Source organism: Paractinoplanes tereljensis, from assembly GCF_016862435.1.
Classification (GTDB): domain Bacteria; phylum Actinomycetota; class Actinomycetes; order Mycobacteriales; family Micromonosporaceae; genus Actinoplanes; species Actinoplanes tereljensis.
Genome location: NZ_BOMY01000001.1, coordinates 57,672 through 170,631, shown reverse-complemented (window position 1 = coordinate 170,631; position 112,960 = coordinate 57,672). Strand labels below are relative to the sequence as shown.

The window sequence follows — 112,960 nt, the reverse complement described above, 5'->3', positions numbered from 1 at the left end:
GCCGCGCTGTCCGGCAAGCCGGTGGCCACCGAGGTGTGGGACGACGCGCACGAGGTGCCCCACGTTCGGATCGGGCGGCACGCCGACCTGGTGGTGGTCGCGCCGGCCACCGCCGACATGCTGGCCAAGGCCGCCCACGGGATCGCCGACGACCTGCTGACCAACACGCTGCTGACGGCGACCTGCCCGATTGTCTACGCACCGGCCATGCACACCGAGATGTGGGAAAACCCGGCGACCCGCGCGAACGTCGCACTCCTCCGCGAACGTGGCGCAATCGTGATCGAACCGGCAGTCGGACGACTGACCGGGGCGGACACCGGCAAGGGGCGGCTGCCCGATCCGGCGGAGATCTTCGAGCGTGCCCAGGGCGTACTCAAGCGGGGTCTTGATCTTGATCTGGCCGGCCGGCATGTCGTGGTGACCGCCGGCGGGACGCGGGAACCGCTCGATCCCGTGCGTTTTATCGGAAATCGGTCATCCGGCAAGCAGGGTTACGCCCTCGCCCGGGCCGCGGCCGCGCGGGGCGCGCGAGTAACGCTGGTCACGGCGAACGTCGCGTTGCCCGATCCGGCCGGCGTCGAGATCATCCGGGTCGGCACCACCGAGGAGTTGCGCGACGCGACGGTGAAGGCGTTCGCCGATGCCGACATTGTGGTCATGGCGGCCGCACCCGCCGATTTCCGGCCGGCCACGATGGCCGACCAAAAGATCAAAAAGACCGAGGGGGGTGCACCCGATCCGATCGTCCTGGTGACCAACCCGGACATCGCCGCCGAACTCGGTGCGAACAAACGCACTGGTCAACTGCTTGTTGCGTTCGCGGCTGAGACGCAGGACGCTCTTGAGCACGCGCGCGCTAAGTTGGTCAGGAAGCGAGCGGATCTGATCGTCGTCAACGTGGTCGGTGTCGATCGGGTCTTCGGTTCCGACAACAATGACGCCACGCTGCTCGGGGCCGACGGAAGCACGACGGCCCTAGGCGAACTCCGCAAAGAAGATGTGGCCGATAGGATTTACGACCACGCCATCGCGTTGCTGGAACGCCAGGTCGATGCCGGTGAGACGGCATAGCACCCAAGCGTCTCCTGTCGTTCGTGGTGATTACACTCTCGCGATACGTTGAAATTCGACAAGCTGAGGAGCACCGTGGCACGCCGCCTGTTCACCTCCGAGTCGGTCACGGAAGGCCACCCGGACAAGATCGCTGACCAGATCAGCGACGGCATTCTCGACGCCCTGCTGGCGCAGGACCCCCGCAGCCGGGTGGCGGTGGAGACTCTCATCACCACCGGCCAGGTGCACGTGGCGGGCGAGGTCACCACCCAGGCCTACGCCGACATCCCGAGCATCGTGCGCGACACGATCCTGCGGATCGGCTACGACTCGTCCAAGAAGGGCTTCGACGGCGCCTCCTGCGGCGTGAGCGTGTCCATCGGTGCCCAGTCGCCCGACATCGCCCAGGGCGTGGACAGCGCGCTCGAGCTGCGCGAGGGTGACTCGGAGCACGTGCTCGACTCGCAGGGTGCCGGCGACCAGGGCATGATGTTCGGCTTCGCCTGCTCGGAGACCCCCGAGCTGATGCCGCTGCCGATCGCGCTCGCGCACCGGCTCGCCCGTCGCCTCTCGTCGGCGCGCAAGGACGGCACGATCCCCTACCTGCGCCCCGACGGCAAGACCCAGGTCACCATCGAGTACGACGGTCTCAAGCCGGTCCGTCTCGACACGGTGGTCGTCTCGTCGCAGCACGCGGCCGACATCTCGCTCGAGTCGCTGCTGACCCCCGACGTTCGCGAGCACGTGATCGCGCCCGAGCTCGAGGGCCTCGGCATCGACACCGAGGGTTACCGCCTGCTGGTCAACCCGACCGGCCGCTTCGAGATCGGTGGCCCGATGGGCGACGCCGGCCTCACCGGCCGGAAGATCATCGTCGACACCTACGGCGGCTACGCCCGGCACGGCGGTGGTGCCTTCTCCGGCAAGGACCCGTCCAAGGTGGACCGCTCCGCGGCGTATGCGATGCGCTGGGTCGCCAAGAACGTCGTCGCCGCCGGCCTTGCCGAGCGGTGCGAGGCCCAGGTCGCCTACGCGATCGGCAAGGCGCACCCGGTCTCGCTGTTCGTCGAGACCTTCGGCACCGAGAACGTGCCGGTCGAGCGGATCGAAGCGGCGATCAACCAGGTCTTCGACCTGCGCCCGGCCGCGATCATCCGCGACCTCGACCTGCTCCGCCCGATCTACCAGCAGACCGCCGCGTACGGCCACTTCGGCCGTGACCTGCCGGACCTGCTCTGGGAGAACACCGACCGGGCGCAGGACCTCAAGAACGCCGCTGCCTGATTTTCCGGACCGGCGCCTCGCTTGTGCGGGGCGCCGGTCTATTTCTTGGTGGCCGTGACCGCGACGGTGACGTAGTGCATGACGAAGCTGTCAGCCAGCGCGGCCGCGGTTTTCGCCAGCATCTCGTCCACTTTGTCCTTCGGGAGCCGGCTCATCCCGCCGAAGGTCGGTAGCTGGTCGAGCCATTCCTGCCGGGTGTAGACGCGGTCCCAGTCGGCGCGCCAGCGCTCCGCCCGGGTGAAATATCCAGATTTTTCCAGGCCGTCCTCGGCGTTCTCGAACATCAGGTTGTACGTGTCGAGGATCGGCCGATCGCCCGCCCACAGGTTGGGAAAGCCGGACACGTTCGCCGCCGCGAACACCTTCCGGGCGGCCGGCTCGGGCTCGAAGACGTTCCAGATCAGCGCGATGCGGCCACCGGGCTTCAGGACTTCGGCGGCCTTGGCCGCGCCGGCGATCGGGTCGACCCAGTGCCAGGCCTGCGCGGCCACGACGGTGTCGAACTGCCGGCCCTTCGGGTCCCAGTCCTCGAACTTCGACACCTCGACCTCGAGGCCTTGGCGGCGGGCCTGCTCGGCCATCCGGGGATCGACGTCGAGGCCGAGCACCTCCTGCTTCTCCTCGATCAGCTGGCGAGCCGCGATGCCGGTGCCGCAGCCGACGTCGAGGACTTCGCGGCCGGGACTGTTCTCGACGATCCGGTGGATCAGCTCCTGCGGGTAGCTGGGGCGGGCGCGGTCGTAGCGCTCGGCCTCGGCGCCGAACGACTCGGCGGCCTCGCGCTGGTGGTGGGACTCGGTCATGGGTTCACGCTCCTCGCGGCCGTATAGTGGGCACGCGCCCACCTTAAGTGGGCAAGCGCCCATTCGCTATCCCTTGGGGGTTCGGTGCCGACCGGTGTGGCGCTTCGAGACGTACGGGAGCAGTTGTTCGACGCCGCCGAGCGGGTGCTGCTGCGGGCCGGGCCGCAGGCCCTGACCAGCCGTGCGGTCACCGACGAGGCCGGGGTGGCCAAGGGCGTGCTGCACCGGCACTTCGCCGACTTCGACCAGTTCCTGACCGAACTGGTGCTGGACCGGATCCAGCGGCTCCTGCTGCACGAGCCGGTGCTGCTCTCGGCCGTGGGCACCGCGACGGTCACCGAGAACCTGACGGTGGCGCTGGAGGAGATCTTCACGCCGGTGGCCGTCACCATCGTCAGCCTGATCACCTTCCGGGACGATCTGCGGGCCCGGGTGCGGTCGGCCCGCGGCACCGGAGGGATCCCGCTGCTGTCCGAGGCCGGCGCGATGCTCCGGGAGTACCTGTCGGCCGAGCGCGACCTCGGCCGCCTGACGCCCACCGCCGACGTCGACACGCTGGCCCCGATGCTGATCGGCTCCGCCCACCTGCTGTACGCCGACCGCACCGCCCTCGCGGTATCGCCCGATGCCCTGCAGCGGATGGTGGCGGCCGCGCTGTCCGGCGTCGTGCGCGGTTGAGTTCTTGTCACACCCCTTCGGCAGAATGTTCGGCGATGACCAGCAAGAGTGCGCGCAGCGAACGGGTCCCGGCCGAGCGGTTGCCGGTGGCCCGGGTGTGCGTCGACGTGCCCCTTCCGCACCTCGATCGGCCCTTCGACTACCTGGTGGCGGCCGGCGACGACGAGGCGGCGCAGCCCGGGGTGCGGGTCAAGGTCCGGTTCGCGGGCCAGCTGGTGACCGGCTTCCTGCTGGAGCGGGCCGAGTCGTCCCCGCACGCCGGCAAACTGGCCTATCTCGACAAGATCGTCTCGCCCGAGCGGGTGCTGGACCCCGAGGTGGCCCGGCTGGCCCGAACGGTCGCCGACCGCTACGCCGGAAACCTCTGCGACGTGCTGCGCCTGGCGGTCCCCCCACGCCACGCCCGAGTAGAGGCCCAAACCAAAAAGCCCGTTGTGTACGCCGAGGAAGCACCCGCAAACGAGCTGGCCGACGAGAGTTCCCCCGACGGCGCAGCCTCCGTGGCCGAGGAAAGTGACGCCTCCGACGCAGACCGGGCTGTCGCCGCTGACCTCGGCGAGACCGCGGCCGTTCCGGGGGAGCCCGCGCCGCCGGTCGGCGCAGAGGCGGCTCACCCGGGGGTTGGCCAAGAGGCGGCTCACTCGGAGGTGGTTGGCGGCGGGTTGTCGGCGGCTGTGCTTGCGCCGGGCAAGGGGCTGCCCGCTGTGGGTGGGTGGGATTCCTACGTTGCCGGGGCCGCGTTCCTGCGGGCGCTTGAAGACGGGCGACCGGCCCGGGCGGTCTGGGGGACCATGCCGGGGGAGGATTGGGCCACCCGGATCGCGGAGGCCGCGGCGGCGACCGTGCGGGGCGGGCTCGGCGTGGTCATCGTGGTGGCCGACGCGCGCGACCTCGATCGGGTCGATCGGGCGCTGAGCGCGGTCCTCGGGGACGGGCTGCATGTGGCGCTCAACGCCGCGCTCGGGCCGGCCGAGCGCTACCGGCGGTTCCTGGCGGCCAGCCGGCACCAGGTTCCGGTGGTCGTCGGCACCCGGGCGGCCATGTGGGCACCGGTCGCCAAGCTCGGGCTGCTGGTCATCTGGGACGACGGTGACGACCTGCACGCGGAACCGCGGTCGCCCTATCCGCACGCCCGCGAGGTGCTGCTGACCCGGGCCAGCCTGGCCGACTGCGCCGTGCTGGTCGCCGGGCACGCCCGCACCGGCGAGGGCCAGCTGCTGCTGGAGACCGGGTGGGCCAAGGAGATCTCGGCCTCGCGAGACGTGCTGCGCAGCCGGGTGCCGGCCATCGCGCCCACCGGGGACGATCCGCAGCTGGCCCGGGACCCGGGCGCGGCCACCGCCCGGCTGCCCAGCCTGGCCTGGGACGCGGCCCGGCAGGCGCTGAAGGCGGGCGCGCCGGTGCTGGTCCAGGTGCCGAGGCGGGGCTACCTGCCGTCGGTGGCCTGCGCGGAGTGCCGCACGCCGGCCCGGTGCCCGCACTGCGCGGGGCCGCTGTCGCTGGCCGGGGCGCGAGACGTGCCCACCTGCCGATGGTGTGGCCGGGCGGCGGCCGACTATTCATGCCCGGCCTGCGGCGGGCGGCGTTTGCGCGCCTCGATCACCGGCGCCAAGCGAACCGCCGAGGAGCTCGGGCGGGCGTTCCCGGACACCCCGGTGCGAACCTCGGGCCGGGACGAAATCCTCGACGGCGTGCCGGCGACCGCGTCCGTGGTCGTCGCCACCCCGGGAGCCGAGCCGATCGCCGAGGGCGGTTACGGCGCGGTGCTGCTGCTGGACACGTGGGCGTTGCTCACCCGCTCCGACCTGCGAGCGGCCGAGGAGACCATGCGCCGCTGGCTGACCGCGTCCGCGCTGGCCCGGCCGGCGAAACAGGGCGGCAAGGTGGTCGTCGTGGCAGACGGGTCGCTGGCCGCGGTGCAGGCACTGATCCGGTGGGACCCGGGCTGGTTCGCGGCCCGCGAGCTGGCCGAGCGGCGGGAGCTGAGCTTCCCACCGGCCTCCCGGATGGCCAGCCTGACCGGCACGGCGGAGGCCATCGCCGAACTGCTGGACGCGGCCAGACTGCCCGACACGGCCGAGATCCTCGGCCCGGTCCCCGCCGACGACGACGATCAGGAACGCATGCTGGTGCGCACGTCACGGTCGCAGGCGGCCGCGATGGCCCACGCCCTGCACGAGGCGGCCGGCGTCCGCAGCGCCAAGCGCTCCACCCTCCCGGTACGCATCGAGGTGGATCCCGGCACCCTGTTCTGACCTATGGTTACCGCGTGGGTGGGCCTGTGTTCATCAGCTACGCGCACCATGACTTGCCTTATGTGGAGAAGCTCGCCCGGCACCTGGCGGACGCGGGCGACCGACGAGGAGCCGAACGCCGCTTGGCTGGACGGTTGGGCCTGGTCCGACGGGTCGAAGGAGGTCAGCGGGCCGCACGTGTACGGGATCGAGCTGATGAGGGTCTTTTCCGAACTCAGGGCGATGAAGCCGGGCACCCCGCCGATCGGCAAGCGCGAGGGCGGTCTGCCCTGGGTCGCGTTCACCACGCACACCCATCCACAGCTGTGCCACTACGTGTGCTGGTCGGACTGGACCGGCGACCGGGACATCCTGGGCACGCTCTATCTGCGGCTCGTGGCCACCCGGCCGGTCGGTTACGAGCCGCTGGCCCGCTACGCCCACCAGGCCTGGCGCCGGTACCGCGCCGGGAAGGACATTCCGGCGCCGGACTTCGCGGGCGCCGGCCCGGTCGTGGATCGGGACACCGTCGGGTGGGCGGCGAGCGTGGCCGCGCTGACCCTGAACGCGAAGGTTCGGATCGTCCCCACCGAGCCTTCGCTGTTCGATCCCCTGACCGTGGCCCGGATGTTCGACGCCGTCGCGGGCCTGCTTCCGGCGCGGGCCGCCGCCGCCCTGAATCTGTGCATGGGCATGCGGGCCGAGGCGAACGGGCCGTACCGGATCGCGGTCGGCCCGGACGCCGTCTCGGACGCGGTGGTGGTCCGGCCCGGCATCGAACCGGATCTCGCCGCCTGGCCGGAGGCGCAGGCTTACCGGGCCCGGCTCGGCCGGGTGCTCGAGCAGCATCCGATCGCGCATGTCGTACGGCATCTCGCCGACGCCTGGGGCATTCCGGCCGACTCGGGTGCGGCAATCGGCGCGCTGGAGGAGATGGACACGACCGGCGGATGACGGCTCGCGGCCTCGTCCGGTGTGGCCGGTCCAGGCACTAACCCTGGCGGATGACCTAGGCAAGCCGCTGATGCCGCTGCTCCGTCCGAGGGCTCCTGATCGGGTCGACATCGACGGGCATTATGGGCTGATGGACGCTGCTGAAGCCGCTGGGATCCTGCTCGCGCCGCCTACCGAACGGGAACCGGACGCGGCCTATGCGGCGCTTCATGCGCATGGGCCGATTCTGCAGGTGTCCGCGCCGCTCTATCTTGTCTCCGGCTATGCCGCTGTTGATCGGGCGCTGCGGGATCCGGCTATGGAGACGTTTGACGCGGCGCAGTTGGAAGTGGCCTGGCCTGGGTGGCGGGAGTATCGGGCGGTTGCCCTCTTCGCTGACTCGATGTTGCGGGCCAATCCGCCGCACCACACGCGGCAGCGGCGGCTTGCGTCCGGGGTGTTCACCGCGCGGCGGGTGGCGGCGCTTCGTGCGGTTGTGGCGGAGCAGGTGGATGTGCTTTTGGGGGAGCTCACGGCGTACGGAAACGGGGTCGATCTTGTTGGGCGGCTGGCCTATCCGTTGCCGATTGCGGTGATCACCGCGCTGCTTGGTGTTCCGGTCGAAGACCGGGGGAAGTTCCGGCGGCTTGCCGAAGCCCTTACCGGGGTCCTGGAGATGCACTGGACCGAGGCCGATCGGGTGCGGGCGGACGCGGCCGCCGACGAGCTCATCGAGTACTTCGGGCATCTCGTCGAGCTGCGGCGTGCGCAGCCCGCCGATGACCTGGTCACCGCGCTGGCCGCGGCGCACGACGCGGACGGTGAGCGGCTGACCGCCGACGAGCTTCTGGCGAATCTCGCGTTGCTGCTGGTGGCGGGGTTCGAGACGACGACCAACCTGATCGGCAACGCGGTGGTGCTGCTGCTGGACCATCCGGCGTACGCCGACAAGCTGCGCGATGACGCCGAGCTGGCCACGGCGTACGTCGAGGAGGTCTTGCGGATCGACTCGCCGGTGCAGCTCACCACCCGGCGGGTCGCCCGGGCGGCGGAGGTCGGCGGCGTGACCGTGCCGGCCGGCGCCGAACTCGTTCTGCTGCTCGGCGCGGCCAACCGCGACCCGGACCGGTTCGCCAAGCCCGACGTGTTCGACCCGGACCGCGCGGGGGTGTCGCCGCTGTCGTTCGGGGCCGGCGCGCACTACTGCCTGGGCGCGCCGCTGGCCCGGATGGAAGCGCAGGTCGCGCTGCCCGCGCTGCTGCGCCGGTTCCCGGATCTGGCGCTGGCCGAGCGGCCGAAAAGGCGCGCGCGGATGAACCTGCGCGGCTGGCGGGAGCTCCCCGTCACGCTGACACGGTGATCGCAGAAGCGACTCCGTAGGATAGGAGGCTGCCGCCCCGGAATGTCAGGAGTACTGCCGCGTGACCGTTCAGCCCATCCGTCTCTTTGGTGATCCGGTCCTGCGGACGCCGGCGGATCTCGTCGTCGACTTCGACAAGGAGTTGCGCAACCTCGTCCGGGACCTGGTCGAGACCATGCAGGACGAGGGCGGGGCCGGCCTGGCCGCGCCTCAGCTCGGCGTCGGGCTGCGGGTCTTCACGTTCGACATCGACGAGGTGGTCGGGCACATCGTCAACCCGGTGCTGTCGTTCCCCGACGAGGAGGAGCAGGACGGTCCGGAGGGCTGCCTGTCGATCCCGGGCATCTACGTCGACACCAAGCGCCGGCAAAATGTCGTGGCGAGCGGCTTCAACGAGCACGGCGACCCGATTCAGCTGGTCGGCACCGGCCTGATGGCGCGTTGCGTGCAGCACGAGACCGACCACCTCGACGGGGTGCTGTTCCTGGACCGGCTCGACTCGGCCGCCCGCAAGGACGCGATGAAGCAGATCCGCGCGGCCGAGTGGTACGACGAGGCCAAGCCGCCGACGGTCAAGGAGAACCCGCACAGCCGGGGCATCTTCGGGCTGGGGCGGTGACCGGGTGCGCCTGATCTTCGCCGGTACGCCGGCCGTCACCCTGCCCGCCCTCGACGCCATTGCGGCGTCGTCCCACGAACTTCTGGCCGTCGTCACCCGCCCGGACGCCCCGGCCGGCCGTGGCCGCCGCCTGGTGCGCTCGCCCGCCGGTGCGTGGGCCGACGAGCGCGGCATCGAGGTGCTCACCCCGGCAAAGCCTCGGGAGCCGGAATTTCAGGAGCGGCTGAAGCAGCTCGCCCCCGACTGCGCGCCCGTGGTTGCCTACGGCGCGCTGGTTCCGCCGAGCGCCCTGGAGATCCCCAAGCACGGCTGGGTCAACCTGCACTTCTCGCTGCTGCCCGCGTGGCGCGGCGCCGCCCCGGTGCAGCACGCGGTGCTGCACGGCGACGAGGTGACCGGGGCCAGCGTCTTCGAACTGGAGGCGGGCCTCGACACCGGCCCGGTCTACGGCACCCTCACCGAGGACATCCGGCCCGTCGACACCTCCGGTGACCTGCTCGAACGGCTCGCCGTCTCGGGCGCGGGACTGCTCGTGGCGGTGCTCGACGCGATCGAGGCCGGCACCGCGGTGGCCCACCCGCAGCCGGGTGACGGGGTCACCTTCGCGCCCAAGCTGACCGTCGACGACGCGCAGATCCGCTGGTCGGACCCGTCGTTCGCGGTCGACCGGCGAATCCGGGCGTGCACGCCCGCACCGGGCGCCTGGACCACGTTCCGGGACGACCGGGTCAAGCTCGGGCCGGTGAAACCGATTGCCAACGGCCCGTCCCTGGCGCCCGGCGACCTGCTCGTCGAACGCACTCAGGTGCTTGTAGGAACGGCCACCACGCCCGTCGCCCTCGGCGAAGTGCGCGCGGCCGGTAAGAAGGCGATGGCGGCCACCGACTGGGCCCGCGGCCTGCGGATCCAACCGGGAGAGAAGCTCGCGTGACACCTCATCAGGCAGACCGGCCGCACGGCTCGGGACGACCCCGCGGGACCGCGGGACCGGGATACACCCGCGACGATCGTTCGGGCCGGGCTCCGCGAGGCGGTCGCCCTCCGTCCGATCCGGCACGACAGGCGGCGTACGAGGCGATTGCGGCCGTTCATCGCGACGACGCGTACGCGAACCTGGTTCTCTCCGACATCCTCCGGGACATGGGGTTGAGCGGGCGGGACGCCGCGTTCGCCACCGAGCTCACCTACGGCACCCTGCGCGCGCTCGGCACCCTCGACCTGATCATGGCGGACGCGGCCGGCCGGGACGTCGCCCGGATCGACCCGCCGGCCCGGGACGCCCTGCGGCTCGGCGCCTACCAGCTGCTGCACACCCGGGTGCCGTCGCACGCCGCGGTCAACCAGACCGTCGACCTGGTGCGCTCGGTGGCGCCCGGCGCGGCCGGCTTCGCCAACGCGGTGATGCGCACGATCTCCGAGACCACGCTCGACGACTGGCTCCAGAAGATCGCCCCGGACTACGAGAAAGACCCGGTCGCCAACCTGTCGGTGTTGCACAACCACCCGCAGTGGATCATCCGGGCGTTCGCCGAGGCGCTCGGCGGCGACCTGGACGACACCGCCCGGCTGCTGATCGAGGACAACCAGGCGCCGACCGTGCACCTGTGCGCCCGGCCCGGCCGGGCCGACCCGGTCGAGCTGGCCGACGAGGTCGACGGGCAGCCTGGGGCGTTCTCGCCGTACGCGGTCTACCTCAACGGCGGCTCGCCGCGTGAGCTGGCCGCCATCCACGACGGCCGCGCGCACGTCCAGGACGAAGGTTCTCAGCTGGTCGCGGCGGCGCTGCTGGCCGCGCCGATCGAGGGCCGGGACACCCGCTGGCTCGACCTGTGCGCCGGCCCCGGCGGCAAGGCCGGCCTGCTCGGCGCGATCGCCGCGCAGCGCGGGGCCGAGGTGACCGCGGTCGAGATCGCCGAGCACCGGGCCCGCCTGGTCGAGAACGCCACCAAGGGCATGCCGGTCACCGTGCTGCCGATCGACGGCCGGTCTGTCGGCAAGGACCCCGACCTGCCCGAGGAGGGGTTCGACCGGGTGCTTGTCGACGCGCCCTGCACCGGTCTCGGCTCGCTGCGGCGCCGGCCGGAGTCCCGCTGGCGGCGCCAGCCGTCCGACCTGCCGGCGCTGACCAAACTGCAGCGCGAGCTGCTGGTGGCGGCGCTGCGGGCGGTCCGGCCGGGCGGCCTGGTGGCGTACGTGACGTGTTCGCCGCACATGGTGGAGACCCAGGTGACGTTGACCGAGGGGTCGCGGCGCAGCGGGGTCGAGGCCGACTACGTGGACGCTCGCACCCTGCTGCCCCCGGGCATGCCGAAGCTGGGCCCGGGCCCGACCGTGCAGCTCTGGCCGCACCGGCACGGCACCGACGCGATGTTCCTGGCGGTCCTGCGCCGCACCGCCTGATTTTTATCGGGCCGCCGCTAGGTGGTGCAGGACGCCGCCGGTCCAGGGTGGGAAGCCGGCGGCCAGGACCGATGCCACGTCGGCGGCGACCGGGTCGATGACCAGGCCGTCGTCGAGTGCGCGGCGGGCGGCGGCGGTCATGGCGTCCGGGTCGGGGCCGGCGTCGAGCAGCGTCTGGACGAAGGACGCCGTGCCCGCGCGGATCACCACCGGGATGCCGCCTTTCGCGCGGACCTCGGCGGCGGTCGCCTCGGCGTCGTCGCCGGTGATCTCGACGATCGGCGCGTCCGGGGCGAAGAACACCGCCGCCAGCGGGTTCCGGACGACCTGCGGAAATCCGGCGGCCGTGGGTTCGGCGATGGTAGGTCCGGCGACACTGTGCAGGGCGAAGAACAGGTAGCTCAGGGCGGGGAACTCCGGGGCGGCCAGCAGCGGCCGGAAAGCGGCCGTCTCGATCTCGAAAGCCTCGTCCGGCGGCGCCGCCGCGCTGCGCACCGCCACGTCGAGGACGGCGGCCAGGGCCCGCACCGGTGAGCCCGCCGACCGGCGGCGCACCTCGTCGGCGAGGCCGGCGGGTTCCCCGGTGCCGCCCGGAATCCGGTAGCCCGGCCGCTCCCAGCGCTGCGCGAACGGCCCCGACGGCTGGGCCAGCACCCAGGCCCGGGCAGCCGCGACCGCGTCGGCGGCGACCTCGTCGATCAACCCTGCGGCCAGCGCGGACGCCGGGTGGAACGGAGTCCCCGGCCCGACGATGTCGAGCACGGTCGCGGCGATCCCGGCCATCCGGGTCACCCGCACCACCCCGCCACCACCGGGAATGATGCCCATCCCGGTCTCGGCCAGCGCCCAGACCACCGACGGGTCGTCCGGCCCGACCCGGTAGTGGCAGGCCAGCGCCAGCTCGAAGCCGCCACCGAGCGCCGAGCCGTTGAGCGCCGCCGCCACCGGCCGCCCCAGCGTCTCCAGCCGTCGCGCCTGGTCCCGCAACGGCACGAGCAGGCCGTAGGTCTCGGCCGCCTCCTCTGGGGTGATCTCGCTCGCGACGAACTCCGGCCCGGCGATGAACGAGCGCTTCGCCGAGGTGAGCACCACCCCGCGCAGCTGGTCGAGGCGGGCGGACAGATCGTCGAGGCAGGAGTCGAGGCCGTCGTGGTGCCGTCGGTTGAGCATGTTGGCGGTGCGGCCCGGGTCGTCGAGGGTCACCGTCACGACCCCGTCGGCATCCCACATCCAGCGGACCGAACCCGATTGTTGGACGTTCGTCATACCGTCAACCTAGACGATTGTTTGATGAACATCCAACGGTAGTCTTTGACGCATGGCGGATGAGGATGCGGCTCTGGTCGAGGTGCTGCGTGCCGTCGCCGACCCCATCCGGCTGCGCATCGTGCAGACGCTCGCCGACGGCCACCCGCACGGCAAATGCGGCACCCACTGGGATTTCGGCGTGCACAAGTCGACGATGACCCACCACTTCCGCATCCTGCGGGAGGCCGGCCTGACCCGCACCACGGTCACCGGCCGCACCCACACCATCGAGCTGCGCCGCGACGAGCTGGACGCCCGGTTCCCCGGTCTGATCCAGGCTCTAGTCGGAGTAGTGGATCTTTAGCTTGGCCGGGCCGGCGTTGCGGTAGGAGCCGTTCATCTTCTCGCCGTTGAGCCACAGGAAGCACCGGATCGCCCGGTCGCCCATCTGCCAGGCGGTGTCGTCCGGCGGGAAGCCCAGCCAGCCGATCCGGCTCGCCAGGGAGCTGTCGTCGGACAGCCCGGCGAACTTCGCGATCGCCCGGTCGCAGCCGTCGGCCAGGGCGTCGCTGCTCACGTCACTGGACCGCTTCGCGGTCGACTCGAACAGGCCGGCGAACTCGGCGGTGTGCGTACTCGCGCAGGCCACCGGATGCATCTCGGTGACCGAGTCGCCCTTGATGGTGGGGTTGGCGCAGGTCATCCGCAGCTTGCCGGACCCCTTGACGGTGCCCTTCATGCTGCTCGTCCGGCGCACCAGGGCACCGTCGACCGGTGACGTCTCGGCCACGTCGCAGCGGTACCAGCGGGCGCCACCGGCCCACGCCTGCTTGCCCGGCAGCACCGGCTGCAGCACCACCCAGCCGGTGCGCCAGTCGGCGCCCAGGAACGCGGTGGCCTGCTTCGAGCAGGCGGCGAACGCCTGCGGAAGGCCGGCGTCGAGGGTGGTCACCGCCCCGAGGTCGGCGACCGCGACCGTCTCGACCAGGTGCGATTCGGTGCAGGCGACAGGGGAGTAGTTGTCGATCGTGCCGGTCTGGGTCAGCTCGGCGTGGCAGGCGCCGGTGGCCGGCCGGAACGCGGTGGCGGCCGGCAGCGGCTTCCAGTCGTTGGTCAGGTCACCGTCGACGCCCGCCGGGAGGTTGCCGCAACCGGAAACGAGGGCGCACGCCAGTACGGCCATCGCCCACCGTCGCATCGATCGCTCCCCCTTCGGACGCGCCACTCTATCCGGTTAGCGATGCCAAGAAATCCCGACGTCCTAGACTTCGACCGTGAGCGCAAAGCCGATCATCGCACCGAGCATCCTGGCCGCCGACTTCTCCCGTCTCGCCGACGAGGTGGGTGCGATCGAGGGCGCGGCCGACTGGGTGCACGTCGATGTCATGGACAACCACTTCGTGCCCAACCTGACGATCGGCCTGCCGGTGGTGCAGAGCCTGCGTAAGGCGACCACGATCCCGTTCGACGTGCATCTGATGATCACCGACCCGGAGCGCTGGGCGCCGGGTTACGCCGAGGCCGGTGCCTACAACGTGACCTTCCACGCCGAGGCCTGTGAGGACCCGGTCGCGCTGGCCAAGACGCTGCGGGCGGCCGGTTCCAAGGCGGGCCTGGCCATCGACCGGGACACCCCGGTCGAGCCGTACCTGGAGATGCTGCCCCACTTCGACACCCTGCTGATCATGACGATCAAGGCCGGTTTCGGCGGGCAGAAGTTCATGCCCGAAATGCTCGACAAGGTGCGCGACGTGCGCCGCCGGATCGGCGCGAAGGATCTCTCCGTACGCCTCGAGGTCGATGGCGGCATCGCCGCCGACACCATTGCCCAGGCGGCCGAGGCGGGCGCCGACGCGTTCGTGGCCGGCACCGCGGTGTACGGCGCCGAGGACCCGGCCGAGGCGATTCACCAACTTCGGGCACTGGCCGTGGAAGCCCAGTCACCCCATCATTGAGCGGGACGCAGCGGGCGACAGCGGGGAGAGCGGATGAGCACCGGCGTGGTGCGGCACAGCGCGGAAGACCTGGGCGCCGACCCGGACGACCGGCCCGACCTGATCCTGGTGGTCGACGACGACCAGGACATCGCGGGTTTCGTCGAGTTCAACCTCAAGGTCCACGGCTACGACGTGATCCGGGCGAGTGACGGCCAGGACGCACTCGAGCTGATGGAGACCAAGCGTCCCGACCTGGCCGTGGTCGACTGGATGATGCCCCGGATGGACGGTGTCGAGCTGACCCGCCGGCTGCGGGCCGAGCCGCTCACCTCGGCCCTCCCGGTGATCATGCTGACCGCCAAGGGGATGAGCGTCGACAAGGTGGTCGGCCTGACCTCCGGCGTCGACGACTACCTGGTCAAGCCGTTCGACACGGCCGAGCTGATCGCCCGGGTCTCGTCCACGCTGCGGCGCAACAAGGAGTTCCGGGAGACGTCCCCGCTGACCGGCCTGCCCGGCAATGCCCGGGTGCGGCGCGAGATCGCCGACCGGATGAAGGCCGGTGGCGAATACTCGGTCGGTTACATCGACATCGACCGGTTCAAGAGCGTCAACGACGTGTACGGGTTCGACCGTGGCGACGAGTTCATCACCGCCCTGACCCGCAGCCTGCACAAGGCGGTCGCCTCGATCGGCAAGCCGTCGGTCTTCCTCGGCCACATCGGCGGCGACGACTTCGTCTTCATCTGCGCCCCCGATCAGGTGCTGCCGCTGACCAAGCGCACGGTGACCGATTTCGAGCAGGCCGCCGACCGGCTCTACGACGCAAGCGACGCCGAGCGCGGCTACATCGAGGTCCCCGACCGGCGCGGCAACAAGAATCGCGCCGCCCTGGTGACCCTCTCGATCGGGGTGGCCCAGGCGACCGCCGACGGCCGTAAGTACGCCGACCCCCGGGTGGTCATCGCCGTCGCCTCCGAGATGAAGAAGGTGGCGAAGTCCCAGCCTGGGTCATATGTGGCAATCGACCGCCGCCGGGGCGAGAGCGACGCCGAATAGGTATGACATTTCCTTCTGAGGAGATGTGATATGCCTCGCGTGCCTCTTGCAAAGTCGATCGTTCGTGTAAAACTCGGGGTTAACCCACCACGCGCTGGCGGGACTCGGTGAAATTCCGAACCGGCGGTGATCCGATGCTTCATCGGTAAGCCCGCGACCCGGACGTCGTTCCAACGGCGGCCGGTGGACCTGGTGAAAATCCGGGGCCGACGGTTGATCGGAGGGGTGAAAGCCGCCCCGGTCAGACAGTCCGGATGGGAGACAGCGCGCGGAATTGGACGTTGGGCTCGTTTGCCGGGCTCACGGCCAGGGTGCGCGAAGCGTACCCTGTTGTCCATTTTCCGTGGTTTTCTCCCGTTTCTCCAGCGCGTGACCGTGCCGCGCTGAGAGGACGAAAGCGGATGGCAACCGAGGACGAGGCGATGCGCCGCGCGATCGCGCTGGCCGGCCGGGGCCTCGGCACGACCAGCCCCAACCCGGTGGTCGGCTGCCTGCTCCTCGACCCCGACGGCGAGATCGCCGGCGAGGGCTTCCACGCGTACGCCGGGGGCCCGCACGCCGAGATCGTCGCCCTCGCCCAGGCCGGTGAGCGCGCTCGTGGCGGCACCGCGGTGGTCACCCTCGAGCCCTGCAACCACACCGGCCGCACCGGCCCCTGCAGCCACGCGCTGATCAACGCCGGGGTCAAGCGGGTGATCATCGCGGTCGACGACCCGACGCCGGTCGCCTCGGGCGGGGCGGTCACCCTGCGCGCCGCCGGGGTCCAGGTCGAGACGGGGGTCCGCCGGGCCGAGGCCGAACAGGGCAACATCGCCTGGCTGACCGCCGTACGCCGGGGCCGGCCGTTCGTGACCTGGAAGTTCGCGGCCACGCTGGACGGGCGCTCGGCCGCCGCCGACAACACCAGCCAGTGGATCACCTCGGCCCCGGCCCGGGCCGACGTGCACACGCTGCGCAGCACGATGGACGCGATCATGGTGGGCGCCGGCACGGTCGTGATCGACGACCCGCAGCTCACCGTGCGCGACCTCAAGGACGGCACGCTCGCCATCAAGCAGCCGCTGCGGGTCGTGGTCGACTCCACCGGCCGCACCCCGGAGAAAGCGCGCGTCCGCGACGTCACCGCGCCCACCTGGATCGTCACCACCCGCGAGGTCGGCGCCGGGCCGGACGGCCGGGTCGACCTGCACGCCCTGCTGCAGGCCCTGTTCGGCCGGGGCATCCGGTCGGTGCTGCTGGAGGGCGGGCCCACCCTGGCCGGCTCGTTCCTGGCCGCCGGGCTGGTCGACCAGGTGATCGGTTACGTGGCGCCGAAGCTGCTCGGGGCGGGCAAGGCCGCCCTGCTGGACGCGGGCGTCGGCACCATCGGCGACGCCATCGAACTGGATCTCACCGACCTCGCGCAGATCGGTCCCGACCTGCGCTTCACCGCATCGCTCCGACAGAAGGAGTCCTGATGTTCACCGGCATCGTCGAGGAACTGGGAGAGGTCGTGCGCCTCACCGACGCGGGCGGCGATTCGGCGGTCATCGCCGTACGCGGGCCGCTGGTCACCACGGACGCCCGGCACGGCGACTCGATCGCGGTCAACGGCGTCTGTCTCACCGTGATCGACAACGAAGAGGGCATCTTCACGGCCGACGTGATGGGCGAGACGTTGCGCCGGTCGTCGCTGGGCGCGCTGGGTGTCGGCAGCCAGGTCAACCTCGAACGCGCGGCCGCCCTCGGCAGCCGGCTCGGCGGTCATCTCGTGCAGGGCCACGTCGACGGTGTCTCGGAGCTGCTCAGCCGGGAGCCCGCCGACCAGTGGGAGGTGCTGCGCTTCGCGCTTCCGAAAAACATCTCGAAGTACGTGGTGGAGAAGGGCTCGATCACCGTCGACGGCGTGTCGCTGACCGTCATGGCGGTGGACGAGACGTCGTTCAGTGTCGGCCTGATCCCGACGACGCTGAAGCTGACCGTGCTGGGATCCAAGGCCGTGGGCGACCCGGTGAACCTCGAGGTCGACGTCATCGCTAAGTACGTCGAGAAGATGCTGGGAGAGCGCCATGTTTGAGGACATCGAGCGAGCCATCAAGGACATCGCCGCCGGTCGTGCGGTCATTGTCGTGGACGACGAGGACCGCGAGAACGAGGGTGACCTGATCTTCGCGGCCGAGAAGGCGACGCCCGAGCTGGTCGCTTTCATGGTCCGCTACACGTCCGGGTACATCTGCGCGCCGATCACCGAGGAAGAGGCCGACCGCCTCGACCTGCCGCCGATGTTCCACACCAACCAGGACCGCCGGGGCACCGCCTACGCGGTGACGGTGGACGCGGCCGAGGGTGTCGCGACCGGCATCTCGGCGGCCGACCGCGCCCGTACCCTCCGGTTGCTCTCCTCGGCCGAGACCCGCCCGACCGATCTCACCCGGCCCGGCCATGTCGTGCCGTTGCGGGCTAAGGCCGGCGGCGTTCTGCGCCGCCCCGGCCACACCGAGGCCGCGATCGACCTGGCCGTGATGGCGGGGCTGCGGCCGGCCGGCGTGCTCTGCGAGATGGTCAACGACGACGGCACCATGCAGCGCCGTCCCGACCTGGAGAAGTTCGCGATCGAGCACGACCTCGCCCTGATCACCATCGCCGACCTGGTGGCCTACCGGCGGTCGCTGGAGCAGAGCGTGGAGCGGGTGGTGGAGACCCGGCTGCCGACCGAGCACGGCGACTTCACCGCGGTCGGCTACCGGGCCAACGCGGACGGCGGCGAGCACGTGGCGCTGGTCTTCGGTGAGATCGGCGACGGCGAGGACGTCCTGGTCCGGGTGCACTCGGAGTGCCTGACCGGGGATGTCTTCGGCTCGAAGCGGTGCGACTGCGGCCCGCAGCTGGACGCGGCCCTGGAGCGGGTCGCCGCGGCCGGCCGGGGCGTGGTGCTCTACATGCGCGGGCACGAGGGCCGGGGGATCGGGCTGCTGCACAAGCTGCAGGCCTACCAGCTGCAGGACCGCGGCTTCGACACGGTCGACGCGAACCTCGAGCTGGGCCTGCCGGCCGACGCCCGGGACTACGGGACCGGCGCGCAGATCCTGTACGAGCTGGGCGTGCGCTCGATGACGCTGCTCACCAACAACCCGGCCAAGCGGGCCGGCCTCGAAGGATATGGTCTGACCATTCTGGGACGGGAGGCGCTGCCGGTGCGGCTGTTCCCGGAGAACGTGCACTACCTGCGCACCAAGCGCGACCGGATGGGGCACCTGTTCGAGGCGTTGGGCTGACCTGCGCATCCCCAACGTCGACAATTACTGAAAAAGGGGGCAAAACATGGCCGGCTTCGGTGACCCGCACATGCAGACCGTCGATGCCGCCGGGCTGCGGCTCGGCATCGTCGGCGCACGCTGGCACGCCGACCTGATCGACCACATGATCGACCGGGCGAAGGCCGCCGCCGAGGCGTGCGGCGTGACGGACGTGGTCGTCCACCGGGTGGCCGGCGCCGTCGAGCTGCCGGTCGTCGCGCAGGCGCTGGCCAAGCAGTACGACGCGGTGGTCGCGCTGGGCGTGGTGATCAAGGGCGAGACCCCGCACTTCGACTACGTCTGTGACTCGGTCACGGCCGGGCTGACCCGGATCGCCCTCGACGAGCAGACCCCGGTGGCGCACGGCGTGCTGACCGTGCACAGCCTCGGCCAGGCCCGCGACCGGGCCGGCCTGGAGGACTCGATCGAGGACAAGGGCTGGCAGAGCACGGTGGCGGCGCTGGACGCTGCCCTGGTGCTGCGGGAGCTGACCAAGCCCTAGCGGCGCATGACCTTCAGCCGGGCCCGGTCGTCGTCGGACACGACACCGAGCCCGGTCACGGCCCGCAGGCCGGCGGTGGCCCGGGCCCGGCCCGGCCGGAACCACACCCCGCCGCCGGTGGCCGCGACCCGCAGCAGCACCGAGCGGGGCAGCCCGTTGCAGACGATGCCGGTGCTGCCGGTGCCGACGGCGACGTGCGAGCCGGTCCGCTGCGCGATCGACACCCCGATGTCGGCGAACGCGCCCGGCGGGCAGGTCGCTATGTAGTGCAGGTCGACGGCACTCCCACCCGGAAGCACCGTTGCGGATTGCAGTCGTAAGCCGTACCGGCCGGTCGCGCCGGCCGGCGCCGGACCGGCGACGATCAGCAACGCGGCCGCGGCAATGGCGGTGTACAGGCGCATGGGTGGCCTCCCCGTTAGGCACGGGAGAACCATGGCATCCGGGCGCCTCCACGAAGGGGTTACCGTCCGTGATCCGACCAGGTCGGATTACAGTCGCCCGGCCTCGATGATCCGGGCGAGGAACTGCCGGGTGCGGGCCTCGACCGGGTCGCCGAGCACCTGCCCGGGCGGCCCCTGTTCGAGAACCCGGCCCTTGTCCAGGAACGCCACCCGGTCGGCCACCTGACGGGCGAAACCCATCTCGTGGGTGGCCAGCACCATCGTCATGCCGTCGCCCTTGAGGTCGCGGATCATGGTGAGCACCTCGCCGACCAGCTCCGGGTCGAGCGCCGAGGTCACCTCGTCGAGCAGCAGCAGCCGCGGGCTGTTGACCAGGGCCCGGACGATGGCCACCCGCTGCTGCTGACCGCCGCTGAGCCGGTCGGGATAGCTGCCGGCCTTGTCCGCCAGCCCGACCCGGTCCAGCCACTCCATCGCCTGGGCCTTGGCCTCGGCAGCCGGTCGCTGGTGCACCTTGGTCGGCGCCAGGGTGATGTTGTCCAGCACGGTCATGTGCGGGAACAGGTTGTAACTCTGAAAGACAAGACCGATCTTCTGGCGTACGACGTCCGCGTTCACCCGCGGGTCGGTGATGTCCTCGCCGTCCAGCGTGATCGTGCCGTCGTCGATCTCGGCCAGCAGGTTGACGCACCGCAGCAGCGTCGACTTGCCCGAGCCGGAGGCGCCGATCAGCGCGATCACCTCGTGCTCGTCCACGGTCAGGTCGAGCCCGTCGAGCACCACCGCGTCGCCGAACGACTTACGCACTTCCGTGCACTCGAGAAGCATCAGGTCCCCGCGTTCTGGCGTCGGGCGGCGCGCAGCGTCACCCAGTCGGTGACCGCGATGAGCGGAAGGGCAAGAAGGACAAAGAGCACACCCGCCACGATGTACGGCGTGAAGTTGTAACTGCCGGCCTGGCTGATCTGGGCCGCCCGGATCGCGTCGACCGGCCCGGCCAGCGAGATCAGACCCACGTCCTTCTGCATCGAGACGACGTCGTTGAGCAGCGGCGGGGCGGCCCGGCGCACGGCCTGCGGCAGCACCACGAAACGCATCGTCTTGCGATAGTTCAGCCCGAGCGATCGGGCCGCCGCGACCTGGCTGGGGTGCACGCCCTCGATGCCGGACCGGAGCACCTCGGCGATGTACGACCCGTAGGTGATGACGATGGCCGCGCCGCCGAGCACGGTCACGCTCGGTGTCCCCTGCAGGCGCAGGCCCGGCACGCCGTACGCGAAGAGGTAGATCGTGATGATCAGCGGCAGGCCACGCAGCGTGTACGTGTAGCTGGTGGCCAGGGCCCGCACCGGGAAGAACACCGGCCCGCGCAGCGTGCGCAGCACCGCGACCAGCAGCCCGAGCGCGACCGCGCAGGTCGCGCACACCACGAACAGCCGGATGTTGAGCCAGAGCCCGTCGAGGATGGCGGGCAGTGAATCCTTGGCGATGTCGGCGCGGAAGAACGACTGCTTGACCCGGTCCCAGCCCGGCGCGCCGGTGATCAGCACGCCGAACAGGGTTCCCAGGACCGCGGTGGACAGCGCCGCGAGCAGCACCGAGCGGATCGCCCTCCGACGCCGGAAGGCGATCCTCGCTAGCTGCTTGTCACTCGGTCGGTGTAACTCGGGGCTCACGAGAGTTCAGGAGCCCCACCCGTGCTGGCCAGCCACTGCTTCTCCAGCACCGCGAGGGTGCCGTCCTGGCGCAGCTGGTCGACCGCGGTGCTGACGCAGGTGGTCAGCGACGAGCCCTTGTCGAGCACCAGGCCGAACTGCTCGGGCGTGCCCACCGAGGCGAGCTGGCCGACGATGACGCCGTTGTCGAGCTCGGCACCGGTCATGTAGAACGCGGTCGGCAGGTCCACCACGATGCCGTCGACGGTCTTGTTGACCAGGGCCGCCTTGGCGTCGTCGTTGTTGTTGAAGACCTGCGGGTCGGTCGACGGCTTGATCACGTCGGTGATCGCCTGGTAGCTGGTCGTGCCCACCTGAGCGCCGAGCTTGGCGTTCTTCAGGTCGGCCAGCGACTTGGCGCCGGCGATCTTCGAGCCCTTGACCGTGATCACGGTCTGCTTGACCAGGTAGTAGGGGGAGGAGAAGTCGACGGCCTGCTTGCGCTCGTCGGTGATCGAGAATTCGTTGACGTCGAAGTCGTACGCCTTCGGGCCGGGCGCGATCGCGTTGTTGAACGTCACAGAGATCCAGGTCACGTTCTCGGTCGAATAGCCGAGGCGCTGGGCCACGGCGTACGCCACGGCGGACTCGAAGCCCTTGCCGTTGCTCGGCTTGTTATCGCTGAACCACGGCTCGTAGGCCGGGTTGTCGGTGCCGATCGTGAGCTTGCCGGCCGTCTTCGTCGCCAGTGTTTCCGGCGCGCACGAGTTCGTGGAAGCGCTGGCAGAGGGCGTTGAGGCGGTGGTCTCGTCGGCGGGCGCGCACGCCGCGAGGGCAGCAAGGGCGAGGGCGGCTCCGCCCGTGGTGAGGAGGGTGTTTCGGCTGACCATGACGGCGAGCCTAGGGCACGTCTCACCTGCTGGGGCCGTTCGTATCGATCCCGTGATGACTTGTCACAATGGCGGCCGTGAAGACGTTCGAAGAACTGTTCGCCGAGCTTCGGGAAAAGGCGGCGACGCGCCCCGAGGGGTCGTCGACCGTGGTCGCCCTCGACCGTGGGGTCCACTTCATCGGGAAGAAGGTCGTCGAAGAGGCGGCCGAGTCCTGGATGGCGGCCGAGCATGAGGGCCCCGAGCGCGCCGCGGAGGAGATCTCCCAGCTGCTCTACCAGGCTCAGGTCCTGATGATCGCGACCGGACTCGACCTCAAGGACGTGTACCGACATCTGTGACGTGCCCTCCCGACCTTTCCGCGAAAAGACGAAGGAGCACGTCCGATGCTGCGCATCGCCATTCCCAACAAGGGCACGCTGTCCCAGCCCGCCTCGCAGATGCTGCGGGACGCCGGCTACCGCCAGCGCACCGACCCCAAAGACCTGATCTGCCGCGACGAGCCGAACAACGTCGAGTTCTTCTACCTGCGCCCCCGTGACATCGCCACCTACGTCGGCACCGGCGACCTCGACCTCGGCATCACCGGCCGGGACCTGCTGGTCGACTCCGGGGTGGCCGCCTCCGAGGTGCTCGACCTGGCCTTCGGCGGCGCCACGTTCCGGTGGGCGGCCCCGCCCGGCACGATCACCTCGGCCGACGAGGTCGGCGGCCGGCGGATCGCCACCGCCTACCCCGGGGTGGTCGAGCGCTACCTGGCCGAGCACAACCTCAAGGCCGACGTCGTACGACTGGACGGCGCGGTGGAGAACGCGGTGCGCCTGGGCGTGGCCGACCTCATCGCCGACGTGGTCGAGACCGGTGCCACCCTGCGTCAGGCCGGCCTGGTCACGCTGGGCGAGCCGCTGCTGCGCTCGTCGGCGATCATCATCGGCCGGCCCGATCACACCCCGGCCGGCGTTTCCCAGCTGATCCGGCGCCTGCAGGGTGTCCTGGTGGCCCGCAGTTACGTGATGCTCGCCTACGACGTGCGGGCCGACCTGCTGGAGAACGCCACCGCGCTGACCCCCGGCATCGAGTCGCCGACGGTCTCCCCGCTGCACCGGGAGGGCTGGGTCGCGGTCCAGGCGATGGTCCAGCGGGCCAGCGTTCACCAAGTCATGGACGAGCTCTACGAACTGGGCGCCCGCGCCATCCTGGTCACCGACATCGCGAACTGCCGCCTGTGAGTACGCTGGCGACCGTGGAGACGGTCACATATCGCCCGCAGAAGATCCGCTGGGTCGCCGGCAGCCTGGCGGCCGGCGTCGTGGTGCTGTTCACCGTGATCAGCTTCGGGCTGAGCGGCTCGAAGGGCTTCGACAACTCGGGCCAGTTCGAGAAGGGCGACCAGACCGCCATGATCGGCCTGGGCATCCTGATCGGGCTCGGCATCCTGGCGTTCTGCCGGCCGCGGGTGATCGCGGACAGCGAGCACATCCGCATCCGCAACGTGGTCGGCGGCTACGACCTGCCCTGGTCGGTGGTGCGGGCGGTGCGCTTCGACCGCAACTCGCCGTGGGCGCAGCTCGAGCTGCACGACGACGAGCAGGTGTCGATCCATGCGCTGCAGGCCGCCGACAAGGACTACGCGGTCGAGGGTGTACGAGCACTGAGGGCCCTGCATTCGGCCTCGGTTACGGCCTGATAGACTTCACGGCAGTCGACCACGCCTGCATGCAAATGCTGGCGCGAAAGAGGAGCCCGCTGGTTCCCACCCGCCGTCAACTAGACGTCGGGTCCCGGTCACCCGGTCCGGAATATTCTGGGCTCGGGGAGCGTCCTCATGGGCGCCGATGACCGGTCGAGCGGGCCCTGGCATGCGTGCCGGGGCCTTCTGCTTTCCCGGCGCCCCGCATCAGGGGTCGCGCTGGGGCCGACCGACATTGGCAACGTTTTCGCGGTGGGGACCGCGGAGGCGTGGAAAAGTAAACCGTTCTGAGGAGGCCCCATCAGCGTCGAACCACGCGTTAACGAACAGATCCGGGCTCGTGAGGTCCGTTTGGTCGGCCCCGAGGGTGAGCAGGTGGGCATCGTCCCGCTTGAGCGCGCCCTGCAGCTGGCTGCGGACGTAGACCTGGACCTGGTCGAGGTTGCTCCCATGGCGCGGCCGCCGGTGTGCAAGCTCATGGACTTCGGCAAGTTCAAGTACGAGAGCGCACTGAAGGCACGCGAAGCGCGGCGCAACCAGCAGCAGACCGTCATCAAGGAAATGAAGCTTCGGCCGAAGATCGACCCGCACGACTACGAGACCAAAAAGGGTCACGTGGTCCGGTTCCTCAAGGCGGGCGACAAGGTCAAGGTGACGATCATGTTCCGCGGTCGCGAGCAGAGCCGCCCCGAGCTGGGTTTCCGGCTCCTGCGCCGGCTCAGCGAGGAGATCTCGGAGCTGGGCTTCGTGGAGGCCAGTCCGAAGCAGGACGGCCGAAACATGATCATGGTCCTGGCCCCCCACCGGGCCACCAAGGCAGCGGCTGCCGCGACGATCGCAGCCAACGCACGTCCGCCGCGCGAACCGCGTGAGGGCGATGTTGTCGCGACGGCGGAGGCCGAAGTCCCCGAGGTCTCCGAAGCCACCGCAGAGTAATTCAGCTTTTCCGTCCGGCCCCGGGCCGGGCGGAAAGACCAGAAAGAGGCTTTAAGTGCCGAAGTTCAAGCCCCACACCGGTACCGGCAAGCGGGTGAAGGTCACCGGCAAGGGCAAGCTGCTCACCGAGCAGGCCGGAAAGCGCCACCTGTTGGAGGGTAAGTCCTCCAAGGTCACTCGACGGATGACCGGCACGGTGACGGTGGCCAAGGCCGACACCAAGCGAATTAAGAAGCTGCTGGGCCGCTGACGCGCGCGCCACACTAAGTCCCCTGTTAGGAGCACCGAAATGGCACGCGTCAAGCGTTCTGTAAACGCCCAGAAGAAGCGTCGCACCCTGCTCGAGAGCGCGAGCGGCTACCGCGGGCAGCGCTCGCGGCTGTACCGCAAGGCCAAGGAGCAGGTGCTGCACTCGATGCAGTACGCGTACCGCGACCGCCGTGACCGCAAAGGCGATTTCCGCCAGCTGTGGATCACGCGCATCAACGCGGGCGCCCGTGCGAACGGCATGACCTACAACCGCCTCATCCAGGGCCTCAAGCTGGCCGGCATCGAGGTGGACCGCAAGATCATGGCCGACCTGGCCGTCAACGACGCGGCTGCCTTCGCGGCCATCGTCGAGGTCGCGCGCGCTGCCGTCGCGGCCGAGGGCACCGGCGGCGCTGCCGCTCAGGCTGCCTGATCACAAGCATCATCGCCGGGCGCCCTCCGAACTTTTCGGGGGGCGCCTTGCCGTGCTGCCGAAGGAGCTTCAGATGACTTTCACGACCCGTACGCCCCGGATTGTCGCGGCCCGGCGCCTGCAGCGCCGCAGGGATCGCGATCAGACCGGGCGATTCCTGGCCGAAGGGCCGCAGGCGGTGCGCGAAGCGCTCGCCGCGGGAGTGGTGCTCGAGCTGTTCGGCACCGGCGAGGCCCTCACCCGGCACGGTGATCTCGCGCTGCTCGCGCCGTCCGTCTCCGAGGTGGATGACGAGGCGCTGGTGGCGCTCACCGAGACGGTGCAGCCGCAGGGGCTGGTTGCCGTCTGCGAGCAGATCGACGTCACGCTGAGTGCGGCCCTCGCGAAGGGGCCACGGCTGGTGGCGGTGGTGGCCGAGATCCGCGACCCGGGCAACGCCGGGACCGTCCTGCGGACGGCCGACGCCGCCGGAGCCGACGCGGTGATCTTCGCGGGCGACGCGGTCGACCCCTACAACGGCAAATGCGTACGCGCGTCGGCCGGCTCGCTGTTTCATGTAGATGTGGTGCGCACCGGGTTGGACATCGTCGACGAGCTGCGGAACTTCGGCCTGCAGACGTTCGCTACCAGCGGATACGGGTCGGAGGACCTGGACTCCCTGCTGGATGAGGGAGCGCTGGCCGACCCCACCGCGTGGATCTTCGGGTCCGAGGCGCACGGGCTGCCGCAGACGCTGCTCGACGCGGCCGACCGGCAGGTGCGGGTGCCGATCTACGGTGGCGCCGAGAGCCTCAACCTGGCCGCGGCCGCCGCCGTCTGCCTGTACGCCTCGGCCCGGGCGCACCGCTGATGCGCGCCCAGGTCTACGACGCGGTCGGCGCGCCGGTCTCGCTGCGCCAGATCCCCGAGCCGGAACTGCCGGCCGACGGGGCGATCATCGAGGTCCGGGCCACCGGTGTGTGCCGGTCGGACTGGCACGCCTGGCGCGGGCACGACCCGGTGCCGCTGCCGCACGTGCCCGGCCACGAGTTCGCCGGGGTCGTCGCCGCGGTGGGGCGTGAAGTGACCGGGTTTGCGGTCGGTGACCGGGTGACCGCGCCGTTCGTCAACGGGTGCGGGCGGTGCGACTACTGCAAGTCCGGCAACGCCCAGGTGTGCCCCGATCAGACCCAGCCCGGATTCACCCATCCGGGGTCGTTCGCCGAGCGAGTTGTCGTGCGCGCGGCCGGGACCAACCTGGTCCGGCTGCCCGAGGAGATCGACTTCGTCGGGGCGGCCGCCCTCGGCTGCCGGTTCGCCACCGCCTTCCGCGCGCTGCGCGGGCCGTTACGCCCCGACGCGACCGTCGCCGTGTACGGCTGCGGGGGAGTCGGGCTGTCCGCCGTGATGATCGCGGTTGCGCTCGGAGCCCGGGTCCTAGCGGTCGACCCGTCGCCGGAGGCTCGGGCGGCGGCCGGTGACCTCGGTGCCGTGCTGAAGACCGAGATCCTCGGTGAGGCGGACGTCGCGATCGACGCGTACGGGTCGGCGGCGACCGCGATGGCCTCGGTGCGCAGCCTGCGCCGCGGCGGGCGGCACGTGCAGGTCGGGCTGATGCTCGGCGGAGACGCCCGGGCGCCGCTGCCGTGGGACCTGGTCGTGGCGCACGAGCTGGAGATCCTCGGCTCGCACGGGATGGCCGCGGTCGACTACCCGGCCATGCTCGACCTGGTGGTGTCCGGGAAGCTGAACCCGCGGCGGCTGGTCGGCTCGACCGTTCCGCTGGCCGAGGCCGGGGAGGCGCTGATGGCCATGGACGACCCGGTGGCGCGCGCCGGCGGGATCGTCGTGGCGGTATGCTGACGGCGTGTCAGGTCCGATGAAGCTGTTTATCCGGCCCGCTGGTCGCGGGCGCCGGATCTGACTTTCGCGCGTTCCCTCGCTGACCGGCGGGCTGCGGCTGAGCCGCTCTCCGTACACTGCCTGATGGCTTTTCCGGTGTGAGGGAGAAAATGTCCTACCGCAACGATCCATACGATCCGAAGCAGGCTGCCCTGCTGTCGCCCGAGTCTCTTTCCGAGGCCGTCCAGTCTGCGGAAGACGCGTTCGGTGCCGCCTCCGACCTGGACGCCCTCGGCGCGCTGAAGCCCGCCCACCTGGGTGACCGGTCCCCGGTGTCGCTGGCCCGGCGGGAGATCGGCTCGCTGCCGCCGGCCGCCAAGTCCGACGCCGGCAAGCGGGTCAACGAGGCCCGCCAGGCGATCCAGGCCGCGTTCGACTCCCGTTCTGCGGCACTCGAGGTCGAGCAGGCCGCCCGGGTGCTGGTCGAGGAGCGCGTCGACGTCACCCTTCCGTGGGACCGGCGGCCGCGCGGAGCCCGGCACCCGATCACCACGCTCATGGAGCACATGGGTGACCTGTTCGCCGGCATGGGCTACGACGTCGTCGAGGGTCCCGAGCTGGAGCTCGAGTGGGCCAACTTCGACGCCCTGAACATCGGCCCGGACAACCCGGTGCGCGGCTCGATGGACACGTTCTACGTGGACCTGCCCGGCCTGGTGATGCGCACGCACACCTCTCCCGGCCAGGTGCGCACCATGCTCACCCGGCAGCCCCCGATCTACGTGGTCTGCCCGGGCCGGGTCTACCGCTCGGACGAGCTGGACGCCACCCACAGCCCGGTCTTCCACCAGATCGAGGGCCTGGTCGTCGACGAGGGCATCACGATGGCCCACCTGCGCGGCACCCTCGACCACTTCGCCAAGGCGATGTTCGGGCCGGACGCGCGCACCCGCTGGCGGCCGCACTACTTCCCGTTCACCGAGCCGTCGGCCGAGTTCGACGTGTGGTTCGCGCAGCACCGGGACGGGCCGCGCTGGGTCGAGTGGGGTGGCTGCGGCATGGTCAACCCGCGGGTCCTGGTGGCCTGCGGCATCGACCCGGACAAGTACTCCGGCTTCGCGTTCGGGATGGGCGTGGACCGCACCCTGATGTTCCGCAACGGCGTCGGCGACATGCGTGACCTCGTCGAGGGCGACGCGCGTTTCACCGTGAACTTCGGCATGGAGGTCTGAGGCGATGAAGACTTCGCTGTCGTGGCTGCGGGACTACGTCTCGCTTCCGGCCGGGCTGTCCGCGGAAGAGCTGGACAACGCGCTGACCAACCTCGGGATGGAGGTCGAGTCGATCGTCGACCAGGCCGCCACCGTCAAGGGTGACCTGGTCGTCGGGCGGGTGCTGACCATCGAGGAGCTGACCGGCTTCAAGAAGCCGATCCGGTTCTGCACGGTCGACGTCGGTAAGGACGCGCCGCAGGAGATCGTCTGCGGCGCCCGCAACTTCGCCGAGGGCGACCTGGTCGTGGTCATCCTGCCCGGCGGCGAGCTGCCGGGTGGCTTCCAGATCGGGGCCCGGAAGACGTACGGGCGGAACTCGAACGGCATGATCTGTTCGGCCGCCGAGCTGGGTCTGTCCGGGGACCACTCAGGCATCATCGTGCTGCCTTCAGGGACCCCTGGTGAGGACGCGCGGCCGATCGTCGGGCTCGACGACGTCGTGGTCGAGGTGGAGATCACCCCCGACCGGGGCTACGAGATGAGCCTGCGTGGGCTGGCGCGCGAGTTGTCGTACGCCTTCGACGCCGCGTACACCGATCCGGCGCAGATCGACGCACCCAGCGGGACCACCGACGTGCCGTTCGCGGTGTCCGTCGAGGACACCGTCGGCTGTGACCGTTTCTCGGCCCGGGTGGTGCGCGGCATCGACCCGAACGCGCCGTCGCCGGTCTGGATGCAGCGCCGGCTGGTCGCGGCCGGCATCCGCGCCATCTCGCTGCCGGTCGACATCACCAACTACCTGATGCTCGAACTCGGCCAGCCGATGCACGTGTTCGACCTCAACCGGATCTCCGGCGGACTGGTCGTGCGCCGCAGCCGGTCCGGCGAGAAGCTGACCACCCTGGACGGGGTGGCCCGGGTGCTCGACGCCGAGGACATGGTGATCTGCGACGACACCGGTCCGATCTCGCTCGCCGCGGTGATGGGCGGCGAGACCAGCGAATGGCAGCCGGACACCGTGGACGTGCTGCTCGAGGCCGCCCACTGGGACCCGATCATGGTGGGTCGCACCGCCCGCCGGCACAAGCTGTTCAGCGAGGCGGCCAAGCGCTGGGAGCGGGGCGTCGACCCGAGCCTCACCCTGGTGGCGCTCGAACGGGCCGTGCAGATCCTGACCGCGCACGCCGGCGGCACCGTCGACGAGCGGGTCCTCGACCTCGATCACCGGGGGCTGCCCGGCCCGATCCTGCTCGACCCGGCCCTTCCTACGCAGCGGATCGGCGTACCGTATCCGGCCTCTGATGTTGTTGATCTTCTGAGCCGGATCGGCTGCCAGGTCAGCGGGGTCAATCCGCTCGAGGTCATCGCGCCGAGCTGGCGTCCCGACCTGGTTGCCGGGATCGACCTGGTGGAAGAGGTGGCCCGGCTCGGCGGCTACAACAACATCCCGAGCATCCTGCCGCCGGCCCGAGGTGGGGCCGGCATCACCGCCGCGCAGCGTCGCCGCCGCTCGGTCGGGCGGGCGCTGGCCGAGAACGGCTACGTCGAGGTGTGGACCTACCCGTTCCTTTCCGCGGGCCTGGCCGACGCCCTCGGCTATGCCGTCGACGACCCGCGGCGCAGCGCGGTGCGGCTGACCAACCCGCTGTCCGAGGAGGAGCCGCTGCTGCGCACGTCGCTGCTGGCGCCGCTGCTCGGCACGCTCAAGCGCAACCTCGGCCGGGGCCTGCGGGACCTGGCGCTGTACGAGATCGGCACGGTGTTCCTGCCGGGCCGGTCCAGCACGCCGCCGCCGGCGATGGGCGTCGACCGGCGTCCCAACGACGCCGACTGGGCGGCCGCGAACATGTTCGTGCCGGCCCAGCCGTGGCACCTCGCGGCCGTGCTGACCGGCGAGATCGCCCCCTCCGGCTGGTGGGGCCCGGGACGCACGGCGACCTGGGCGGACGCGATCGAGGCGGCCCGGATCGCGCTGTCCGCCGCCGGCATCACCGACAGCCGGATCACCGTCGCGGCCGGCGAGCTCGCGCCCTGGCACCCCGGCCGGTGCGCGGCCATCGCGGTGGACGGCACGGTCATCGGGCACGCCGGCGAACTGCACCCGGCCGTCGTGTCGGCGCTGGAACTGCCCAAGCGGACCGTCGCCATGGAGCTGGACCTGACCGCGATCCCGGCCGCCCCGGTCGTGCAGGGCATCCGGATCTCGACGTTCCCGCCGGCGCTGATCGACGTGGCGCTGGTGCTCGACGTCGCGGTGCCGGCCGCCGAGGTCGAGGCGGCGCTGGCCGCCGGGGCCGGCGAGCTGCTCGAATCGGTGGCGCTGTTCGACGTGTACGAGTCGGATCAGCTCGGCGAGGGCAAGCGGTCCCTCGCCTACAAGCTGACCTTCCGGGCGCCGGACCGCACGCTCACCTCGGAGGAGGCCCTGGCGGCCCGGGACGCGGCGGTAACTGCCGTGGCCACCCGCTTCGGGGCGACGCTGCGCGGCGCCTGATCGGCTGACACCGGCCCGCGGCTTACCGCGGGCCGGTCACCGACTTGTAGTACGCGATCTTGCCGCGGATGTGGTCGCGCTGCCGCATGAGTGTGTCGATGCGTTCCTCGACGTCCCGGTCGTGCTCCTCGAGCAGCGCGATCCGGTCCGGGATCGACTCCTCTTCCCGGCTGAGCTCGGCGAACTCGAGCATCCGGGCGATCGGCATGCCGGTGTCGCGCAGGCAGCGCAGCATCCCCAGCCAGCCCACGTCGTCGTCCCGGTATTGCCGGCGCCCACCGGACGTGCGCGGCACGTCCTCAAGCAGCCCGATCTTCTCGTAGTAGCGCAGCGTGTCCAGGCTGAACCCGGTCTTCTCAACAACCTGTCCGGGGGTATAGGTGGGCATGCCCGCCAGGCTACGTCGACCCACGCCACGCCGAGGCCCCACACAGCGGCCAGATGCCCACAGACCAAGCGGCCAGATGCCCACGCAAGCAGCGGCCAGATGACCACTGATCTTGGGGTTCCGGTCGCTCCACCTGCGCCTTTTAATACTTCCGAGTTACCACTGACTGGGGTCCTGCTGCGTCCAGAAAAGGAAGCGCTCGTACAGGCCATTTGGCCTCGGCCGGCCGTCACCCGGCACAGCGCAGTCATCGATTGCCTCCCACATCTGCGCGGCCAGATAGACCCGGAGGCGGGTCCGCTCTCCGGTGAATTCCGCGGTGAGCTGGACTTTGGCGGTGTAGCAGGGCCACGGGCTCTGGCATGCCATGCAGTCCCAGGTTGGGCGCTTCGGCCAGTGCACATTGATCACCCCCGTCGGTCGACTCCATCGTATACGTAACTTCGTATACGTAGATATGATCCACGTCGGGGTGGCATACGAGTCGTCCGGTACGCATTCGGGCAGGATCAGGGCATGACTCCACTTGCCCTCTCACCGGAACGACGGGCGCAGCTGGCCGAGTTGCTCGGCGATGAACGGCGACTGGAAGCCGAATTCCCAAGGGTGGCTGAGTACCTGGACACGGCGGCTGCTCTACCCGGGACTGGTGACGCCGAGGCTGATCGGACATTCGACCTGCGGTTGTTGCACCACATGACTGACGGCGGGGCCGAGGACGGGAATCCCTACTGGGAAATCGTCGCGCCGTCGGTGTCCGAGCGGGACGGTCGCCGGGTTGTCGATGGCGGGGCGATTGAGGGCAGCGCCCGGTTGGCCTACGCTCAGACGATCCTGCAAGCGGCGTACGCCTATGCGATTCCTTCGCCAGAAACCCTCGGTTGGGTGTCTGACTTCTGCGCCGGCCGGCCCGTCATCGAGTTGGGCGCGGGGCGGGGTTACTGGGCTGCACAGCTCGCGCGGGAAGGGCTGGTTGCTGACGCGTACGACATCGAGCCGCCCAGCAGGACGGTCAATGTCTCGTTTCCGGATGCCGCCGGCCAGTCGGCGGTCTGGCGCGACGTCGGCGATCTGAGCGAATTCAGTGCGCGGCTTGAACAGGCGTCCGATGCCGTGCTGCTGCTGTGCTGGCCGCCCGGGTGGGGCAATCCGATGGCGTCCGAGGCGCTGATCGCATTTGAGAGAGTCGACGGCAAGCGGCTCGTATATGTCGGCGAGCCCAAAGGCGGAAAGACCGGAGACGACGCCTTCTTCGACGCCCTGTCCGAGCGGTGGGAGCAGCGATCCACCGATCAGCGATTCGTTTCCTGGTGGAACCTCTCGGATGTCGCGCAGGCTTGGGTCAGGGATTGAGTTGCATCCGGAACATAAAGCCGTCGTAGCGATTCCGAGGATAGGAAATGTCGGAGATCATGAGGATCCGGCCGTCGGTGGCAATGAATCGCTGATGTATCTGCTTCACCAGGTCGCCGGGCGCGGTATGCAGCCACTCCGCGTGCAGCGCGGGCGGTAGCCGGTCGGCGACGGTCTCCTCGAGCATCGCGGCGGTCGTCACGTCCGGTGCGTCCAAGGGCTGATAGGTGTCCGAGATGGAAACCGGCTGCCCACCTTCGGCGATCCTGGTCATCACATGTTTGATCGGATCTCCGGGCGCGATGCCGAACGCGTCCGCGATGCCCGCCGGGGCCGCGATGTCCGCAGTCTCGCGGTCGACTTCCACCGCCAGTTTCGACTCACTGCGAAAGGTCTCTTCCGGGTCTTCCAGTTGGCGCTCCGGAGACGCGCGCACCAGCATCGGCCGATCGGTCGCGAAGATTCCCCGTCGGCGGGCGGACCTGACCAGACCCTGTCCTTGGAGCAGCTCGATGGCTTTTCGCACCACGATGTCGGAGACGCCGCTCTCCCGGGCGATCTCGGCGTAGCTGGGCAACTGCGAACCCGGGGGAATATCACCGGTCCGAATGCGATGCGCGTACTTGCCCGCGAGGGACACGTAGGCCGGCTCCGGCATTCAATTCCCTTTCAATTCCTATCACCCTCAATTTCGCGACCCATCCTACGCTGCCGGTATGTGCGGGGGAATCGGCGAATTCAGGCCAGCTCGACCGCGGATCCGTTCGGGGGATCGCCGAAGGCGGCCGCGGCGCTTCCGCCGCGCAGGAGCAGCTCGTAGAAGGGCTTGCCCCAGCCGGAGCTGCCCGGGGCGAACGACATCGCGCCGCTCGGGACGCCGAACACCCCGTCGCTGACCACGGCGTCGGCCTCGGCGTCGCCGATGCGCACCCGGACCGAGCTGCCGACCGGCGCCGGTGGCTCGTGCCAGGACGTCTTCAGGTTGCCGTAGCCGTCGGTCCAGACCACCGACCGTGACGGCGGCGGTGGGACAGTCAGTTCCGCGCCCAGCAGGTCGTCGCCTCGGGCCAGGGCGGCCACCGCGGCCGGGAAGACGTCGCGTGAGCGGAACTGGGAGCCGGCGTCCGCGACCTTCACCGCCCGTACCGGAAGCTCCAGGAACGACATCGCGAAGCCGGCCGCCACCCCCACCACCAGCACCCCCGACGGCAGGCGGCAGGCCGACAGGGGCTCGCCCGCATTGTCGGCGCGTGGGTCGTCCTCGTCGCTTCTGGGCGCTACGTTCGCGTACACCATGCGGTCTGATGGTCCCTCGCCGAAGGCGAGTTGGGCCACGCAGAAGCCGGCGCCGACCGTGTCGAACGGCCGCACCGGCACCGCGATCGTCTCGGCGTGCGGCATCAGCTTCGCGAAGCGCTGGCGCACCTCGGCGAACGCGAGGTCGCCGACGCCGTAGTCGGCCACGATAGTGATCAACATATCCGTAGGTTAGCGAGATCGGAGTGCGGGCCGCCTCGATACTCTTGATCTCATGCGGGACCAACCCTTGCGCAAACTCGGCTTTCTGACCATCGGGCTGTTCGATCCGAGCGATCCCCGCGCCGGTCATGAGTCCACCCTCGAGATCATCAAGCTGGGGGAGGACCTCGGTTTCGACAGTGCCTGGGTGCGCCACCGCCACCTGCAATACGGCATCTCGTCGCCGGTCGCGGTGCTGGCCGCCGCCTCCCAGCGCACCTCGCGCATCGAGCTGGGCACCGCGGTCATCCCGCTGGGCTGGGAAAACCCGCTGCGCTTGGCCGAAGATCTGGCCACCGTCGACGTGCTGTCCGGCGGCCGGCTCAATCCGGGCGTCAGCGTCGGCCCGCCGATGCAATATGACAAGGTCAAAACCGCGCTCTACCCGCACACGGCCGACGCCGAGGATTTCAGCTACGGCCGGGTGGAACAACTGCTTTCTTTTGTACGCGGTGAGCCCGCCACCGACTTCGCCGGGACCGAGGGCTTCGAGGTGTTCTCGAACCGCGTCGAGCCGCACGCGGCCGGTCTGGGCAGCCGGATGTGGTACGGCGGGGCCAGCCTCCGGTCGGCCCAGTGGGCCGGTGAGCACGGCATGAACTTCCTGACCAGCAGCGTCGTGAAGGCCGAGGAGTCCGAGGACTTCGCCGAGATCCAGCTGGCGCACATCCGGGCCTTCCGGGCCCATCACCCCGACGGGGAGAAAGCCCGCGTTTCCCAGGGCTTGGTGGTCATTCCCACCGATTCGGCCACGGCCGATCAAAAGGCCAGATACGAGGCGTACGCCGAAAAGCGCACGCCCCGCACCGCCGCCCCGCAGGGACCGGCGCGGATGCTCTTCTCGCTGGACTACGTGGGCTCCTCCGAGGAGATCGCCGCTCGGTTGCGCGCGCATGTCGCGTTCCGGGAGATCGACGAGGTCGCGTTCGCGCTGCCGTTCAGCTTCGAGCGCGACGACTACGTGCAGATCCTCACCGACATGGCCACCAAGCTCGGGCCGGCGCTGGGCTGGCGGGCCTCCTAGAGCGCCTTGATGTTCGCCGGCTGCCCCTCGACCAGGTCGGTCACCGGGACGAGGGCGGCCGGCTTGCCGGACATCAGCACCAGGGTGGTGGTCGGATTCGGGCTGCCGGTGTCCTGGGTGGCCATCTGCCGAAGCTTCGTGACCTCGGACGCGGCGAGCACGACCTTGCCGTCCTTGCGGGTCACGTCGATGTCGCCGAGTGGGCCGTTGAGCACCAGGCAGCGTTTCCGGCCGTCCTGCTCGGCGTAGTAGCTGTCGGCGTCACACATCCCGAGCACCCGGCCGAGCAGGCCCGGTGCTTCGTCCACCAGGGTGCTGATGTCGTCGTTCAGCCCGTACACGGTCACCTCGTGGGTGCCCGGGAGCAGCAGCGGATCCCGTACCACCAGGAGGGTTGCGGCCGCGCCCAGCGCGACCACCGCGACCACCCATGGCCACCTGCGTTTTTTCGCCATGTCCGAACCCTATGGACGATCCGGGGCGGGCTGCCTGAGTAGGACGACTCATCTGCGGTACGGCTAGCACTACCACCAAAACGGGTGCCTGCGGGAGCGCCAAATGCGGCCCGCCTCGATAGCGTTTTCCCATGACGACAACCACCATGACCAGGGCAGACGCGGCCGTGACGCTGCGCGCGATCAGCCGCGTCTTCGGTCGTGGCAACGCCGCGGTCCGGGCCGTCGACAACGTGACCCTCGAGTTCCCGCGCCGGGCCTGGACGGCCGTGATGGGTCCCTCCGGCTCCGGCAAATCGACGCTGCTGCACTGCGCGGCCGGCCTCGAAAACGTCGACTCCGGCCAGGTCCTCCTCGGCGACACCGACCTCACCGCGGCCCGCGACCGGGAGCTCACCGCGCTGCGCCGCACCCGGATCGGCTTCGTCTTCCAGAGCTTCAACCTGATCGGCTCGATGACCGCCGCGCAAAACGTGGCGTTGCCGCTGCGCCTGGCCGGTCAGCGACCATCCACCGCCCTGGTGCGCGACACGCTGGCCGCCGTCGGCCTCGCCGACCGGGCCCGGCACCGCCCGCGCGCGCTGTCCGGCGGCCAACAGCAGCGCGTCGCGATAGCGCGGGCCATGGTCACCGCCCCCGACGTGCTCTTCGCCGACGAACCCACCGGCGCACTCGACTCGTCGGCCGCCGCCGTGGTGCTCGACCTGTTGCGGGTGATGGCGTCCGGCGGCCAGAGCATCGTGATGGTCACCCACGATCCCCTGGCGGCGGCCCGCGCCGACGCGGTCGTCTTCCTGCGCGACGGCCGGGTGGTCGACCGGCTGGCCGGCGCCGACGCCCGCGAGATCGCCAACCGTCTGGCGTCCCTGACATGATCGCGCTCTTCGCCGGTTCGCTGCTCTCGGTCACCCTCGGGGTGGCGCTGGTCCAGTCCTCGCTGCTCCTGCTGATCACCGCGGCCACCCTCGACACGCCGCCCGGCCTGGGCGCCGCCGAGCGCATGGAGTTCTCCGACAACGTCACCGCCGCGGTCTCCATGCTCGGCCTGATCCTCGGCATGGCCACGTTTCTGGCCGGCTTCATCATCAGCTCCACGTTCGCGTTCACCGTGGCCCAGCGCCGCCGCGACTTCGCCCTGCTGCGCCTGGTCGGCGCCGGCCGCGGCCAGGTGCGGTTGCGGCTGCTGCGCGAGGCGGTGCTGCTGGGTGGCCTCGGCGCGGCGCTCGGCGTGCCCACCGGCCTGCTGGTGATGGCCGCCCAGGCTGCGCTGATGCGCCACCAGGGCTTCGTGCCGCCCGGCTTCGAGGGCGAATGGCGGCCATGGATCCTCGCGGTCTCCTTCGGCACCGGCATCGCCCTGGCCCTGGCCGGCGCCATGGTCGCCGCTCACCGAGCCGCCCGGGTGCGACCTCTCGAAGCGCTGCGCGACACCGGCACGGCGGCCCGGGTGATGACCGCGACCCGCTGGACAGCCGGCCTGATCTTCTTCGGCGGCGCCCTGGCCCTGGTCATCGTCGCGCCCGTCGGCGGCCCCGGCGGCGGCGCGGCCATGGCCATGAACGTGCCGCTCCCGGCGGCGATCGCGGCCGCCGCGCTGAGCCCGCTCGTGGTCCCGCTGCTGGGCCGCTTGCTGCCCACCGGCAGCGGCGTGATCGGCGCCCTGGCCCGCGCCAACCTGTGGGACGCCCGCCGCCGCAGCGCATCGGTAGCGGCCCCGCTGATCGTGCTGGTCGCCCTGGTGATCGGCACAGCCGCGGCCGGCGCCTCGATCACCGACGCCGGCATCACCGAGCTACGCCGCCAGACCCAGGCCGACCTGGTGGTGACGGCAACCGGTCCGGTAGGCCCGGCGATCACCGCGGTCCCCGGCGTAGCCTCAGCCTCAACAGAGCTGTCAATCCCGGCGACGGTAGTCACCGACGACGAGTCATCCTCAGCGTCAGCTCTGGTAATCGACCCAGCGGCCTACGCCCGCGCACACTCCCTCAGCCAGCCGGCCAGCGCCCTGCCGGCCCGTGCCGACTCCGCCGGCCCGGCGGCCGGGAGCCCGGCGGCCCGTTCCGACTCGGTCAGCCCGGCGGCATCTGGCGGCCTGGCGGTCCGTGCCGACTCGGCGGGCCTGGCTGCTCTGCGGGGCCGGGCCGTCGCGGTTGGGCCCGGCGGTGAGATTCCTTCCAGCGGATCGATTCGCCTCGCGCTGCCCGATCTGGACCTCGGCTCGGTGCCGGTCGTGGCATCCGTGCCGGCCACCATCAGCGGCGGTGCCAACCTGCTGTTGCCGGCCGGCCTGGTGCCCGAGCGGTTGCTGGCGGCCGCGCCGGCCCAGTCGTTCGTGACCCTCGAGCCGGGCGCCTCCGCCGACACCGTGCGAGCGGCCCTCGGCCGAATCGGAACGGTCACCGACGCCGACGACTGGCTGCGCGCCGACGCCGCCGCACGCTCCGAGGTGAACAACAAGATCATGGTCGCGGTGATGGGCCTGGGCGCGCTCTACGCGCTGATCGGCGTGGTCAACTCGATCGTGATCGGCGCTGCGGCCCGCCGCCGGGAGTTCGCGGCGGCGCGGGTCGGCGGCCTGACCCGCGGCCAGGTGCTGCGCGCGGCCCTGCTCGAGTCATCCGCGGTAACGGCAGCCGGCATCCTGCTCGGCTGCCTTGCCGCGGCCGGCGCCCTGATCGCCGCAGCCCGAACAACCTCGGCGGTCACCGGCACCGCGACGGTCACGCTGCCGTGGACGCTGATCGGCGCGGTGTGCGCGGTGGCCCTGCTGGTAACCGGCGCGACCAGCCTGATCACCTCTTGGTCAGCAACCCGCCCCGCCCCGATCACTCTGTTGGCCGCCCGCGAGTAGCGCCCGCGGTTTGGGTCTCGATCTTGGCGAGTCCCTGCTCGGCGCGAGCGGGAACTCGCCAAGATCGGGCCTACCGCAGGCTGCGCGGCGGCGAAACCCGGGCACCGCTGGCCGTCTAGCGGCCGGGGAGCAGCAGGACGTCGGCTATGACGCAGCCGTCGTCGGTCAGGCGGGCTCGGGCGGGGCTGTCGTAGACGACCAGGATGCGGTCGTCGCCCAGCATGCTGATGCCCTCGGCGTGGTCGTCGCCCTCGCCGAAGGTCAGCTCCAGCTCGCGGGAGATCAGGTCGTCGCGGACGATCTGCGGGGTGTCCAGGCGGGCGGCGCCGTGCCAGCGGTAGACGCGCACCGGGCCGTCCAGGTCCATCGTCGGGCCGGCCAGGATCAGCAGGTCGTCGCCGTCGGGGCAGATGTCGCGGACGCCCAGGCCCTCGAGGTCGAGCACGTGCTTGCGGTACGGCTCGCCGTCGTCGAACTCGCGCAGGCGCAGGCGGCCGGGGTCGTCCTCATCCACGTACGGCCGCAACTCCAGCACGAACGCCCAGCCGCGCAGCACCGGGCCGCGCAACCCCAGGTAGACCCGGTCGCCGCGGACCGCGATGCCCTCGACGTCGAGGCCGTTGTCCTTGCCGGGGATCGGCAGGAACGGGGCCAGGTGCTCGTCGTCGCGCAGCAGCGAGCGCAGGTTGTCGCGGCGGCTCAGCGCCGCAGCCTGGTGCCGCACACCGTCGATCACCGTCTCCTTCACCGGTGTCGGAACACCGCCGACGTCGGCGATCGGTAGCCGTACCAGGATCTGGCGGTTGTCCTGGCCTTCGATCCGGGCCAGGCGCTTCAGCGCCTTGTCGCCCAGGTGGCGTTCCTTGATCTGCTTGCGGCGCAGGCTGTGCGAACCGACCGCCCACAGGAAGTCGCCGGTGCGGGCCAGCCCCTCGACGTCGGCTTCCTCGTCGGCGTCCTCGCCGGGCAGGTCGACGAAGTCGGCGATCCGGAACGAGGTCTCGCCGCCGAACTCGGCGGCCTTCTGCGGGTCGTCGGCGAGCAGGCGTTCCACGGTCGCGGTCTCGTCACCGGCGATCCAGAGCACCTGTCCGTCGAGCCGGACCGCGGAGAGGTTGGTGTGCGTCGCCGCGTCCCGGGAAGTCTCCCCGAACCGCAGCCGAACCGTGTAGTCGACCGTCATAAGGCCATCGTGTCATTCCGGCGCCCTTGAAATTGTCAGCTAGACGGCTTAGGAGCGGATACCGGGCTCCGGTTACCGTCACGGTCCACTGCCCGTACGCCGAAGAAGACGTTGTCCTTGGAAAGGTCGACGGTCGCGGTGGTGACGTTTCCGACCTCGAGAACGTGTGTCCAGTCCGGCTCGGTCGTCTCGCGCCACAGCACCTCGTAGCCGGCCAGGTCGGGCTCGGGGTTGGCCTGCCAGCGCAGGGTGGTCGCGTTGGTGAGCTGGGTGGTGTCGATGACCACGCCCTTCGGGGTGCCCGGGGCCTGGGCGAGGGACCAGAGGGCGGCCGCGTTCACCCGGGCCACCCGGGCGATGTAGCCGAAGTCGCAGAACTCGATCAGGTCGCCGTACTGCACGCCGGCCTCGACCCGGACGTTCTGGTGCTCGTGGGCGAAGTTCTCCCGCGGCTCGGTGAACCGGGCCGCCGGGTAGCCGCGCAGCAGGAACGAGATGTGGTCGCTGCCGCGCAGGTAGCGGTCCCGGCGCCAGATCTGCCGCACCCGCATGCCGGTCAGCCCGTGGCCGGCCACCTCGCCGACGAACCGGCCCAGCTGCCGGGACGGGCCGTCGTTCTCGCCGCCGACGCTCTTGCGCACGCCGGCCTCGGCCGCCGTCTCCGACGTCGGAATTCCTTCAACGAACAGCCGGACCGTACGGGGGTCGTCCGCGCTGCCGTCGTGGGCGTTGCCGGTGCCGACGATGTCGTTGCTGAACATCGCCTGCACGTCTGTGTTGCGGTCCTTGAAAGTCTGGGCCAGGTGATCGGAGCCGTAGAGTCCCTGCTCCTCGGCGGCCACCGCGGCGAACACGATGGTCGCCGCCGGGGCGCGGGTCGCCATCACCCGGGCCAGCTCCAGGACCACCGCCACCCCCGACGCGTCGTCGTCGGCGCCCGGCGCGTCACTCGTGGCATCCATGACGTCGGTGACCCGCGAGTCGTAGTGGCCGGTCACCACGTACACCCGGTCCGGGGTGACGCTGCCACGGAGCGTGGCCACGACGTTGGTGATCCGGGTCGGCGCCGGGATGCGGGACGAGACCGGCTGGATGAAGGAGTCCAACGCGACGGTCATCCGTCCGTCGGAGCGATCCGCGTACCGCTGGAACTCGGCCTGCAACCAGTCCCGGGCCGCACCGATGCCGCGCTCCGGATCGTCCTGCGCCGACAGGGTGTGCCGGGTGCCGAAGGCCACCAGCCGCCGGATGATCGCCTCGACCCGGGCCGGATCGATCTCCCGCAGCATCGCGCGCAACTGCGGGTCAGCGGCCGGTTTGCGGCGCCCCACCGCCTGTGCCGGCCCGGCAATACCGGCGGTGACGGCCGCCGCGGAAACCGCCATGAAGCTACGCCGAGTCGACTTCCCCATCCCGCCACTCTCGTCGACCAGCCGCAACATGTCCACGGCCATCTATGTAAAGGCCCCCGCGGTGGGTCAGGCGGTTGCGCTGGGGGTCGGGGTGGCCGCGCTGGGCGCCGGGTTGGCGTCGCTCGGCGCCGGGGCCGGGCGGCCGTCGCGGCGCTGGTCACCGCGAGGGTTCTGGCCGCGGGGTTGGTTGCCGTTGCGGTCGGGGAAGTTGGCGCCGCGGGGTCCGTGCTGGAAGCGCTCGGTGCCGCGGTCGTCGTGCCGGTCGAAGACCGCCACGGCGGCGCCGACCCCGCACGCGCCCAGCACCAGGCCCACCACCAGGCCGGCGGCCGCGGCCAGCAGGGGCACGCGCCGGGAGCGAAGGCCGCCTGCGACCCCGCCGGCCGGCAGCCAGCCGGTCGGTGCCGGCCCGGGCGCAGCCGGTGTGGCCGCCGGTTGCGCGGCGGCTGGTTGCGCGGCAGCGGATTCTGCGGCGGCAGGCTGAGCGGCAGCGGCAGGCTGAGCGGCGGCGGCAGCAGGCGCGGTGGCAGCAGGCTGCGGGGCGGCCGGCTGGGCGGTGGGTAGTTCGGCGGTTGGCTGGGTGGCGGCTGGTGGGGGTGCGGTTGGTGGGGTGACGGCGGGCTGGGCGGCCGTGGGTTCGTCGGCGCCGGGGGTCTTGTCGCTCATCGGGGGCTCCGGGTCGGAGGTGCGGTGTTGATGTGTCGAGGATCGTTGCCGGAGCTGAAACGGGGTCGCTATTCGCCTAGGAATTGCCTATGAATCCGCTCGCATGCGTCTATGAACCGGGTGTCGTCATCGGCTCGGTCGGGCGGATCTTGAGGGAAATGCCTCAGGCGGCCGCGCGGTGCGGGATCTCGGTGAACTCGGCGGGCTGGCCGGTGGCCTCCAGGACCGACATCCACAGGTCGCCGTTCGGGTCCACCTGGTTGCGGGTGGCCACGGCCAGCGGGATCGGGACGTGCACGAAGCGGTTTCGCCAGGTGCCGACCACCATCTCGGTGCGGCCGGCCATCGCCGCGTGCACCGCGGCCTGGGCCAGGCGCAGGCAGTAGACGCTGTCGTACGGGTTGGCGGGCACGCTGCGGATCACGTAGCTCGGGTCGATGTACTTGAGGTTGGCCTCCTCGCCGGCCGCGGCGAAGTCGTCCAGGATGCGCCGGCGCAGGTAGACGCCGAAGTCGCCGAGGCGCTTGTTGCCGGAGGCATCGGTGCCGTCGGCGGCGAGATAGTCCTGGCCGGCGCCCTCGGCCACCACCACCAGGGCGTGGCCGCGTTCGCGCACCCGGCGCCGCAGGTGTGGCAGGAACGCCTCCACGTCGGCCGGCACCTCGGGGATCAGCACGTAGTCGGCGTCGTTGTTGGCCAGCGCCGCGTAGCAGGCGATGAAACCGGAGTGCCGGCCCATCAGCTGCACCAGCCCGATGCCGCCGGGCTGCGCGGTGGCCTCGGTGTGCGCGGCCCGGATCGATTCGGTGGCCTTGCCGAACGCGGTCTGGAACCCGAAGCTGTGGCCGATGAACGGGATGTCGTTGTCGATCGTCTTCGGCACGCCGACCACCGCGATCCGGCGGTCCCGCGAAGTGATCTCCGCCGCGATCCGCTGGGCGCCGCGCATCGAGCCGTCGCCGCCGATCACGAAGAGGATGTTGATGCCGAGCTGGTCGAGGCAGTCGACGATCTCGGCCGGGTCCTGGTTGCCGCGGGACGTGCCGAGGATGGTGCCGCCGTGCTCGTTGATGTGGTCGACAACGAACGGGTTCAGCTCGACCACGTCGTGGCCGTGCCGGGCCACCAGGCCGCGGTAGCCGTTGCGGAACCCGACGATGCGCCGCACCCCGTAGTGCGAGGTCAGCTCCAGGACCAGGCCGCGGATCACGTCGTTGAGGCCGGGGCACAGGCCGCCGCAGGTGACGATGCCGACCCGGATCTTGGACGGGTCGAAGAAGATCTGCCGGCGGGGGCCGCCCGGTTCGAACGACGGCGGCTCGCCGGTGCGCCCGGCCAGCAGGGCCAGGGTGTCGTCGAGCAGCACCCGGTCGGTCTCGTCGACGTAGTGCTCGGTCGTGCCGCGCCGGGTGACCAGACCGCCCAGCGGCGAGTCGATCCGGCACTCGCCCAGGCTCCGCACCAGCAGATCAGCCGAATCCATGGCGGCAGACTAGGGCGTCAAGGTTTCAGGAAAGAGCAGAGCTGGCTGGCTCCGCTTCGCTCCGCGGGCGATCGCGGGAGTTCCGTGGCTACGTGCTCTTCGACAAACAACGGGGTGGAGGCTAGCTGAGGGCCTGTTCTACGCCGACCTCGTGTTTGCCGAGGTAGACCGGGTCGCGGTGGGAGAGCATGTCGTAGGCGGCCTTCACCACGGCGCCGCGTTCGCGGATGACCGAGTTGCGCCACGGGGCGGTGTAGATGCGGACGGTGTCGTCGCCGACGCCGGTCGCGTCGATGCCGAAGTGGCGGCAGAGCGTCACCGCCCGGTCGATGTGGTAGCTCTGGGTCACCACGATGGCCTTACCGACCCCGAAGATCTTGCGGGCCCGCGCGCACGAGTCGTAGGTGTCGAAACCCGCGTAGTCGAGCACCACCCGGGACGCCGGCACACCCCGGGCGACCAGGTAGACCTGCATGGCGCCGGGCTCGTCGTACTCCCAGCGGCCGTGGTCGCCGGAGACCAGGATCGCTTTCACCTTGCCCGCGTCGAGCAGCCGCTTCGCGATGTCGAGCCGGGCCGCCAGGAACGGCGACGGCTGGCCGTCCGGGTAGACCTCGGCGCCCAGAACCAGGGCGACCGGCGCCGCCGGCACCGACGCCTCGTCGTACACCCGCCCGGCGGATCCCTCCCGCACCCAGACCGAGGACGAGACCATGACGAGTACGGCGAGAAGCGCCCCGAGCGCACCGGCCAGCACGAGGCGGCGGGAGAAGCGAAAGACCAGGTACGGGAGCGGCACACCCGTGACGGTGCCAGATCATGTCAACATGGCCTAATGCTCCACGACAGCGACGACCCCGTGCTGCTGTGGGCGGCCGACCAGCCGGGGGCGCGATTCTGGATCCGGCCCGGCGCGATGGCCGTCGCCTGCGCCGACCTGTGCACCAAGGACCGGATCGCGATTCACGGCGATCCGGCCGAGGTGGCCGCCCTGCTGTGCGACGAGGTGTTCCCGGACGTGGGCGCGACCTACCGCCCGATCGGCCGGGAAGACCTGGTCACCGACGTGGCCGAGCGGGTGGACGGGCTGGAGGTGGCCGGCCGGTTCGCCTGGATGGAGGTCACCGGGCCGGTCGACCGGAAACAGGCCGGGCGCTGGCTGTTCGACGACGAGCTGCCCGCGGTGACCGCGATGATCGACGCCTATTTCCCGGACTCGTACGCGCGGCCCGGCGGCAGCGGCGTGCACCGCTGGGCCGGACTGCACGACAGCGACGGCACCCTGGTCGCGGCGGCGGCGGACGCCTGGTCGACCCCGGCCGTCGGGTTCCTGGCCGGGGTCGTCACCCACCCCGAGATGCGCGGCCAAGGGCTGGCCCAGGCGGTGTGTGCTTACGTCACCAACGAGTTGGCGGCCGGGCGCACCCGCGTCGCGCTTCTCGCCGACTACTGGAATGTCGCGGCTGTCACGGCGTACAAAAGCCTGGGATTTGATCTTCGGCCGTTGGCCGCCGCCAAGGTCAGCTGAGCCGGAAAGCGGCCTTGAGCAGGTCGCGCTCGCGCGACGACGGTCCCACCTGCAGTTCGAAGTCGCCCGGCTCGACCACCCGCCGGCCGTCCGCGGTGACCAGCGAACAGGCCGACGCCGGAAACTCCAGCTCGACCGTCACGGTCTCGCCGGCCGGCACGGTGACCTGCTTGTACGCCTTCAGCTCGCGGACCGCCCAGGTGACGCTGGTGACCAGGTCACTGACGTACACCTGGATGGTCTCGAAGGACGGCCTCGCGCCTTCGTTGCTGAGGGTGACCGTCGCCCGGACCCGATCCTCTTCGGTCCAGACCAGCAGATCTTCATACCGCACCGGGCTGTAGGACAGGCCCTCGCCGAAGACGAACAGCGGGTCCTGGGTCAGGTCGGCGTAACGGGTGCCGTGCTGGCCGCGGATCTGGTTGTAGTAGACCGGCTGCTGGCCGACGTGCCGTGGCACCGACAGCGGCATCCGGCCGGTCGGCTCGATCTCGCCGAGGATCAGCTCGGCGATCGCGCGGCCGCCGCGCATGCCCGGGTTGAAGGCCTGGACGATCGCGGCCGCGTTCATCGCCGACTCCGGCAGCACACACGGCTTGGAGTTCAGCAGCACCACGATCATCGGGGTCTTGGTCGCCGCGATCGCGTTGAGCAGGGCGATCTGGCCGCCCTGCAGCTCCAGGGTGGCGGTCGACTTGTGCTCGCCGGTCAGGTTGACGGTGTCGCCGACCACCACGACCGCGTAGTCGGCCCGGATCGCCTCGGCCCGGGCCAGGTCGATCAGGTGGTCGTCGACCGGCGCGCCCTGCGAGATCGGCGGCCGCGGCTGACCGTCCGGATAGGTGTCACCCTCCGGGTCGGGCACGAGCCGTTCGATGTCGGCGCCGCGGGCGTGCGTGATGTCCCAGCGTTCCGGGGCGACCGCGCGGAAGCCGTCGAGGACCGTCTCGGTCAGCTCGCGGGGGTGGCCGTCGGGCATCCAGTCGACCTGGCCGGAGTTGCCGGCCCAGTCGCCGAGCTGCGCGGAGACGTCGTCGGCGTTCGGGCCGATGATCGCGATGCGCTTGAAGGTGGCTTTTTGAATGGGCAGCGTCCCGCTGTTGCGCAGCAGCACGAGTGAGCGCCGGGCGACCTCGAGATTGAGGCCTTGGTGGGCGTCGCTGCCGATGATCTCCTGCCGCGCTGCGTCGGGTGCCCGCGGGTCCTCGAAGAGTCCCATCTGGAACTTGAGCCGCAGGATCCGGCGGACCGCCTCGTCGATGTCTTCCTCGGCCAGCAGCCCGCGCTCGACCGCCTCCTGGGCGCCCTCGAAGAAGCCCGGCGTCGTCATGATCAGGTCGTTGCCGGCCTTCACCGCCAGCGCGGCCGCCTCCGCGTAGTCCGCGCAGACCTTCTGCTCCCACACCATTCGCCCGACGTTGTCCCAGTCGGTGATGAGTGTGCCGGAAAAACCCCATTCCTTCTTCAGTACGTCGTTGAGCAGCCACTTGTTAGCGGTGATCGGCACCCCGTCCATCGACTGGTAGCCGAGCATGAAGACCTCGCAGCCCTCCTTGGCCACCCGCTCGAACGGCGGCAGGAACCAGGAGCGCAGCTTGCGCGGGCTGATATCGGCCTCGCTGGCGTCCCGGCCGCCCTGCGTCTCCGAGTAACCGGCGAAGTGCTTGGCGGTGGCCAGGATCGCGGTCGGGTCGGACAGGCCGCCGCCCTGATAGCCGCGGACCATCGCCGCACCCAGCTCGCCGATCAGGAACGGGTCCTCGCCGAACGTCTCGTCGGTGCGGCCCCAGCGCAGGTCACGGGCGATGCACAGGACGGGGGAGAAGGTCTGGTGGATGCCGGTCGCGGCCACCTCGACGGCGGTGACCCGGGCGACCCGCTCGATCAGAGCGGGGTCCCAGGTCGCCGCCATCGCCAGCTGCGTCGGGAAGATCGTGGCCCCCGGCCAGAACGAGTGACCGTGAATGCAGTCTTCCGCCGTCAGCAGCGGAATCTGCAACCGGGTCTTGGCGACCAGGTCGATCGCCTCCAGCATCTTCGCCGGCGACGTGTGCAGGATCGAGCCGGCCAGCTGCTCGCTGACGATCTCCTTCACATCGTTGCGGGCGTCCAGCTGAAGCATCTGCCCGACCTTCTCCGGCAAGGTCATCCGGGCAAGCAGATCCGCGACCCGCTCGTCGACGGGCAGGGCTGGATCCCGGTACGGGAGATCAGCGGGCACTCGTGCCTCCGGTCATCACGACCGCGGTGGCACGGTCAGTGGAACGCTAACAACCGGCAGTCTTCCAGGACGGAACCGGTTCCGGCACCCCAGTATGGTTCCGGAACTGTTCACTCAGTTATCTGGCCGGATTTGATCTCAGTTGTCGGGGTCGCTCTCATCGATGCTGGGCACCTCGAAGCCGGCCGCCTCGATAGCCTCCAGGCGGACCTGCTCGGCTTCCTTCTCCCGCTCGACCAGGGTGGCGTACTCCACCAGGGCCGAGGGGTCCGCGGAGTCCTCAAGCCGGTCAAAGAAGCGCTGGGTGGTGCGAACGGCCTCAGCGTAGGAGGCCGCAGCCTCCCGAAGGGCAATGATCGTCTTGTCTGCCATGCCGACAGTCATACCACCGGCGGCCGCAAGCGTGGCAGCACCAGGGGCATGGAGCGCTCGACGTAGCTGGTTACCTTCATCGTCGGTCGCTCCTGCTCCAGGCGCGCGGGGCTGAAGAACTCGACCTTCTCGACCTCCAAGGGCTCGATCGTCAGGTCGTCGAGGTTGTTGAAATGCCCCAGGAAGACGCCGACCATCTCCCGGTCGGGCGCCGAGTAGAAACGGCCGATCTCCTCCAGGTCGACGGTGATGCCGATCTCTTCCTTGGTTTCCCGCAGAGCGCACTCCAGGTAGGACTCGCCGGCATCCAGGTGGCCGGCGGCAGCACCTGACCAGTAGTGCGGGTATGTCTTCTTGGTCGCGGCCCGCTGGTGCAGGAGAAGCTCGCCCCGATCATTGGCAAGCATGATGAAAGACACGCGGCAGATGAGCGACCGGGCCGCGACCTCTTCCTTCGTGGCCTGTCCGACAACCTCATCCTCCTCATTGACCACGTCCCGAAGTCCGCTCATGAAATGTGTCCTTCTTTCGGTCTGCCAGGGATTGATCAGAGAGCGGCGTTCTCGGCCGTTCTGCGGGCGAGCATCTTGACGAAGCTGTGGGTGTGTTCGGGCATGTCGTCGTGGCCCATTTCCGCTCGCCTCCGCTCAAAGTACAAGAGCGATTTGTCCCAGCTTTGGTAGGACCGGTACACCGCGCCGTACTCCCCGTCCGGGTAGGTTGGAACGATCTCGTGACACGCCGGGACGGGCGAGTAGTCGCTCCACAACGACAAGGCGTTGACCCCACCGATCCGGGTCGCCTGCTGCAATCGCCGGCACGCGGTGAGCTTGTCAGCAACATAGTGCAGGACCCCGTTGCAGACGATGAGGTCGTATCCCTCGTCCGGGTAATCCCACGTCAGCACGTCGCCTTGAAACACGCTCACCTGGGCGGCGGCATCGACGGCGAAATTCCTGATCTTTCCAACTCCGGCCGCGGTGGGTTCCACCGCGTCGACGTCCCATCCCAGACGAGCCAGCCGGATGGCATCGGCGCTCTCGTCCGAGCGAATGTCGGCGAGGATCTCAGTGGCGCCTTCGACCCCGAGGCCGACATACGCCGGCAGGAGATGCGAGAAGAACACTCGATATTGGAGTCCCGCGATTCCGGAGACCCGGATCTCCGTCCCTTTCACGTACCGGTGGTGGGTCGTGGCGGCGACCCTTCTCGCGACGGCCTCCACCAGTTCCGCCGGCGCGGCGTTCAGTTTCCCGTAGCGTCTGACCAGCCGCGCGGTCTCGGTCTCGCCGTGCACCTCCAGGTTCGCCAAGAGCAAGCGCAGGGTGCGGCGACGTTGCTCTGCGGACATGGGGTGATCGAATACTTCGATGACTCGCGTCAGGAGTTGGTTCTGTCGAATGCGCATCAGGTCCGCTGGAGTCCAGCCGAACATGCGAGTGTGCTCACCGAAGACCGTCGCCTTGGAGATCTGCTGGGTCAACAGATAGAAGACGAAGTTTTCCTTGTCGTGGTAGTAGAAGGGGACGGTCGTCAGCGGTTGCGGAGCTGGTGCCTCGGTGATGCCGAAATCGTCCTGCAATTCGCGGCGGACGGCGGATTCGGCCTCGCCCCAGGAGATCTCGAATGAACCCGCGATGTCCGAGCTGACGCCGGTCGAAGCCGAATGGTCGAGTTGATTGATGTAGCCGCTGACGTGCGAGACTTTCCCCATCTCGCGTGTCGAGTTCGTGGGGGAGTTGAGCTGAAGCAACGGCTCCGGACCGGACGGGCCGATCCGCCAGGTAATGGCGACGACGGCGGGAAGCCAATCCGTGGTGCTGTTCCCACCTTCCAGAATGCTGCGCCGAAACCTCGCGGACTGACACAGGAAGTGATCACTGGTTCGTCCCGGGGATCCGACCAGGATCACCTCGTGCTCTTCCCGGCTGGCATTGACGATCTCACTGAAGATCGCCTCGAAGGATTGGTCGAACCGGTCGATGAAGTCGATGCGCAGGTTGTCACTCTCGCTGCGGGTAGGACGCGTGACGCCGAGTTGCACGCGGCGGCGGCCGTCCCGGAAGACGAACAGGTTCCCGGTGAACGGCAGGGCGAACGGGTGGGAGTGCAGGCTCCAGTGTCCGGCAGCTCCCTCCCGCAGCAGCAGGGACATGATCCGGCGCTTGGCCTGCCCGGCCCGTCTGGTGCGTTCTTTCAGTGCTTGCGCGGGCACCGGGAAATCGGCGGAAAGCTCGTCGTTGACATAGGGCAGGACCTCCTCGCCGAGGAAGACGATGTCGAGCCGGTCCCAGAACCTCGGTCGGCCGTGTAGAGCCTGTTCCAGGCACTCGGGCAGCCACGAGTTCGTCACGCCGACGATGGTCACGCTGTCCGCCTCGGTGAGCAGCGCGGTCATGCGAGCCTGGTCGGAGCCCGTGTGAGTGGCCACGATCGGCACCTCGTGCTCCGGCTCCCGGGTCGTGCGCCGGATGGCGCCGAGCCGGCGGAGGATGATGTCCACGTCCTTGGCGAGGCGCTCCATCGTTTCCCGAAACTCGGAACTGTCCGGGGAGCATGACGTGATGTCGATGGCCTGCCGGCGACTGAGCAGCTTGTGCCGTCCCTCGACATCGACCGGCTCGCCACCGGTCAGGACGATCGGAACAGTCGTGATCGGAAAGATCCGCGACTCGTAGGTGGCGAGCTCGAATCGGTCGCGGTGGCTCTCCTCCAGCGCCGCGAACTTGTCGAACTCTCGTGCGCACCAGGGGGAGGCAAGGTACGAGGGGCTCACGAAGGCGATGAGGAGGGCACTCCGCTCGAGCGCGAGTTCCAGGCGATCCCGCCAGATGGTGGCGGTGGTGATGGCGTCCGCGTCCTTGAAGACTGTCAGCGGGCGCCCGGAGATCCGATGGAACTGCCTGGTCAGCTCTTGGCCCACCGCCGTGACAATGCCTGAATCACTGTCGTCCAGGCGCGCATAGCTCAGGAAAACGTCGTATTCCCACGGGCTGTGGCCCCGATCGTCCACGGCAACCCCCCGACGTCCCGGAACGGATCGAGATCAGGCTATTCCCTGAATCCATCGATCGGGGGTAGAAATCGACGGCGGTTGTGCTGAGTACGGATACCCGTGACGGCCGGGCCTTCCTCGACGAGGCTGTACGCCGTGAACACACCACGTCGCCGGGAACCGGCGATTCTGCTTGCGGTTGGCATCGTTGCCCTTGTTGCATCGGCGGTTGGGGCCAAGTCGCTGGGTACCTGGTTCATGGAGGTGCTCGCGGCCCTCATTGCCGCACCCGTCCTGGTGCTGACCTACCGGCGGTTTCCGCTCACGCCGCTCGCCTACCGGCTGATCCTGGCGCAGGCCCTGATCCTGATGATCGGTGGGCACTGGACCTACGCCGAGGTGCCGGCCGGGGACTGGGTGCGCGATGCCTTCGGGCTGGCCCGCAACCCCTACGACCGGCTCGGCCACCTCGCCCAGGGGTTCGTGCCGGCGATCGTCGCCCGGGAGATTCTGCTGCGCCGCACGCCGCTTCGGCCGGGCGGCTGGCTGAGCGCCCTGGTCTTCTGCGTGGTGATGGCAGTGAGCGCCATCTGGGAGCTGTTCGAGTGGGTGGCCGCGCTGATCGGCGGCTCCAGCGCCGACGACTTCCTCGGCACCCAGGGCGACGTCTGGGACACCCAGTGGGACATGGCGATGGCCGCCGTCGGCGCGATCGTCAGCCTGCTCCTACTGACCCGTCTGCACGACCGTCAGCTGAGCCGATCACTCTGAGTGTTCGATAATGCCAGGCTTGAGCAGGAAGCTGTCAGATCATGGATAGTTCGTTGTGACGGTGAGTGAAGGGCGGCGATCGTTGCGGCCGATCAGTCACGCTCCCGTTCAGAGGACGAACACATGGCCGAGTCGCACCTGACGATCCTGGCGCCCGCGCTCGAACCCGAGGCGTCGCGACTCCTCCGCGAGGTTCATGAGGACTTGCGAATGGCCGGTGTCGCCTGCACTCCGATGCACGCCGGTGTGGTGTCCTCGGCCAAGAGCGGTGGCTCGCTGACCTCGCTCGTGGTCGGCGGGCTCGTCTCGGCGGCCGGTGTGCGGGCGATGTCGCAGGTGCTGGTGGCGGTGGTGCAGCGATCGGCGAAGCGGCGCATCGAGGTGCGGATGGGCGACGACACGCTGATCATCGACGGGGCATCGGCACGCGACGGCCGCACCGCGCTCGACAGCTTTCTCGAACGCGCCAAAACCGGCCAGGACGCGTAGGGGTGGGCCGGTACGCCTTGCTGGTGGCCGCCAACGACTACGAGGATTCGTACTTCGAGCAGCTGCGATCGCCGGCGCAGGATGTCCGCGGTCTCGCTGCGGTCCTGGAGGATCCGGCGATCGGCGGATTCGACGTCACCGTGCTGGAGAACGCCGCCGACCACGAGGTGCGGCGCATGCTCGACGAGATGACGTCCGACCGCCAGCCGGACGACATGGTGCTTGTCTACTTCTCCTGCCATGGTCTGCAGGACATGCAGGGCCGCCTGCACTTCGCCACCACGACCACCTGGGCGCAGCGTCCGGCCAGCACCGCCGTCGCCGCCTCGTTCGTGTCCGACTGTCTGGAGCGAACGGCGGCAGCTGGGCGGCTGCTTCTGCTCGACTGCTGCTACAGCGGATCGTTCGCCCGCGGCTTCGCCAAGACGTCGCCGCGGCCGCTGGACGGCGAGATCTCCCGCGGCTACGTGTGCCTGACCGCGTGCAACGAGTACGAACTCGCCTACGAGGGCGAATCCGTGGTCGTCGACGAGCCTCGGCCGTCGGTGTTCACCGAGGTGGTGATCGAGGGATTGCGTACCGGGGCGGCCGACCTCGACCGGGATGGCTGGATCGAGTCCGGCGAACTGCACCGGTACGCGTTCGACGAGGTCCGCAAGGCCAGCCGGCAGACGCCCTCGTACTTCGCCGCCGGTCTGCAGGCACCGCTGATGGTGGCCCGGTCAGCGGGCCGGCCGGTGGGCATCCGCAGGTACGCCACGGTTGTCCCCGCTGCCGCGATGGCACGCACCCCGAGATTCTTCGCCGCCCGGTTTCCGCCCTTCCACTTCGCTCGCGAGGACCGCGCCACTCCCACCCACCTGGCCGAGGCGATGGCCCGGCATCGGGACCAGGCGGTTGCCCTGTTCCGGGCCGACGAGGCCCGATCCGCTCTGCACGAGTGGATCAGTCAGGACGTCCGGGACCGGAACCTGGAGCGCACGATCCTGCGCCGCGCACCCGAGGACGAGACCGTGGCCGGGGCCGCCGTCAGCACCTTCATCGCGACCTTCGCACCACACCTTCCGCCGTGCTTCGACGACATCGAGATCTCCATCGCCGACCTGGTCGGCCTGGCGCACCGCGCGGCGGACGGCGACGAGGCCGCCCGCGCCTCGGTGTCCCGGCTGTACCGCCACAACATGCTGCGTACGTTCTCCCGCCACAATTGCCGGGAGGATTCTCACCACTGTGGACCGGGCAAGGCCTGCGCGGTTCTGCGCACCGCGGCCGAACGGTGGGACGAGCTGGTTCCCGCTGCCACGGCGGCGGTGGCGGACCTTCCCCCGCGCCTGCATCCCGCCGAACCGGCGATCGTCGCCCAGCTCCTGGCCATGATTCTGGACGCGGCCGCCATGCAGGTGCCGCTCGGGCTGGCCGGAGCGCAGCGCGACATGCCGACGTGGTGGCTGCGCCTCATCCTCACCGCCCGGGTCCCGGCGGACTCCGCCGGGTACGAGAACGCGCGAGTAGCGCAGCTGGCGCTGGCGGTGCTGACCCACGACGCGGCTCGCGCGGAACGCGACGAGGTCCGCCGGCAGGAAACCGGGCGCGACAAGTCCCTCGAGGCCGGAAACGCCGAGCCGGTGGCGCTCCCGGAGGCGGCGCGCTCCGGTCGCCTTAGCCGGCTGTTGCCGATGGTGGGCTTCCCCGCGCTGGCCATCGCGGTCGCCGTCATGATCAGCGCGATAGCCGCTGACCATTGGTGGCGAACGACGGGGAGCGTTCCGGAAATCTATGACTTCGGCCTCGGCTACTCCGGGCCGGCCGGTCTGACCGGCCTCCTGTTCACGTCGCCACTGGTGGCGACGGTTGCGGTCACCCACTGGGTGCGCCGGCGCCGCTGGTTCCGCGCCGGCCTGGCGGCCTTCACCGCCGTCGTCCTGGCCTGGTCGGCCGCGAGTGTCGTGCCGGGCCTTCGGGAACTCTGGCTGCACCACGCGCACGACCGGGCCGTCCACTACGCGGAAGTACACGACATCGCGGTGGACGAGCACGACCGGCCCATCCAGGCTCAGTGCGGCATCCAGCGCAGCGGCGACAACGACGATGTGGTGCTGGCTCTGGACGGCAAGGTCAAGACCGGTTGCCGGACCGCATCCGTCTATCTCCGCGGCCGGCGAACCGGCACGCTGACCCTGCCGGCCGACACGCAGTGGACGACAGCGAGCCGGTTCTGGTTCACGTCGAGCGACGACACCGGCGTACTCGTCGTGGCCGGCTGGGTGCCGGACCGGCGCGATTGGCGCCTGATCGCCGTCATGGTCGGCTATCCCGATTTCGGGGTGTGGACCCGCGACCTGGATTCGGCCGGCACCACCTCGACCCAGCTGAAGGCGATTCGCTGGTCCGGCGTCGTGGCGTTCCCGAGCCGGACCGATGTCTACGCGATCGGCCTGAGCACCGGGCAGACGGTGTGGCACCGCTCCTGCTCAGCCGGGCGAAAGTTCAACGGTCTCGGCGGCGCCCATCCCGACGGTGTCGGCGTGTTGTGCGACCAGGAGGAAGTGGTCTACCGAAGCTGACTACCGAACCGCGGCGTCACCTCGGTCAGGGCCTGGTCGAGGATCTCCAGGCCCAGGTCCAGTTCGGCGTGGGTCGAGGTCAGCGCGGGAGCGATTCGGAACACGCCGCCCATCGCGGGCAGCTGCACCACGTTCATGTGCAGGCCCAGTTCCAGGCAGCGCTGGGTCACCGCCGTACCCAGCTCGTTCGCGGGTTTCTTGGATTCTCGGTCCTGGACTAATTCGAGGCCGATCAGCAGGCCGCGGCCGCGCACGTCGCCGATTGCCGGGTGTTTCCCGGCCAAACCCCGAAGACCCTTCCGGAGGTACGCGCCCAGAGAGGCGGCCTGCTTGTCGAGTTCGGACTCCTCCAGCACGTCCAGGACGGTGTTGCCCACGGCGGCCACGAGCGGGTCCGAGACGTGGGTGGTGAAGAACAGGAAGCCCCGGTCGTGGGCGGTCTGCTCGATCTCGGAGGACGTGATCACGGCGGCCAGTGGCAGGCCGGCGCCCAGCGTCTTGGACAGGGTCAGGATGTCCGGCGTTACGCCGTCGCGCTGGAAGGCGTACCAGTCGCCGGTTCGGCACAGGCCGGTCTGGGCCTCGTCGAGGATCAGCAGGCCGCCGCGTTCGTGGCATTTGTCGCGTAGCGCGGCCAGGTAGCCGGCTGGCAGGTCGAGCACTCCGCCGGAGCTGAGGATGGGCTCGATGATGCAGGCCGCCAGCGCGCCCACCGACTGGGCGTCGAACAGGTCGAACGCGAAGTCCAGTTGCCGCCGCCAGTCCAGGGAACCGTCGTCCGCGGTGAAGTCGGGCCGGTACGAGTTCGGCGTGGGGATGGCGAAGTTGCCGGGGGCGGCCGGCCCGTACCCCTTGCGGCCGGAGCTGTAGGTCGCGCCGGCCGCGGCCTGGGTCATGCCGTGCCAGGAGCGCGCGAAGGAGATCACCTCGTGCCCGCCGGTGACCAGCTTGGCCATCCGGATCGCGGCCTCGTTCGACTCGGCCCCGGTGGTCAGCAGCAGCACCTTTTCCAACGGGTCCGGCAGCGAATCGGCGAGCCGGCGGGCGAGGTCGACGACCGGGCGGGACAGCATGCCGCTGAACAGGTGGTCGAGGGTGGCGGCCTGCCGCTGGATCGTCGAGACGACCGCCGGGTGTGAATGGCCGAGGATGGCGCTCATCTGCCCGGACGTGAAGTCGAGCACCTTCCGGCCGTCGGCGATGTAGACGAAACTGCCGGACGCGCGCTCGATGATCTTGGGGACGAAGCGTCCCGCGCCGGAGTAGCGGACCAGGTGGCGATCGGCGTCGGACCAGAAATCAGTCATGGAATGACGTTAGAAAGCCACCGAGCATCACGTCCAGCGCACATTTTTGCCCCAGCTGTTAAGCGGAGCCGTACAGTCCCGGCATGACGCTCAACCCCTGGCGCCTGCGGCTGCTCACCGACCTGGCCACCTACGGCACGGTCCGGGCGGTCGCCCAGCGCGGCAACCTCAGCCCGTCCGCGGTCTCCCAGCAGCTGGCCACGCTCGAACGGGAGACCCGGACCGCGCTGCTGGAACGCACCGGCCGCCGGATCCGGCTGACCGCCGCCGGGGTGCTGCTGGCCGGCCGGGCCCGGGAGATCCTGGCCGCGATGGACGCCGCCGAGGCCGAGCTGCGCGGCCTGGCCGACGAACCGGCCGGCACGGTGCGGCTGGCCGCGTTCCAGAGCGCGGTGCACTCCCTGGCCGAACCGGCGGTGGCCGCCCTGGCCGAGCGGCACCCGGACGTCACGGTCGTGCTGCTGGAGTCGGAACCGCACGAGAGCATGCCGGCCCTGCGCCGCGGCGACGTGGACGTCATCATCACCACCAGCGACTTCGTCGGCGCCGAGCTCGACCCGGCCATCGACCTGGTGCCGATCGCCGAGGACGAGATCGTGCTGGTCCTGCCAAACGATCACCCAATGACGAGAGACGAAGCGATAAGTCTGGACAAATGCCAACGGCAGCGCTGGACGTTCGACATAACCGGCTCCTACATGTCCGAGCTGGCTACCGGGCTGTGCCGCGCGGCCGGGTTCGAGCCGGAGGTGATCTGCCGCTTCAACAACTACATGATCGCGTTGCAGCACGTGGAGAAGGGCCGCTCGATCGCGCTGCTGCCCAGCCTCGCCGTCGACCCCCGCTACCGGGTGACCACCCGGCCGCTCGATCCGCCGGTGACCCGCCGGATCACCGCCGCGGTCCGCCGGCCCGCCACCCCGCGCCCCGAGATCACCGCGGTTCTCAGCGCGTTGCGTACGCCGCTCAACCTTTCCGGCATCCACGGGCGTTGACCTCGTATGTCATCCGACTTCCGCGAGTTCGTCGAACGGCAGTGGGCGCCGCTGCTGCGCACCGCCTACCTGCTGACCGGCGACCGCGGCCACGCCGAGGACCTGGTGCAGGCCGCCCTCGAGAAGACCCACCGCCGCTGGGACAAGGTGTCCACGATGGACGCGCCGGTCGCCTACGTGCGCAAAGCCATGGTCAACACGGCGGTGAGCTGGCGGCGCCGAAGACGGGTCAGTGAGGTCCCGCTGCTAGCCGACGACGGCCCGGTCAGCGACCCCTACGGCCGCGTCGACCAGCGTCAACAGGTCCTCGCCGCGCTGCGGAAACTGCCGCCGCGGATGCGGGCCGTGCTGGTGCTGCGTTACTTCGAGGACCTCAGCGAGGCCGACATCGCCTTCGCCCTCGGCTGCTCGGCCGGGAGTGTGAAGAGCCAGGCGTCGCGCGGCCTGGACCGCCTGCGCGCGCACCTGAATGACCACGAGATCACCATGACCACCGCACTGCAGGGGAGCTGAGCGTGAACACCGAGACGATCCTGCGCGAGGCGCTGAACAGCGGAGCGACTGCGGTCGCCGTACCGGAAGATCCTTGGTCCGGTTTTTCCAAGCGCGAGCGAACCCACCGGCGCAACCGTCGCGTCCGGCTGTCGGCCGCCGTAGCGGCCCTGGTCGCCGTGGTCGGCGCGCAGTCCGGCCTGGTCCCGTTGCCCGGCTGGGCGCCCGGCATCGCGGTCGCCGGCCGGCAGACCGCGCTGACCAGCGCACCCACCCGCGGCAATCTCGCCGGCGACACAGCCTTCCTCGACGGCCTACGCCGCGAGATCAAAGACATCGAGGACCCGGGCGAGATCTGGGAGATCACCTCCCGCCAGAAGATCAAGATTGTGTACGCCGCTGACGTGCACAATCACAGGCTGGCGCTGGCCTGGGTGCCGCTGCGGTTCGGCTTCCTGACCGACACGGCGCTGGTCTGGTACGAGGGTCCGGCCGGGTCCCCCGCGAGCCGGATGACCGAGGCGGGTCGCGGCGACGGCGGTCAGACCGTGGAGACGTGGATGGAGGGCCACACCGACGTGCCCGGCACCCTGGTGGTGGTCGCACCGCCGTCCGCCACCATCGCGGTGAGCAGCGGTTTCAGCTATTCGGCAGCGGGCCGGGTCGAGCACGCGAAACCGGCGGTGTCCACCGGCCTGGCCGAGGTGGAGGTGCCGGCCGCACCGGTCGAGCCCGGCGTAACCCTCAAGGTCACTGACGGTGGCGCAACCCTCCACGACGGACCGTCGTCGGGTTCCTGGTCCGGCCCGACCGGCCCGGACGAACCGACCGAGGCGGTGCTCACCGCGGCCCTGGCCGGCCACACCTTCGACTGGCAGACGCTGCAGAGGTGGGCGTCGATGGCCCTGAACGACGCCCGCCTGACCACGACCGGCACGACGATCGGCGTGCGCTGGACCGGCACGGTAAACGGCCAGACCGCCGCGGTGCTCACGCTGCGGCGACCCGGAAGCGGCGTGCTGGCATACGCGATCCACGGCGCCGCCGATTCCTACCGCCTGGACATGCGGCTGCTGCTCCCCGCGGCCGGAGCCGACACCCGCCCCTTGGCCTGGCGCATGCGAGCCGACGGCAAGGACGACCGCACCGACCAGGTGATGGTGGTAACCCCACCGGGCACCGCCCGAGCCACCCTGAACGGCACCCCGCTGACCCTGGACGCCACCGGAGCCGCAACCGCCTCGCTGCCGCCAGGCGCAGCCGCGACGGTGACCGCCTATCCGGCCAACGACGCGCCCCCGGCCAGCACCCCGGTGCCCCCCTTCGAGACCGACAGCGGAGGCCTGCCGGGCGACACCCCCAGAACCCGGATCGTGCCGTAGCCGTGCGACCGTCTCAGCCGGAAGGGCGAGGGTAGCGACGGGAGGCCGGAGGTCGTGCTCGGATTTCCGGCCCACGCCACGGGGTATTGGCAGGTATGTCCTCGCCTCGTACCGCTCGCATGAGTCCTGCCGAGCGGCAACTCATCCGTGCCGCGCCCCGCCCTGCCGAGGGCTTCACCAGCGTGGCGGCCTCGGTGCGCGGCCTGCGCCTGCACATCCGGCAGCGCGTCGATTCCGGCAGTTCGGCGCCGGTGTGGCTGCTTCTGCACGGGCTGGCGGTCTCGCACCGGTATCTGATGCCGACCGCGGCGGCCCTGCCCGGGTCGGTGTTCGTTCCCGATCTGCCGGGTTTCGGGTTGTCCGATGATCCGGACGGCGTGCTGACCGTGGAGCAGCACGCCGCGGTCGTCGCGGACTGGATGGTGGCGAGTGGCCTGCGCGGCGTCAACGTGCTGGCCAACTCGTTCGGCTGCCAGGTTGCCGTCGAGCTGGCGATCCGGCGACCCGAGCTGGTCGCCTCGCTGGTCCTGGTCGGGCCCACCGCCGACCCCGCCGCGGCGACCGCCGGCGGTCTGGTCCGTCGTTGGTTGCGGGACCTTTTCCGGGAGGATCCGCACCAGATTCCGATGATCCTTACCGACTTCCGGGACGCCGGGCCGCGACGCATCTGGCGGACGCTCGGGCACTCCGTGGACCATCGCATGGAATGCCGCATCCCCCTCGTCGACGTACCGACCCTGGTTCTGCGCGGCCAGTACGACCCGATCGCACCGCCGGCCTGGGTCACGGAGGCGGCGTCGCTGGCCTCGCTCGGCGCCGCCGCCGACGTTCCCGGTGCGGCGCACAACGCGGTGACCACGGCCGGGGCGGCGGTTGCGGGCTTTGCCCAGGCGCATGCCGCCCTCCCGGCCGACGAGCATCGCATGCCGCTCGACCACGACACCTCGCCCGCGCAGGCTCGGCGACTCGCCGAGCGGGTGCTGCAGGACTGGAACATGACCGACCGGACCGAGGACGTGCTGCTGGTCACCACCGAGCTGGTCCAGAACGTCTCCAAGCACACCGCCGACGGGGGTGAGCTGCGTCTGCGCCGGCAGGACGACGCGATCCTGATCGAGGTCACCGACTCCGACCCGCACCTGCCCCAGGTCAAGCACTCCGCGCCCACCGTTGCCGGTGGGCGCGGGCTGTTGCTGGTGGCCTCGACCGCCCGGCGGTGGGGGAGCCGGCCGGTCCGCTGGGCCGGCCAGGCCGGCAAGATCGTGTGGGCGGAGATCACCCGGCGGCGGCCGGGCTGACGGTGACATGAAGCGGCCGCCGCCCGCGATGCGGGCGGCGGCCGATGAAGCAGACGGGGTCAGGATCGGCGGCGGCCGTAGAGGCCCGCGACGGCGGCGACCCCGGCCGCGGCCAGTACGACCTGGATGAGCAGTTCGATCCAGTCGATGCCGTCGGTGTCGTTGACGCCCAGGCCCGAGGCGATGAACGTGCCGATGAGGGCGGCCACGATGCCGATCAGGATGGTCAGCCAGATCGGGATGTTCTGCTTGCCGGGCACGACCAGGCGGCCGAGCGCGCCGATGACGAGGCCGATGATGATTGCGGTGATGATCCCGGAGACGTGCACGTCGAGCTCCTAGCTAGGTGGGGGGTGCGCTCGCAGCATGCCCATCGGGCTCACCCCGCCAAACCTGCTCAGGCGATGACGGCATCGACCGCCTTCTTGAGTGCCGAGGGCTGCGCCGGGCTGCGCGGGGCCTTCTCGCGCATGTCGTTCATCCGGGCGCCCAGCTCCTGCAGCTGCTTGCGGCCGACGCCCTCGCGGACCTGCGGGAACCAGTCCTTCTCTTCCTCGTCGATGTGGTGCGTGACGTTCTCGATGAGCACCGTCGTCTTGGCCTCGAACCGCTCGTCGCCGGCGTCCATCGCGGCCAGTTCGGCGCAGAGGATGTCCGCGACGTGGTGTTCCTCGTACGACTCCAGCACGTCGTCCTCGAGGTCCGGCAGCAGCTTGCGGACCTCGGGGTACATCACCTCGTTCTCGAGGTAGGTGTGCACGGTCAGTTCTTCGATGATCCGCTTGACGATGTCGCCCTTGGCCTTCGCGGCGTCCTCACCGGCGTCCTGGAATTCGCGAAACAGTTTCTTGATCTTTTTGTGGTCGTCTTTGAGTACGACGATGGCGTCTGTCGACATTTGCTCTCCTAAGATTTCAGGAGCGGCATACCCTTGCTATGCGTAAATAAACTGTCCCGGGGCCGATGTCGAGGTCAGGAAGTGTTGAAGACCCGGCAAGAGTTGGTCAGGGGCGGTTTCCTGCGGGTAATGACCGGCGCCGTCGATGGCGATCAGATGCGGATTGGTGAGCAGGTCAGCGACCGTCCGATGGTGGTGCGGCGGAATTGTCCGGTCGTCGGTTCCCCAGACCAGCAGAATGGGCATATCGCCGAGTTGCCTGAGGTGCTGGGTGGCGCTGACGGTCTGGCCTCGCCAGTTGATGACGGTGCGGGCCGTGCGCAGGAACGTCCGCCGCTGGCGCCGGTCGGTGAGCCGGCGCATGCTTTCCGCCACCGGAGCGGCGTCCGGCGGCGCCAGCATGCCGGGGGCGATCGAGGCCACCGCCGACAGGAACCATCGGGTGACGCGTTCGGGAAGCATCGCCACCCCGGCGACGAGTGCCGGTGCGCCGGGCAGCGTGACCACGCGCAGCGCCGGCGTCAGCTGCGGGCCGAGACCGCCACTGCTGATCAGTACGAGTCGGTCGGTGCGCTCCGGGAACTGGTACGCGAACTGCAGCGCGACGCCACCGCCCAGGCTGTGGCCGGCCACCGTCGCCGAGGAGTGGCCGAGGGCGACAAGCACGTCCCGGAGTGACGCGGCCAGGGCGCCGAGCGAGTAGTCGCCGGCCGGTGCGTCGGAATCGCCGTGGCCGGGCAGATCGGGGGCGATGACGGTGTGCGTGGCGGCCAGCTCGCCGAGTACCCGGTCCCAGGTGTGCCGGCTCGCGCCGAGCCCGTGCACCAGCAGCAGCGGCTCGCCGGTGCCGGCGATGGTGCAGACGACGTCGCCGTCCCCGACGCGTACCCGCCGCTCCGTGGTTGTTGTCATGTTTCCAGCATTGCGGGCGCGCGGCCGGGTGACAGTGGTGCTAACACCCCCTTTCAGATGCCGGTCCGCATCGGGACGACGCCGTCGCGGGTCGCCGCCACCAGCAGTTCGTGGTCCTTCTCGGTGACGTCCGCGTAGCTTTCGGCGAAGTCGGCGACCGCCTGCTCGAACCGGTCGCTCGACCCGAGGTAGGCCGCGATCGCCAGCCGGTCCCCGGACCGGGCGTGCGCCCGGGCCAGGGTCCAGCCACAGAGCTGGGCGTACGCGGCCATCCCGGCCGGGCGCATCTGCTCGACGTCGGCCGAGCCCTTCCAGTCGTGCAGTTGCCGCACGTAGAAGTCGCGGCCGCCGACCTGATGGGTGCCGAGGAAGATGTCGCCGCTGGCCTGCATCGTGCGCTGGCCGGCCACCACCCGCTCGCCGTGGTGGGCGAACTCACTGGCCCCCGCGTAGTCCTCCAGCACCGAGGCCTGGGCCTGTTTGGCCTGCAGGAACAGCGGGTCGGCGTCGTCCCGGCCGAGCAGCAGCAGGATCCACGAGCGGGTGCCGACGCTGCCGACCCCGACCACCTTGCGGGCCATGTGCACCAGGTGGAACTGGCCGAGCAACTGCCGGCGCTCGGGCGGCAGGGTGTGCCGGTAGCCGGTGAGGAGTTCCTGCATCTGGCCGAACAGCTCGTCGGCCGAGGCCTCCGGGAGCAGGTCCTCGACCGGCACCACGATCGGCGGCTGGGCGGTGATCCGGCGCCGGCCGTCGACCACGGCGGAGAGTTTCCCCAGGGCGCGCATGCTGTCCCGGGTGCGGGCCTTGCGCAGGGTGTCCTGCGTGCGTTTCACCTGGCTCGGGGCCAGGGTGGTACGCATCTGCTCGACCAGGGACTCGATGGCGACCTGGGCGTACCAGACGTCGAGGTTGGTCCGGCCGGCGAAATCGCGCATGGCGGTGCGATAGGCGGCACCGGCCGCGATCGCCACCCGGCGGCGCTGCCGGGCCGGGTAACCGTTGTGCCGGCCGGCCACGGCCAGGCTGGCGACCAGCCGTTTCACGTCCCACTCCCAGGGGCCGGGGAGCGTCTCGTCGAAGTCGTTGATGTCGAACACCAGGGTGCGCTCGGCCGAGGCGAAGATGCCGAAGTTCGACAGGTGGGCGTCCCCGCAGGTCTGGGTGCGCAGGCCGGAGGTCGGCGTGCCGGCCAGGTCGGCGGCCATCACCCCGGCCGCACCCCGGTAGAAGGTGAACGGGGTGAGGAGCATCCGGCCGTACCGGATCGGGACGAGCTCCGGCACCCGGGCGGTGTCCCCGGCGATCAGCATGGCGACCGGATCGCGATCGGACCGCAGGGTCAGATCGGCGTGCGCGTCCAGGGGCGCGGCTTTACGGGCGGCCTTGCCGAGCCGGACCCGAACCCCAGGGGACGGGAGAGGTGCAGTCATCCGGTCACGGTCCGCCGGTTGCCGCGCGGTGCCATCACCCCGGGCGCATGAACCGGCGGAAACATAGTTGGCGATCACGAGCGCGTCTTGATACGGTCTTCTGCATAGTCATGCGGAGGTTGGTATGGGGATTCGAGTCGCCGTTGCGGGGGCCAGTGGTTACGCGGGGGGCGAGCTCCTGCGTCTGCTCGCCGGGCACCCCGAGTTCGATCTCGTGGCGGCCACCGCGCACTCCCAGGCGGGCACGCACGTCACCGCCGTACACCCGCAGTTGGCCGGCCTCGACCTGACGCTCGGGGTGACCGATGCGGCCGGCCTGGCCGACGCTGACCTGGTGTTTCTTGCTCTTCCGCACGGGCAGTCGGCGGCCGTGGCCGCGCAGCTGCCGGCGCACGTCAAGGTCGTCGACCTCGGGGCCGACTTCCGGCTGAAGGACGCCGGGCTGTGGCAGAAATACTACGGCGGTGAGCACGCCGGCACCTGGACCTACGGGCTGCCCGAGCTGCCCGGTCAGCGGGCCGCGATCGCGGCCTCGACCCGGGTCGCCAACACGGGTTGTTATGCGGCCACCATCACACTTGCGCTCGCTCCGCTGATCGCCTCCGGGCTTGCGAGCCCGGAGGATGTGGTCGTGGTGGCCAGCTCCGGCACCTCCGGCGCGGGCCGCAGCGCCAAGGTGAACCTGCTGGCCAGCGAGGTGATGGGCGACCTGTCGCCGTACAAGGTGGGCGCGCACCAGCACGTGCCGGAGATCAAGCAGGCGACCGGCGCGACGTCACTCTCGATGACCCCGGTCCTCGCGCCGATGCCGCGCGGCATCCTCGCGACGGTTACCGCGCGCTTCGCCAAGGAAGGCGACCCGCAAAAGGTTCTCCAGGAGGCGTACGCGGGGGAGCCGTTCATCCACGTCCTGCCGGCCGGGCAGTGGCCGCACACCGCGGCTACCTCCGGGTCCAACTCCTGTCATCTGCAGGCGACCGTCGACGTCGACTCGGGCCGGATCATCGTGGTCAGCGCCCTCGACAACCTGGGCAAGGGTGCCTCCGGTCAAGCTGTGCAGTGCGCCAACCTCATGTTCGGCCTGCCCGAGACGATGGGCCTGTCCGTGTTCGGAGTCGCACCATGACCGTGACCCACCCCAAGGGCTTCCGGGCCAGCGGCGTCGCCGCCGGTCTCAAGGCCACCGGCAACCCGGACGTCGCCCTGGTCGTCAACGACGGGCCCGACTACACCGCTGCCGCCGTCTTCACCGGCAACCGCGTCAAGGCCGCCCCGGTCCTGTGGAGCCAGCAGGTGCTCAAGGGCGGCATCGTGCGCGCGGTCGTGCTCAACTCGGGCGGCGCCAACGCCTGCACCGGCACCCAAGGCTTCCGCGACACCCACGCCACCGCCGAGCACACCGCGACCGTGCTGCGCGGCGGCCCCAAGCCGCAGATGATCGGGCCCGGCGACGTGGCGGTCTGCTCTACCGGGCTGATCGGTGAGCTGCTGCCGATGGACAAGCTGCTGCCCGGCGTCACCGCCGCGGCGAAGGCGCTGACCGCGGACGGCGGCGGGAAAGCCGCCGAGGCGATCATGACGACCGACACGGTGGCCAAGAACGCCGTGGTGCAGAACCAAGGCTGGTCGGTCGGCGGCATCGCCAAGGGCGCCGGCATGCTCGCGCCGGCCCTGGCCACCATGCTCGTGGTCATCACCACCGACGCGTCGGCCGACAACGAGGTGCTCGACGCGGCACTACGTGAGGCGACCCGGCTCACCTTCGACCGGATCGACGCGGACGGCTGCATGTCGACGAACGACACCGTGCTGTTGCTGGCCAGCGGGGCTTCCGACGTGCAGCCCTCGCAGGAGGAACTGACCGCGGCGGTCACCGCCGTTTGCCACGACCTCGCGCAGCAGCTCATCGCGGACGCCGAGGGTGCCACCAAGCACGTCGAGATCGTCGTCGAGGGCGCCGACACCGAGGCCGACGCGGTCGAGGTGGGGCGCTCGGTGGCCGGGAACAACCTGGTCAAGACCGCGCTGTTCGGCAACGATCCGAACTGGGGTCGCATCCTGGCCGCGGTCGGCACCACCAAGGCCAAGTTCGAACCGGACCGGGTCGACGTCGCGATCAACGGCGTCTGGATCTGCAAGGGCGGCGCGGCGGCCGAGGACCGGTCGAAGGTCGACCTGAGCGGGCGGGACGTCACCATCACGATCAACCTGCGTGAGGGCGCGATGAGCGCCACCATTTGGACGACAGATCTCTCCCACGCGTACGTGCATGAGAACTCGGCGTACTCCTCATGACGTCACCGCTGGAGAAGGCCGGGGTGCTGATCGAGGCGCTGCCCTGGCTGGAGCGCTTCCACGGCACGACCGTCGTGATCAAATACGGCGGCAACGCGATGATCACCCCGGAGCTGCAGAAGGCGTTCGCGGAAGACATCGTATTTATGCGATATGTCGGGATCAAGCCGGTAGTGGTGCACGGTGGTGGACCGCAGATCAGCCGGATGCTCGACAAGCTCGGGATCGAAAGCGAATTCCGTGGCGGTCTCCGGGTCACCACCCCTGAAGCCATGGACGTGGTCCGGATGGTTTTGACGGGACAGGTCGGACGTGAGCTGGTCGGGCTGATCAACCAGCACGGCCCGTTCGCGGTCGGACTCTCCGGTGAGGACGCCCGCCTGTTCACCGCGACCCGGCGAGGCACCGTGATCGACGGTGAGCCGGTCGACATCGGCCAGGTCGGCGACGTCACGCGCGTCGACACCAGCGCGGTGGACGACCTGATCGCGGCCGGCCGCATCCCGGTCATCGCGAGTGTGGCGCCGGACGCCGACGGGGTCGTGCACAACGTCAACGCCGACACGGCTGCCGCCGCCCTGGCCGAGGCGCTGGGTGCACGCAAGCTGGTCGTGCTCACCGACGTGCCCGGTCTCTACACCAACTGGCCGGACACCGACTCGCTCACCACCCGGATCGACGCCGACGACCTCGAGAAGCTGCTGCCCAGCCTCGAAGCCGGCATGGTCCCCAAGATGGAGGCGTGCCTGCGGGCCGTCCGCGGCGGCGTGCCGGCCGCGCACGTGGTCGACGGCCGCGTCCCCCACTCCACGCTGCTGGAAGTCTTCACCTCGGAAGGAATCGGAACCATGGTGGTGCCGTCATGACCTCGCTGGTAGACCGGTGGTCGACCTCGATGATGAACAACTACGGCACGCCGCAGATCGCCCTGGTCCGAGGTGAGGGCGCGGTGGTCACCGACGAGAACGGCACGGAGTACGTCGACTTCCTCGGCGGCATCGCGGTGAACGCCCTGGGCCACGCCCACCCCGCCGTCGTCGAGGCGGTCACCCACCAGATCTCGCAGCTCGGGCACGTGTCCAACCTCTACGTCGCCGAGCCCTGCGTGGCCCTGGCCGAGCTGCTGCTGGCGCTGGCCGGCCGCCCCGGCCGGGTCATCTTCGGCAACTCCGGGGCCGAGGCCAACGAGGCCGCCTTCAAGCTGTCCCGGCTCACCGGCCGCACCCACGTGGTGGCGACCGAGGGCGCGTTCCACGGCCGGACCATGGGCGCGCTCGCGCTGACCGGCCAGCCGTCCAAGGCCGACCCGTTCCGCCCGCTGCCCGGCGAGGTCACGCACGTCGCGTTCGGTTCGCTGGAGACGCTGGACAACGCGGTCACCACCGAGACCGCGATGGTCATCCTCGAACCGATCCAGGGCGAGAACGGCGTGGTCGTCCCGCCGGCCGGCTACCTGGCCGGGGCGCGGGAGATCTGCACCCGCAACGGCGCGCTGCTCGTCCTCGACGAGGTGCAGACCGGCATCGGCCGCACCGGACACTGGTTCCACCACCAGAGCGAGGGCGTCGAACCCGACATCATCACCCTGGCCAAGGGCCTCGGCGGCGGGCTGCCGCTGGGCGCCTGCATCGCGTTCGGCCGGGCCGCCGACCTGTTCACCCCGGGCTCGCACGGCACCACGTTCGGCGGCAACCCGGTCTCCTGCGCGGCCGGTCTCGCGGTGGTCCGCACGATCGCCAACGAGGGCCTGCTCGACCACGTCAAGCGGGTCGGCGAGCAGCTGCGGCGGGCGCTCGAGAACCACCCGCTGGTCGACCACGTGCGCGGCGCCGGTCTGCTGCTCGGTGTCGTGCTCAAGCAGCCGGTCGCGAAAGAGCTGCACAAAAAGCTGCACGAAGCCGGCTTCCTGGTCAACGCCCCCCAACCGGACGTCATCCGGCTCGCCCCGCCGCTGATCATCAGCACCGAGCAGGCCGACGCCCTCATCGCCGCTTTTGGAGCCATCAAGTGACCCTGGCCCCCAAAATCAGACACTTCCTGCGCGACGACGACCTCAGCCCGCAGGAGCAGGCGACCGTCCTCGAACTCGCGGCCGAGATGAAGGCGTCCCGCTTCGCCTACCGGCCGCTCGAAGGCCCCCGCTCGGTGGCCGTCTTCTTCGACAAGGTCAGCCTGCGCACCCGGCTGTCGTTCGAGGCCGGCATCGCCGAGCTGGGCGGCCAGCCGATCATCGTGGACACCCAGGCCACCCACTTCGGCCGGGGCGAATCGCTGTCCGACGCGGGCCGGGTGGTCTCCCGGTACGTCGCGGCCATGGTCTTCCGGACCACCGGCGACGAACGGCTGACCGAGTTGGCCTCCGGCGTCAACGTGCCGGTCGTCAACGCGCTCACCGACGGTTTCCACCCCTGCCAGCTGCTGGCCGACCTGCAGACGGTCCGCGAACGCTTCGGATCAACAACAAACCGCAAGCTGGCGTACGTCGGTGACGCGGCCAACAACATGGCGCACTCGTACCTACTGGCGGGCGCGACCGCAGGCATGCACGTACGCGTAGCCGGCCCTTCCGGTTTTGATCCTTCACCGGCCGTGGTTTCCCGGGCCGCCGAGATCGCGGCCTGGACCGGGGGCTCGGTCGAGGTCGTGCGGGACCCGTTCGAAGCGGCCGACGGGGTGGACGTGCTCGCCACCGACACCTGGACCTCGATGGGTCAGGAGGGTGACGGCAAGGATCGGCTCACGCCTTTCCGCCCGTACCAGATCAATGAAAAGCTCCTGGCCGCCGCCGCGCCGGAAGCGATCGTCCTGCACTGCCTGCCCGCGCATCGCGGGGAGGAGATCACCGATGAGGTGATGGACGGACCGCAGAGCGCCGTGTTCGACCAGGCCGAGAACCGCCTGCATGCGCAGAAGGCGCTGCTGGCCTGGCTGCTGGCGGTGAACGAGCAGTGACCGGGCCGGTGACCCGTGCGGGCAGGCATGCCCGGATCGTCGAGCTGATCAGGGACAAGGCGATCCGGTCGCAGACCGAGCTCGCCGAACTCCTGGCCGGCGACGGTGTGCAGGTCACCCAGGCCACCCTGTCCCGGGACCTGGAGGAGCTGGGGGCCGTGAAGGTCAGCGGCGCCTACCTCATCCCGGAGGACGGCAAGCGTCCCCTGCGCGAGGCCGAGAACGCCCCGGCCCGTCTCCTGCGGCTGCTGCGGGAGTTGCTCACCGGAGTGGACGCCAGCGGCAACATCGCGGTCCTGCGCACCCCGCCCGGAGCGGCTCAGTTCCTGGCCAGCGCGCTTGATCGCTCCGGACTCACCGATGTCGTCGGCACCATCGCCGGCGACGACACCATTCTCGTCGTGGCCCGCGACGTCACCGGCGGCAAGGCCTTGGCCGAAAAGCTCGCCGACTGGGCCGGACATAGTAACGACAACTTTGAAGGGAGCACCCCGTGACCGAGCGGGTCGTTCTTGCGTTCTCCGGCGGACTCGACACCTCCGTCGCCATTCCCTATCTCGCCGAGCAGACCGGCGGCGAGGTCATCGCCGTGGCGCTCGACGTCGGCCAGGGCGGCGAGGACATGGAGGTCATCCGGCAGCGCGCGCTCGACTGTGGCGCGGCCGAGAGCGTCGTGGTGGACGCCCGCGAGGAGTTCGCGGCCGACTTCTGCCTGCCGGCGCTGCGGGCCAACGCGCTCTACATGGACCGGTACCCGCTGGTGTCGGCGCTGTCCCGGCCGCTGATCGTGCGGCACCTGGTCGAGGCGGCCAAGCAGTACGGCGGCACGATCGTCTCGCACGGCTGCACCGGCAAGGGCAACGACCAGGTCCGGTTCGAGGTCGGCATCGGGGCGCTCGACCCGACGCTCAAGGTGATCGCGCCGGCCCGGGACTTCGCCTGGACCCGGGACAAGGCGATCGCGCTGGCCGAGGAGAAGGGGCTGCCGATCGACGTCACGCACAAGTCGCCGTACTCGATCGACCAGAACCTGTGGGGCCGCGCCGTCGAGACCGGCTTCCTCGAGGACATCTGGAACGCGCCGATCGAGGACATCTACTCGTACACGGCGAACCCCGCTGAGCCGCGGGACGCCGACGAGGTCGTCATCACCTTCGACCAGGGCAACCCGGTCGCCATCGACGGCGAGACCGTCACGCCTTACCAGGCCATCACCGAGCTGAACCGGCGCGCCGGCGCGCAGGGTGTCGGCCGTCTCGACATGGTCGAGGACCGGCTGGTCGGCATCAAGAGCCGCGAGGTGTACGAGGCGCCCGGCGCGATCGCGCTGATCACCGCCCACCAGGAGCTCGAGAACGTCACCGTCGAGCGTGACCTGGCCCGCTTCAAGCGCTCGGTCGACCAGCGCTGGGGCGAGCTCGTCTACGACGGCCTGTGGTTCTCGCCGCTGAAGAACGCGCTCGACACATTCATCGACGACTCGCAGAAGTACGTCTCCGGCGAGGTGCGGCTCACCCTGCACGGCGGCCGTGCGGTGGTCACCGGCCGGCGCTCGGACGCCAGCCTGTACGACTTCGGCATGGCCACCTACGACACCGGCGACACCTTCGACCAGACCCTGGCCAAGGGCTTCGTGCAGCTCTGGGGCCTCCCGTCGCGCATGGCGGCGGGCCGTGACCGGCGGCTGGCAGACTGACCGTCGTGACTGAGAAGACGAGTTTGTGGGGCGGCCGGTTCTCCGGCGGCCCCGCCGACGCCCTGGCCCGGCTGTCGGTGAGTGTCCAGTTCGACTGGCGCCTCGCCCCGTACGACATCGCCGGTTCCCGGGCCCACGCCCGGGTGCTCGCCGCGGCCGGGTTGCTCGACCCGGACGAGCTGGGCCAGATGCTGGCCGCCCTCGACGACCTCGAGGCGGCCTGCGCGTCCGGCGAGTTCCGGCCCACGATCGACGACGAGGACGTGCACACCGCGCTGGAGCGCGGCCTGCTGGAACGGCTCGGCACCCTCGGCGGCAAGCTGCGGGCCGGCCGGTCCCGCAACGACCAGGTCGCCACCGACCTGCGGCTCTACCTGCGCGACCACGCCCGCGGCCTGGCCGTGGCGCTGGTCGAGCTGGCCGATGCGCTTACCGAGCAGGCCGCGCTGAACGTCAACACGGCCGCGCCCGGCATGACGCACCTGCAGCACGCCCAGCCGGTCACCTTCGGCCACTGGCTGCTCGCCCACGTGCAGCCGCTGCTCCGCGATCTTGAGCGGCTGCGGGACTGGGACTCACGCGCGGCGATCTCGCCGCTCGGCTCGGGGGCACTGGCCGGTTCCTCGCTGCCGCTCGACCCGGCCGCGGTCGCTAAGGAGCTGGGCTTCACCGCCCCCGCTCCGAACTCGATGGACGCGGTCGCCGACCGGGACTTCGTGGCCGAGTTCCTGTTCGTGACGGCGCTGATCGGCGTGCACCTGTCCCGCCTGGGCGAGGAGGTGGTCCTCTGGACCTCCACCGAGTTCGGCTGGGTCGAGCTGGACGACGCCTTCGCCACCGGCTCGTCGATCATGCCGCAGAAGAAGAACGCGGACATCGCCGAACTGGCCCGCGGCAAGAGCGGCCGGCTGATCGGCGGCCTGGTCACGGTGCTGACCATGCTCAAGGGCCTGCCGCTGACCTACGACCGGGACATGCAGGAGGACAAAGAGCCGGCCTTCGACGCGATCGAAACGCTGGGACTCCTGCTGCCGGCTCTGGCCGGCATGATCTCCACCATGACGGTACGGGTGGACCGCCTGGCCGCCGCCACGCCGGTCGGCTTCTCGCTGGCCACCGAGGTCGCCGACTGGCTGGTCCGGCGGGGCGTCCCGTTCCGCGAGGCGCACGAGATCACCGGGCAGCTGGTGGCACTGTGCTCGGTGCGCGGCTGCGAACTCGAGGACCTGACCGACGACGACCTGAAGACGGTCAGCGGCCACCTGGACCCCTCAGTCCGCAATGTCCTCACGGTCGAGTCGGCCCTGGCCAGCCGCACCACGCCGGGCTCGACCGGCCCCGGCCCGGTAGCCGACCAACTGGCCACGGTCCAGCACAAGCTGGACAGCTGGCGCCAGTGGGCGGTCGAGAAGGTGGTACCCCGCTAGATTCGGCCGGATGGAATCCCGTTACATCGACCGTGAAGGTTTCCGGCTGCACGCTCTCTGGCAGCCGGGAACCGGCACCCCGCTGGTGATCGTCCCCGGCGTCATGACCGACGCGAAGGGCTGGCGCCGGGTAGCGGCGGCAATCGACCGCCCCGAGCCGATCCTGATCCTCAACCGGCGGGGCCGGGCACCCAGCGGCCCGCTCGGGCCCGGCTACGGCGTCGAGACCGAGGTGCTCGACCTCTTGGCCTGGCTCGCCTGGCTGGACGAGCCGGCCCGGTTGTTCGGCTGGAGCTACGGCGGACTCGTCACCATCGAGGCCGCGACCCGGACGGCGGCGGTGCGGCAGGTGATCGCGTACGAGCCGGTGCTGCGCCCGTTCGGGGCCACCGCGGTGCCGGCCTTGCGCGCCGCGATCGCCGTCGGCGACCTCGACCGCGCCGTGGAGCTGGTCAACCTCGATGTCTCGGGATACCCGCCGGAGCACGTATCGGCGTTGCGGGCCAGTCCCGCGTGGGCGCCGTTGCGGCTCTGGGCGGCGCCGGTGGCGGAGGAACTCGCGGCGCTGAACGCCTTCACCCCACAGCCGGAGCGGTGGGCCGAGCTGGCGATCCCGGTCGACCTGATCATCGGCGAGCACAGCCGGGACGGCGCCCCCTACGGCACCGCCTTCACCGCCGTCCAGCGGCTGCTGCCCCGCGCAACCACGCACGTCCTTCCCGGCCAGGGCCACCTCGCCCACGCCGAAGCACCGGAAGAACTGGGCCATCTGGCCGCCGACATCGTCGCCGGGGTTGCCCGTGCGTGACGCCGGGGTGGTCGCGGTGACGGGCACGTCCGGCCGGTCAACGTCGACGCCACCGCCGCTTTTCTCGACGAGGCCGGCTCCGCCGGCGTGCGGCGTTTCGTCTACATCAGCAGCACCGCGGCGGCGACCACCAGCGCCGTGGCGCACGACGCCGTGGCCGGCACTTTCAATGTCGCCGGCCGCTATCCGTTCACCCGGGCCGACTGCGTCGCCCTGTACCAGGACGCGGCGGCCGTGATCGCCGAGCGGGCTCCCGAGGTCGCCAGGGCATTCCACGATCGAGGCTGGGAACTGCCCGAGCACATCGACCGCGTCTACGACTCGAGCGCCGCCACGACCACTTTCGGCTATCAGCCCACCGAGGGCGTTCTCCGGCTGCTCGGCGAATCGCGAACCCCCTGAAGGCGTAGATCTGCGAAATACCGCATCCCCATACCGTCAAAACCCCTTAAATGGTATGAAATATACCCTTGAAGGTGGGAAATGAACCGGTCACGTGTTACAGCGTCCCTACTCGCCGTACTGACGACGTTTGTGCTGGGCGGTGGGCGTCCGGCGGTTGCCGCGGCGAGCGGTGAGCCGTCTCGCGAAGGCGTCCTGGTCACCGGGACGGGGGCGGTGTTCGGGGAACCTGACCTGTTTACCGCCGAATTCGCGGTGGAGACCGAGGCGTCCACCGTGGGCGATGCGCTGGAACGGGCCAACACCGCGGCCACCCGGATGCGTAACGCGCTCGTCCGGGCCGGCATCGCCCGGGCCGACCTGCAGACGTCGAACGTCGGGATCAGCTCGAAGTTCAACGACGACCGGGACATCATCGGCTACAGCGTGAATCAGGGACTCACCGCGAAGATCCGGAACCTGCCGCGGGCCGGGGCGGTCCTGTCCGCGGGCATCGCCGCCGGCGGCAACGCGGCCCGGCTGAACGGCGTGTCGTTCTCGATCGAGAACGACACCGCGCTGCTCGCCGAGGCGCGCAAGAAGGCCTTCGCGGATGCCCGCGGCAAGGCCGAGCTGTACGCCAAGGAAGCCGGCCGCCCGCTCGGCCGGGTCGTCACGATCAGCGAGGTGGCCCCGACCTTCGGGCCGCCGAGCCCGCAGTACAGCATGGCCGCGTACGACGCGCGGGTTCCCCTCGAGCCGGGCAAGCAGCAGCTGACCGCGACCGTCACCGTGGAATGGGCCCTGGCCGCGCCGGCTCCGGTCACCGCGACCCTCGCCCGCATGCCGGCCAAGCCCCGGCTGACCAACGCACAGCGGGCGGTCCTGGTCGAGGCCACCAGCCGGTTCCGGGACGTCAAGAAGGCGATCGCGGCCGGTTACCGGCCGACCAAGGACTGCGTGCCGGGCATGGGCTTCCACTACGCGAAGCCCGAACTGACCGGCGACATGAAGATCGATCCGGCCCTGCCGGAGATCCTGGTCTACACGGCCGCCGCCGGTGGTTCGGTGCGGCTGGCCGCGCTGGAGTACTTCAAGGCCGACGCCGACGGCAACCTCAAGACCGCCGACGACCGGCCGACGCTGCTCAGCCACCCCTTCGACGGCCCGATGGCCGGCCACCCGGTCCCGCCCGGCCAGCCGCCCATGCCGGTGCACTACGACCTGCACGTCTGGCTCTACCAGAACAACCCAGCCGGCGAACTGACGTCGATGAACCCGGACGTCACCTGCCAGTAGGGAAGGGTCCGAGGACGGTGGTGGTCCGCAGTTCCCAGGAATTGGTGTCGTACCGATGGACCTGGGAGTCGTAGCCACCGCAGTAGAAATGCCGGCTCTGCGGGCCGAAGCAGACGGCCGTGACGAAGTCGATGTGCGGCAGCGTGGCGATCAGGTTGCCGCTGGCCGCGTTCCAGATCTTCGCGGTCCGGTCGTCCGAGGAACTGGCCAGCAGTTCGCTGTCGGGGGAGTAGGCGAGCGCACCGATCATGTTGGTGTGCTCGCTGCTCATCCACCGAGGCCGTACCGCCGGAACCTCCCAGACGGTGACCTTGCCGGTCCAGTTTCCGGCCGCGAAGCTGCGGCCGTCGGCCGCGAAGGCCAGCCGGGTGATGGGTTCCTCCTGCTGGCGTACGGTCGTCGGCCGCCCGGCCTGCTCGAGCGACCAGACCCGCAGGGTCTTGTCCAGCCCCGCGCTGACCACGACGTCGGCGGTGGGGCTGGCGATCACCGCGTTGACCGCGCCGGCGTGCCCGGTCAGCGTGAAGGCCGGGCGCATGGTGTCGACGTGCAGCACCGAGATGGCGCGGTCGTAACCGGCACACAGCAGAAGCCGGGAGTGCCGGTCGAAGCAGACCGAGTTGACCCGCTCGGGCAGCCGGAACTCGCCCCGCCGGGTCGGGCCGGGCAGGTCCCAGAGCAGCACCCGGCCGTCCCATCCGCAGGTGGCCAGCAGGTGCCCGTCGGGGCTGATCACCACCTGCCGGATCCAGTCGTCGTGGCCGGTCAGCGTGGCGGCGATGGTCAGGTCGGGGGTCAGGACGGTGGCTGTGCCGTCGGCGTTGGCGGTGACCAGCCGGCCGTCCGGCGCCGCGACCATGGCGAAGACCAGCGGTTCCTCCCGGACGGTGTCGCCCAGTCCGATCAGGATGTCCATGCACATGCCCCGCAGAATGTCGCTGTTCTGGCGGTTGAGTGCCTGCGCCTTGATGGTGGCGATGTCGTGCGGCGAGGCGAGTTGCTGGACGAAGTCGGTGATCTCGTACGGGATGACGCGTTGCCCGAGGTCGATGACGGGCCACTCGGCGACGCTGCCGGCCAGTCGCTTGGCCACGAAGAACTCCATGAAGGACTTGTGCGCGAACATGAAGTTGCCGAACCGGTCCCGGGCCAGGAACGAGCAGGTTCGCACGTTGGTGTCGAGCTTCTGCAACCGCTGCGGGTCGTGCGGGAACGACTCGGCGAAGAACTCTCCGACGGCCGCACTCAGCTCCTCGTACGGGATGAACAGCCGGTCGGTGGCGTACATCCGCCAGGCCAGCGCCTGGGCGAACGCCAGCCGTTCCTGGGCGGTGATGTCCGAGCGTTCGTCGTCGCGCTCGAGCCAGAACTTCGTGTACATGTCGTAGAGGGTCGCCGACTTGACCGCGGTGTCGGAGCCGAGCGAGAGCAGGTCGCCGAACGAGTTCAGCATGATGGTGAGCATGATCGGCGTACGGGCCAGATCGGCCAGGTTGTAGACGTTGCTGATGTATCCCCAGCGGCCTCGATAGTCCTGGGCGTACCGCCGGGACATCAGCTCCAGGATCTGCGGCTCGTCGAGCTTTTGCAGTTCCACGATGCCGAACCCGCGATGCGCCCGCACCTCCCGCATGAGCGGCGTCATCGCCTCGGTGGTCAGGGTTTCCAGGCTCTGGTGCTCGGAGCGGAAGTAGTGCGTACGGCAGGTGAGCACGATCTTGGCCCGGCCGGTGACCAGCGTGGTGATCTGGCTGAACAGTTGGGTCACCTCCCGCCGGTCGAGGCCGTCGGCCACCTCGTCGAAGCCGTCGAACAGCAGCACGAACCGGCCGGCCCGGGACATCAGCTCGAACGCCTTGTAGTCGGTGACCTGGATGCCGTAGTCGGTGAGGGTGTCCAGGATGAGCCGGCGCATCCCTTGCTGCCGGTCGAAGTTGCGCAGCGGGATGAACAGCGGGATCCGGGTGGCGGCCGGGTCGCGCAGGCATTCCCGGGCCAGGTCGTAGGTGAGCTGGAGGCAGAGCGACGTCTTGCCGGTGCCGTAGTCGCCGAGGATGGACAGCAGGTGCCTCTCGGGCGTGCCGAGGAACTCGGTGAGCGTCGAGGCCGAACTCGGGTACGACTGTCCGGACAGCAGGTCCACGCAGCGCAGGTCGATGTAGTAGCGGTAGAGGTCGCACCACCGGAAGTGGTCGATGACCGGATGCGCGTCGCCGTGGTAGAACTCGCCGAAGTTCTCGTAGTCGTGCACCACCGCACGCAGGTAGTGGTCGAAGTCGATAAGCGTCCGCTCCAGATCGGCGACCGTGATCAGCAGGACGTGGTGGGTGTCGGCGACCGCGTGCACCGGTGCGGGATGGGCTGCGGCGGTGACCACGAAGCCCTTGTCGTACCGGCGCTGGGCCAGCAGCGAGCCGACCAGGTGTACCGCGCGCTGGGCGTCGCCGGGCTGTTGCGCCTCGCCGTCGAGCACCACCACGAGCGCGCGCAGCAGCACCGGTCCCACGGTCAGTTCGGCGACCAGCGACGGGGTGATGCCGGCCTCGCCGGACTGCTCGGTGACCCGGTAACCCATGGCGCCGAACAGGTCGGCGACCCGGCCCCGCAACTGGTGTTCGGGGCGGGACAGCGACTGCCGGAAGGCCACCCACCGGTTCGCGGCCGCGCTGATCGGCACAGCCAGGCCGACTCCCTTGTTGCTCAGCCGGGCCTGGACGATGCCGACGACCCGGCCGGTGTCCATGTCGAGCAGCGGTGCCCCGCTGATGCCGCGCTGCACGTCGACGTCCGCGATCAGGATGAACTCCTGGCCGTCGACCACCGTGTCGCCCGAGATCCGCCCGATCACCGGGTAACCGCTGCTGACGTGCGCCTGGTACTGGAAGCCGTACGTCCAGGCTCCGTCGTTGGCGGCCCAGGACCGGCTGGCTCGCACCACCGGAACGGTGGCGGCGTCGGGGGCGTGCAGCACGGCGATGTCGGCGGCCGGGTCGGACAGGTCGGCGCGCACCGCGGCCGGCAGCCGGCGATTGTCCCCCTCGATCTGAATTCGAAGATCGGCGACGTCCTCGATCACGTGCCAGCAGGTGAGGAAATAACCGCCGGTCAGGGCCGCGAAACCGGAGCCGAGCGTTTCGCCGTCCACGTTGGTCACCCGAATTACTGATCTTTTGAGCGCGGACGGGTTCATTCAAGATCCCCATTCATTCGCGGGCCGGCTCTATCATCTCGGGAATGGGCACTATCGAGCGCTTCACCACATCCGACGGCGCCTCGGTGATCGTGGCGGTCCCTGATGAGGATGGCATTGTCCCCACCAACTCCCGCGCAGCTCAGGCTGCTGTAAACGCCGTCGGCTCGCTGTCTGCGGCACTCGCACCGATCCGCTCCGCGGCCGATGACGCCTTTCACTCTCTGCGCGAAATGGCATCTTCTCCCTCGCGCATAGAGATCGAATTCGGGGTCATGTTCACCGCGCAGGCGACGGCGATCATTGCCGGCACCAAGGCTGGTGCGCAGATAACGGTGACGGTGACCTGGGAAAAACCGTGAACAGGCATCCGAATCTCACCCGGTACGAGAGAGACGGCCTGGCGCTGGAATTCAATCTGACCGACGGGCACGCCCGGCAGGGGCAGGACGCCGCCCAGGACGAGATCCGCTGCCGGTTGCCGGAGCTCTATCTGATCAGTGACCAGAGCCGGCAGCTGGAAGCCGAGCGCGAGTTCCAGGCCGCGTTCTTCGAGCTGGCCGGGCAGGGGACGGCCGCCACCGACCCACACACCCTGCTGTGCACCTCGGCCTCGCTGGCGACCGACCTGGTCGCCACCTTCCTGCACCGGCGGCGGCTGTCGGTGAGCCTGATGCAGCCCTGCTTCGACAACCTCGCCACGATCATGGCCCGGCGCCGGGTCCGGATGACGCCGCTGGACGAGGAGGTCTTCGCGCCACCGCGGTCCGGGGCGGCCGGCACCGACGCGGTCTTCCTGGTGCTGCCGAACAACCCGACCGGGTTCGTGCTGGACCGCGACGGGTTCACCCGGCTGGCTCGCCGCTGCGCGGCCGAGGGGCAGATCCTCATCCTGGACTGGACGTTCCGGTTCTTCAGCGACCTGGACGGCTGGGATCAGTACGCCGTACTGCGGGACACCGGAGTCTCCTACGTGTGCATCGAGGACACCGGCAAGACCTGGCCGACGCTCGATCTCAAGTGCAGCATCCTGGCCTCGAGCCCGGATCTCTACCCGGAGATCCTCGAGGTGCACAACGACGTACTGCTGAACGTGAGCCCGTTCGTGCTCCGGCTGGTGCGGGAGTACATCCTTGACAGCCTCCGCCGCGGCCTGGACGTCAGCGTGCGGCGGCCGGTCGCGGTCAACCGGGCCCTCCTGCGGGAGACGCTGGCCGGCACCGTGCTGACTCCGGTCCCGGCGCCGGCCGCGGTCAGCGTCGAATGGGTCCGCATCGACGACCCCGAGCTGGACTCCGCCGACGTGGTCGAGCTGCTCGCCGAGCAGGGCATCGGCATCCTGCCGGGGGACCACTTCTTCTGGGCCGAGTCGGCGCGCGGCCGGCGGCACGTGCGGTTCGCGCTGGCCCGGGACCCGCGCATGTTCGCCGCCCTCTGCGACCGGATCGCCGCCGCCAGCACCCTGCGGCCGGTTCCCCGAAGGCCGCTGGTCGCATGAGGATCACCTATCTCGACGAGCCGACGTTCCTGTCGCCGGAATTCGAGAGCCGGATGGCGGAGCTCGGCGAGTTCACCGTCTGGCACGACCGGCCCAGCCCGGCCACCGCCGTACGCCGGCTCAACGACTGCGACATCGCGATCGTGGAGTGGACCGCGCTGACCGCCGACATGTTCGCCCAGATGCGCCGGGTCCGGCACATCGTGCTGGTCACCACCAGCTTCGACTTCGTCGACCTGGCCGCCGCGAGCCGGGCCGGGATCACCGTGGCCAACTGCCCCGCCTACTCCAGCGAGGCGGTCGGCGAGCACGTGTTCGCGCTGCTGCTCGCGGTCGCGCGCCGGCTGCTGGCCGGCGACGCCGCGGTCCGCCGCGGCGACCACATCGACCACGCGCCCTACCTCGGCATCGGCCTGCGCGGGCGCACGCTCGGCCTGATCGGCACCGGCGGGACCGCGCGGGCGGTCGCGGCCCTCGCGGCGGCCGGCTTCGGCATGCGGATCATCGGCACCAACCGCAGCGGTACGCCGGTGTCCGGCATCGAACCCACCGGGCTCGCCGACGTGGTCGCAGGTTCCGACTTCCTCTCGGTGCACGTGCCGCTGGACGACTCGACCCGGGGACTCCTGGACGCCCGCCTGCTGGAGTCGATGAAGCCGTCAGCGATCCTGGTCAACACCTCCCGCGGCGAGGTCATCGACCAGCCCGCGTTGCTTCGGTTGCTCACCGACGGGAAGATCGCGGGCGCCGGCCTCGACCACCTCGCGGCCGATTCCAAGGAACACATCCGCTCGTTGCCCAACGTGGTGCTTACTCCGGGCATCGCCTGGTACACCGACGAATCGCGGCGGGCGAACCTCGACGTGATCTACGAGAATGTCGCCGCCTACCTCAACGGGGAGAGGAGAAATGTCCTCAACCCGGTCCCCGTGCTCACCCATACAGACAGGATCAAGGGAATGAGTGTCGTCACCGACAACGCGTTCGTGCCACCCGATTTCGAGGTCCCGCCGGGGCTGAGCGAGGACGGCCTCCGGCTGTTGCCGCTGGGCCCCGAGCACAACGACCGGGACTACCAGGCGTGGACCACCAGCGTCGAGCACATCCGCCGCACGCCGGGCTTCACCGAGTACCCGTGGCCGTACGACATGTCGATCGACGAGAACCTCGCGGACCTCCGCCAGCACGCCGCCGACTTCCAGCAGCGGTCCGGCTTCACCTACACCGTGCTGTCCGGCGACGAACTGGTCGGCTGCGTCTACATCTACCCGACGAAGACCCCCGGCTGGGCCGCGGTGCGTTCCTGGGTGCGCCACGACCGGGCCGAACTGGACACCAAGCTGTACGCCATCGTCCGCCACTGGCTCGACGACGCCTGGCCTTTCGACGGCGTCGAGTACTCCCCGCGCGAGCTGCAAGCCGCCGAGGGCTAGACGCGCGGGCCGGTCACCGCCCCCGGGAGTGACGGCCGGGGGTGGTGCCGACGATGGTGGTGAAGGCGGCGATGAAGCTGCTCGGGTTGGCCCAGCCGCAGGCGTGCGCGACGTGGGTGGTGTCGTGGCCCTCGGCCAGCAGGATGAGTGCGTGGCCGACGCGCAGCTGGGTTCGCCACTCGTAGAACGTCATGCCGAGCTCGTCATGAAAGAGCCGGCTGAGCGTCCGCGCGCCGGCCCCGACCCGCCGCCCGAGCACCGCCAGCGAGCTGTTGTCGGCCGGATCGTCGTCCAGGATCCGGGCCACCGCGCGCAACCGGTCGTCGCGGGGCTCGGGCAGCCGGGTCGGCTGTTCGGCCGCCTCGCGGAGCTCGTCGACAAGCACCCGGTGCAGGCGGGCGCGAGTGCCGCGGTCGAGCGGCCGTGACCCGGTGAGGGTGAGCAGAAGCTCGCGGACCAGCCCGGAGGCGAGCAGCACCGCCGGGCGGGTGCCGGCCCGCAGGGCGAGTGACGGCGGCAGGAAGACGATCCGCATGTCGGTGTCGCCGTGCGTCCGGTGATAGTGCGTGGACTCGGCCGGGATCCAGGCGACCCGGTTGGCCGGCACGATCAGGGTGCCCTGCTCGGTGTGTACGGACAGGACGCCGCCGGCCGCGTACACCAGATGTCCGCGGGTGTGGGTGTGCGGCTCGCTTGTCGCGCCCGACGGCCATCGGTGCACGCCGCCGTACGGCCAGATCCGGGATTGGCGCGCTAGCGGCATGGCTTGGCATTTTAACGGTGGGCGGCCGCACGATCCGGCTTCACAGTTCAGGCCATGACGACGACGATGCGGGCAGCGGTCTGTGTGCGGGCCGGCGGCCCCGAAGTTCTGGAGATCCGGGAGCTGCCGGTGCCGGCGGTACGCGACGGCTGGAGCCTGGTGCGGGTGATGGGCGCGGGCCTCAACCGTTCCGAACTGCGTACCCGGCAGGGGCATTCGCCGAGCGTGCGGTTCCCGCGCGTGCTGGGCATCGAATGCGTGGGCCTGGTGGCGGCCTCGACCGACCCGTCGATCCCGGAGGGCAGCACGGTCGCGGCGGTGATGGGGGAGATGGGCCGGGCCTTCGACGGCGGCTACGCCGAGTACGCCCTGCTGCCGAACAGCCTGCTCATGCCGGTGACCACCACGCTGCCCTGGGAGGTGCTGGCCGCGCTGCCGGAGACCTACCTGACCGCGCAGGGCGCCCTCGACGTGCTGGGGGTCCGGCCCGGCGAACGGTTGCTGATCCGGGGCGGCACGTCGTCGGTGGGCCTGGCCGCCGCGACGATCGCGCACGGCCTCGGCGTCGAGGTCGCGGCCACCACCCGCCGCCCGGAGAAGGCGGGCGCGCTGACCGCGGCCGGCGTCGACCGCGTGCTGGTCGACGACGGCGGGTCACTCGACCTGCCCGGGCCGAACAAACCCAGCCACGTGCTGGATCTGGTCGGGGCGGCCACGGTCGCCGACTCGCTGCGCCTGGTCCGGCCGGGCGGAACCGTCTGTGTGGCGGGCTCGCTGAGCGGATGGCTGGTCCCGGGCTTCGAACCGATCGCGATGATCCCGTCCGGCACCCGGCTGACCGCCTTCCACAGCAACGACAACCAGGGCGCGGCCGTACTCGAACGGGTCGTCCGCAACGTCGAGGCCGGCGTCTACCGGCCTAACCTCGACCGGGTCGTCGACCTCGACGGCATCGTCGAGGCCCACCGGCACATGGAGAGCAACCAGGCGGCCGGCAAGGTGGTCATGCTCCTGGGCCGGTGACCGGGTCGCGCCAGGAGTGCTCTGGCTCGTAGCCCAGCAGCCGCCGGGCCTTGTCGATCGAGAGCAGCGTCTCGTGCTCGCCCAGTTCCTTCGTCACCTTGACGCCCGGGTAGACCTCGGCGGCCAAGCTTGCCGACGAGCGGCTCATCACGGTGTCGCTGTTGGCGATGATGAAGATCTCCACGCCGGTCGCGTCGTAGGCGAGGGCCTTGCGGACCGCTTGGGCGCCGTCCCGGGCGTCGATGTAGCCCCACAGGTTCCACTTGCGGGACCGGGGATCGGCGTCGAACGACGGGAACTCGGCGTAGTCCTGCGGGTCCATCACGTTGGAGAAGCGCAGCCCGATCATCTTCAGCGCCGGGTTCCACCGGCAGAACTCGGCCGCCATCGTCTCCTCGAGGTGCTTGGCCAGCGCGTACCGCGACTCGGGGCGGGCCGGGTATTCCTCGTCGAGCGGGATGTACGGCGGCGGGGTCTCGAACGGGATGCCCAGCAGCGTCTCGCTGGACGCCCACACCACGTTGGTGATGCCGGCCGCGCGAGCCGCCGCGAAAACGTTGTAGGTCGCGTTGATGTTGTTGTGGAAGGTGGCCGCGTTCCCGGTGATGCCGGGAGCCGGGATCGCCGCGAGGTGCACCACCGCGTCGATCCGGTCGTACCGGTCGTCGATCTCGGTGAGCGCCTCCAGGGTCTGCCCGTAGTCGGTGAGATCGATGCGGATGTCCGGACGCTGTGCCGCCGCGTCCAGGTTGATGACCTCGTGGCCGTGTTCCCTCAGGTCGGCGACGACGGCCCGGCCGAGCTTGCCGGTGCCGCCGGTGACTGCGATCCGCATGCTGCCTCCCAGGTTGATCTTCAGAAGCAGCCTACGACGGCCGGCCCGGATCGTCGGGCCGGCCACCGCCACCAGCGGGCAGGGCGTCTTCGGGAGCGCTCAGCACGACCAGCGGATCCTTGCCCGCCTTCAGTGCGATGCCCAGATAGGCGGCGACCCCCACGGCCAACCCGATGGCGTAGTAGCCGAAGGCCTCCGTACCCTCCGGGAAGAGCGCGGTCACCGCGCCGCCGCCGACCGCGGCGATCACCGCGGCCAGGTCGGAGATGCTGGCCTTGTCGTTGGTGTGGACCAGGGTGCGGTAGGTGATGAAACCGATCACCAGCCCGAAACAGACACTGCCGATATTCAGGACGACCACTGATAGCCCCTAAGGAAGTCGCAGGTCGGCGTCGCAGTACGGGGAGTACGCGAGCCCCATCACATTGCCTCGCGCCAGCAACTGCCAGCGCACGTCTCGGATCGCCGGGCCCACCCCGCGGCGGTCGGTGTGCCACGCCGTGACGAACGCGCTCATCACGTGCGCGGCCAGCCCGCTCTCCATGACCACCTCGGTGGCCAGCACCCCGGCCGCCCCGGTCGACTGCACGAACGCGGACGCGAAGTCGGCGAGCGTCTCCGGCAGCCGGACCCCGGTGAAGCAGCCGTTCAGCACGACCAGCGGCCGCCGTTGCGCCCAGCGGATCCGCGGCGCCACGTCGGCCCACACGCCCACGTCCTCGGGCAGCAGGACCCCGCCCTTACCGAAGTCGAGGGCGACGCCGCCGCCGGTGACCTCCCGGCCGTGGCAGTACAGATAGAGCAGGTCGGCCCCGGCGATCAGGGCCGCGCGCAGCGACTTCGTGTCGGTGGTGACGACGCAGGCCCGGTCGATCAGGTCGAGCGCGGCCCGCTGCGCCGCCCAGTCGGCACCGGGCAGGGTGTCGTTGCGGGCGGCCACCACGGTTGGCGGCCGGCTCTCGCCGGTCGCCTCGGCGAGGGTCATCCGAGCGCTGGACGGCGGCACCTCGAGGATGTGGGCGAGACCCCAGAAGCCGTACGGGCAGAGGACGCCGTTGGGTTGGTCGTGCTTGTCGGCGTGCGGGCAGCGGTCGGGTATGCCGGTGCCGCTGCTGCCGGGCCCGAACTCGTCGACGCTGGGGCACACGTAGGCCCGGTCGGCGATCGGCAGGCCGTAGACCAGTTGCCAGGGCACGGCGGCCCGGGAGCCCTCGGCCAGCGCCACCTGGATGCGGCCCGGACCGTCACCGTGGGTCAGGGCCTCGCGCAGGGCATCACGGTCGGTGGCGTCCGGGAAGAGCCCGAGGTGCACCGTCCAGCCGACCCGGGCCATCTCCCACAGATCGGTCAGGTAGTCGTCGCGGGACTTGCCGAACTGCCGGTCGTAGAGCGTGCTGTTACCGGCGAGCTGCCGGTCGAACAGCGTCGAGCGCAGCAGCCGGGCCGCGTTGCCGGCCTGGTCGTCGGTGAGCACCGAGCCCACCCGCGCGCCGTCCGACCCGTTGACCAGCAGATAGTGCCGTCCGTCGCGCAGCGAGCCCTCCTGGATGGACACATTCCGCCCACCGAACCGGCCGAGGTCGTCGAACTCCTTGGTCAGCGTGTAGATGGCCCGGGCGGCCGGCGCCGGGCCGTTCAGGGTGATCTCGAAGATCTGCACGGTGGTCGCGCCGTGCAGCAACGCGAGTTGCCACTGCTGCGGTTCGGGGCGGCGCGGCGCGACGGCCGCGAGATCAAGCCAGAACGACCGGTCACCCTGGGTGCACAGGTGCGGGTCGCCGGGGGTGCAGGGACAGGAGAAACCCTCGCCGGTCCGGGGCAGGAAGAGTGCCCCTTCGGTGATCGTGTCGACACCGCGCGACAGGACGGCCCGCAGCCACCACCCGGCACTGTCCGGCGGCAGCAGCGAGGACGGGAAGATCGGCGAATCCAGGGGCAGGATGCTCTCGACACGCCGGTCGCCGATTCCCACCCGTACCAGAAACGGCAATCCCGGCGCGAGGGAGCCGGTGACCGTGCGCCCCGCGCCGTCGGCCACCGCGATGCTCGCCACCCGGACCACCGGGATCGGCGTATTGCGCCGCCCGGCCCAGCCGTCGTCGTAATAGGTGCCTTCACCGATGGCCTCGAGGCCATCGTCGATCGGGCTGGCCTGGACCGGCCCACCCAGGACCGGTGCAGTGTGGACCGGGCCAACCACGACCGCGGTGGCCGGCCAGCCGCGGAACCGGCTCAGCAGCCGGCCCGGGTCGAACTCGGTGACGATCAGTACCCGATGCCCGAGCGACAGGAGCATGGAGACCTTCGAGTAGCCGTCCGCGAGATCGCCGCTCAGCTCGCCCACCACCAGCGAGCCGGTGGGCGCGGTCAGATACCCGTACACCTCAAGTGGCCGGACGTCTCCGCCTGGCGCGCCCAACCGGCGGATCGCCGCGTCCCGCGCGGCGCCGGGCGGACCCGCCACCACCGCGATTTGCCACTCATCCTCCACATTGACCTCCCCCGCCGGTGACCCAGTATCCCGGAGATCTTGCGGCGTTGGTAACCGAAAACCTTTCGGCGTAATCCGCCTCTATCGAAGCTGCTGCATGCGCTGTTACGGTCCTGAAAAGGTTTTCGCCGGTGACTCCCCACCCGGCTTCCCGTCCTTGAAGCGAGGGGATCCCCCATGCTCCGAAACCGGAAAAGAAAGGGCGCGGCCGTCCTCGTCGGCGCCCTTCTCGTCAGCCTCCTGGTTCCCGGCTCCGCCGCGGCCGCGACCACTTTCAGCAGCACCATCGCCAGCACCTCGAACGGCAACTGCGTGACCGTGCCCGGCGGCGCCACCACCGCCGGCCTGCAGCTCACTCAGGCGACCTGCGGCGCGGCCTTCACCCTCACGCCGATCTCGGCCACCTCCGACATCTACACGATCCAAACCCCGGGCAACACCAACTGCATCGATGTGTACGGCGTGAGCACAGCCGACAATGCGCAGATCATCCAGTGGCCCTGTAATGCGCAGAACAACCAGCGTTTCCAGCTGCGGGTCGTGAGCACCGGAACGTTCCAGCTGGCCGCCGTCCACTCCAGCAAGTGCATCGCGCTGCCCGCCTCCGGCACCGGTCTGGTGCAGCTGCCGTGCACCACCGACGCGGCCCGGGTCTGGCGACTGGCCGGCTATCCGACCGGCGGCGGCACCACCAAGACCTTCACGAACCCGCTGAAGGTGCAGGGCCCGGACCCGTGGCTGACCTACTACAACGGCTTCTACTACCTGGCCACCACGACCTGGACCAACAAGATCACGATGCGGAAGTCGGCCACCCTGGGCGGGCTCGCCACCGCCGCCGAGCAGACCATCTTCACGCTGACCCGGCCGAACGGCGCCGGCACCATGTGGGCGCCGGAGTTCTTCCTGATCAACGGCAAGTGGTACTTCTACTACGTGGCCGGCCAGGAGCCGTACAACCTGGGCACCCAGCGCATCCACGTGCTCGAGTCGTCCGGCACCGACCCCATGGGCCCGTATGCGTTCAAGGCCGACCTGCTCGACCCGACCGCCGACAACACCTGGGAGCTCGACCCGAGCATCCTGCAGCTCAACGGCAAGCTCTACCTGCTCGGCACGTTCTACAACGGCTCGCAGCCCAACTTCATCCGCGAGCTGTCCAACCCGTGGACCGCGGCCGGCACCCGGCACCTGCTGTCCACCCCGACCTACAGCTGGGAGACGGTCGGCGGCGCGGTCAACGAGGGCGCCGAGGTGCTGCAGCACGGCGGCAAGACGTTCATCGTCTTCTCCGCCTCGCACTGCTCGACCCCCGACTACAAGCTGGGCATCCTCACCTGGAACGGCGGTGACCCGCTCAACTCGTCGTCGTGGGTGAAGTCGTCCACCCCGGTGTTCCAGCGCAACAACGCGGCCGGCGTCTACGGCCCCGGCCACAACGGCTTCTTCACGTCACCGGACGGCACCGAGGACTGGATCGTCTATCACGCCACCACGAACTCGGGTGGCAACTGCGATCTCAACCGGTCCACCCGGGCGCAGAAGTTCACCTGGAACGCGGACGGCACCCCGAACTTCGGCACCCCGGTCGGTCTCGGCGTAACTCTTACTGCCCCGTCTGGCGAGTAACGCCTAAATTGTCAGGTGGCATGCACCGACACCGATCGAGCCTGGGCACGCTGCTCCACCACGTACATGTGGCGGGGCCGCTCTCCCGCGCCGCCCTGGCCGAACGGATGGGTGTCAATCGCAGCACCATCCTGGCGCTGACCGCCGAGCTGGCCGGCGCCGGGCTGGTGCGCGAGGAACACCCGGCCGGTACGACGGGCGCGGGCCGGCCATCCCTGATGGTCCGGCCCTCGCCCAGCTTCTTCGTGCTGGCCCTCGACGTGGCGGTCGACCGGCTGTCGGCCGCCCGGGCCGACGACGCGACCCTGCTCGGCGCGGCCGACCTGGGCTTCGCCGCCCTGCTGGCCGATCCGCTGGCCGCTTGAGTGAGCGCTGTCTGGCGGCTGCTGGCCGGGATCGCGATGATCGGCGCCGCTGCGCTCGGCCTGATGTCCCTGCACCAGCGCGCCGACGACATCCGCGCCGCGCACACCACGGTCGACGCCTACGTCAACGGCTCGCCCGGCCGGCATTGGTCCAGGCTGCATGTCGAATACGTGTTCCGGGCCCATCTGTACCGCACCGAGCTGCTCGACATCGGCTGGGGCCTGCCACCCGCCGACGGTGAGCAGGTCACCCTGTCGATCGAACCGGACCGGCCGACCGAGGCGGCCGGCCCCGATCTGGTCTCCGGTCCGGCGTGGCGCTACTGGTACCAGCCGGTCGGCTTCACCGGAATCGCCCTCCTCCTGGGCACCGCATGGAACTGGTTCTGGCACCGCCACGACGAGCCTTATCGGCCGCCGACCGGCCAGATCCTGGTCCATCCGGCGCCGGCCTGGGCCGACCGGGCCGACGACACGGTCCGCACCCTGATCCTCGTGCACGCCCAGCCCCCGTGGGACGAGGTGCTGGCGGTCCGCCGCATCGACGCGACGACGGTGGAGATCTGCTGCGTACCGTTCCTGCAGATGCGCCTCGCGCTGGGCGACATCATCAAAATCAACGACCTCGGCGGGTACGCCGGTGAAGTGCTCAACCCCTCGGGCCGGGTCACCTTCGCGGTGCGCCCCGGCGTACCGGACCTGGCCGATTTTCCGAATGCCATCGTCGAGGACATCGGCAACGGCCGGTTCGCGATCGCCGCCTCTGCTTCGGAAGCCGAAATGATCCACGCGCGATTGCAGTCCTGGGAGCAGGAGGGCAGCGGCGAGTACCGCTCGATCCTCCGCTTCGACAAGCACGACACCCCACTGCTGTAGCCCCTGAGGACTTCTGGCCCTGTTTCGCGGGACCCGGTTGATCACAGACTGTGGCTGATCAATCAAACACAAGTCTTCGAAGGTGCACGATGCGACGCAGGACACTCGACCTCATCCTTACCGCCGTGGGTGCGGTCCTGGCCGCCGGCCTCCTCATTGCCGGTGGTCTTCTCACCTGGGGCTACAACTTCGCCAACTCCACCGTGCACGACCAGTTGGCCGCCCAGCAGATCTTCTTCCCGGCCAAGGGAAGCGACGCCCTGAAGTCCGACGAGATCGGCCCCTACCTCAACAAGTACGCCGGTAAGCAGCTCACCACCGGCGCCCAGGCCGAGGCGTACGCCGACCACTTCATCAAGGTCCACCTGTCCGAGATCGCCGGCGGCAAGACCTACGCCCAGGTGAGCACCGAGGCCCAGGCCAGCCCCGACGACGCGAAACTACAGGCCCAGGTGCAGACCCTGTTCCGCGGCGAGACCCTGCGCGGCATGCTGCTGAACGCGTACGCCTTCTGGAAGTTCGGCCAGATCGCCCTCTACTCGGCCATCGCCAGCTTCGCCGGCGCACTGATCCTCTTGCTGCTGACCGTCCTCGGCTTCCGCCACGCCCGCCGCGTCGACCCAGCCGCCCCGGCCTTCGACAGCTAGTTCTGGTTAAAAAAATCGGCCGCCTCCCTGACGGGAAGCGGCCGATTCGTGCTGGTCTGGCTACTTGGTGAACTTGGCGTACTTGGCCCGGAACTTCTCGATGCGGCCGGCGGTGTCGAGCACGCGGCTGCGGCCGGTCCAGAACGGGTGGCTCGCGTCCGAGATCTGGACGTCGATGACCGGGTACGTGTTGCCGTCGGTCCACTCGACCGTCCTGGGGCTGGTCGCCGTCGAGCGGGTCAGGAACGCGTAGTCGGCGTTCCGGTCGCGGTAGACGACGGTGTGGTAATCGGGGTGGATTCCGGTCTTCATGGCTGACCTCCAGGGTGATCGCCTGGGATAACCGACCCATCGGTCTCGATATTTCGACCCGGCATGTGTCCTGCGAGACAGGATGAATTGTGGGGTTCTTGTCAGATTCTTGTGCATCCGCAACGCCCCGCCCCGCCATACCCGTCAGGAAGGACAAGATCAACCGACGGCGGAGGACGTACGCGATGAGAGCTGCACCTTTCCTGGCCGGCGTGCTGGCTGTCCTGGCCTTGGCCGCCGGATGCGGGGACCACAGCGTGCCCCCGGCCGGCGCCGGCGGCCAGTCCAGCCCGGTGCCGCAGACCTCGCCGACCGAGCCCGACGCGCTGAGCGCCCTACCGGCGGCGCTCCGCCCGCGCGTGCCGAAGTTCCCGGCGCCGCCCACACCCACCCCGGTGACGCTGCCGGCCGACGGTAAGGCCGGCTGGTTCAGCCGCATCCCCACCACCCAGAAGGTCGCCTTCATCACCATCGACGACGGCTGGTCGAAGGACCCGCAGGCGCTGAAGCTCTTCCAGGCCGCGCACGTGCCGATCACCCTGTTCCTGGAGATCAACGCCATCAAGTCCGACCCCGGCTACTTCAAGCCGCTGCAGGACTCCGGCGCGGTGATCGAAAACCACACGATCAGCCACCCCAACCTCAAAGGCCGCTCGTACGCCTTCCAGAAACACGAGATCTGCGGCGGCGCCGACCAGCTGGCCCAGTACTACGGCCGCCGCCCGGTCCTGTTCCGCCCACCGGGTGGCACCCACGACGCCACCACGCTGCGGGTGGCCCACGACTGCGGCATGAAGGCGGCGTTCTTCTGGAAGGAGACCACCGACCACGGCAAGGTCTTCTACCAGGAGGGCCACACGGTCCAGCCCGGCGACATCATCCTGATGCACTTCCGCCCACGCTTCGTGGACGACTTCCTGGCCGTGCTGAACGCCATCCACAAGGCCGGCCTGACCCCCGCCCGCCTGCAGGATTACATCCCCTGACTCAGTCGAGCAGGATTTCCACCAGCGGGCTCCCGGCGAGCCAGCTGTCCAGGCTCCCGGCCCACTCCAGCCCCGGCACGATCTCGCCGAACACCCGAGCCCGCTCGTCCGGGTCGGTGACCACCCGCCCGCGCACCGCCAGCTCCCGATCCGCCAGATGCAGGGTGAACGCGGGCTGCGCCAGCAGGTTGGCATACCAGTCCCGCCGCCCCGGACTGCCGGTCAGCCAGTAACGCCCAGCCGCCCGATATCGCCACGTCTCGATCCGCTGCGCCCGCCCACTCCGCCGCCCAACCGTAGTGATCTCCACCGTCTGCTGCCGCTCCAGCGCCCGCCACGCGTCGTCCGTCATAGTCACCCGACGATCCTGCGACCTGAACCGAACTTCAGGTCAAGAGCCGAGCCTCGGGCGGGGTGCTACGCACCCATGCCGGAGCCGATGATCACGAAGGTGGCACCGGTCCGGTTGCTGCGTGCCTCGCCCGCCGACGGCAGGCGCATCATGGTGAGCGCGACCTCGCGTGGCCACCACCGGGTCGGCTCCCGCCAGGTGCATTCGACGATCGTGGCCTCGAGGTTGTCGGCGCAGTCGCCGACCTCCTCCCAGCGGTCGAGCTGGGTGGCGACCGACTTTCGCGCCTGCAGCCAGGGTGAGCCGGGCGGCATGGCATAGCTGCGCACAGTCGCCCTCCCACGATCGTTGCGCAGCCGGAGGGCAATCAGGGCGGCGCGGTCGGCGACCTCCCTCTCGGACTCCGGGCTGCGGAAGGACGGCGCGGCCGCCCCCGCGGGCGGGACGATCGAATGTGCGACGCCGGCGGCTCTCCAGCGCAGCAATGAGATTGCCGCCAGGGCGATCACGAGAACCAGCACCAGTCCCGCAATAGCAACGACGAGACCCCGTCGACCGATCCGCACAGCCGGAGTCTAGGCAGCACACGCCATCCTTCAAAGATCCCGCCCGGCGCCGGACTGCCGATCTGTCGTTCCCTCCCCGGCCGTGCCCCTCCTGCCGATCAAGCGGCCCGGGCACGTCGTGCATACCAACGCGCGGACAGCGGCATGTCAACTTCCGATAATGAATTGTTTCTTATGCCGGTGCCGGATTCCTTTCGGGGTTGGCATGATCCGCTATTGGCGGGGGTGGTTCGGGGCGCGCGAGAATATTTGCATGCGGTACCAGCAAATGCAGCTGTTCGATCGGTCCACAACCGTTGCTCTGCGGGACCGCACAAAAGCACGGAATTATTCTCCGGCCGGGGATGAATTCCGCCGTGACCAGGTGCCGCGTCGACGGTGGGGACTCCGTCGCCGGTATGGGTGGAAGCGTTGCCGCGAGCACGGCTGCTCCCGTGAGTGCGGCGAGTTGGGTCTGCACGATGATGTCGAGGCTGTCCCGCCGCTGATCTGGCCCGAGGGCGCCACCCGCGTGCGGCGGCCGGCTTCTCCGGCACCAAACCGGGACGCCCCCGCCAGCCACCCGGCCGCCTCACACCGGCCGGAAACCGCAACGCCCACCCAGCCCGCACATCAGGCCGAGCCCAACCTCCCAGCCGTGCCCGCACCCCCGATCACCCCAGGCATGAGGAACAATCCGCTGCTCAGGCCGCCCCCGCGCCCCGGGCCGAGCCCGCACGCTCGACCGGTCCAGGACCCGAACCCGCACGCCGGGCCGGGCTTGCGCGTCGGGTGCACATTGTTGCCCGAATCGAGCGCCGAACGGGTTGAGCCCGCCGGCTGGAGCGAAGCCGTCGGCCGGCATGGCCCTGCGGAAGCCGGCCGAACAACGCCGGCCAGCCGAAGCCGTCACACCGTTCGAGCCCGTTCGCCGCCCGGCACTCGCCCGCCCGGCGACGCCGATCGCCCACATCGCCCCCCCAACGGCACGCAGTCCACCGGCAGCAACCGAGCCGCGAGCCCTGCCCCGAGTGGCGATGACACGCGCCTGCAACGCATCACCGCCGCCGAACTGGCTCATGCGGAAAAGCTGGCGGGATAGGCTGTCGAATCGATCGGCGACGCCCTCAAAAAATAGGATTTCAACGCTCCTGGAAAGAAAGGCAAGAAAGGCTTGTTCCGGTCTCACCAGGGAGTGTGGAGAACACGTTTGTTAGCGTGTGCTGATGGAAGGCAATGACGGCGCCGGGCCCGCGTCGGCTCATGTTGCTGTGCCGCAGTCGTTTCGGGACATGCCGCGGTGGTGGGGTGGGGGTGCGGACTGGCTGGACGGGCTGCCTCGGCTCGTTCACGCCTACTGCTCGCGCTGGCGGCTGTCGGTCACCGGGGAGATGGCGCACGGGTCCAATGCCGCGGTCATTCCGGTCAGCCGGGACGGCGATCGGTTTGTCCTGCGGCTCACACCGCTGGGGGACGGGGTCGCCGCGCAGGCGGAGGCGCTGCGGTTCTGGGATGGGCGGGGAACGGTTCGGCTGGTCGACGCCGACCGCGACGGGGGTGTCATGTTGCTTGAGCGGCTGGACATGGGCCGGTCGTTGGTGGGGCTGCCGGTTGCTGAGGCGATGCCGATCCTTGGGCGGATGATGCGGCGGCTCGCGATTCCGGCTCCGGAGCACGTGCCGAGCACCGCCGAGGTCGTCGCGGCCCGGATGGCGGTGCTGCCGGGGGAGTGGGAGCGGCTCGGGCGGCCGTTTCCCGAGAGCACGCTGGGCCGGGCGCTCGACGCCGGGAATCGCCTGTCACACACCGAATCGCAGCTCGCGGTCAACGGTGACCTGCACTCCGCCCAGGTTCTCCGGGGCGAGCGGGAGCCCTGGTTGACCGTCGATCCGGTGCTGATGCGCGGCGACATCGCCTACGACCTCGGCCGGGTTCTGTGGACGCGGATCGACGAGATGGGCGACGCCGAGGAGATCGTCCGGCACTTCCGGGCGGTGGTGGACGCGGCCGGGATCGACCTCGACCACGGCCGGGACTGGGTCGTCTTCCGTGCCGTCGACTACTGGCTCTGGGGTCTGGCCGCCGGGCTCACCGAAGACCCGCAACGGTGCCGGCGGCTGTTGACGGCCGTTTGACACTGCGGATCAACGTCGGGATGTGGTGGTACTGGCCCGGTTGGAGTCCGAGGAGTGGGTCAAGTGGCGGGTCGGGCGGAGGCGGATCGCCTGGCGTCCCGGTGCGGCGACGTCCGTGTCCATCTCGGTTCCGGACGGGACCGTGGGTCTCGCCATCGCGGCTCTGCTGCTGGCCGCGTGGCTTCTGATGTGGGTCGCGGTTCTGCTGGCCACCGTGGTGGCCTGGCCATCGCGGGCGATCAGCCGCGGGTGGCCGGTGGTGGCCTACATCGTGGACAGTTCCGAAGCCTCCGATCGGTATTGCTGCTGGGTCGAGGGCCGGGCCGCGGCGGACGCACTCGCCCGGCAGTGGGCCGCCGAGGCGAGTCGCCGACTCCCTCGCGCGGGCCATCCGGACCCGATCGTAGGGTGCCGTCTGGCGAAACGTGGGTGTTGGATCGACTCATGAGGTCGTTATGACCGTCATTGACCTGGGTGCCCCCGGTTCGTCTCCGGTGGGGTCCGCGCGTGCGCGACGGCGGTGGGATCCGCGGATTGCCGTGCGGTGGGCCGCGGCTGCGGAGGCACTGCTCTGTGTCGCGGTGCTCGGTGGTTCCGCTCGTCCTGCGTCCATCGTCACTCGGCCGGCGTGGAGTGTCCCGATCGGGCCGACGTCCCTCATGGCGGCGTCCGCGGACACGGTCTTCGTCGTGCCCGCCGCCGGTGTCTCGGACGTCACGGCCTACGACCTGCGCAGTGGGGCGGTGCGCTGGTCGACGTGGGTGCCGACGGCGCATGGCCGCATGGTGGCTCAGCCTCCGGGTGCGCTGATGGTGCCGGTCGGGCGCGACGGCGGCGCCGCGACCGTTGCGCTTGACCTCCGTACGGGCGAGCAGCTGTGGCGGGTGGCCGGCGACCTCATTGACGCGACTCCCGAGACGGCCCTGCTCGCCGGGCCGGACGCAACGGTGCGCCGGGTTCGGATGGCCGACGGTGCGACGATCTGGTCGCGACCGGTCGACGGCGCCGCCTCCTGGACCATCACCGGTCATGACCTTCGATGGGGCCGGATCGTGGCGGCCAGAGCCGACGGCCTGGTGCGGACACTTCGTCTCGTCGACGGGATACCGCTGGTGCAGCGCCGTTTGCCGAACGACCTCGACGTGTCCGCGGGCAACGTGGGTACGGTCGCCGGCGTCGTCTACGTCAATCGGATGGAAACCGACCGGGCGGTGGTGACGGGCTACGACCTGGGCACTCTCGATCCGCGGTGGCGGTTCGCCCAAGCGTCGTCGGACGCGCTGCCGGAAGGGCCGGCCGCACGCACCTGCGGCGTCGTCATCTGCTTCCGCGACGGGACCAGCACCGTGGGTCTCGATCCCGGCAGCGCTACGGTGCGCTGGCGTGTCGCCGGTTGGGTCGACGCCACTCGGACGGCCGACCGGAGCCGGCTGCTCGCGGACAGTCCCGACCGCGAATGGCATGCGCTGATCGACAGCGCCACGGGCAGGATCGTCGCGGAGCTCGGTGCAGGCACCGCCGTCTGGAACTACGAGCACTCCACACCCACCTACTACCTGCGGGTCCTGGGGTCCGCCGAGCCGGGCGTACTGGCCAGCCGGCTGAACCTGCAGACCGGCCGGCTCGAGCCGCGCGGGGTGCTCGGCGAGGTCGGCTTTCCGGGCTGCATCGCCGTCGGCGACCATCTGATCTGCGGAACGACCGACGGCCATCTCGCGGTCACCGACCTTGGATGATCCGTTCGCGCTGAGGGCCGGTGATCACTCCCGGACCGCCGCGTGCAGCTCGACCAGCAGCTCGGACAGGGCGGTCGGGTCGCAGGCGCCCAGCGGGATCCGCCGCGCTACCTGCCAGTGGTCGGACCAGGTTTCGTCGGCCCAGATCTCGGTGATCCGCTGGGTGTCGACCGTCTGGTAGCCCGACGTCGACACTCCCGGGTCCAGCTCGATCAGCAGGGTCAGGCCGCCGGGCAGGCCGTGGGCCAGCTGGGTGTGCTCGCGGCTCTCGGTGATGAAGCCGTTGCCGTGCCACTGCCGGTTCTCCAGCGCGGCGACCCGCTCGCTCGGCAGCGGGCCGAAACCGGGCAGGCTCGTCGCCGCGCGCTGCTCCTCGGTCAGTGCCACCATCGAGCGGTTCACCTGGGCGAACGGCTGCAGGATCTCGTAGTCGGCGATGATCTGCGCCCAGCCGGCCAGGTCGTCGCCCAGCTCGACCGGGTGCACGATGCCGAGTTGCGCGCCGGGGTCGACCGTCGCGGTGGTGTCGTGCCGGTCGGCGAAACTGCCGTCCTCGGCGATCCGCAGCACCCGGACCAGGCGACCCGCGTCGTATTCGCCCCACAGCAGCCGCCGCACGATCGGTCCGAGGATCGGGTGCGGGTGCAGGACGGCCCGGAAGTCGCTCGCCGGCCGCAGCCGATGCGCCAGCATGTCCCGTTCCAGGCGCGCGATCTGCGCCACCGCGGTCGCCCGCAGGTCTTTCTTCAACCGCAGAAAACGTTGGTACGCCGAGGGATCGGTGTCCTTGACGCCGGGTTTCGGTGGTCGGGCCAGGCGGCGACCGCCGGCATCCTGGGCGTACGGGGTGAGCTGATCGTCGACGACCACGGTGAACGCCCGCGGCCCGTAATCGAGCGTGATCCCGGTGTCCAAACCGTGCGTGATGGTCAGCCGGTCGGCGAGCTGCGTGACGGACAGTCCGCGCCGGGCGGCGGCCTGGGCCAGGTAGACGATGGCCCGCTCGTTGGTCGGCCCGCCCGACATGCCCTCCTCGATCGCCAGCAGGTGCCGCAACGCCACGTCCGAACCGACCGTGGCCAGCACCGCGAGCCCGTCGATCGCCCGCGCCCACCGGCTGCGCGCCGGCCAGGACCGCACCTGCGGCGCGAGTTGGTCCATCGTGGTGTCGTCGCCGAGGTGCGCCTGGGCCAGCACCACCCACGCCTCCGACGCCGGCATCTCGTCGGTGAGCCACTCGTCGAGCAGCGCCCGCCCGAACTCCGCGAGACCGGCCCGGTCGCAGCCCGCGAACAGCGCCGGTTCGAGTGCGGCCACCAGCGGTTGCGCGGCCGCCGACGACTCGACGACAAGCGGCCGGTCACCGTCGTCCAGCGACCCGGGCGGCGGCTCCAGCGGGTCGTCCAGGCGAGCCTGCCGCAACGCGTCGATCAGCCGAACGACGTCGGCTGATGGCAGGAACCCGCCCGAGGCCAGCCGAATCTCCGGCAGCCGCTCGGGCCGCGTCCAGGCTGGCGCTTTCCCCTTGCGTACGGCCGGCGCTGTTGGAGAAAAGGAAGGGTGACCGATCGCGGCCAGATAGCGAAGCGCGTCCTCGGCATTTTGCCGGGCCCGGCCCGGCTTCCCGGCCGCGGCCGGGACGAGGGCTTCCGCAGCGGCTTCGGGATGCCGGGCCAGCCACAACCGCGCCCACAGCCGGGCCGATCCGAGATGGCGCAGCCAGCCCGCGACCAGCGCGGCCGCCTCCGGCCCGGAGAACGGAAGGAGGAGCAGGCCGAGCCGGTCGGCGTTCTCGCCGGCCTCGTTCAGCGCGAGCGGCAGCGCGTCCAGCTCGAACCGGGCGATCGCGACCCGGCCCAGGTCGACCCGCTGCCGCTGGCGCAGGAACAGCGTGGTGGCGAGCAACGCCCGCGCCGACGCCTCGGGTCCTTTGGCGAAGAGCCACGTGACCTGGGCGGGTTTCAGGTCGGAGAGCTTGTCGGCACCGGTCGCCGCGGTGACCCAGTCGGGCTGCTCCAGCCCGTGATCGAGCGCCGCCGCCCGAGCCAGCCACCGCTCCCGCTCGCCGTCCGCCCACACCACACCCATGGCGGGCGATCTTAGATGTTCAGCCGCCGCCGTCCGGCGAAGCCCAGGTCGAGGCGGTGGTACCACTCCAGCGCGGTATCCCCCTCCAACCAGCAGAGCAGTACGGGTACGCCGTCCAGGTCGGCCGGGAAGTCGACGAGCAGGGGTGCGACGCCCTTGAGCTCGGCGCCGGTCTCCTGGATCTCGGTCATCAGCTCGTTGAGCCGGGCCTCGGCCGCCTTGCGTTCGGGCAGGCCGCCGAGCGTCGTCGGTGGCCCGCCGCCGGTGAGTGCCGCGGAGAGTTCCACCATGTCCGCCCGCACCGCCACGATCTCATCGAGCATCGGGCGGAGCCGGGCCAGTTCCGCCCGCGCCTCCGCCACCGTGAACAGACCCATGACGATCATTGTGACAGTTGGGTAACCGCCGAACCGGTTAAGGGCGGTCGGCGCCGGAAAAGATCGTGGGCGTTCGTGCAATTACTGAAAGAACTTGCGGGGAAGTTTCGTCAGGCCGGCGACAGCTCCCGGCGGCTCGGTGCAATCGCTGTCGACTCGCGAACGACCAGTTCGGGGCGGAAAAGGTACTCCGAGCGCGGTGCCCCGTGGCCGTTGATCTCGTCGATCAGCGAGCGGCAGGCGGCCACCGCCATCGAGGCCACCGGCTGGCGCAACGTGGTCAGCGGCGGGTCGGTGAACGCGATCAGCGGCGAGTCGTCGAAACCGATCACCGAGACGTCCTTCGGGACGTGCAGCCCGCGCCGCCGGGCGGCCCGGATCGCACCCAGCGCCATCAGGTCGGAACCGCAGATCAGGCCGGTGACACCCTGTGCGAGCAGGCGATCCGCGGCCACCTCACCACCCTCGACACCGAACAGGGTGAGCGACACCTCGGGGTCGATGACGCCCAGCTCGCGCTCCATCGCGGTGCGGTAGCCGGCCAGTTTGCGCTGCGTGTTGATGAACCGGTTCGGTCCGGAGATCATCCCGATCCGGCGGTGCCCGAGCGCGACCAGATGGCTGACCGCGAGGTCGCCGGCGAGCCGGTCGTCGCACGAGACGAAGGGCGCGTCGATCGTCTCCGCATAGCCGTTGACCAGCACGATCGGAAGCGGACGCTCGAGCAGCCGCTGATAGCGCGACGGGTCGGCGGCGGTGTCGGCGGACAGGCTGGAGACGAAGACGATCCCGCTGACCTGGCGGTCGAGCAGCATCTCCACGTACTCGTCCTCGGTGACCCCGCCCGGCGACTGCGTGCAGAGCACCGGGGTGAACCCCTGCTGGGCCAGCGTCGACTCGATGACCTGGGCGAACGCCGGGAAGATCGGGTTCTCCAACTCGGGGACGACCAGGCCGACCAGGCCGGCCGAACGCTTGCGTAAGCGTTCCGGCCGTTCGTAGCCGAGGACGTCGAGCGCTGTCAGCACTGCCATCCGGGTTTCATGGGAGACGCCGGGGCGGTCGTTGATGACCCGCGACACCGTCGCCTCGCTGACCTGGGCCTGACGGGCAATGTCGGCCATCCGTGCACGCATGGCGCACACCGTAGCAATGCACCCCGGGTCTGCAAGCCCTTCCATTCTCTGCAAGTGCTTGCTAACGTCCCGGCAACACAGCCGACACATGATGATCAATTCGTGTCGGTGGTTGCAACTTCTTTCTGGAATCAGACCCGACAGGAGACCCATATGCGCCTCCGTGCCATGGGCGTGGTCGCCGCCATGACCATCCCCCTGCTGGCCGCCGGTTGCGGCGGCAGCAAGAACGACACCGCCACCACTGACAACCCGTCCGCCAAAGCAGCAACCGGCGAACTCGTGATCTGGGCCGACGACAAGCGGGCGGCCGCCCTCAAGCCGTTCGCCGACAAGTTCGGCACCGAGAACGGCGTGACCGTCAAGATCCAGGCGATCTCGAAGGACCAGCAGACCACCTTCGTCACCGCCTCCCAGCAGGGCAGCGGCCCGGACGTGATGGTCGGCGCGCACGACTGGATCGGCAACCTGGTGCAGAACGGCGCCATCGACCCGGTGCAGCTCTCCGCCGACCAGAAGGCCGGCATCGCCGAGAACGCCCTGAAGGCCGTCACCTTCAACGGCCAGACCTACGGCGTCCCGTACGCGACCGAGAACATCGCGCTGATCCGCAACACCGAGCTCGCCCCCGAGGCCCCGGCCACGATCGAGGACCTGGTCTCCGCCGGTCAGAAGCTCAAGACTGAGAAGAAGGCCTCGGAGATCCTCTCCCTCCAGGTCGGACAGACCGGCGACGCCTACCACCTGTACCCGCTGTACGCGTCGGCCGGCGGCTACCTCTTCGGCACCAGCGCGAACGGCGACTACAACGCCAAGGACCTGGGTGTCGGCAACCCGGCCTCGGTCGCCGCGTTCAAGAAGATCGCGACGCTGGGTGAGAAGGGCTCGGGCGCGCTCAAGCGCTCGATCACCTCGGACAATTCGATCTCCACGTTCACCGGCAAGAAGAGCGCGTTCCTGATCTCCGGCCCGTGGGCGATCACGGACATCAAGAAGGCCGGCATCAAGTACGACATCACCCCGGTCCCGGCGTTCGCCGGTGGCAAGCCCGCCACCCCGTTCCTCGGCGTGCAGACCTTCTACGTCGCGTCCAAGGGCAAGAACAAGGCCCTGGCCCAGGAGTTCGTCACCAACTACGTGACCACTCCCGACCTGGCCGTCGCCCTCTACAACGCCGAGCCCCGCCCGCCGGCCCTGACCGCCGCCTTCGACCAGGTCAAGGGCAGCGACCCGGACCTGGCCAAGTGGCAGGACGCCGGTAAGAACGCGATCCCGCTGCCGGCGATCCCGGAGATGGCCGCCATCTGGGACCCGTTCGGCAAGGCCGAGGCCGCGATCATCGGTGGGGCCGACCCGGCCAAGACCATCGAGGCCGCCGGCAAGACCATCTCGGGCTCGATCAAGTAAATGACGACGCAGCTCGGAGGGCCCGTCACGCGGGCCCTCCCCGCCCCCGACAACGATGAGCCGCCGGAGCGCAACACCGGGCTGACCGGCCGCATCGTCAAGATCGTCCTACTCGGACTGGTCGTCGCGATCGCCATCTGGGCCGCGTTCCCGCTGGTCGCCAACGAGGCCTGGATCGGGCTCGGCATCCTGGTAGCGACCACGGCCGTCCTGCTCTGGCTCTACCTCACGCCGCGGCACATCCCGGCCAAGTACCTGGCGCCGGGCACCGTCCTGCTCATCGCGTTCCAGATCTTCCCGGTCCTCTACACCGCCAGCACCGCGTTCACCAACTACGGCGACGGACACCGCGGAAACAAGGACGAGGCCGTCGTGGCCATCGAGAGCGCGTCGGTCACCCAGGTGCCCGGCTCCCTTCAGTACGCGCTGAGCGTTGCGACCACCGGCAATCCGGCCACCGGGCCACTGGTCTTCCTGATCACCGACCCGGTCAGCAAGCAGGTCTCGGCCGGCGACGCCGACGGGCTCAAGAAGATCGACGACGCCACCGTCAGCAGCTCGGGCAAGGTCACCGCGGCCGACGGCTACACGATCCTCAACGCCGGGCAGGCCAGCCTGCGCAGCAAGGAGATCACCGACCTCGCGGTGCCGGTCGACGGCGGCGCGATCCGCTCGTCCGGGCTCTCCCGCGCCTACGAGGGCAAGGCCGGCCGGGCCTACGACAAGGCCTGCGACTGCGTCCGGGACACCACCACCGGCAAGACCTGGACCGCCGACGAGAGCCTGGGCGCGTTCGTCGCGGCCGACGGCGAGCGGCTGGCCCAGGGCTGGAAGGTCGGCGTCGGGTTCAGCAACTTCACCCGGGTCGTCACCGACCGGTCCATCTCCGGGCCGTTCCTGTCGACGCTGGTGTGGAACTTCGCGTTCGCGCTCGGCTCCACCGGCGGCACCTTCATCCTCGGCATGCTTGTCGCGCTCGCGCTGCACTCCAAGAAGGTGCGCGGCCGTAATGTCTACCGGCTGCTGCTGGTGCTGCCGTACGCGATGCCGGCCTTCGCCATGCTGCTGGTCTGGCGGGACATGTTCAACACCGACTTCGGCCTGATCAACAACCTGTTCGGGTTGCACGTCAACTGGATGGGCGAGACCGGCACGGCCCGGCTCGCGGTGCTGCTGGTCCAGTTGTGGCTGGGTTACCCGTACATGTTCCTGGTGACCACCGGCGCGCTGCAGGCCATCCCGGCCGAGCTGTCCGAGGCCTCCCGGATCGACGGTGCCGGCGCCTGGCAGAGCTTCCGCCGGATTGTGCTGCCGCTGCTGATGGTTGCGCTGACTCCGCTGTTGATCTCGTCGTTCGCGTTCAATTTCAACAACTTCAACGCGATCTACCTGACCACCGAGGGTGGCCCGTTCCCGGCCGACAACCCGATGAACGGCGCGACCGACCTGCTGATCACGTACACCTACCGCCTCGCCTTCGGCGGCTCCGGTGCGCAGTACGGCTACGCCGCGGCGATCTCGATCTTCATCTTCATGATCGTCGGCGTCGTCTCGGCGATCGCCTTTAGAAGGACAAGAGCACAAGAGGAGGTGTACGCGTGAAGCGCTGGATGAAACAGGTCGGGTGGCGTCATGCCGTCGGACTGCTGGCCGTGGCGTTCTCACTCGGGCCGATCCTGTTCGTGCTGTCCGCGGCGTTCAACCCGCTCGGCACGCTCTCCTCGAGCCAGCTGATGCCGACCGGCCTGTCGTTCGGCAACTTCCAGAAGCTGCTGACCGACACCGACTTCCCCAAGTGGTTCCTGAACTCGGTGGTCATCGCCGGTGTCGCGTCGGCGGTGTCGGTGTTCCTGTCGGCGCTCGCCGCGTACGCCTTCAGCCGCCGCCGTTTCCGCGGTCGGCGCGTGGGCCTTCTCTCCCTGCTGTTGATCCAGATGTTTCCGCAGTTCCTGGCGGTGGTGGCGATCTTCCTCATCTTCGGGACGATCACCGATTACTGGCCGTCGATCGGCTTCAACACCTGGTGGGGCATCATCCTGCTCTACCTGGGCGGGGCGCTGGGCGTGAGCACCTGGCTGATGAAGGGCTTCTTCGACACCGTCCCGCGCGAGCTGGACGAGTCGGCCACCGTGGACGGTGCGTCACACGTCGAGATCTTCTTCCGGATCCTGCTGCCGCTGGTGGCGCCGGTGCTGGCGGTGACCGGGCTGCTCGCGTTCATCAGCACCATCAACGAGTTCGTGCTGGCCAACATCTTCCTCACCGACTCCGGCTCGAAGACCCTGTCGGTCGGCCTGTGGGGCCTGGTCGCGGCCGAGCAGCGCAACACCAACTTCGGCATCTTCTGCGCCGGCACGCTGCTCACCGCGATCCCGACCGTCCTGGTCTTCCAGATGCTGCAGCGCTACATCGTCGAGGGCCTCACCGCGGGGGCGGTCAAGGGATGATTCCGCACCACGACGGCTCCGAGCTGTATGTCTCGAACCCGGCACCGGCGCTCGGCGAGACGGTAAGCGTCTTCGTCCGGGTGCCGGCCGGGGTCCGGGCCAGCCGGATCCACCTGCGCCGGCTCAGCGACGGCGAGCCGGTCTTCACCTCGGCCGTCGTGGACCGGACGGACCCGACCGGTGACGTGTGGTGGCGGGCCGAGATGCCGGTGCGCAACCCGGTCACGCCGTACCGCTTCCTGATCCGCACCAACCAGGGCGTGCGCTGGCTGACCGGCCTCGGCCTCACCCATTACGACGTGCCGGACAATACCGACTTCCGGCTGGTCACCCACTCGGCCCCGCCGGCCTGGGCGCGGGACGCGGTGGTCTACCAGATCTTCCCGGACCGGTTCGCCCGGTCGGCCGCGGCGAGCGACCGGGAAACCCCGGACTGGGCGATCCCGGCCTCCTGGGACACCCCGGCGGTTACCGGCCCCAAAGCCACCCAGGTCTTCTACGGCGGTGACCTGGACGGCATCACGCGCCGGCTCGACCACATCGCCGCGCTCGGGGCCGACACGCTCTACCTCACGCCGTTCTTCCCGTCCCGCTCCGCGCACCGCTACGACGCGTCCAGTTTCGAGCGGGTCGACCCGCTGCTCGGCGGCGACGCCGCGCTGGCCCGGCTGGCCGACGCGGTGCACGGGCGGGGGATGCGGATCCTCGGCGACCTGACCACCAACCACACCGGCAGCGCGCATTCCTGGTTCACCGAGCAGCCCGATCTCTACTACCCGAATGAGTTCTGGCTCGGCCATCGCTCGCTGCCCAAGCTGAACTGGGGCTCGGCCGAACTGCGCCGCCGCTTCGTCGAGATCATTCAGCGTTACCCGGACCAGCTCGACGGCTGGCGCATCGACGTGGCCAACATGACCGGCCGCCGGGGCGCCGACGACTGGACCTACGAGGTGGCCCGGCTGCTGCGCGAGGCCCGGCCGGACGGCCTGCTGATCGCCGAGCACTGCCACGACGCCACCGGTGACCTGGACCGCAACGGCTGGCACGGCACGATGAACTACTCCGGCTTCACCCGCCCGATCTGGGGCTGGCTGCGGGCCGAGGAGTTGCCGTTCGACGACTTCCTCGGGGTGCCGGGGGAGGTGCCGGCCCGGGACGCGGCGGCCACCACCGCCACCATGATGGCGTTCCAGGCGCAGATGTCCTGGCGGTCCTGGACGACCTCGTGGTCGATCCTCGGTTCGCACGACACCGCCCGGATCCGCACCGTGGTGGGCACCGCCGACCGGCAGGAGGTCGCGGCCGGGCTGCTGCTGACCCTGCCCGGCACCCCGATGATCTTCGCGGGCGACGAGATCGGGGTGACCGGCGACAACCTCGACTCGGCCCGGCAGCCGATGCCGTGGGACCGGCCGGATTCCTGGGACCGGGCCACGTTCAATCGTTACCAGCAGTTGATCGCGCTCCGGAAAGCGCACCCGGCACTCACCCGGGGCGATCTGCGCTGGGTGGCCGGCGACGCCGACACTCTGCTCTTTCTGCGGGAGAGCGCCGGAGAATCGATACTCGTGATGGCCCGGCGCCAAGCGAGCGAACCGCTGCGGATCACCGACCTGCCGGCCGGGACCCGCTGGGAGAACCTTTACGGCGGCGCCGAGCCGCTGTACACCGAACCCGATGGGGTCACCGCCATCGATGGCTACGGCCCGGCCTTCCAGGTCTGGGCGGCACATAATTAAGGGGACAGTGTGGTCGCGAAACGGCTTTTAGCTGCCTTATTGAGTTTGTCTCTTCCGTTCTTCGTCGCCCTGCCCGCTGCCGAGGCGGCCGCCGCCCCCAAGGCACCGAGCGACTCGACGATCGCCTCGTGGGGGAGCGATCGGCTCACCACGGCCGAGCAGTACTACTTCGTCCTGCCCGACCGCTTCGCCAACGGCAACAAGGCCAACGACAAGGGCGGTCTGACCGGCGACCGCCTGCAGACCGGGTACGACCCCACCGACAAGGGCTTCTACCACGGTGGCGACCTGCAGGGCGTGATCGACAAGCTGGACTACATCCAGGGGCTCGGCACGACCGCGATCTGGCTCGCCCCGGTCTTCAAGAACCGTCCCGTGCAGGGCAGCGGCACCGACATCTCGGCCGGCTACCACGGGTACTGGATCACCGACTTCACCCAGGTCGACCCGCATTTCGGCACCAACGCCGACCTCAAGCGCCTGGTCAAGCTCGCCCACCAGCGAGGCCTGAAGATCTACCTGGACATCATCGTCAACCACACGGCCGACGTGATCCAGTACGCCGAGAACAAGTACGACTACATCGACAAGGCGACGGCCCCTTATAAAGACGCCTCCGGGCAGCCATTTGAGGACCGGAACTACTCGGACGGCCAGAACGGCTTCCCGAAGGTCAACGCGGCGAGCTTCCCCTATACGCCGGTATTTACGAACAAATCGGACGCGGTAGCGAAAACGCCGAGCTGGCTGAACGACCCGACGATGTACCACAACCGCGGTAACTCCACCTTCGCCGGGGAGAACAGCGAGTACGGCGACTTCTACGGCCTCGACGACCTGTGGACCGAGCGTCCCGAAGTCGTGAAGGGCATGACGAAGATCTACGCCGACTGGATCACCAGCACCGGCATCGACGGCTACCGCCTGGACACCGTCAAGCACACCGACCTCGATTTCTGGCCGCAGTTCGCGGCCGGCATCAAGAAGGCGGCGGGCAAGGACTACTTCATGTTCGGCGAGGTCTACAGCGCCGAGCAGGAGATCGAGTCGACCTACGTCCGCGAGGGCGGCCTGCCGGCCACCCTGGACTTCTCCTTCCAGGCCGCCGCGAACGGCTTCGTGACCGGCAACGGCTCGGCGCAATCCCTGGCCGACGTGTACGCCAAGGACGCGCTCTACACCGCCCGGGACACCAACGCGAACCGGCTGCCCACCTTCCTCGGCAACCACGACATGGGCCGGATCGGCTCGTTCATCGAGTCCAGCAGCGCCGAGGCTTCGTCGTATTTGAAAAGAGACGAACTCGCGCACGAGCTGATGTTCCTCACCCGCGGCCAGCCGGTCGTCTACTCCGGCGACGAGCAGGGCTTCACCGGCCCGGGCGGCGACAAGGACGCCCGGCAGGACCTGTTCGCGTCGAAGTCGGCCGACTACCTCGACGACGACCTGATCGGCACCGACCGCACCCACGCCGTCGACAACTACAACACCGCGCACCCGATCTACCGGACCATCGCGTCGCTGGCCGCCCTGCGCAAGGCCAACCCGACCCTGGTCAGCGGCGAGCAGATCACCCGGTATTCGGCCGGCAGCGTCTTCGCCGCCTCCCGGATCGACGCGAGCAAGCGCAACGAGTACGTGGTAGCCGCCAACAACGCCACCACCGCGCAGACCGTCACCTTCGACACCTCGTCGGCGGCCGCGAACTTCCGCACGATCTACGGCGGCAGCACCGCGATCAAGTCCGGCGCCGACGGCAAGCTGACCGTCACGGTCCCCGCACTGTCCACCGTGGTGCTGCGGGCCGACACCCCGGTCGCCGTCCCGTCGGCCGCCCCGGCCGTCACCATCACCTCCCCGGCCGCCGGCGCGCTGGTGCCCACCCAGGCCGCGATCACCGCTCAGGTCACCGGCGACCCGCTGTCGACCGTGACCCTGGCCGCGCAGGTCGGCGACGGCCCGTGGCAGCTCGTCGGCACCGCCACCAAGGCGCCGTACACGATCTACCACGACCTCGACGGCCTGGCCGGCGGCACGACCGTGCGGTACAAGGCGGTCGTGCGCGACAGCAAGGGCCGGCTCGGGTCCACCACCAGCGCCATCACCGTCGGCACCCCGGTCGTCTCGACCAGCCCCGACTACGCGGTCGTGCACTACCAGCGGCCGGCCGGCGACTACGACGACTGGAACCTCTACGTCTGGGGCGACGTCGACGACTCGATGGCCTCCACCTGGCCCAACGGGCAGAAGTTCGTCGGCCGGGACGCGTACGGCGCGTTCGCCTACGTGAAGCTCAAGCCGGGCGCCAAGAACGTCGGCTTCATCGTGGTGAACTCCGACGGCGTCAAGGACACCGAGGCTGACCGGTCGCTCGACCCCAGCAAGAACGCCGAGGTCTGGCTCAAGCAGGGTGACACCGGCGTCAGCACCAGCCACGACTACCCGGCCCAGGACCAGAACACCGCGGTCATCCACTACCGCCGGGCGGACGGGAACTACACCGGCTGGGGCCTGCACGTCTGGGACGGCGCCGCCACCGGCACCGACTGGAGCAGCCCGCTGCAACCGGCCGAGACCGACTCGTACGGCGTCACCTTCAAGGTGCCCCTGGCGGCCGGGGCGACCGGGCTGAGCTACATCATCCACAACGGCGACAACAAGGATCTGCCCACCGACCAGCGGCTCGACTTCGCGTCCGCGGGCCGGGAGGTCTGGCTGCTCGGCGGCGTCACCGATCGGCTGCTGCCGATCGTCAAGAAGGCCGGCGCCGGCGGCGTGATCGACCTGACCAAGGAGAGCGCGGTCTGGCTCGACCGAACCACGATCGCCTGGAAACCGGGCGACAACACCGACGGCAAAAAATACGAATTGGCCCTCGCGCCTGACGGCGGCATCGGAGTGGCCGACGGTGAGCTGACCGGGGCGTACTCGTCAATTGCCTTGTCGGCCCGAAGGGACGGCCTGACCGAGGCCCAGCGCACCAGGTTCCCGCACCTGTGGGACCAGGACGCCTTCACGCTGAGCAGCGGGAACGTCAAGGACATCCTGCGCGGCCAGGTCGTCGTCACCGAGCGGGATGCGCTCGGCAAGCTGCTCTCCGCGACCGGGGTGCAGACCGCCGGGGTGCTCGACGACGTCTACGCGGCGGCCGCCGGCGCCGACCTCGGCCCGGTCGGCTCCAGCCTGTCGGTCTGGGCGCCCACCGCCCGCACGGTCGACCTGCAGCTCTACGACACGACCACCTCCTCGCCGCAGACCGTGGCGATGAAGCGCGACGACCGCACCGGCGTGTGGAGCGTCCGAGGCCCGTCGAGTTGGAAGGGCAAGTACTACAAGTACCGGGTCACCGCGTGGCAGCCGGCCGTCAACAAGATCGTCACGGCGGCGGTAACCGACCCGTACTCCATCGCTCTCTCGACCGACTCCAAGCTGAGCCGGATCGCCGACCTGAATGATCCGGCGCTCGCGCCGGCCGGCTGGTCCGCGCTCCGGAAACCGGCCGCGACCAGCCCGGCAAAGATCCAGATCTCCGAGCTTTCGGTACGGGATTTCTCGATCGCCGACACCACGGTCCCGGCCGCCGAACGGGGTACGTACGAGGCCTTCACCGACCCGAACACGGCCGGCATGAAGCACCTCACCTCGTTGGCGAAGGCCGGCACCACGCACCTGCATCTGCTGCCGGTGTTCGATTTCGCGACCACTCCGGAGAAACGGGCGGATCAGGCCACGCCGGCCTGTGACCTGGCGTCGCTGCCGCCGGATTCCGAAGAACAGCAGAAATGCGTGACCGCGGTGGCCGCCACCGACGGCTACAACTGGGGTTATGACCCGCTGCACTACACGACGCCCGAGGGCGGCTATGCGGTGAACCCCGACAACCGGACGCAGGAATTCCGGCAGATGGTCCAGGGAGTCAACAAGGCCGGGCTCCGGGTGGTCATGGACGTCGTCTACAACCACACCTCGGCGGCCGGGGTCGACCCGCACTCGGTGCTCGACCAGATCGTGCCCGGTTACTACCAGCGGCTGCTCGCCGACGGCACGGTCGCCAACTCCACCTGCTGCGCCAACACCGCCACCGAGAACACGATGATGGGCAAGCTGGTCGTCGACTCCATCGTCACCTGGGCCAAGGCGTACAAGGTGGACGGTTTCCGGTTCGACCTGATGGGCCACCACCCGAAGGCCAACATCCTCGCGGTTCGCAAAGCCCTCGACGGGCTCACCCTCGCGAAGGACGGCGTCGACGGCAAGAACATCTATGTGTACGGCGAGGGCTGGGACTTCGGCGAGGTGACCGGGAACGCCCGCTTCGTGCAGGCCACTCAGGCCAACATGGCCGGCACCGGGATCGGCACCTTCAACGACCGGCTCCGCGACGCGGTTCGCGGTGGCGGACCGTTCGACACCAACCCGCGGGCGCAGGGCTTCGCGTCCGGCCTCTACACCGACCCGAACGGCGACGCCGTCAACGGAACCACGGCCGAGCAGAAGGCCCGCCTCCTGCACGACCAGGACCTGATCAAGGTCGGTCTCAGCGGCAACCTCGCCGCGTACCAGTTCGTCGACTCGTCCGGGGCCACCGTCACCGGCTCGCAGGTCGACTACAACGGTGTGCCGGCCGGGTACACCGCCCAGCCGTCGGACGCGATCACCTATGTGGACGCGCACGACAACGAGATTCTGTACGACGCGTTCGCCTACAAACTGCCGCAGTCGACGACGGCGGCCGACCGGGCCCGAGCCCAGACCGTCGCGCTGGCCACGACCGTACTCGGGCAGGGAATTGGTTTTGTGGCGAGCGGCAGCGAGCGTTTGCGGTCGAAGTCGCTCGACCGGAACTCCTACAACTCGGGTGACTGGTTCAACCAGATCATCTGGGATTGCACTCAGGGCAACGGCTTCGGCCGTGGCCTGCCGCCCGCCGCCGACAACGCCGACAAGTGGGTCTACGCCAAGCCGCTGCTGGCCGACTCGTCGTTGAAGCCCGGTTGCGCGGCGATCAACCAGGCCGACCAGACCTTCCAGGAGCTGCAGAAGATCCGCGCCTCCTCGCCGGTCTTCGGCCTGCCGACCGCCGCCGAGGTGCAGAAGCGACTGTCGTTCCCGCTCAGCGGTTCCGCCGAGACCCCGGGGGTCATCACGATGACTCTGGACGGACGGGGTCTCGACCGGAACTACCGGACGGTGACGGTGGTCTTCAACGGCACCTCGGCGGCTACCACCCAGACCGTGGCCGCGCTGGCCGGGAAGCAGATCAGCCTGCACCCGGTCCAGCGGGCCTCGGCCGACCCGGTCGTCCGCACGGCGTCCTTCGCCAAGGCGACCGGCACGTTCACCGTTCCCGCCCGTACGGTTGCGGTGTTCGTCGGGGGTTGATCTAGATGGCGGAGCCGGTTGTCATGCGTTCGATGAGCGTGGCGACCGGCTCCGGCCGTCCCAGGAAGTAACCCTGCGCGTACCGGCAGCCCATCCGGCCCAGCAGCTCCAGCTGGTCCTCGGTCTCGATGCCCTCGACCACCACCTTGAGACCGAGCGTGTGCCCGAGCTGCAGCACCGCGCTGACCAGCTCCTGCTGCCGCTGGTTGCCGACCAGGCCGGTGATGAACGAGCGGTCCACCTTCAGCACGTCGACCGGGATGTCGCGCAGATAGCCAAGCGACGAGTAACCGGTGCCGAAGTCGTCGATGGCGATCTTCACGCCGAGCTCGCGCAGCTCCTCGAGCCGGGCCGCGGTGACCGCGAGGTCGCGCATCAGCACCGTCTCGGTCAGCTCCAGGACCAGGCAGTGCGGCGACAGGCCGGTGGTGGCCAGGGCGTACGCGACCCGGTCGGTCAGGTCCGGGATCTCCAGCTCGACCGCCGACAGGTTCACGCTCACCCAGGCCGGCGACGCGTGCGGGGCCAGATCCTGCCAGCGCTTGACCGTCATGCACGCCTCGAACAGCACCCACCGGTCGATCTCGGCGATCAGCCCGGTCTCCTCGGCCAGCGGGATGAACGAGCCCGGTTGCTGCAGCCCGCGCTCCGGGTCCTGCCAGCGCACCAGGGCCTCCACCCCGCCGACCCGCTTGCCGGGCAGCGCGACCACCGGCTGCAGGTGCAGGCGCAGCTCGCCGCGGTGCACGGCGTCGCGCAGCCGGGCCTCGCTGTCCAGCCGGTCGATCAGCTGTTCGTGCATCCGGCTCTCGAAGATCTCGAAGCAGCCCTTGCCGCGGGCCTTCGCCGCGTACATCGCCACGTCGGCGTTGCGCAGCACCTCCTCGGCGTCGCCGTAGCCGGCGATCTCCGGCACCACGCCGATGCTCACCGACACCACCGCCTTGCGGCCGTGCACCACGAACGGCTGGTTCAACGCGTCCAGGCAGGCCTGGGTGTGCTGCTCGACGGTCTCCGCGGAGGCGCCCTCCAGCAGCACCGCGAACTCGTCGCCGCCGAGCCGGGCCACCGTGTCGTGCGGGCGCAACGCCCCGGCCAGCCGGTCGCCGGTGGTGCGCAGCAGCATGTCGCCGGCGTTGTGGCCGAGGCTGTCGTTGACCTTCTTGAAGCCGTCCAGGTCGAGGTAGAGCACGGCCGCGGACTCGCCGGCCGCCCGGGCCCGGCTGATCGCGTGCTCGAGCCGGTCGAGGAACAGCTTGCGGTTGGGCAGGCCGGTCAGGCCGTCGTGCAGGGCCTGGTGGCGCAGGTCGTATTCGAGGTCGCGCTGCCGGGTGACGTCGCGCAGCACGACCACCGCGCCGCCGTCCTTGGCGATCACGCTGACCGAGTACGCGACCCGTACCGACGTGCCGTCTGGGCGCTGCATGGTGACCTCGCGCTCGGCGTCCTCCCCGCTCGGCAGGAACTCCCCGGAGTCCAGGCCGAGCAGGCCGTCCACGCCGAGCCCGGTGATCCGGCCGGCCGCCTCGTTGGCGAAGATGATCCGGTTGTCGGCGCCGACGCCGCAGATGCCCTCGCCGGCGTTGGCCAGGATGCTGTCGGTGTACTCCTTGGCCAGGATCTCCCGCGCCGAGACCTCCAGGCGCTCGGTCATGTCGTCGAAGGCCTGCCCGAGCCGGCTGATCTCGTCGGTGCCGCCCATCCCGACCCGGCGGGAGTAATCGCCGTCCCGGATCACCTCCACCGCCCGGGTCAGCGAGTTGATCCGCCGGGTGATCGACCGGGAGATGATCCAGCCGAGCAGCATCACCAGCAGGATGCAGGCCAGCCCGGCCGCCACGATGATCTTCCGGGCGGTGGCGGTGGTGGCCAGCATCTGGTGGTAGAGCTGGGTGTATTCCAGGACGACCGCGCCCTTGGTGACGCCGGCCGTTCCGGTCAGCGGTACCACCACCTGCAGCATGCCCTCGGGGCTGTCGTCACTTTCCTCGACGAAGGTCCGAGCCTGGCCGTCGGCCATGGTGGCGGTGACCTGGCCGCCCTTGTCCTCGGCGTACGTTTCGCCGACCTCGTCGGGGACCACATCGGCCAGGATCGTCCGGTTCCGGTCCACCACGACGATGTCGCGCTGGTGCAGCCCGTGCTGGCGTTCCAGGTAGACCGCGAGGGCCGCCGGGTCGTAGAGGAGCGGAGCGGTGGACTCGCCCTCCCGTTTCGGCGCCGGGCCGACCGCGATGTCCTGGGCGATGCCCCGGGCCAGCTGCTCGGCCTCGGTCACGGCGGCACTGCGCACCGAGATCGTGTTGGCCTGCAACACGACCCCGCCGGTCGCGGCCACCAGAGCGGCGGCCGCCAGGAACGAGCCCAGCAGCTTGCGCCGTACGTCCATCCCCCGCCCGTCCGTCCGGTTGGTTCCCCGACTTCCTGATCGGCGGGTTTTTCGGCGGACTTACGCTTGCCGGACTTTCTGGTGATCCGGCACGGTCAGCAGGAGCTCGATGTCCGAGCCGGCCATCGGCCGCGCGAAGTGGAAGCCCTGCGCCAGCCGGTAGCCCATCTTGTGCAGCCGGTACGCCTGGTCGGCGGTCTCCACGCCCTCGGCCACCGCCTCGATCTGCAGGCCCTCGGTGATACCGATCAGCCCGTCCACGATCACCGCCTGAGCGCTCGAGCCGGTCACCCCGTCGACGAACGACTTGTCCACCTTCAGGACCTTCACCGGGCAGTCCACCAGCAGGCTCAGCGACGACTGGCCGGTACCGAAGTCGTCCAGGGCGATCCGCAGGCCGAGCGCGTGCAGGTCCCGTACCGCCTCGATGGCCTCGCCGGTGCCCAGCACCGCGGTCTCGGTGACCTCCGCGACCAGCCGGTGCGGGTTGATGCCGGAGGTGCGCAGCAGCTCGGCCACCTCCTCGACGAAACCGGGCTCGCGCAGCTGGCGGGCCGAGATGTTGACGCTGACCTTCTCCGGCGCGTTCTCGCCGTAGGTCTGCTCCCACTCGGTGGCCTGCCGGACCGCCTCGCGCAGGATCCACCGGCCCAGCTCGATGATGTAGCCGTTGCGCTCGGCCAGCGGGATGAACGTCGCGGGGGAGACCAGACCCTGCTCCGGGTGCCGCCAGCGGACCAGCGCCTCCACCCCGGCCAGCCGGCCGTGCGGCAGCTCGACGATCGGCTGGTAGAGCAGGAACAACTCGTCCCGGGTGATGGCCTGGCGCAGGTCGGCGGCGAGCTTCGCGTCGGCGTCGGCGAGCTGGTCCATGATCGGGTCGAACCAGGTGCACCGCCCGCCGCCGTTGTTCTTGGCCGCGTACATCGCCACGTCGGCCCGGCGGACCAGCTCCTCCGGGGTGTCGCCGGACCGGGCCGCGGTGACGCCGATGCTGACCCGCGGCGCGAGATCGCTGCCGCTGAGCGACAGCGGCTCCTGCACCCGGCCGAGCACCTCGCGCAGCAGCTGGGCCGCGGCCTCGTCGTCGAGACCGGGCAACAGCAGGGTGAACTCGTCGCCACCCTGCCGGGCCACCACGTCCTGCGGGCGCAGGC

The 112,960-nt window shown here is 69.9% G+C and carries 103 protein-coding genes, 1 pseudogene and 1 riboswitch (2 of these 105 only partly in view); of the genes and pseudogenes, 66 read left to right on the top strand and 38 right to left on the bottom strand.

Translation table 11 applies throughout. The features are described from left to right. Together coaBC and metK are read left to right on the top strand one after the other, a co-directional pair. Positions 1 to 1,074, top strand: the 3' portion of a protein-coding gene (coaBC, locus tag Ate02nite_RS00765; protein ID WP_203797400.1) for a bifunctional phosphopantothenoylcysteine decarboxylase/phosphopantothenate--cysteine ligase CoaBC. Its footprint begins 144 nt before the window's first position; 1,074 of the gene's 1,218 nt are visible here — the last part of the coding sequence; its start codon lies off the left edge, out of view; its stop codon occupies positions 1,072 to 1,074. Positions 1,075 to 1,149: 75 nt separating this feature from the next. After that, positions 1,150 to 2,340, top strand: coding sequence for a methionine adenosyltransferase (metK, locus tag Ate02nite_RS00760; RefSeq protein ID WP_203797393.1), 1,191 nt, complete (start codon positions 1,150 to 1,152; stop codon positions 2,338 to 2,340). 38 nt (positions 2,341 to 2,378) lie between these two features. Here the strand turns inward: metK and Ate02nite_RS00755 are convergent, their stop codons facing one another. Beyond that, a complete protein-coding gene (locus Ate02nite_RS00755; RefSeq protein ID WP_203797391.1) occupies positions 2,379 to 3,143 on the bottom strand; it encodes a class I SAM-dependent methyltransferase in 765 nt (254 codons plus the stop codon). A 96-nt stretch (positions 3,144 to 3,239) separates the two neighbouring features. On the opposite strand from Ate02nite_RS00755, the gene Ate02nite_RS00750 reads away from it, so the two are divergent. The 7 genes from Ate02nite_RS00750 (at position 3,240) to Ate02nite_RS00720 (ending at position 11,367) form a co-directional block, all read left to right on the top strand. Then, positions 3,240 to 3,821 (top strand): TetR/AcrR family transcriptional regulator, encoded by a 582-nt coding sequence (locus tag Ate02nite_RS00750; protein WP_239147031.1) that lies wholly within the window; start codon positions 3,240 to 3,242, stop codon positions 3,819 to 3,821. A 35-nt stretch (positions 3,822 to 3,856) separates the two neighbouring features. Further along, on the top strand, positions 3,857 to 6,076 hold the full coding sequence (locus Ate02nite_RS00745) for a primosomal protein N' (protein ID WP_203797387.1): 2,220 nt from the start codon (positions 3,857 to 3,859) through the stop codon (positions 6,074 to 6,076). 60 nt (positions 6,077 to 6,136) lie between these two features. Next, complete coding sequence (locus Ate02nite_RS00740) at positions 6,137 to 7,009, top strand: hypothetical protein (protein ID WP_203797385.1); 873 nt, start codon at positions 6,137 to 6,139, stop codon at positions 7,007 to 7,009. Positions 7,010 to 7,139: 130 nt separating this feature from the next. Next, complete coding sequence (locus Ate02nite_RS00735) at positions 7,140 to 8,348, top strand: cytochrome P450 (RefSeq protein ID WP_203797384.1); 1,209 nt, start codon at positions 7,140 to 7,142, stop codon at positions 8,346 to 8,348. Positions 8,349 to 8,409: 61 nt separating this feature from the next. After that, positions 8,410 to 8,967: a peptide deformylase gene (def, locus tag Ate02nite_RS00730; RefSeq protein ID WP_203797377.1), complete on the top strand. Its 558-nt coding sequence runs from the start codon at positions 8,410 to 8,412 to the stop codon at positions 8,965 to 8,967. A gap of 4 nt (positions 8,968 to 8,971) precedes the next feature. Then, a complete protein-coding gene (gene fmt, locus Ate02nite_RS00725) occupies positions 8,972 to 9,898 on the top strand; it encodes a methionyl-tRNA formyltransferase (protein WP_203797375.1) in 927 nt (308 codons plus the stop codon). Then, complete coding sequence (locus tag Ate02nite_RS00720) at positions 9,895 to 11,367, top strand: RsmB/NOP family class I SAM-dependent RNA methyltransferase (RefSeq protein ID WP_203797373.1); 1,473 nt, start codon at positions 9,895 to 9,897, stop codon at positions 11,365 to 11,367. The genes fmt and Ate02nite_RS00720 overlap by 4 nt, the downstream gene beginning before the upstream one ends. Before the next feature lie 3 nt (positions 11,368 to 11,370). Here Ate02nite_RS00720 and Ate02nite_RS00715 read toward each other — a convergent pair whose 3' ends face one another. Beyond that, positions 11,371 to 12,633: an enoyl-CoA hydratase/isomerase family protein gene (locus tag Ate02nite_RS00715; protein ID WP_203797371.1), complete on the bottom strand. Its 1,263-nt coding sequence runs from the start codon at positions 12,631 to 12,633 to the stop codon at positions 11,371 to 11,373. A gap of 52 nt (positions 12,634 to 12,685) precedes the next feature. Between Ate02nite_RS00715 and Ate02nite_RS00710 the strand changes: the two genes are divergently transcribed. Then, positions 12,686 to 12,979, top strand: a complete 294-nt coding sequence (locus tag Ate02nite_RS00710) for an ArsR/SmtB family transcription factor (RefSeq protein ID WP_203797369.1) — start codon at positions 12,686 to 12,688, stop codon at positions 12,977 to 12,979. On the opposite strand, the gene Ate02nite_RS00705 is transcribed toward Ate02nite_RS00710, so the two are convergent. After that, positions 12,956 to 13,813: a septum formation family protein gene (locus Ate02nite_RS00705; protein ID WP_203797367.1), complete on the bottom strand. Its 858-nt coding sequence runs from the start codon at positions 13,811 to 13,813 to the stop codon at positions 12,956 to 12,958. The two genes, Ate02nite_RS00710 and Ate02nite_RS00705, sit on opposite strands and share 24 nt — an antisense overlap. A 76-nt stretch (positions 13,814 to 13,889) precedes the next feature. Between Ate02nite_RS00705 and rpe the strand changes: the two genes are divergently transcribed. The 6 genes from rpe to ribH all read left to right on the top strand — a co-directional run bounded on the left by rpe (position 13,890) and on the right by ribH (position 19,388). Beyond that, a complete protein-coding gene (rpe, locus tag Ate02nite_RS00700) occupies positions 13,890 to 14,570 on the top strand; it encodes a ribulose-phosphate 3-epimerase (RefSeq protein WP_203797365.1) in 681 nt (226 codons plus the stop codon). 33 nt (positions 14,571 to 14,603) lie between these two features. Next, entirely contained in the window at positions 14,604 to 15,611 is a 1,008-nt protein-coding gene (locus Ate02nite_RS00695; protein ID WP_203797363.1) for a GGDEF domain-containing response regulator, read from the top strand. A gap of 89 nt (positions 15,612 to 15,700) precedes the next feature. After that, a riboswitch (FMN riboswitch) is annotated at positions 15,701 to 15,881 on the top strand. A 131-nt stretch (positions 15,882 to 16,012) separates the two neighbouring features. Next, positions 16,013 to 17,068 (top strand): bifunctional diaminohydroxyphosphoribosylaminopyrimidine deaminase/5-amino-6-(5-phosphoribosylamino)uracil reductase RibD, encoded by a 1,056-nt coding sequence (ribD, locus tag Ate02nite_RS00690; RefSeq protein WP_203797361.1) that lies wholly within the window; start codon positions 16,013 to 16,015, stop codon positions 17,066 to 17,068. Beyond that, a complete protein-coding gene (locus tag Ate02nite_RS00685) occupies positions 17,068 to 17,667 on the top strand; it encodes a riboflavin synthase (protein WP_203797359.1) in 600 nt (199 codons plus the stop codon). Before ribD ends, Ate02nite_RS00685 begins: the two co-directional genes overlap by 1 nt. Then, positions 17,660 to 18,865 carry a bifunctional 3,4-dihydroxy-2-butanone-4-phosphate synthase/GTP cyclohydrolase II gene (locus Ate02nite_RS00680; protein ID WP_203797357.1) on the top strand — a complete coding sequence of 402 codons (1,206 nt, stop codon included), beginning with the start codon at positions 17,660 to 17,662 and terminating at the stop codon, positions 18,863 to 18,865. Before Ate02nite_RS00685 ends, Ate02nite_RS00680 begins: the two co-directional genes overlap by 8 nt. A gap of 46 nt (positions 18,866 to 18,911) precedes the next feature. Further along, positions 18,912 to 19,388: a 6,7-dimethyl-8-ribityllumazine synthase gene (gene ribH, locus Ate02nite_RS00675; protein ID WP_203797355.1), complete on the top strand. Its 477-nt coding sequence runs from the start codon at positions 18,912 to 18,914 to the stop codon at positions 19,386 to 19,388. On the opposite strand, the gene Ate02nite_RS00670 is transcribed toward ribH, so the two are convergent. From Ate02nite_RS00670 to Ate02nite_RS00655, 4 genes are all read right to left on the bottom strand, one after another. After that, positions 19,385 to 19,792 carry a hypothetical protein gene (locus Ate02nite_RS00670; RefSeq protein WP_203797353.1) on the bottom strand — a complete coding sequence of 136 codons (408 nt, stop codon included), beginning with the start codon at positions 19,790 to 19,792 and terminating at the stop codon, positions 19,385 to 19,387. The genes ribH and Ate02nite_RS00670 overlap by 4 nt on opposite strands. Before the next feature lie 87 nt (positions 19,793 to 19,879). After that, complete coding sequence (locus Ate02nite_RS00665; RefSeq protein ID WP_203797351.1) at positions 19,880 to 20,620, bottom strand: amino acid ABC transporter ATP-binding protein; 741 nt, start codon at positions 20,618 to 20,620, stop codon at positions 19,880 to 19,882. Then, on the bottom strand, positions 20,620 to 21,468 hold the full coding sequence (locus Ate02nite_RS00660; protein ID WP_203797349.1) for an amino acid ABC transporter permease: 849 nt from the start codon (positions 21,466 to 21,468) through the stop codon (positions 20,620 to 20,622). The genes Ate02nite_RS00665 and Ate02nite_RS00660 overlap by 1 nt, the downstream gene beginning before the upstream one ends. Next, on the bottom strand, positions 21,465 to 22,337 hold the full coding sequence (locus Ate02nite_RS00655) for an ABC transporter substrate-binding protein (protein WP_203797347.1): 873 nt from the start codon (positions 22,335 to 22,337) through the stop codon (positions 21,465 to 21,467). Before Ate02nite_RS00655 ends, Ate02nite_RS00660 begins: the two co-directional genes overlap by 4 nt. Positions 22,338 to 22,414: 77 nt before the next feature. On the opposite strand from Ate02nite_RS00655, the gene Ate02nite_RS00650 reads away from it, so the two are divergent. The 10 genes from Ate02nite_RS00650 to pheT all read left to right on the top strand — a co-directional run bounded on the left by Ate02nite_RS00650 (position 22,415) and on the right by pheT (position 31,174). Continuing rightward, complete coding sequence (locus tag Ate02nite_RS00650) at positions 22,415 to 22,678, top strand: phosphoribosyl-ATP diphosphatase (RefSeq protein ID WP_203797346.1); 264 nt, start codon at positions 22,415 to 22,417, stop codon at positions 22,676 to 22,678. Positions 22,679 to 22,723: 45 nt separating this feature from the next. Further along, positions 22,724 to 23,566 (top strand): ATP phosphoribosyltransferase, encoded by an 843-nt coding sequence (gene hisG, locus Ate02nite_RS00645; protein ID WP_203797343.1) that lies wholly within the window; start codon positions 22,724 to 22,726, stop codon positions 23,564 to 23,566. Positions 23,567 to 23,571: 5 nt separating this feature from the next. Beyond that, positions 23,572 to 24,024 (top strand): PH domain-containing protein, encoded by a 453-nt coding sequence (locus tag Ate02nite_RS00640; protein WP_438871142.1) that lies wholly within the window; start codon positions 23,572 to 23,574, stop codon positions 24,022 to 24,024. Between the two features lie 303 nt (positions 24,025 to 24,327). Then, positions 24,328 to 24,963: a translation initiation factor IF-3 gene (infC, locus tag Ate02nite_RS00635; RefSeq protein WP_203797652.1), complete on the top strand. Its 636-nt coding sequence runs from the start codon at positions 24,328 to 24,330 to the stop codon at positions 24,961 to 24,963. 55 nt (positions 24,964 to 25,018) lie between these two features. Then, entirely contained in the window at positions 25,019 to 25,213 is a 195-nt protein-coding gene (gene rpmI, locus Ate02nite_RS00630; protein WP_203797340.1) for a 50S ribosomal protein L35, read from the top strand. A gap of 39 nt (positions 25,214 to 25,252) precedes the next feature. Then, a complete protein-coding gene (gene rplT / locus Ate02nite_RS00625) occupies positions 25,253 to 25,645 on the top strand; it encodes a 50S ribosomal protein L20 (RefSeq protein ID WP_203797338.1) in 393 nt (130 codons plus the stop codon). A gap of 73 nt (positions 25,646 to 25,718) precedes the next feature. Beyond that, positions 25,719 to 26,495 carry a TrmH family RNA methyltransferase gene (locus Ate02nite_RS00620; protein ID WP_203797336.1) on the top strand — a complete coding sequence of 259 codons (777 nt, stop codon included), beginning with the start codon at positions 25,719 to 25,721 and terminating at the stop codon, positions 26,493 to 26,495. Further along, positions 26,495 to 27,487 carry an alcohol dehydrogenase catalytic domain-containing protein gene (locus Ate02nite_RS00615; RefSeq protein WP_203797334.1) on the top strand — a complete coding sequence of 331 codons (993 nt, stop codon included), beginning with the start codon at positions 26,495 to 26,497 and terminating at the stop codon, positions 27,485 to 27,487. The genes Ate02nite_RS00620 and Ate02nite_RS00615 overlap by 1 nt, the downstream gene beginning before the upstream one ends. A gap of 149 nt (positions 27,488 to 27,636) precedes the next feature. After that, positions 27,637 to 28,698, top strand: coding sequence for a phenylalanine--tRNA ligase subunit alpha (locus Ate02nite_RS00610; RefSeq protein ID WP_203797332.1), 1,062 nt, complete (start codon positions 27,637 to 27,639; stop codon positions 28,696 to 28,698). A 4-nt stretch (positions 28,699 to 28,702) separates the two neighbouring features. Further along, positions 28,703 to 31,174 (top strand): phenylalanine--tRNA ligase subunit beta, encoded by a 2,472-nt coding sequence (pheT, locus tag Ate02nite_RS00605; RefSeq protein WP_203797330.1) that lies wholly within the window; start codon positions 28,703 to 28,705, stop codon positions 31,172 to 31,174. 22 nt (positions 31,175 to 31,196) lie between these two features. Here pheT and Ate02nite_RS00600 read toward each other — a convergent pair whose 3' ends face one another. Next, positions 31,197 to 31,562: a MerR family transcriptional regulator gene (locus tag Ate02nite_RS00600; RefSeq protein ID WP_203797328.1), complete on the bottom strand. Its 366-nt coding sequence runs from the start codon at positions 31,560 to 31,562 to the stop codon at positions 31,197 to 31,199. Between the two features lie 516 nt (positions 31,563 to 32,078). On the opposite strand from Ate02nite_RS00600, the gene Ate02nite_RS00595 reads away from it, so the two are divergent. Further along, entirely contained in the window at positions 32,079 to 32,915 is an 837-nt protein-coding gene (locus Ate02nite_RS00595) for a hypothetical protein (protein ID WP_203797321.1), read from the top strand. Here the strand turns inward: Ate02nite_RS00595 and Ate02nite_RS00590 are convergent. Then, on the bottom strand, positions 32,905 to 33,573 hold the full coding sequence (locus Ate02nite_RS00590) for a GntR family transcriptional regulator (protein ID WP_203797320.1): 669 nt from the start codon (positions 33,571 to 33,573) through the stop codon (positions 32,905 to 32,907). The two genes, Ate02nite_RS00595 and Ate02nite_RS00590, sit on opposite strands and share 11 nt — an antisense overlap. A gap of 80 nt (positions 33,574 to 33,653) precedes the next feature. Next, positions 33,654 to 34,394, bottom strand: coding sequence for an SAM-dependent chlorinase/fluorinase (locus Ate02nite_RS00585; protein ID WP_203797318.1), 741 nt, complete (start codon positions 34,392 to 34,394; stop codon positions 33,654 to 33,656). 52 nt (positions 34,395 to 34,446) lie between these two features. Here Ate02nite_RS00585 and Ate02nite_RS00580 point away from each other — a divergent pair, with 52 nt between their 5' ends. Next, positions 34,447 to 35,457 (top strand): LLM class flavin-dependent oxidoreductase, encoded by a 1,011-nt coding sequence (locus tag Ate02nite_RS00580; protein WP_203797316.1) that lies wholly within the window; start codon positions 34,447 to 34,449, stop codon positions 35,455 to 35,457. On the opposite strand, the gene Ate02nite_RS00575 is transcribed toward Ate02nite_RS00580, so the two are convergent. Further along, complete coding sequence (locus Ate02nite_RS00575; protein ID WP_203797314.1) at positions 35,454 to 35,912, bottom strand: hypothetical protein; 459 nt, start codon at positions 35,910 to 35,912, stop codon at positions 35,454 to 35,456. The two genes, Ate02nite_RS00580 and Ate02nite_RS00575, sit on opposite strands and share 4 nt — an antisense overlap. A gap of 131 nt (positions 35,913 to 36,043) precedes the next feature. On the opposite strand from Ate02nite_RS00575, the gene Ate02nite_RS00570 reads away from it, so the two are divergent. Together Ate02nite_RS00570 and Ate02nite_RS00565 are read left to right on the top strand one after the other, a co-directional pair. After that, the gene (locus Ate02nite_RS00570) at positions 36,044 to 36,787 is read left to right on the top strand and encodes an ATP-binding cassette domain-containing protein (RefSeq protein WP_239147029.1); all 744 of its coding nucleotides are present in this window, start codon (positions 36,044 to 36,046) and stop codon (positions 36,785 to 36,787) included. After that, complete coding sequence (locus tag Ate02nite_RS00565) at positions 36,784 to 38,763, top strand: ABC transporter permease (RefSeq protein WP_203797312.1); 1,980 nt, start codon at positions 36,784 to 36,786, stop codon at positions 38,761 to 38,763. The genes Ate02nite_RS00570 and Ate02nite_RS00565 overlap by 4 nt, the downstream gene beginning before the upstream one ends. Before the next feature lie 115 nt (positions 38,764 to 38,878). Here the strand turns inward: Ate02nite_RS00565 and Ate02nite_RS00560 are convergent, their stop codons facing one another. The 5 genes from Ate02nite_RS00560 to Ate02nite_RS00540 all read right to left on the bottom strand — a co-directional run bounded on the left by Ate02nite_RS00560 (position 38,879) and on the right by Ate02nite_RS00540 (position 44,222). Next, positions 38,879 to 39,946 (bottom strand): DUF3616 domain-containing protein, encoded by a 1,068-nt coding sequence (locus Ate02nite_RS00560; protein ID WP_203797310.1) that lies wholly within the window; start codon positions 39,944 to 39,946, stop codon positions 38,879 to 38,881. Between the two features lie 35 nt (positions 39,947 to 39,981). Next, positions 39,982 to 41,388: a M20/M25/M40 family metallo-hydrolase gene (locus Ate02nite_RS00555; RefSeq protein ID WP_203797643.1), complete on the bottom strand. Its 1,407-nt coding sequence runs from the start codon at positions 41,386 to 41,388 to the stop codon at positions 39,982 to 39,984. A gap of 36 nt (positions 41,389 to 41,424) precedes the next feature. Continuing rightward, the gene (locus Ate02nite_RS00550) at positions 41,425 to 42,024 is read right to left on the bottom strand and encodes a hypothetical protein (protein ID WP_203797309.1); all 600 of its coding nucleotides are present in this window, start codon (positions 42,022 to 42,024) and stop codon (positions 41,425 to 41,427) included. A gap of 163 nt (positions 42,025 to 42,187) precedes the next feature. After that, a complete protein-coding gene (locus Ate02nite_RS00545) occupies positions 42,188 to 43,507 on the bottom strand; it encodes an ATP-dependent 6-phosphofructokinase (RefSeq protein ID WP_203797308.1) in 1,320 nt (439 codons plus the stop codon). A gap of 121 nt (positions 43,508 to 43,628) precedes the next feature. Beyond that, positions 43,629 to 44,222, bottom strand: a complete 594-nt coding sequence (locus Ate02nite_RS00540; protein ID WP_203797642.1) for a SanA/YdcF family protein — start codon at positions 44,220 to 44,222, stop codon at positions 43,629 to 43,631. Positions 44,223 to 44,342: 120 nt separating this feature from the next. On the opposite strand from Ate02nite_RS00540, the gene Ate02nite_RS00535 reads away from it, so the two are divergent. Further along, entirely contained in the window at positions 44,343 to 45,035 is a 693-nt protein-coding gene (locus Ate02nite_RS00535; RefSeq protein WP_203797307.1) for a GNAT family N-acetyltransferase, read from the top strand. Here the strand turns inward: Ate02nite_RS00535 and Ate02nite_RS00530 are convergent. The 4 genes from Ate02nite_RS00530 to Ate02nite_RS00515 form a co-directional block, all read right to left on the bottom strand. Further along, entirely contained in the window at positions 45,028 to 47,256 is a 2,229-nt protein-coding gene (locus tag Ate02nite_RS00530) for an exo-beta-d-1,3/1,6-glucosidase (protein ID WP_203797306.1), read from the bottom strand. The two genes, Ate02nite_RS00535 and Ate02nite_RS00530, sit on opposite strands and share 8 nt — an antisense overlap. 138 nt (positions 47,257 to 47,394) lie before the next feature. Further along, positions 47,395 to 47,628 carry a hypothetical protein gene (locus tag Ate02nite_RS00525; protein WP_239147028.1) on the bottom strand — a complete coding sequence of 78 codons (234 nt, stop codon included), beginning with the start codon at positions 47,626 to 47,628 and terminating at the stop codon, positions 47,395 to 47,397. A gap of 8 nt (positions 47,629 to 47,636) precedes the next feature. Then, positions 47,637 to 48,140 carry an NUDIX hydrolase gene (locus tag Ate02nite_RS00520; RefSeq protein WP_203797304.1) on the bottom strand — a complete coding sequence of 168 codons (504 nt, stop codon included), beginning with the start codon at positions 48,138 to 48,140 and terminating at the stop codon, positions 47,637 to 47,639. Between the two features lie 35 nt (positions 48,141 to 48,175). After that, entirely contained in the window at positions 48,176 to 50,641 is a 2,466-nt protein-coding gene (locus Ate02nite_RS00515; protein WP_203797303.1) for a TIR domain-containing protein, read from the bottom strand. A 102-nt stretch (positions 50,642 to 50,743) separates the two neighbouring features. Between Ate02nite_RS00515 and Ate02nite_RS00510 the strand changes: the two genes are divergently transcribed. The 3 genes from Ate02nite_RS00510 (at position 50,744) to Ate02nite_RS00500 (ending at position 54,447) form a co-directional block, all read left to right on the top strand. Continuing rightward, positions 50,744 to 51,394: a DUF2238 domain-containing protein gene (locus tag Ate02nite_RS00510; protein ID WP_498370476.1), complete on the top strand. Its 651-nt coding sequence runs from the start codon at positions 50,744 to 50,746 to the stop codon at positions 51,392 to 51,394. Positions 51,395 to 51,517: 123 nt separating this feature from the next. Next, positions 51,518 to 51,883 carry a hypothetical protein gene (locus Ate02nite_RS00505; protein WP_203797301.1) on the top strand — a complete coding sequence of 122 codons (366 nt, stop codon included), beginning with the start codon at positions 51,518 to 51,520 and terminating at the stop codon, positions 51,881 to 51,883. 2 nt (positions 51,884 to 51,885) lie between these two features. Further along, a complete protein-coding gene (locus Ate02nite_RS00500; RefSeq protein WP_203797299.1) occupies positions 51,886 to 54,447 on the top strand; it encodes a caspase family protein in 2,562 nt (853 codons plus the stop codon). Here Ate02nite_RS00500 and Ate02nite_RS00495 read toward each other — a convergent pair. Beyond that, complete coding sequence (locus Ate02nite_RS00495; RefSeq protein WP_203797297.1) at positions 54,435 to 55,754, bottom strand: aspartate aminotransferase family protein; 1,320 nt, start codon at positions 55,752 to 55,754, stop codon at positions 54,435 to 54,437. The genes Ate02nite_RS00500 and Ate02nite_RS00495 overlap by 13 nt on opposite strands. An 83-nt stretch (positions 55,755 to 55,837) precedes the next feature. Between Ate02nite_RS00495 and Ate02nite_RS00490 the strand changes: the two genes are divergently transcribed. The 4 genes from Ate02nite_RS00490 (at position 55,838) to Ate02nite_RS00475 (ending at position 59,921) form a co-directional block, all read left to right on the top strand. Next, positions 55,838 to 56,749, top strand: a complete 912-nt coding sequence (locus tag Ate02nite_RS00490) for a LysR family transcriptional regulator (RefSeq protein ID WP_203797296.1) — start codon at positions 55,838 to 55,840, stop codon at positions 56,747 to 56,749. Positions 56,750 to 56,755: 6 nt separating this feature from the next. Further along, on the top strand, positions 56,756 to 57,262 hold the full coding sequence (locus Ate02nite_RS00485; protein ID WP_203797294.1) for a SigE family RNA polymerase sigma factor: 507 nt from the start codon (positions 56,756 to 56,758) through the stop codon (positions 57,260 to 57,262). Between the two features lie 2 nt (positions 57,263 to 57,264). Continuing rightward, positions 57,265 to 58,623, top strand: a complete 1,359-nt coding sequence (locus Ate02nite_RS00480) for a hypothetical protein (protein ID WP_203797292.1) — start codon at positions 57,265 to 57,267, stop codon at positions 58,621 to 58,623. Positions 58,624 to 58,742: 119 nt separating this feature from the next. Continuing rightward, positions 58,743 to 59,921, top strand: a complete 1,179-nt coding sequence (locus Ate02nite_RS00475) for an alpha/beta fold hydrolase (protein ID WP_239147026.1) — start codon at positions 58,743 to 58,745, stop codon at positions 59,919 to 59,921. A 59-nt stretch (positions 59,922 to 59,980) separates the two neighbouring features. Here the strand turns inward: Ate02nite_RS00475 and Ate02nite_RS00470 are convergent, their stop codons facing one another. The 4 genes from Ate02nite_RS00470 to Ate02nite_RS00455 form a co-directional block, all read right to left on the bottom strand. Beyond that, positions 59,981 to 60,250: a GlsB/YeaQ/YmgE family stress response membrane protein gene (locus Ate02nite_RS00470; protein WP_203797288.1), complete on the bottom strand. Its 270-nt coding sequence runs from the start codon at positions 60,248 to 60,250 to the stop codon at positions 59,981 to 59,983. A gap of 68 nt (positions 60,251 to 60,318) precedes the next feature. Beyond that, positions 60,319 to 60,819 carry a hemerythrin domain-containing protein gene (locus Ate02nite_RS00465; RefSeq protein ID WP_203797286.1) on the bottom strand — a complete coding sequence of 167 codons (501 nt, stop codon included), beginning with the start codon at positions 60,817 to 60,819 and terminating at the stop codon, positions 60,319 to 60,321. A 36-nt stretch (positions 60,820 to 60,855) separates the two neighbouring features. After that, entirely contained in the window at positions 60,856 to 61,731 is an 876-nt protein-coding gene (locus Ate02nite_RS00460) for an alpha/beta fold hydrolase (protein WP_203797284.1), read from the bottom strand. A gap of 53 nt (positions 61,732 to 61,784) precedes the next feature. Next, positions 61,785 to 63,164, bottom strand: coding sequence for a DUF2252 domain-containing protein (locus Ate02nite_RS00455; protein ID WP_239147025.1), 1,380 nt, complete (start codon positions 63,162 to 63,164; stop codon positions 61,785 to 61,787). Between the two features lie 124 nt (positions 63,165 to 63,288). On the opposite strand from Ate02nite_RS00455, the gene argC reads away from it, so the two are divergent. From argC to Ate02nite_RS48565, 11 genes are all read left to right on the top strand, one after another. Continuing rightward, positions 63,289 to 64,290, top strand: a complete 1,002-nt coding sequence (gene argC, locus Ate02nite_RS00450) for an N-acetyl-gamma-glutamyl-phosphate reductase (RefSeq protein ID WP_203797282.1) — start codon at positions 63,289 to 63,291, stop codon at positions 64,288 to 64,290. Beyond that, positions 64,287 to 65,459, top strand: a complete 1,173-nt coding sequence (gene argJ / locus Ate02nite_RS00445) for a bifunctional glutamate N-acetyltransferase/amino-acid acetyltransferase ArgJ (protein WP_203797279.1) — start codon at positions 64,287 to 64,289, stop codon at positions 65,457 to 65,459. Before argC ends, argJ begins: the two co-directional genes overlap by 4 nt. Continuing rightward, a complete protein-coding gene (gene argB / locus Ate02nite_RS00440; RefSeq protein WP_203797278.1) occupies positions 65,456 to 66,325 on the top strand; it encodes an acetylglutamate kinase in 870 nt (289 codons plus the stop codon). The genes argJ and argB overlap by 4 nt, the downstream gene beginning before the upstream one ends. After that, on the top strand, positions 66,322 to 67,470 hold the full coding sequence (locus Ate02nite_RS00435; RefSeq protein WP_203797277.1) for an acetylornithine transaminase: 1,149 nt from the start codon (positions 66,322 to 66,324) through the stop codon (positions 67,468 to 67,470). The genes argB and Ate02nite_RS00435 overlap by 4 nt, the downstream gene beginning before the upstream one ends. After that, positions 67,467 to 68,411 carry an ornithine carbamoyltransferase gene (gene argF / locus Ate02nite_RS00430; protein WP_203797275.1) on the top strand — a complete coding sequence of 315 codons (945 nt, stop codon included), beginning with the start codon at positions 67,467 to 67,469 and terminating at the stop codon, positions 68,409 to 68,411. Before Ate02nite_RS00435 ends, argF begins: the two co-directional genes overlap by 4 nt. Beyond that, entirely contained in the window at positions 68,408 to 68,908 is a 501-nt protein-coding gene (locus tag Ate02nite_RS00425; protein WP_203797273.1) for an arginine repressor, read from the top strand. The genes argF and Ate02nite_RS00425 overlap by 4 nt, the downstream gene beginning before the upstream one ends. Further along, positions 68,905 to 70,107, top strand: a complete 1,203-nt coding sequence (locus Ate02nite_RS00420) for an argininosuccinate synthase (RefSeq protein ID WP_203797271.1) — start codon at positions 68,905 to 68,907, stop codon at positions 70,105 to 70,107. Before Ate02nite_RS00425 ends, Ate02nite_RS00420 begins: the two co-directional genes overlap by 4 nt. A gap of 5 nt (positions 70,108 to 70,112) precedes the next feature. After that, positions 70,113 to 71,534: an argininosuccinate lyase gene (argH, locus tag Ate02nite_RS00415; protein ID WP_438871139.1), complete on the top strand. Its 1,422-nt coding sequence runs from the start codon at positions 70,113 to 70,115 to the stop codon at positions 71,532 to 71,534. Positions 71,535 to 71,544: 10 nt separating this feature from the next. Beyond that, positions 71,545 to 72,342, top strand: a complete 798-nt coding sequence (locus Ate02nite_RS00410) for an alpha/beta fold hydrolase (RefSeq protein ID WP_203797269.1) — start codon at positions 71,545 to 71,547, stop codon at positions 72,340 to 72,342. Positions 72,343 to 72,429: 87 nt separating this feature from the next. After that, positions 72,430 to 72,744, top strand: coding sequence for a hypothetical protein (locus tag Ate02nite_RS00405; protein ID WP_203797267.1), 315 nt, complete (start codon positions 72,430 to 72,432; stop codon positions 72,742 to 72,744). Between the two features lie 81 nt (positions 72,745 to 72,825). Next, the gene (locus Ate02nite_RS48565; protein ID WP_239147024.1) at positions 72,826 to 74,022 is read left to right on the top strand and encodes an SIMPL domain-containing protein; all 1,197 of its coding nucleotides are present in this window, start codon (positions 72,826 to 72,828) and stop codon (positions 74,020 to 74,022) included. Here the strand turns inward: Ate02nite_RS48565 and Ate02nite_RS00395 are convergent. After that, a complete protein-coding gene (locus Ate02nite_RS00395) occupies positions 74,009 to 77,212 on the bottom strand; it encodes an NACHT domain-containing protein (RefSeq protein WP_203797261.1) in 3,204 nt (1,067 codons plus the stop codon). The genes Ate02nite_RS48565 and Ate02nite_RS00395 overlap by 14 nt on opposite strands. A 44-nt stretch (positions 77,213 to 77,256) precedes the next feature. Here Ate02nite_RS00395 and Ate02nite_RS00390 point away from each other — a divergent pair, with 44 nt between their 5' ends. The 3 genes from Ate02nite_RS00390 to Ate02nite_RS00380 are packed head-to-tail and all read left to right on the top strand — an operon-like array spanning position 77,257 to position 80,143. After that, entirely contained in the window at positions 77,257 to 77,574 is a 318-nt protein-coding gene (locus tag Ate02nite_RS00390; RefSeq protein WP_203797259.1) for a CU044_2847 family protein, read from the top strand. Beyond that, on the top strand, positions 77,571 to 78,710 hold the full coding sequence (locus Ate02nite_RS00385; protein WP_203797257.1) for an aminotransferase class I/II-fold pyridoxal phosphate-dependent enzyme: 1,140 nt from the start codon (positions 77,571 to 77,573) through the stop codon (positions 78,708 to 78,710). Before Ate02nite_RS00390 ends, Ate02nite_RS00385 begins: the two co-directional genes overlap by 4 nt. Then, complete coding sequence (locus Ate02nite_RS00380; protein WP_203797250.1) at positions 78,707 to 80,143, top strand: 2-hydroxyacid dehydrogenase; 1,437 nt, start codon at positions 78,707 to 78,709, stop codon at positions 80,141 to 80,143. Before Ate02nite_RS00385 ends, Ate02nite_RS00380 begins: the two co-directional genes overlap by 4 nt. A 13-nt stretch (positions 80,144 to 80,156) precedes the next feature. On the opposite strand, the gene Ate02nite_RS00375 is transcribed toward Ate02nite_RS00380, so the two are convergent. Next, positions 80,157 to 80,906, bottom strand: coding sequence for an AraC family transcriptional regulator (locus tag Ate02nite_RS00375; RefSeq protein WP_203797248.1), 750 nt, complete (start codon positions 80,904 to 80,906; stop codon positions 80,157 to 80,159). Between the two features lie 54 nt (positions 80,907 to 80,960). Between Ate02nite_RS00375 and Ate02nite_RS00370 the strand changes: the two genes are divergently transcribed. Next, positions 80,961 to 81,929 (top strand): zinc-binding dehydrogenase, encoded by a 969-nt coding sequence (locus Ate02nite_RS00370; RefSeq protein ID WP_203797246.1) that lies wholly within the window; start codon positions 80,961 to 80,963, stop codon positions 81,927 to 81,929. Here Ate02nite_RS00370 and Ate02nite_RS00365 read toward each other — a convergent pair. The 3 genes from Ate02nite_RS00365 to Ate02nite_RS00355 are packed head-to-tail and all read right to left on the bottom strand — an operon-like array spanning position 81,910 to position 85,255. Further along, positions 81,910 to 82,764 carry an NAD-dependent epimerase/dehydratase family protein gene (locus Ate02nite_RS00365; protein WP_203797244.1) on the bottom strand — a complete coding sequence of 285 codons (855 nt, stop codon included), beginning with the start codon at positions 82,762 to 82,764 and terminating at the stop codon, positions 81,910 to 81,912. The two genes, Ate02nite_RS00370 and Ate02nite_RS00365, sit on opposite strands and share 20 nt — an antisense overlap. Positions 82,765 to 82,795: 31 nt before the next feature. Beyond that, the gene (locus Ate02nite_RS00360; protein WP_203797242.1) at positions 82,796 to 83,125 is read right to left on the bottom strand and encodes a hypothetical protein; all 330 of its coding nucleotides are present in this window, start codon (positions 83,123 to 83,125) and stop codon (positions 82,796 to 82,798) included. 9 nt (positions 83,126 to 83,134) lie between these two features. Then, a complete protein-coding gene (locus Ate02nite_RS00355; RefSeq protein ID WP_203797240.1) occupies positions 83,135 to 85,255 on the bottom strand; it encodes a hypothetical protein in 2,121 nt (706 codons plus the stop codon). 177 nt (positions 85,256 to 85,432) lie between these two features. On the opposite strand from Ate02nite_RS00355, the gene Ate02nite_RS00350 reads away from it, so the two are divergent. The 4 genes and pseudogenes from Ate02nite_RS00350 to Ate02nite_RS00335 all read left to right on the top strand — a co-directional run bounded on the left by Ate02nite_RS00350 (position 85,433) and on the right by Ate02nite_RS00335 (position 88,772). Next, positions 85,433 to 86,884 carry a family 43 glycosylhydrolase gene (locus Ate02nite_RS00350; protein WP_203797238.1) on the top strand — a complete coding sequence of 484 codons (1,452 nt, stop codon included), beginning with the start codon at positions 85,433 to 85,435 and terminating at the stop codon, positions 86,882 to 86,884. A 20-nt stretch (positions 86,885 to 86,904) separates the two neighbouring features. Continuing rightward, positions 86,905 to 87,174, top strand: a pseudogene (locus Ate02nite_RS00345) (sugar kinase); the annotation flags it as partial. Between the two features lie 75 nt (positions 87,175 to 87,249). Then, positions 87,250 to 88,125 carry a DUF4265 domain-containing protein gene (locus Ate02nite_RS00340; RefSeq protein ID WP_203797236.1) on the top strand — a complete coding sequence of 292 codons (876 nt, stop codon included), beginning with the start codon at positions 87,250 to 87,252 and terminating at the stop codon, positions 88,123 to 88,125. Between the two features lie 89 nt (positions 88,126 to 88,214). Further along, on the top strand, positions 88,215 to 88,772 hold the full coding sequence (locus Ate02nite_RS00335; RefSeq protein WP_203797235.1) for a hypothetical protein: 558 nt from the start codon (positions 88,215 to 88,217) through the stop codon (positions 88,770 to 88,772). A gap of 60 nt (positions 88,773 to 88,832) precedes the next feature. On the opposite strand, the gene Ate02nite_RS00330 is transcribed toward Ate02nite_RS00335, so the two are convergent. Continuing rightward, positions 88,833 to 89,084 carry a type B 50S ribosomal protein L31 gene (locus Ate02nite_RS00330; protein WP_203797233.1) on the bottom strand — a complete coding sequence of 84 codons (252 nt, stop codon included), beginning with the start codon at positions 89,082 to 89,084 and terminating at the stop codon, positions 88,833 to 88,835. A 185-nt stretch (positions 89,085 to 89,269) separates the two neighbouring features. Here Ate02nite_RS00330 and Ate02nite_RS00325 point away from each other — a divergent pair, with 185 nt between their 5' ends. Continuing rightward, the gene (locus tag Ate02nite_RS00325; protein WP_203797225.1) at positions 89,270 to 90,070 is read left to right on the top strand and encodes a polysaccharide deacetylase family protein; all 801 of its coding nucleotides are present in this window, start codon (positions 89,270 to 89,272) and stop codon (positions 90,068 to 90,070) included. 1 nt (position 90,071) lies between these two features. On the opposite strand, the gene Ate02nite_RS00320 is transcribed toward Ate02nite_RS00325, so the two are convergent. After that, positions 90,072 to 90,422, bottom strand: coding sequence for a nitroreductase/quinone reductase family protein (locus Ate02nite_RS00320; protein WP_239147044.1), 351 nt, complete (start codon positions 90,420 to 90,422; stop codon positions 90,072 to 90,074). Positions 90,423 to 90,487: 65 nt separating this feature from the next. Beyond that, positions 90,488 to 90,988 carry a hypothetical protein gene (locus Ate02nite_RS00315; RefSeq protein ID WP_203797214.1) on the bottom strand — a complete coding sequence of 167 codons (501 nt, stop codon included), beginning with the start codon at positions 90,986 to 90,988 and terminating at the stop codon, positions 90,488 to 90,490. 1,205 nt (positions 90,989 to 92,193) lie between these two features. Here Ate02nite_RS00315 and Ate02nite_RS00310 point away from each other — a divergent pair. Genes Ate02nite_RS00310 through Ate02nite_RS00300 form a run of 3 tightly spaced genes read left to right on the top strand, consistent with a single transcriptional unit; the run spans position 92,194 to position 94,838 of the window. Further along, positions 92,194 to 93,102 (top strand): aminoglycoside phosphotransferase family protein, encoded by a 909-nt coding sequence (locus Ate02nite_RS00310; RefSeq protein ID WP_203797212.1) that lies wholly within the window; start codon positions 92,194 to 92,196, stop codon positions 93,100 to 93,102. Positions 93,103 to 93,124: 22 nt separating this feature from the next. Further along, positions 93,125 to 93,550: a hypothetical protein gene (locus Ate02nite_RS00305; protein WP_203797211.1), complete on the top strand. Its 426-nt coding sequence runs from the start codon at positions 93,125 to 93,127 to the stop codon at positions 93,548 to 93,550. Positions 93,551 to 93,557: 7 nt separating this feature from the next. Continuing rightward, positions 93,558 to 94,838: an outer membrane protein assembly factor BamB family protein gene (locus tag Ate02nite_RS00300; RefSeq protein WP_438871138.1), complete on the top strand. Its 1,281-nt coding sequence runs from the start codon at positions 93,558 to 93,560 to the stop codon at positions 94,836 to 94,838. A gap of 24 nt (positions 94,839 to 94,862) precedes the next feature. Here the strand turns inward: Ate02nite_RS00300 and Ate02nite_RS00295 are convergent, their stop codons facing one another. From Ate02nite_RS00295 to Ate02nite_RS00285, 3 genes are all read right to left on the bottom strand, one after another. Beyond that, a complete protein-coding gene (locus Ate02nite_RS00295) occupies positions 94,863 to 96,926 on the bottom strand; it encodes a DUF4132 domain-containing protein (protein ID WP_203797207.1) in 2,064 nt (687 codons plus the stop codon). 11 nt (positions 96,927 to 96,937) lie between these two features. Beyond that, the gene (locus Ate02nite_RS00290; RefSeq protein ID WP_203797206.1) at positions 96,938 to 97,303 is read right to left on the bottom strand and encodes a DUF2203 domain-containing protein; all 366 of its coding nucleotides are present in this window, start codon (positions 97,301 to 97,303) and stop codon (positions 96,938 to 96,940) included. 110 nt (positions 97,304 to 97,413) lie between these two features. Beyond that, positions 97,414 to 98,439, bottom strand: a complete 1,026-nt coding sequence (locus tag Ate02nite_RS00285) for a LacI family DNA-binding transcriptional regulator (protein WP_438871137.1) — start codon at positions 98,437 to 98,439, stop codon at positions 97,414 to 97,416. A 153-nt stretch (positions 98,440 to 98,592) separates the two neighbouring features. Between Ate02nite_RS00285 and Ate02nite_RS00280 the strand changes: the two genes are divergently transcribed. From Ate02nite_RS00280 to pulA, 5 genes are read left to right on the top strand one after another with little or no spacing between them, the layout of a single operon-like run. After that, the gene (locus tag Ate02nite_RS00280) at positions 98,593 to 99,846 is read left to right on the top strand and encodes a sugar ABC transporter substrate-binding protein (RefSeq protein WP_203797204.1); all 1,254 of its coding nucleotides are present in this window, start codon (positions 98,593 to 98,595) and stop codon (positions 99,844 to 99,846) included. After that, the gene (locus tag Ate02nite_RS00275; protein ID WP_203797202.1) at positions 99,847 to 101,448 is read left to right on the top strand and encodes an ABC transporter permease subunit; all 1,602 of its coding nucleotides are present in this window, start codon (positions 99,847 to 99,849) and stop codon (positions 101,446 to 101,448) included. It begins immediately after the preceding gene. Positions 101,449 to 101,456: 8 nt separating this feature from the next. Continuing rightward, positions 101,457 to 102,293 (top strand): sugar ABC transporter permease, encoded by an 837-nt coding sequence (locus Ate02nite_RS00270; RefSeq protein WP_203797633.1) that lies wholly within the window; start codon positions 101,457 to 101,459, stop codon positions 102,291 to 102,293. Next, the gene (locus Ate02nite_RS00265; protein WP_203797201.1) at positions 102,290 to 104,032 is read left to right on the top strand and encodes a glycoside hydrolase family 13 protein; all 1,743 of its coding nucleotides are present in this window, start codon (positions 102,290 to 102,292) and stop codon (positions 104,030 to 104,032) included. The genes Ate02nite_RS00270 and Ate02nite_RS00265 overlap by 4 nt, the downstream gene beginning before the upstream one ends. A gap of 39 nt (positions 104,033 to 104,071) precedes the next feature. Then, on the top strand, positions 104,072 to 109,414 hold the full coding sequence (gene pulA, locus Ate02nite_RS00260; RefSeq protein WP_239147023.1) for a pullulanase-type alpha-1,6-glucosidase: 5,343 nt from the start codon (positions 104,072 to 104,074) through the stop codon (positions 109,412 to 109,414). A gap of 1 nt (position 109,415) precedes the next feature. Here the strand turns inward: pulA and Ate02nite_RS00255 are convergent, their stop codons facing one another. After that, positions 109,416 to 111,221 (bottom strand): putative bifunctional diguanylate cyclase/phosphodiesterase, encoded by a 1,806-nt coding sequence (locus Ate02nite_RS00255; protein WP_239147042.1) that lies wholly within the window; start codon positions 111,219 to 111,221, stop codon positions 109,416 to 109,418. A gap of 642 nt (positions 111,222 to 111,863) precedes the next feature. Beyond that, positions 111,864 to 112,960: the 3' portion of a putative bifunctional diguanylate cyclase/phosphodiesterase gene (locus tag Ate02nite_RS00250; protein ID WP_203797195.1), read on the bottom strand. The gene runs 1,219 nt beyond the window's last position; only the last 1,097 of its 2,316 coding nucleotides appear in the window; the start codon falls outside the window, past its right edge — the gene reads right to left on this strand; its stop codon occupies positions 111,864 to 111,866.

Excerpts from the sequence above, each read along its gene's own strand:
- Ate02nite_RS00755 (WP_203797391.1), bottom strand. The coding sequence starts at position 3,143 with ATGACCGAGTCCCACCACCAGCGCGAGGCCGCCGAGTCGTTCGGCGCC.
- Ate02nite_RS00745 (WP_203797387.1), top strand. The coding sequence starts at position 3,857 with ATGACCAGCAAGAGTGCGCGCAGCGAACGGGTCCCGGCCGAGCGGTTG.
- Ate02nite_RS00740 (WP_203797385.1), top strand. The coding sequence starts at position 6,137 with ATGTGGAGAAGCTCGCCCGGCACCTGGCGGACGCGGGCGACCGACGAG.
- Ate02nite_RS00735 (WP_203797384.1), top strand. The coding sequence starts at position 7,140 with ATGGACGCTGCTGAAGCCGCTGGGATCCTGCTCGCGCCGCCTACCGAA.
- Ate02nite_RS00715 (WP_203797371.1), bottom strand. The coding sequence starts at position 12,633 with ATGACGAACGTCCAACAATCGGGTTCGGTCCGCTGGATGTGGGATGCC.
- Ate02nite_RS00710 (WP_203797369.1), top strand. The coding sequence starts at position 12,686 with ATGGCGGATGAGGATGCGGCTCTGGTCGAGGTGCTGCGTGCCGTCGCC.
- Ate02nite_RS00705 (WP_203797367.1), bottom strand. The coding sequence starts at position 13,813 with ATGCGACGGTGGGCGATGGCCGTACTGGCGTGCGCCCTCGTTTCCGGT.
- Ate02nite_RS00695 (WP_203797363.1), top strand. The coding sequence starts at position 14,604 with ATGAGCACCGGCGTGGTGCGGCACAGCGCGGAAGACCTGGGCGCCGAC.
- ribD (WP_203797361.1), top strand. The coding sequence starts at position 16,013 with ATGGCAACCGAGGACGAGGCGATGCGCCGCGCGATCGCGCTGGCCGGC.
- Ate02nite_RS00685 (WP_203797359.1), top strand. The coding sequence starts at position 17,068 with ATGTTCACCGGCATCGTCGAGGAACTGGGAGAGGTCGTGCGCCTCACC.
- Ate02nite_RS00680 (WP_203797357.1), top strand. The coding sequence starts at position 17,660 with ATGTTTGAGGACATCGAGCGAGCCATCAAGGACATCGCCGCCGGTCGT.
- ribH (WP_203797355.1), top strand. The coding sequence starts at position 18,912 with ATGGCCGGCTTCGGTGACCCGCACATGCAGACCGTCGATGCCGCCGGG.
- Ate02nite_RS00670 (WP_203797353.1), bottom strand. The coding sequence starts at position 19,792 with ATGCGCCTGTACACCGCCATTGCCGCGGCCGCGTTGCTGATCGTCGCC.
- Ate02nite_RS00665 (WP_203797351.1), bottom strand. The coding sequence starts at position 20,620 with ATGCTTCTCGAGTGCACGGAAGTGCGTAAGTCGTTCGGCGACGCGGTG.
- Ate02nite_RS00655 (WP_203797347.1), bottom strand. The coding sequence starts at position 22,337 with ATGGTCAGCCGAAACACCCTCCTCACCACGGGCGGAGCCGCCCTCGCC.
- hisG (WP_203797343.1), top strand. The coding sequence starts at position 22,724 with ATGCTGCGCATCGCCATTCCCAACAAGGGCACGCTGTCCCAGCCCGCC.
- rplT (WP_203797338.1), top strand. The coding sequence starts at position 25,253 with ATGGCACGCGTCAAGCGTTCTGTAAACGCCCAGAAGAAGCGTCGCACC.
- Ate02nite_RS00620 (WP_203797336.1), top strand. The coding sequence starts at position 25,719 with ATGACTTTCACGACCCGTACGCCCCGGATTGTCGCGGCCCGGCGCCTG.
- Ate02nite_RS00615 (WP_203797334.1), top strand. The coding sequence starts at position 26,495 with ATGCGCGCCCAGGTCTACGACGCGGTCGGCGCGCCGGTCTCGCTGCGC.
- Ate02nite_RS00610 (WP_203797332.1), top strand. The coding sequence starts at position 27,637 with ATGTCCTACCGCAACGATCCATACGATCCGAAGCAGGCTGCCCTGCTG.
- pheT (WP_203797330.1), top strand. The coding sequence starts at position 28,703 with ATGAAGACTTCGCTGTCGTGGCTGCGGGACTACGTCTCGCTTCCGGCC.
- Ate02nite_RS00600 (WP_203797328.1), bottom strand. The coding sequence starts at position 31,562 with ATGCCCACCTATACCCCCGGACAGGTTGTTGAGAAGACCGGGTTCAGC.
- Ate02nite_RS00595 (WP_203797321.1), top strand. The coding sequence starts at position 32,079 with ATGACTCCACTTGCCCTCTCACCGGAACGACGGGCGCAGCTGGCCGAG.
- Ate02nite_RS00590 (WP_203797320.1), bottom strand. The coding sequence starts at position 33,573 with ATGCCGGAGCCGGCCTACGTGTCCCTCGCGGGCAAGTACGCGCATCGC.
- Ate02nite_RS00585 (WP_203797318.1), bottom strand. The coding sequence starts at position 34,394 with ATGTTGATCACTATCGTGGCCGACTACGGCGTCGGCGACCTCGCGTTC.
- Ate02nite_RS00580 (WP_203797316.1), top strand. The coding sequence starts at position 34,447 with ATGCGGGACCAACCCTTGCGCAAACTCGGCTTTCTGACCATCGGGCTG.
- Ate02nite_RS00575 (WP_203797314.1), bottom strand. The coding sequence starts at position 35,912 with ATGGCGAAAAAACGCAGGTGGCCATGGGTGGTCGCGGTGGTCGCGCTG.
- Ate02nite_RS00570 (WP_239147029.1), top strand. The coding sequence starts at position 36,044 with ATGACGACAACCACCATGACCAGGGCAGACGCGGCCGTGACGCTGCGC.
- Ate02nite_RS00565 (WP_203797312.1), top strand. The coding sequence starts at position 36,784 with ATGATCGCGCTCTTCGCCGGTTCGCTGCTCTCGGTCACCCTCGGGGTG.
- Ate02nite_RS00560 (WP_203797310.1), bottom strand. The coding sequence starts at position 39,946 with ATGACGGTCGACTACACGGTTCGGCTGCGGTTCGGGGAGACTTCCCGG.
- Ate02nite_RS00555 (WP_203797643.1), bottom strand. The coding sequence starts at position 41,388 with ATGTTGCGGCTGGTCGACGAGAGTGGCGGGATGGGGAAGTCGACTCGG.
- Ate02nite_RS00550 (WP_203797309.1), bottom strand. The coding sequence starts at position 42,024 with ATGAGCGACAAGACCCCCGGCGCCGACGAACCCACGGCCGCCCAGCCC.
- Ate02nite_RS00545 (WP_203797308.1), bottom strand. The coding sequence starts at position 43,507 with ATGGATTCGGCTGATCTGCTGGTGCGGAGCCTGGGCGAGTGCCGGATC.
- Ate02nite_RS00540 (WP_203797642.1), bottom strand. The coding sequence starts at position 44,222 with ATGGTCTCGTCCTCGGTCTGGGTGCGGGAGGGATCCGCCGGGCGGGTG.
- Ate02nite_RS00535 (WP_203797307.1), top strand. The coding sequence starts at position 44,343 with ATGCTCCACGACAGCGACGACCCCGTGCTGCTGTGGGCGGCCGACCAG.
- Ate02nite_RS00525 (WP_239147028.1), bottom strand. The coding sequence starts at position 47,628 with ATGGCAGACAAGACGATCATTGCCCTTCGGGAGGCTGCGGCCTCCTAC.
- Ate02nite_RS00520 (WP_203797304.1), bottom strand. The coding sequence starts at position 48,140 with ATGAGCGGACTTCGGGACGTGGTCAATGAGGAGGATGAGGTTGTCGGA.
- Ate02nite_RS00505 (WP_203797301.1), top strand. The coding sequence starts at position 51,518 with ATGGCCGAGTCGCACCTGACGATCCTGGCGCCCGCGCTCGAACCCGAG.
- Ate02nite_RS00495 (WP_203797297.1), bottom strand. The coding sequence starts at position 55,754 with ATGACTGATTTCTGGTCCGACGCCGATCGCCACCTGGTCCGCTACTCC.
- Ate02nite_RS00490 (WP_203797296.1), top strand. The coding sequence starts at position 55,838 with ATGACGCTCAACCCCTGGCGCCTGCGGCTGCTCACCGACCTGGCCACC.
- Ate02nite_RS00485 (WP_203797294.1), top strand. The coding sequence starts at position 56,756 with ATGTCATCCGACTTCCGCGAGTTCGTCGAACGGCAGTGGGCGCCGCTG.
- Ate02nite_RS00475 (WP_239147026.1), top strand. The coding sequence starts at position 58,743 with ATGAGTCCTGCCGAGCGGCAACTCATCCGTGCCGCGCCCCGCCCTGCC.
- Ate02nite_RS00465 (WP_203797286.1), bottom strand. The coding sequence starts at position 60,819 with ATGTCGACAGACGCCATCGTCGTACTCAAAGACGACCACAAAAAGATC.
- Ate02nite_RS00460 (WP_203797284.1), bottom strand. The coding sequence starts at position 61,731 with ATGACAACAACCACGGAGCGGCGGGTACGCGTCGGGGACGGCGACGTC.
- Ate02nite_RS00455 (WP_239147025.1), bottom strand. The coding sequence starts at position 63,164 with ATGACTGCACCTCTCCCGTCCCCTGGGGTTCGGGTCCGGCTCGGCAAG.
- argC (WP_203797282.1), top strand. The coding sequence starts at position 63,289 with ATGGGGATTCGAGTCGCCGTTGCGGGGGCCAGTGGTTACGCGGGGGGC.
- argJ (WP_203797279.1), top strand. The coding sequence starts at position 64,287 with ATGACCGTGACCCACCCCAAGGGCTTCCGGGCCAGCGGCGTCGCCGCC.
- argB (WP_203797278.1), top strand. The coding sequence starts at position 65,456 with ATGACGTCACCGCTGGAGAAGGCCGGGGTGCTGATCGAGGCGCTGCCC.
- Ate02nite_RS00435 (WP_203797277.1), top strand. The coding sequence starts at position 66,322 with ATGACCTCGCTGGTAGACCGGTGGTCGACCTCGATGATGAACAACTAC.
- Ate02nite_RS00410 (WP_203797269.1), top strand. The coding sequence starts at position 71,545 with ATGGAATCCCGTTACATCGACCGTGAAGGTTTCCGGCTGCACGCTCTC.
- Ate02nite_RS48565 (WP_239147024.1), top strand. The coding sequence starts at position 72,826 with ATGAACCGGTCACGTGTTACAGCGTCCCTACTCGCCGTACTGACGACG.
- Ate02nite_RS00395 (WP_203797261.1), bottom strand. The coding sequence starts at position 77,212 with ATGAACCCGTCCGCGCTCAAAAGATCAGTAATTCGGGTGACCAACGTG.
- Ate02nite_RS00390 (WP_203797259.1), top strand. The coding sequence starts at position 77,257 with ATGGGCACTATCGAGCGCTTCACCACATCCGACGGCGCCTCGGTGATC.
- Ate02nite_RS00380 (WP_203797250.1), top strand. The coding sequence starts at position 78,707 with ATGAGGATCACCTATCTCGACGAGCCGACGTTCCTGTCGCCGGAATTC.
- Ate02nite_RS00375 (WP_203797248.1), bottom strand. The coding sequence starts at position 80,906 with ATGCCGCTAGCGCGCCAATCCCGGATCTGGCCGTACGGCGGCGTGCAC.
- Ate02nite_RS00370 (WP_203797246.1), top strand. The coding sequence starts at position 80,961 with ATGACGACGACGATGCGGGCAGCGGTCTGTGTGCGGGCCGGCGGCCCC.
- Ate02nite_RS00365 (WP_203797244.1), bottom strand. The coding sequence starts at position 82,764 with ATGCGGATCGCAGTCACCGGCGGCACCGGCAAGCTCGGCCGGGCCGTC.
- Ate02nite_RS00350 (WP_203797238.1), top strand. The coding sequence starts at position 85,433 with ATGCTCCGAAACCGGAAAAGAAAGGGCGCGGCCGTCCTCGTCGGCGCC.
- Ate02nite_RS00335 (WP_203797235.1), top strand. The coding sequence starts at position 88,215 with ATGCGACGCAGGACACTCGACCTCATCCTTACCGCCGTGGGTGCGGTC.
- Ate02nite_RS00330 (WP_203797233.1), bottom strand. The coding sequence starts at position 89,084 with ATGAAGACCGGAATCCACCCCGATTACCACACCGTCGTCTACCGCGAC.
- Ate02nite_RS00325 (WP_203797225.1), top strand. The coding sequence starts at position 89,270 with ATGAGAGCTGCACCTTTCCTGGCCGGCGTGCTGGCTGTCCTGGCCTTG.
- Ate02nite_RS00320 (WP_239147044.1), bottom strand. The coding sequence starts at position 90,422 with ATGACGGACGACGCGTGGCGGGCGCTGGAGCGGCAGCAGACGGTGGAG.
- Ate02nite_RS00310 (WP_203797212.1), top strand. The coding sequence starts at position 92,194 with ATGGAAGGCAATGACGGCGCCGGGCCCGCGTCGGCTCATGTTGCTGTG.
- Ate02nite_RS00300 (WP_438871138.1), top strand. The coding sequence starts at position 93,558 with ATGACCGTCATTGACCTGGGTGCCCCCGGTTCGTCTCCGGTGGGGTCC.
- Ate02nite_RS00295 (WP_203797207.1), bottom strand. The coding sequence starts at position 96,926 with ATGGGTGTGGTGTGGGCGGACGGCGAGCGGGAGCGGTGGCTGGCTCGG.
- Ate02nite_RS00290 (WP_203797206.1), bottom strand. The coding sequence starts at position 97,303 with ATGGGTCTGTTCACGGTGGCGGAGGCGCGGGCGGAACTGGCCCGGCTC.
- Ate02nite_RS00285 (WP_438871137.1), bottom strand. The coding sequence starts at position 98,439 with ATGCGTGCACGGATGGCCGACATTGCCCGTCAGGCCCAGGTCAGCGAG.
- Ate02nite_RS00280 (WP_203797204.1), top strand. The coding sequence starts at position 98,593 with ATGCGCCTCCGTGCCATGGGCGTGGTCGCCGCCATGACCATCCCCCTG.
- Ate02nite_RS00275 (WP_203797202.1), top strand. The coding sequence starts at position 99,847 with ATGACGACGCAGCTCGGAGGGCCCGTCACGCGGGCCCTCCCCGCCCCC.
- Ate02nite_RS00270 (WP_203797633.1), top strand. The coding sequence starts at position 101,457 with ATGAAACAGGTCGGGTGGCGTCATGCCGTCGGACTGCTGGCCGTGGCG.
- Ate02nite_RS00265 (WP_203797201.1), top strand. The coding sequence starts at position 102,290 with ATGATTCCGCACCACGACGGCTCCGAGCTGTATGTCTCGAACCCGGCA.
- Ate02nite_RS00255 (WP_239147042.1), bottom strand. The coding sequence starts at position 111,221 with ATGCTGCTCGGCTGGATCATCTCCCGGTCGATCACCCGGCGGATCAAC.